At 60.6% G+C, this 115,343-nt stretch carries 91 protein-coding genes, 24 pseudogenes and 1 riboswitch (1 of these 116 cut by a window edge); of the genes and pseudogenes, 55 read left to right on the top strand and 60 right to left on the bottom strand.

The window, feature by feature from the left end; genetic code table 11:
• Positions 1-336: 336 nt before the first annotated feature.
• The 3 genes and pseudogenes from NLN62_RS50000 to NLN62_RS49990 all read left to right on the top strand — a co-directional run.
• Positions 337-1,173: a nodulate formation efficiency C protein gene (locus NLN62_RS50000; protein WP_254114116.1), complete on the top strand. Its 837-nt coding sequence runs from the start codon at positions 337-339 to the stop codon at positions 1,171-1,173.
• Positions 1,174-1,920: 747 nt separating this feature from the next.
• Positions 1,921-2,850 (top strand): hypothetical protein, encoded by a 930-nt coding sequence (locus NLN62_RS49995; protein ID WP_254114115.1) that lies wholly within the window; start codon positions 1,921-1,923, stop codon positions 2,848-2,850.
• Positions 2,851-3,007: 157 nt separating this feature from the next.
• A pseudogene (locus NLN62_RS49990) lies at positions 3,008-3,274 on the top strand (hypothetical protein); the annotation flags it as partial.
• Positions 3,275-3,713: 439 nt separating this feature from the next.
• Here NLN62_RS49990 and NLN62_RS49985 read toward each other — a convergent pair.
• Complete coding sequence (locus tag NLN62_RS49985; RefSeq protein ID WP_254114114.1) at positions 3,714-5,342, bottom strand: DUF2235 domain-containing protein; 1,629 nt, start codon at positions 5,340-5,342, stop codon at positions 3,714-3,716.
• Between the two features lie 312 nt (positions 5,343-5,654).
• Between NLN62_RS49985 and NLN62_RS49980 the strand changes: the two genes are divergently transcribed.
• Positions 5,655-6,805, top strand: a protein-coding gene (locus tag NLN62_RS49980; protein ID WP_254114113.1) for an IS630 family transposase whose coding sequence is annotated in 2 segments (ribosomal slippage) — positions 5,655-6,117 and positions 6,117-6,805 — 1,152 coding nt in all. Because the reading frame shifts where the segments join, the coding sequence is not laid out codon by codon here.
• A gap of 469 nt (positions 6,806-7,274) precedes the next feature.
• Positions 7,275-7,766, top strand: coding sequence for a pentapeptide repeat-containing protein (locus tag NLN62_RS49975; RefSeq protein ID WP_254114112.1), 492 nt, complete (start codon positions 7,275-7,277; stop codon positions 7,764-7,766).
• Between the two features lie 606 nt (positions 7,767-8,372).
• Here NLN62_RS49975 and NLN62_RS49970 read toward each other — a convergent pair.
• Positions 8,373-8,753, bottom strand: a pseudogene (locus NLN62_RS49970) (recombinase family protein); the annotation flags it as partial.
• A gap of 520 nt (positions 8,754-9,273) precedes the next feature.
• Here NLN62_RS49970 and NLN62_RS49965 point away from each other — a divergent pair.
• Together NLN62_RS49965 and NLN62_RS49960 are read left to right on the top strand one after the other, a co-directional pair.
• Positions 9,274-10,092, top strand: a pseudogene (locus NLN62_RS49965) (reverse transcriptase domain-containing protein); the annotation flags it as partial.
• Between the two features lie 387 nt (positions 10,093-10,479).
• Positions 10,480-12,840, top strand: coding sequence for a DEAD/DEAH box helicase family protein (locus tag NLN62_RS49960; RefSeq protein ID WP_254114256.1), 2,361 nt, complete (start codon positions 10,480-10,482; stop codon positions 12,838-12,840).
• 414 nt (positions 12,841-13,254) lie between these two features.
• Here NLN62_RS49960 and NLN62_RS49955 read toward each other — a convergent pair whose 3' ends face one another.
• From NLN62_RS49955 to NLN62_RS49930, 6 genes are all read right to left on the bottom strand, one after another.
• A complete protein-coding gene (locus NLN62_RS49955) occupies positions 13,255-13,608 on the bottom strand; it encodes a hypothetical protein (RefSeq protein ID WP_254114110.1) in 354 nt (117 codons plus the stop codon).
• Between the two features lie 225 nt (positions 13,609-13,833).
• The gene (locus tag NLN62_RS49950) at positions 13,834-14,433 is read right to left on the bottom strand and encodes a hypothetical protein (RefSeq protein WP_254114109.1); all 600 of its coding nucleotides are present in this window, start codon (positions 14,431-14,433) and stop codon (positions 13,834-13,836) included.
• An 8-nt stretch (positions 14,434-14,441) separates the two neighbouring features.
• Entirely contained in the window at positions 14,442-16,205 is a 1,764-nt protein-coding gene (locus NLN62_RS49945) for an ABC-three component system protein (protein ID WP_254114108.1), read from the bottom strand.
• Positions 16,202-16,447 (bottom strand): ABC-three component system middle component 6, encoded by a 246-nt coding sequence (locus NLN62_RS49940; RefSeq protein WP_254114107.1) that lies wholly within the window; start codon positions 16,445-16,447, stop codon positions 16,202-16,204. Before NLN62_RS49940 ends, NLN62_RS49945 begins: the two co-directional genes overlap by 4 nt.
• Positions 16,444-17,358 (bottom strand): ABC-three component system protein, encoded by a 915-nt coding sequence (locus NLN62_RS49935; protein WP_254114106.1) that lies wholly within the window; start codon positions 17,356-17,358, stop codon positions 16,444-16,446. The genes NLN62_RS49940 and NLN62_RS49935 overlap by 4 nt, the downstream gene beginning before the upstream one ends.
• Positions 17,351-17,731: an XRE family transcriptional regulator gene (locus NLN62_RS49930; protein ID WP_254106440.1), complete on the bottom strand. Its 381-nt coding sequence runs from the start codon at positions 17,729-17,731 to the stop codon at positions 17,351-17,353. The genes NLN62_RS49935 and NLN62_RS49930 overlap by 8 nt, the downstream gene beginning before the upstream one ends.
• A 596-nt stretch (positions 17,732-18,327) precedes the next feature.
• Here NLN62_RS49930 and NLN62_RS49925 point away from each other — a divergent pair.
• From NLN62_RS49925 to NLN62_RS49900, 6 genes are read left to right on the top strand one after another with little or no spacing between them, the layout of a single operon-like run.
• A complete protein-coding gene (locus NLN62_RS49925) occupies positions 18,328-20,778 on the top strand; it encodes a hypothetical protein (protein ID WP_254114105.1) in 2,451 nt (816 codons plus the stop codon).
• A 21-nt stretch (positions 20,779-20,799) separates the two neighbouring features.
• A complete protein-coding gene (locus NLN62_RS49920) occupies positions 20,800-21,180 on the top strand; it encodes a DnaJ domain-containing protein (RefSeq protein ID WP_254106442.1) in 381 nt (126 codons plus the stop codon).
• Positions 21,181-21,197: 17 nt separating this feature from the next.
• Positions 21,198-21,941, top strand: coding sequence for a nucleotide exchange factor GrpE (locus tag NLN62_RS49915; protein WP_254106443.1), 744 nt, complete (start codon positions 21,198-21,200; stop codon positions 21,939-21,941).
• Complete coding sequence (locus tag NLN62_RS49910; RefSeq protein WP_254106444.1) at positions 21,938-23,683, top strand: Hsp70 family protein; 1,746 nt, start codon at positions 21,938-21,940, stop codon at positions 23,681-23,683. The genes NLN62_RS49915 and NLN62_RS49910 overlap by 4 nt, the downstream gene beginning before the upstream one ends.
• Positions 23,673-24,020, top strand: coding sequence for a hypothetical protein (locus tag NLN62_RS49905; RefSeq protein ID WP_254106445.1), 348 nt, complete (start codon positions 23,673-23,675; stop codon positions 24,018-24,020). The genes NLN62_RS49910 and NLN62_RS49905 overlap by 11 nt, the downstream gene beginning before the upstream one ends.
• A 44-nt stretch (positions 24,021-24,064) precedes the next feature.
• Positions 24,065-24,262, top strand: coding sequence for a hypothetical protein (locus NLN62_RS49900; protein ID WP_254114104.1), 198 nt, complete (start codon positions 24,065-24,067; stop codon positions 24,260-24,262).
• An 89-nt stretch (positions 24,263-24,351) separates the two neighbouring features.
• Here the strand turns inward: NLN62_RS49900 and NLN62_RS49895 are convergent, their stop codons facing one another.
• From NLN62_RS49895 to NLN62_RS49875, 5 genes are all read right to left on the bottom strand, one after another.
• Positions 24,352-25,476, bottom strand: coding sequence for a hypothetical protein (locus NLN62_RS49895; RefSeq protein ID WP_254106446.1), 1,125 nt, complete (start codon positions 25,474-25,476; stop codon positions 24,352-24,354).
• Positions 25,473-26,720: a type II toxin-antitoxin system HipA family toxin gene (locus NLN62_RS49890; protein ID WP_254114103.1), complete on the bottom strand. Its 1,248-nt coding sequence runs from the start codon at positions 26,718-26,720 to the stop codon at positions 25,473-25,475. The genes NLN62_RS49895 and NLN62_RS49890 overlap by 4 nt, the downstream gene beginning before the upstream one ends.
• Positions 26,713-27,048: a helix-turn-helix domain-containing protein gene (locus NLN62_RS49885; protein ID WP_254106448.1), complete on the bottom strand. Its 336-nt coding sequence runs from the start codon at positions 27,046-27,048 to the stop codon at positions 26,713-26,715. The genes NLN62_RS49890 and NLN62_RS49885 overlap by 8 nt, the downstream gene beginning before the upstream one ends.
• Before the next feature lie 706 nt (positions 27,049-27,754).
• Positions 27,755-27,955 carry a helix-turn-helix domain-containing protein gene (locus NLN62_RS49880; protein ID WP_256576122.1) on the bottom strand — a complete coding sequence of 67 codons (201 nt, stop codon included), beginning with the start codon at positions 27,953-27,955 and terminating at the stop codon, positions 27,755-27,757.
• 257 nt (positions 27,956-28,212) lie between these two features.
• Complete coding sequence (locus tag NLN62_RS49875; protein WP_254114102.1) at positions 28,213-28,434, bottom strand: hypothetical protein; 222 nt, start codon at positions 28,432-28,434, stop codon at positions 28,213-28,215.
• Between the two features lie 224 nt (positions 28,435-28,658).
• On the opposite strand from NLN62_RS49875, the gene NLN62_RS49870 reads away from it, so the two are divergent.
• A protein-coding gene (locus NLN62_RS49870; protein ID WP_254114101.1) for an IS3 family transposase occupies positions 28,659-29,872 on the top strand; the annotation gives its coding sequence in 2 pieces (ribosomal slippage) (positions 28,659-28,935 and positions 28,935-29,872; 1,215 coding nt in all).
• Positions 29,873-29,944: 72 nt separating this feature from the next.
• Here NLN62_RS49870 and NLN62_RS49865 read toward each other — a convergent pair.
• Both NLN62_RS49865 and NLN62_RS49860 read right to left on the bottom strand, forming a co-directional pair.
• A complete protein-coding gene (locus NLN62_RS49865) occupies positions 29,945-31,198 on the bottom strand; it encodes a recombinase family protein (RefSeq protein ID WP_371933167.1) in 1,254 nt (417 codons plus the stop codon).
• Positions 31,195-31,368 (bottom strand): hypothetical protein, encoded by a 174-nt coding sequence (locus NLN62_RS49860; protein WP_254114100.1) that lies wholly within the window; start codon positions 31,366-31,368, stop codon positions 31,195-31,197. Before NLN62_RS49860 ends, NLN62_RS49865 begins: the two co-directional genes overlap by 4 nt.
• A gap of 321 nt (positions 31,369-31,689) precedes the next feature.
• Between NLN62_RS49860 and NLN62_RS49855 the strand changes: the two are divergent.
• Both NLN62_RS49855 and NLN62_RS49850 read left to right on the top strand, forming a co-directional pair.
• A pseudogene (locus NLN62_RS49855) lies at positions 31,690-31,881 on the top strand (transposase domain-containing protein); the annotation flags it as partial.
• A 47-nt stretch (positions 31,882-31,928) separates the two neighbouring features.
• Positions 31,929-32,528, top strand: coding sequence for a UPF0149 family protein (locus NLN62_RS49850; RefSeq protein ID WP_254114099.1), 600 nt, complete (start codon positions 31,929-31,931; stop codon positions 32,526-32,528).
• Between the two features lie 40 nt (positions 32,529-32,568).
• On the opposite strand, the pseudogene NLN62_RS49845 reads toward NLN62_RS49850, so the two are convergent.
• The 4 genes and pseudogenes from NLN62_RS49845 to NLN62_RS49830 all read right to left on the bottom strand — a co-directional run.
• A pseudogene (locus NLN62_RS49845) lies at positions 32,569-34,054 on the bottom strand (IS66 family transposase); the annotation flags it as partial.
• A 131-nt stretch (positions 34,055-34,185) separates the two neighbouring features.
• Positions 34,186-35,406, bottom strand: a pseudogene (locus NLN62_RS49840) (IS256 family transposase); the annotation flags it as partial.
• Positions 35,407-35,810: 404 nt separating this feature from the next.
• The gene (locus NLN62_RS49835) at positions 35,811-36,974 is read right to left on the bottom strand and encodes an IS110 family transposase (RefSeq protein ID WP_254113964.1); all 1,164 of its coding nucleotides are present in this window, start codon (positions 36,972-36,974) and stop codon (positions 35,811-35,813) included.
• Positions 36,975-37,112: 138 nt separating this feature from the next.
• Positions 37,113-37,616: pseudogene (locus NLN62_RS49830) on the bottom strand (IS21 family transposase); the annotation flags it as partial.
• Between the two features lie 103 nt (positions 37,617-37,719).
• On the opposite strand from NLN62_RS49830, the pseudogene NLN62_RS49825 reads away from it, so the two are divergent.
• From NLN62_RS49825 to rfbC, 3 pseudogenes are all read left to right on the top strand, one after another.
• Positions 37,720-38,508, top strand: a pseudogene (locus NLN62_RS49825) (IS1380 family transposase); the annotation flags it as partial.
• Positions 38,509-38,702: 194 nt separating this feature from the next.
• A pseudogene (locus NLN62_RS49815) lies at positions 38,703-38,873 on the top strand (methyl-accepting chemotaxis protein); the annotation flags it as partial.
• Position 38,874: 1 nt separating this feature from the next.
• A pseudogene (gene rfbC, locus NLN62_RS49810) lies at positions 38,875-39,120 on the top strand (dTDP-4-dehydrorhamnose 3,5-epimerase); the annotation flags it as partial.
• Between the two features lie 17 nt (positions 39,121-39,137).
• Here the strand turns inward: rfbC and NLN62_RS49805 are convergent.
• The gene (locus NLN62_RS49805) at positions 39,138-40,463 is read right to left on the bottom strand and encodes a transposase (RefSeq protein ID WP_254107167.1); all 1,326 of its coding nucleotides are present in this window, start codon (positions 40,461-40,463) and stop codon (positions 39,138-39,140) included.
• A gap of 169 nt (positions 40,464-40,632) precedes the next feature.
• Here NLN62_RS49805 and NLN62_RS49800 point away from each other — a divergent pair, with 169 nt between their 5' ends.
• The 3 genes and pseudogenes from NLN62_RS49800 to rfbD all read left to right on the top strand — a co-directional run bounded on the left by NLN62_RS49800 (position 40,633) and on the right by rfbD (position 42,077).
• Complete coding sequence (locus tag NLN62_RS49800) at positions 40,633-40,917, top strand: hypothetical protein (protein WP_254113946.1); 285 nt, start codon at positions 40,633-40,635, stop codon at positions 40,915-40,917.
• A gap of 28 nt (positions 40,918-40,945) precedes the next feature.
• Positions 40,946-41,131 (top strand): annotated as a pseudogene (locus NLN62_RS49795) (dTDP-4-dehydrorhamnose 3,5-epimerase family protein); the annotation flags it as partial.
• Positions 41,131-42,077 (top strand): annotated as a pseudogene (gene rfbD, locus NLN62_RS49790) (dTDP-4-dehydrorhamnose reductase). The pseudogenes NLN62_RS49795 and rfbD, both read left to right, overlap by 1 nt.
• 59 nt (positions 42,078-42,136) lie before the next feature.
• On the opposite strand, the gene NLN62_RS49785 reads toward rfbD, so the two are convergent.
• From NLN62_RS49785 to NLN62_RS49775, 3 genes are read right to left on the bottom strand one after another with little or no spacing between them, the layout of a single operon-like run.
• Positions 42,137-44,485, bottom strand: a complete 2,349-nt coding sequence (locus NLN62_RS49785; protein ID WP_254114097.1) for a glycosyltransferase — start codon at positions 44,483-44,485, stop codon at positions 42,137-42,139.
• A complete protein-coding gene (locus NLN62_RS49780; protein WP_254114096.1) occupies positions 44,482-46,935 on the bottom strand; it encodes a glycosyltransferase in 2,454 nt (817 codons plus the stop codon). The genes NLN62_RS49785 and NLN62_RS49780 overlap by 4 nt, the downstream gene beginning before the upstream one ends.
• Positions 46,925-47,815: a hypothetical protein gene (locus NLN62_RS49775; RefSeq protein ID WP_371933166.1), complete on the bottom strand. Its 891-nt coding sequence runs from the start codon at positions 47,813-47,815 to the stop codon at positions 46,925-46,927. The genes NLN62_RS49780 and NLN62_RS49775 overlap by 11 nt, the downstream gene beginning before the upstream one ends.
• Positions 47,816-48,494: 679 nt before the next feature.
• Here NLN62_RS49775 and NLN62_RS49770 point away from each other — a divergent pair.
• Together NLN62_RS49770 and NLN62_RS49765 are read left to right on the top strand one after the other, a co-directional pair.
• Positions 48,495-49,778, top strand: a complete 1,284-nt coding sequence (locus NLN62_RS49770; protein WP_254104161.1) for a glycosyltransferase family 4 protein — start codon at positions 48,495-48,497, stop codon at positions 49,776-49,778.
• 147 nt (positions 49,779-49,925) lie between these two features.
• The gene (locus tag NLN62_RS49765) at positions 49,926-50,210 is read left to right on the top strand and encodes a transposase (RefSeq protein ID WP_254104163.1); all 285 of its coding nucleotides are present in this window, start codon (positions 49,926-49,928) and stop codon (positions 50,208-50,210) included.
• A 12-nt stretch (positions 50,211-50,222) separates the two neighbouring features.
• On the opposite strand, the gene NLN62_RS49760 is transcribed toward NLN62_RS49765, so the two are convergent.
• Entirely contained in the window at positions 50,223-51,353 is a 1,131-nt protein-coding gene (locus NLN62_RS49760; protein ID WP_254113977.1) for an IS630 family transposase, read from the bottom strand.
• 38 nt (positions 51,354-51,391) lie between these two features.
• Between NLN62_RS49760 and NLN62_RS49755 the strand changes: the two genes are divergently transcribed.
• From NLN62_RS49755 to NLN62_RS49745, 3 genes are all read left to right on the top strand, one after another.
• Complete coding sequence (locus NLN62_RS49755; RefSeq protein WP_254113978.1) at positions 51,392-51,673, top strand: LexA family transcriptional regulator; 282 nt, start codon at positions 51,392-51,394, stop codon at positions 51,671-51,673.
• Positions 51,674-51,935: 262 nt separating this feature from the next.
• Positions 51,936-52,152: riboswitch (cobalamin riboswitch) on the top strand.
• A gap of 100 nt (positions 52,153-52,252) precedes the next feature.
• The gene (locus tag NLN62_RS49750) at positions 52,253-54,181 is read left to right on the top strand and encodes a ribonucleoside-diphosphate reductase subunit alpha (protein ID WP_254114094.1); all 1,929 of its coding nucleotides are present in this window, start codon (positions 52,253-52,255) and stop codon (positions 54,179-54,181) included.
• Positions 54,172-55,245, top strand: a complete 1,074-nt coding sequence (locus NLN62_RS49745; protein ID WP_254114093.1) for a ribonucleotide-diphosphate reductase subunit beta — start codon at positions 54,172-54,174, stop codon at positions 55,243-55,245. Before NLN62_RS49750 ends, NLN62_RS49745 begins: the two co-directional genes overlap by 10 nt.
• Before the next feature lie 648 nt (positions 55,246-55,893).
• Here NLN62_RS49745 and NLN62_RS49740 read toward each other — a convergent pair.
• Together NLN62_RS49740 and NLN62_RS49735 are read right to left on the bottom strand one after the other, a co-directional pair.
• Positions 55,894-56,466 (bottom strand): annotated as a pseudogene (locus NLN62_RS49740) (transposase); the annotation flags it as partial.
• Between the two features lie 604 nt (positions 56,467-57,070).
• The gene (locus tag NLN62_RS49735) at positions 57,071-57,331 is read right to left on the bottom strand and encodes a S1/P1 nuclease (protein WP_256576121.1); all 261 of its coding nucleotides are present in this window, start codon (positions 57,329-57,331) and stop codon (positions 57,071-57,073) included.
• A gap of 438 nt (positions 57,332-57,769) precedes the next feature.
• Between NLN62_RS49735 and NLN62_RS49730 the strand changes: the two genes are divergently transcribed.
• Together NLN62_RS49730 and NLN62_RS49725 are read left to right on the top strand one after the other, a co-directional pair.
• Positions 57,770-58,000 carry a CesT family type III secretion system chaperone gene (locus NLN62_RS49730; RefSeq protein ID WP_254114092.1) on the top strand — a complete coding sequence of 77 codons (231 nt, stop codon included), beginning with the start codon at positions 57,770-57,772 and terminating at the stop codon, positions 57,998-58,000.
• Between the two features lie 548 nt (positions 58,001-58,548).
• A complete protein-coding gene (locus NLN62_RS49725) occupies positions 58,549-60,789 on the top strand; it encodes a Ulp1 family isopeptidase (protein ID WP_254114091.1) in 2,241 nt (746 codons plus the stop codon).
• Between the two features lie 61 nt (positions 60,790-60,850).
• Here NLN62_RS49725 and NLN62_RS49720 read toward each other — a convergent pair whose 3' ends face one another.
• Complete coding sequence (locus NLN62_RS49720) at positions 60,851-61,042, bottom strand: hypothetical protein (protein WP_254114090.1); 192 nt, start codon at positions 61,040-61,042, stop codon at positions 60,851-60,853.
• A 116-nt stretch (positions 61,043-61,158) separates the two neighbouring features.
• Here NLN62_RS49720 and NLN62_RS49715 point away from each other — a divergent pair, with 116 nt between their 5' ends.
• Positions 61,159-61,449, top strand: coding sequence for a DUF3363 domain-containing protein (locus tag NLN62_RS49715; protein ID WP_254114089.1), 291 nt, complete (start codon positions 61,159-61,161; stop codon positions 61,447-61,449).
• An 81-nt stretch (positions 61,450-61,530) separates the two neighbouring features.
• Here the strand turns inward: NLN62_RS49715 and NLN62_RS49710 are convergent, their stop codons facing one another.
• The gene (locus NLN62_RS49710) at positions 61,531-62,343 is read right to left on the bottom strand and encodes a hypothetical protein (RefSeq protein WP_254114088.1); all 813 of its coding nucleotides are present in this window, start codon (positions 62,341-62,343) and stop codon (positions 61,531-61,533) included.
• Positions 62,344-62,490: 147 nt separating this feature from the next.
• On the opposite strand from NLN62_RS49710, the gene NLN62_RS49705 reads away from it, so the two are divergent.
• From NLN62_RS49705 to NLN62_RS49690, 4 genes are all read left to right on the top strand, one after another.
• Positions 62,491-65,394, top strand: a complete 2,904-nt coding sequence (locus NLN62_RS49705; protein WP_254114087.1) for a Tn3 family transposase — start codon at positions 62,491-62,493, stop codon at positions 65,392-65,394.
• Positions 65,395-65,409: 15 nt separating this feature from the next.
• Positions 65,410-66,978, top strand: a complete 1,569-nt coding sequence (locus NLN62_RS49700; RefSeq protein ID WP_254106335.1) for a hypothetical protein — start codon at positions 65,410-65,412, stop codon at positions 66,976-66,978.
• A gap of 86 nt (positions 66,979-67,064) precedes the next feature.
• Positions 67,065-67,616 (top strand): recombinase family protein, encoded by a 552-nt coding sequence (locus NLN62_RS49695; RefSeq protein WP_254106333.1) that lies wholly within the window; start codon positions 67,065-67,067, stop codon positions 67,614-67,616.
• The gene (locus NLN62_RS49690; protein WP_254106331.1) at positions 67,613-68,038 is read left to right on the top strand and encodes a hypothetical protein; all 426 of its coding nucleotides are present in this window, start codon (positions 67,613-67,615) and stop codon (positions 68,036-68,038) included. Before NLN62_RS49695 ends, NLN62_RS49690 begins: the two co-directional genes overlap by 4 nt.
• Before the next feature lie 200 nt (positions 68,039-68,238).
• On the opposite strand, the gene NLN62_RS49685 is transcribed toward NLN62_RS49690, so the two are convergent.
• Entirely contained in the window at positions 68,239-68,916 is a 678-nt protein-coding gene (locus NLN62_RS49685) for a hypothetical protein (RefSeq protein ID WP_254106322.1), read from the bottom strand.
• A 200-nt stretch (positions 68,917-69,116) separates the two neighbouring features.
• On the opposite strand from NLN62_RS49685, the gene NLN62_RS49680 reads away from it, so the two are divergent.
• From NLN62_RS49680 to NLN62_RS49670, 4 genes are all read left to right on the top strand, one after another.
• The gene (locus NLN62_RS49680) at positions 69,117-69,344 is read left to right on the top strand and encodes a hypothetical protein (protein ID WP_254106320.1); all 228 of its coding nucleotides are present in this window, start codon (positions 69,117-69,119) and stop codon (positions 69,342-69,344) included.
• A 22-nt stretch (positions 69,345-69,366) separates the two neighbouring features.
• The gene (locus NLN62_RS49675) at positions 69,367-69,630 is read left to right on the top strand and encodes a hypothetical protein (protein WP_254114086.1); all 264 of its coding nucleotides are present in this window, start codon (positions 69,367-69,369) and stop codon (positions 69,628-69,630) included.
• Entirely contained in the window at positions 69,627-69,755 is a 129-nt protein-coding gene (locus NLN62_RS53110) for a hypothetical protein (protein WP_256570627.1), read from the top strand. Before NLN62_RS49675 ends, NLN62_RS53110 begins: the two co-directional genes overlap by 4 nt.
• Before the next feature lie 67 nt (positions 69,756-69,822).
• On the top strand, positions 69,823-70,641 hold the full coding sequence (locus NLN62_RS49670) for a tyrosine-type recombinase/integrase (protein WP_254114085.1): 819 nt from the start codon (positions 69,823-69,825) through the stop codon (positions 70,639-70,641).
• A 387-nt stretch (positions 70,642-71,028) separates the two neighbouring features.
• Here NLN62_RS49670 and NLN62_RS49665 read toward each other — a convergent pair whose 3' ends face one another.
• Positions 71,029-72,231, bottom strand: a complete 1,203-nt coding sequence (locus tag NLN62_RS49665; RefSeq protein WP_254114084.1) for a tyrosinase family protein — start codon at positions 72,229-72,231, stop codon at positions 71,029-71,031.
• Positions 72,232-72,269: 38 nt separating this feature from the next.
• Positions 72,270-73,742 (bottom strand): transposase, encoded by a 1,473-nt coding sequence (locus tag NLN62_RS49660; RefSeq protein WP_254114083.1) that lies wholly within the window; start codon positions 73,740-73,742, stop codon positions 72,270-72,272.
• A 61-nt stretch (positions 73,743-73,803) separates the two neighbouring features.
• On the opposite strand from NLN62_RS49660, the gene NLN62_RS49655 reads away from it, so the two are divergent.
• A complete protein-coding gene (locus NLN62_RS49655; protein ID WP_254106310.1) occupies positions 73,804-74,088 on the top strand; it encodes a hypothetical protein in 285 nt (94 codons plus the stop codon).
• 44 nt (positions 74,089-74,132) lie between these two features.
• Here NLN62_RS49655 and NLN62_RS49650 read toward each other — a convergent pair.
• Positions 74,133-75,157: pseudogene (locus NLN62_RS49650) on the bottom strand (IS110 family transposase).
• 206 nt (positions 75,158-75,363) lie between these two features.
• Here NLN62_RS49650 and NLN62_RS49645 point away from each other — a divergent pair.
• Positions 75,364-75,843: a hypothetical protein gene (locus NLN62_RS49645; RefSeq protein WP_254106308.1), complete on the top strand. Its 480-nt coding sequence runs from the start codon at positions 75,364-75,366 to the stop codon at positions 75,841-75,843.
• Positions 75,844-76,342: 499 nt separating this feature from the next.
• Here NLN62_RS49645 and NLN62_RS49640 read toward each other — a convergent pair whose 3' ends face one another.
• Positions 76,343-77,023 carry a response regulator transcription factor gene (locus NLN62_RS49640; protein WP_254106567.1) on the bottom strand — a complete coding sequence of 227 codons (681 nt, stop codon included), beginning with the start codon at positions 77,021-77,023 and terminating at the stop codon, positions 76,343-76,345.
• Positions 77,024-77,121: 98 nt separating this feature from the next.
• Here NLN62_RS49640 and NLN62_RS49635 point away from each other — a divergent pair, with 98 nt between their 5' ends.
• Positions 77,122-77,952 (top strand): YncE family protein, encoded by an 831-nt coding sequence (locus tag NLN62_RS49635; protein WP_254114082.1) that lies wholly within the window; start codon positions 77,122-77,124, stop codon positions 77,950-77,952.
• 748 nt (positions 77,953-78,700) lie between these two features.
• On the opposite strand, the gene NLN62_RS49630 is transcribed toward NLN62_RS49635, so the two are convergent.
• Together NLN62_RS49630 and NLN62_RS49625 are read right to left on the bottom strand one after the other, a co-directional pair.
• Positions 78,701-79,123, bottom strand: a complete 423-nt coding sequence (locus NLN62_RS49630) for a hypothetical protein (protein ID WP_371930062.1) — start codon at positions 79,121-79,123, stop codon at positions 78,701-78,703.
• Positions 79,124-79,138: 15 nt separating this feature from the next.
• Positions 79,139-79,360 carry a hypothetical protein gene (locus NLN62_RS49625; protein WP_254104198.1) on the bottom strand — a complete coding sequence of 74 codons (222 nt, stop codon included), beginning with the start codon at positions 79,358-79,360 and terminating at the stop codon, positions 79,139-79,141.
• Positions 79,361-79,482: 122 nt separating this feature from the next.
• Between NLN62_RS49625 and NLN62_RS49620 the strand changes: the two are divergent.
• Positions 79,483-79,841 (top strand): annotated as a pseudogene (locus NLN62_RS49620) (IS5/IS1182 family transposase); the annotation flags it as partial.
• A gap of 1,304 nt (positions 79,842-81,145) precedes the next feature.
• On the opposite strand, the gene NLN62_RS49615 reads toward NLN62_RS49620, so the two are convergent.
• Positions 81,146-81,502 carry an ATP-binding protein gene (locus NLN62_RS49615; RefSeq protein WP_254114081.1) on the bottom strand — a complete coding sequence of 119 codons (357 nt, stop codon included), beginning with the start codon at positions 81,500-81,502 and terminating at the stop codon, positions 81,146-81,148.
• 145 nt (positions 81,503-81,647) lie between these two features.
• On the opposite strand from NLN62_RS49615, the gene NLN62_RS49610 reads away from it, so the two are divergent.
• Positions 81,648-81,824 (top strand): hypothetical protein, encoded by a 177-nt coding sequence (locus NLN62_RS49610; RefSeq protein ID WP_254114080.1) that lies wholly within the window; start codon positions 81,648-81,650, stop codon positions 81,822-81,824.
• A gap of 310 nt (positions 81,825-82,134) precedes the next feature.
• Positions 82,135-82,427, top strand: a pseudogene (locus NLN62_RS49605) (group II intron reverse transcriptase/maturase); the annotation flags it as partial.
• Here NLN62_RS49605 and NLN62_RS49600 read toward each other — a convergent pair.
• From NLN62_RS49600 to NLN62_RS53105, 5 genes are all read right to left on the bottom strand, one after another.
• On the bottom strand, positions 82,357-82,596 hold the full coding sequence (locus tag NLN62_RS49600) for a transposase (RefSeq protein WP_254106299.1): 240 nt from the start codon (positions 82,594-82,596) through the stop codon (positions 82,357-82,359). The pseudogene NLN62_RS49605 and the gene NLN62_RS49600 overlap by 71 nt on opposite strands.
• Before the next feature lie 219 nt (positions 82,597-82,815).
• On the bottom strand, positions 82,816-84,384 hold the full coding sequence (locus NLN62_RS49595) for an IS66 family transposase (RefSeq protein WP_254114079.1): 1,569 nt from the start codon (positions 84,382-84,384) through the stop codon (positions 82,816-82,818).
• 53 nt (positions 84,385-84,437) lie between these two features.
• A complete protein-coding gene (gene tnpB / locus NLN62_RS49590) occupies positions 84,438-84,791 on the bottom strand; it encodes an IS66 family insertion sequence element accessory protein TnpB (RefSeq protein WP_254106366.1) in 354 nt (117 codons plus the stop codon).
• Positions 84,772-85,245, bottom strand: a complete 474-nt coding sequence (locus NLN62_RS49585; RefSeq protein WP_254106365.1) for a transposase — start codon at positions 85,243-85,245, stop codon at positions 84,772-84,774. The genes tnpB and NLN62_RS49585 overlap by 20 nt, the downstream gene beginning before the upstream one ends.
• A 78-nt stretch (positions 85,246-85,323) precedes the next feature.
• A complete protein-coding gene (locus NLN62_RS53105; protein ID WP_256576109.1) occupies positions 85,324-85,452 on the bottom strand; it encodes a hypothetical protein in 129 nt (42 codons plus the stop codon).
• A gap of 143 nt (positions 85,453-85,595) precedes the next feature.
• Between NLN62_RS53105 and NLN62_RS49580 the strand changes: the two are divergent.
• Both NLN62_RS49580 and NLN62_RS49575 read left to right on the top strand, forming a co-directional pair.
• Positions 85,596-85,749: pseudogene (locus NLN62_RS49580) on the top strand (IS256 family transposase); the annotation flags it as partial.
• 123 nt (positions 85,750-85,872) lie between these two features.
• Positions 85,873-87,738, top strand: a complete 1,866-nt coding sequence (locus NLN62_RS49575; RefSeq protein ID WP_371933182.1) for an outer membrane beta-barrel protein — start codon at positions 85,873-85,875, stop codon at positions 87,736-87,738.
• Here the strand turns inward: NLN62_RS49575 and NLN62_RS49570 are convergent.
• Positions 87,731-87,962, bottom strand: a pseudogene (locus NLN62_RS49570) (transposase); the annotation flags it as partial. The gene NLN62_RS49575 and the pseudogene NLN62_RS49570 sit on opposite strands and share 8 nt — an antisense overlap.
• A 246-nt stretch (positions 87,963-88,208) precedes the next feature.
• On the opposite strand from NLN62_RS49570, the pseudogene NLN62_RS49565 reads away from it, so the two are divergent.
• The 4 genes and pseudogenes from NLN62_RS49565 to NLN62_RS49550 form a co-directional block, all read left to right on the top strand.
• A pseudogene (locus tag NLN62_RS49565) lies at positions 88,209-88,473 on the top strand (hypothetical protein); the annotation flags it as partial.
• A 476-nt stretch (positions 88,474-88,949) separates the two neighbouring features.
• Positions 88,950-89,572, top strand: a pseudogene (locus NLN62_RS49560) (transposase); the annotation flags it as partial.
• 127 nt (positions 89,573-89,699) lie between these two features.
• Positions 89,700-90,086, top strand: a pseudogene (locus tag NLN62_RS49555) (SDR family NAD(P)-dependent oxidoreductase); the annotation flags it as partial.
• A gap of 60 nt (positions 90,087-90,146) precedes the next feature.
• Complete coding sequence (locus NLN62_RS49550) at positions 90,147-91,334, top strand: ABC transporter substrate-binding protein (protein WP_254114078.1); 1,188 nt, start codon at positions 90,147-90,149, stop codon at positions 91,332-91,334.
• A gap of 538 nt (positions 91,335-91,872) precedes the next feature.
• Here NLN62_RS49550 and NLN62_RS49545 read toward each other — a convergent pair.
• The 4 genes from NLN62_RS49545 to NLN62_RS53805 form a co-directional block, all read right to left on the bottom strand.
• A complete protein-coding gene (locus NLN62_RS49545; protein WP_371933165.1) occupies positions 91,873-92,199 on the bottom strand; it encodes a WGR domain-containing protein in 327 nt (108 codons plus the stop codon).
• Between the two features lie 201 nt (positions 92,200-92,400).
• Positions 92,401-92,664: a hypothetical protein gene (locus NLN62_RS49540; protein WP_254114077.1), complete on the bottom strand. Its 264-nt coding sequence runs from the start codon at positions 92,662-92,664 to the stop codon at positions 92,401-92,403.
• A gap of 93 nt (positions 92,665-92,757) precedes the next feature.
• Entirely contained in the window at positions 92,758-93,552 is a 795-nt protein-coding gene (locus NLN62_RS49535; RefSeq protein ID WP_254114076.1) for a type IV toxin-antitoxin system AbiEi family antitoxin, read from the bottom strand.
• A 68-nt stretch (positions 93,553-93,620) separates the two neighbouring features.
• Positions 93,621-94,247, bottom strand: coding sequence for a hypothetical protein (locus tag NLN62_RS53805; RefSeq protein WP_371933164.1), 627 nt, complete (start codon positions 94,245-94,247; stop codon positions 93,621-93,623).
• Between the two features lie 9 nt (positions 94,248-94,256).
• On the opposite strand from NLN62_RS53805, the gene NLN62_RS49530 reads away from it, so the two are divergent.
• A complete protein-coding gene (locus NLN62_RS49530; protein ID WP_371933163.1) occupies positions 94,257-95,159 on the top strand; it encodes a DUF2130 domain-containing protein in 903 nt (300 codons plus the stop codon).
• A 292-nt stretch (positions 95,160-95,451) separates the two neighbouring features.
• Here the strand turns inward: NLN62_RS49530 and NLN62_RS49525 are convergent, their stop codons facing one another.
• Together NLN62_RS49525 and NLN62_RS49520 are read right to left on the bottom strand one after the other, a co-directional pair.
• Complete coding sequence (locus NLN62_RS49525; RefSeq protein ID WP_254114074.1) at positions 95,452-96,324, bottom strand: hypothetical protein; 873 nt, start codon at positions 96,322-96,324, stop codon at positions 95,452-95,454.
• A gap of 69 nt (positions 96,325-96,393) precedes the next feature.
• Positions 96,394-98,535 carry a metallophosphoesterase gene (locus NLN62_RS49520; protein WP_254114073.1) on the bottom strand — a complete coding sequence of 714 codons (2,142 nt, stop codon included), beginning with the start codon at positions 98,533-98,535 and terminating at the stop codon, positions 96,394-96,396.
• Between the two features lie 108 nt (positions 98,536-98,643).
• On the opposite strand from NLN62_RS49520, the gene acpS reads away from it, so the two are divergent.
• Positions 98,644-99,048: a holo-ACP synthase gene (gene acpS / locus NLN62_RS49515; protein WP_254114072.1), complete on the top strand. Its 405-nt coding sequence runs from the start codon at positions 98,644-98,646 to the stop codon at positions 99,046-99,048.
• Here the strand turns inward: acpS and NLN62_RS49510 are convergent.
• The 6 genes from NLN62_RS49510 to NLN62_RS49485 all read right to left on the bottom strand — a co-directional run bounded on the left by NLN62_RS49510 (position 99,030) and on the right by NLN62_RS49485 (position 103,517).
• On the bottom strand, positions 99,030-99,935 hold the full coding sequence (locus NLN62_RS49510) for a nucleoside triphosphate pyrophosphohydrolase family protein (protein ID WP_254114071.1): 906 nt from the start codon (positions 99,933-99,935) through the stop codon (positions 99,030-99,032). The genes acpS and NLN62_RS49510 overlap by 19 nt on opposite strands.
• A gap of 17 nt (positions 99,936-99,952) precedes the next feature.
• On the bottom strand, positions 99,953-101,017 hold the full coding sequence (locus tag NLN62_RS49505; protein WP_254114070.1) for a nucleotide kinase domain-containing protein: 1,065 nt from the start codon (positions 101,015-101,017) through the stop codon (positions 99,953-99,955).
• Between the two features lie 86 nt (positions 101,018-101,103).
• On the bottom strand, positions 101,104-101,829 hold the full coding sequence (locus NLN62_RS49500; protein ID WP_371933162.1) for a thymidylate synthase: 726 nt from the start codon (positions 101,827-101,829) through the stop codon (positions 101,104-101,106).
• A 118-nt stretch (positions 101,830-101,947) separates the two neighbouring features.
• Positions 101,948-102,841 (bottom strand): ImmA/IrrE family metallo-endopeptidase, encoded by an 894-nt coding sequence (locus NLN62_RS49495; RefSeq protein ID WP_254114069.1) that lies wholly within the window; start codon positions 102,839-102,841, stop codon positions 101,948-101,950.
• Positions 102,842-102,849: 8 nt separating this feature from the next.
• Positions 102,850-103,215: a helix-turn-helix domain-containing protein gene (locus NLN62_RS49490; protein ID WP_254114068.1), complete on the bottom strand. Its 366-nt coding sequence runs from the start codon at positions 103,213-103,215 to the stop codon at positions 102,850-102,852.
• A complete protein-coding gene (locus tag NLN62_RS49485) occupies positions 103,212-103,517 on the bottom strand; it encodes a hypothetical protein (RefSeq protein WP_254114067.1) in 306 nt (101 codons plus the stop codon). Before NLN62_RS49485 ends, NLN62_RS49490 begins: the two co-directional genes overlap by 4 nt.
• 173 nt (positions 103,518-103,690) lie before the next feature.
• Between NLN62_RS49485 and NLN62_RS49480 the strand changes: the two are divergent.
• The 3 pseudogenes from NLN62_RS49480 to NLN62_RS49475 form a co-directional block, all read left to right on the top strand.
• Positions 103,691-104,021 (top strand): annotated as a pseudogene (locus tag NLN62_RS49480) (hypothetical protein).
• Positions 104,014-104,130: pseudogene (locus NLN62_RS53800) on the top strand (type II toxin-antitoxin system HipA family toxin); the annotation flags it as partial. The pseudogenes NLN62_RS49480 and NLN62_RS53800, both read left to right, overlap by 8 nt.
• Before the next feature lies 1 nt (position 104,131).
• Positions 104,132-104,338 (top strand): annotated as a pseudogene (locus NLN62_RS49475) (winged helix-turn-helix transcriptional regulator); the annotation flags it as partial.
• A 23-nt stretch (positions 104,339-104,361) separates the two neighbouring features.
• On the opposite strand, the gene NLN62_RS49470 reads toward NLN62_RS49475, so the two are convergent.
• The 6 genes from NLN62_RS49470 to NLN62_RS49445 all read right to left on the bottom strand — a co-directional run.
• A complete protein-coding gene (locus tag NLN62_RS49470) occupies positions 104,362-107,001 on the bottom strand; it encodes a caspase family protein (RefSeq protein WP_254114066.1) in 2,640 nt (879 codons plus the stop codon).
• 1 nt (position 107,002) lies between these two features.
• The gene (locus NLN62_RS49465) at positions 107,003-107,341 is read right to left on the bottom strand and encodes a hypothetical protein (protein WP_254114065.1); all 339 of its coding nucleotides are present in this window, start codon (positions 107,339-107,341) and stop codon (positions 107,003-107,005) included.
• Positions 107,342-107,371: 30 nt separating this feature from the next.
• Positions 107,372-108,940, bottom strand: a complete 1,569-nt coding sequence (locus NLN62_RS49460; RefSeq protein WP_254114064.1) for a hypothetical protein — start codon at positions 108,938-108,940, stop codon at positions 107,372-107,374.
• Between the two features lie 436 nt (positions 108,941-109,376).
• A complete protein-coding gene (locus NLN62_RS49455) occupies positions 109,377-110,117 on the bottom strand; it encodes a hypothetical protein (RefSeq protein WP_254114063.1) in 741 nt (246 codons plus the stop codon).
• 416 nt (positions 110,118-110,533) lie between these two features.
• Positions 110,534-113,848: an exodeoxyribonuclease V subunit beta gene (locus NLN62_RS49450; RefSeq protein WP_254114062.1), complete on the bottom strand. Its 3,315-nt coding sequence runs from the start codon at positions 113,846-113,848 to the stop codon at positions 110,534-110,536.
• Positions 113,845-115,343, bottom strand: the 3' portion of a protein-coding gene (locus NLN62_RS49445; protein ID WP_254114061.1) for a PD-(D/E)XK nuclease family protein. It continues 1,072 nt past the right edge of the window; 1,499 of the gene's 2,571 nt are visible here — the last part of the coding sequence; the start codon falls outside the window, past its right edge; its stop codon occupies positions 113,845-113,847. Before NLN62_RS49445 ends, NLN62_RS49450 begins: the two co-directional genes overlap by 4 nt.

The following is a 115,343-nucleotide window of genomic DNA, read 5'->3' as shown; positions in this document are numbered from 1 at the left end:
GATGTCCGCGCTTCGGTCGCTGTTGTGGGCAGAGCGGATGAGGCGAATTTATGATGCACGGCTCGGACGGGTACCAGCCACCGCGCGGGTCACGCCGGGCGCAGTTTGTATTCGCCCGCGGTATCGGCCAGCGTTGCCAGATAGCGCTCGATTTCGGCGGCCGGGACCAGAACCCGCACGCCGTAGCGCTTCCTGAAACTTCATTTCCAGGCCAGCCCGGACCGGGAGTGTTCAGGCGGCTGGCATCGTGACCAACCAACTCTGGTAGGCGCCTCGCGGATCTCATCGGGATACTAATCCGAAGCGGATATGAGGACTGGCAGCGTGGGTAGAGAAATGACCGATAGGCGCGTGCTTCGGTTTTGGTTCTGTCTCTGTCTCGGTCTTGGACTCAGTTTCAGTCTTGGCCTACGGATTTTGCCGGGTGGGCTGGCCGGCCAAAGCGAGGACGTGCGTGCAGAAGACAACGCCCTGATCAACCAGGTTAGATCAACCTGGCGAGCGCGAGATGGTGAGACGGCGGAGCAAATCTTCGCCAAGGTTGCAAAGGTCGCACACTTCGTTCCCAGGGGATGGGAGCTTGGCCGAAAGACCGACACAGGCGAGCCGGTCGTGCTTTCCTGGGCCGCACACAAGTTTGATAAAACAACGGACGACCATACGGTCACCTGGGAGGTGGGACGCGATGGCACAGTGACACTTGTGACGCCGTCTGCAAAACCCATGGAACTAGGCTGGCGGGCGTTCGCACTCTCACTTCTTGCTGACGAGGTCACCAGCAACGAAACAGGGGGGAGCCGTCGCTTTCTACATGATCCCGCTAACTTTAACTTCGTGACGACAGCGCAAGGCAAGCTGGGTGATCTTCTACGGCGCAGTCGTTGCCGTATTGGCGATGGTGTTAAGGTGCACTACTTGCCGACGGTGGACGAGCAACAAACAGTCAAGGATGGCTTGTGGCGCGTTCAGCTCTCGGTCGACTGCGATGGCCAGGGGGCTCGTTATTCTACCCGCGATGTCATCATTTTCGAGAAGCGCGAGGGGCACGATTGGGAGCCACAATCGTTCCTGGCCAAGCGGATCGCGACCTATGCCCCAGAGTCTTGGTTCGACCTAGCGGAACCGAAGGATCAGGAAGCGTTCGAGGCAGCGCGGAAGCCGTTGGCACAATGACATTGGCTTGCGCTGTCGATACCGTGGCGGATGACGATGATTGAACGTGAAGTCGCCGCGTGGCTGCTCAATGTGTTCTCGGTCCACAAACTCGCCCCCCAGACGATGTATGTGAGAAAGGAATTCTTTCCACCAATCGACTATCTGGACCGCCATTGTCTGTCGCTCTCACCGAAAAATGGGTTGAGGTGCAATTGTGGCGCTCCCCAAGGGAGATGCGCACACGTTGGCCGCGAAGCGTTTGCGCAAGCGGGCCGCGAAGAACGGAAATTGCTGGACGCTCGGACCGCAAGCGTCGTGCGCGCATTGAGCCACACCACGCCACCGCTGTTTCGCGAAGCACAATCGTGGACGCGACGCGTTGGGCGCAACCGTCTAGGAGGGACCATGCGTCGTTTAGCTCTACTTGCCGAGACTATTGCGTCGTCGTTGCCGCGCTTGGCATCGGCGATTCCCGTCACGAAATCGTTGTCTCGCGGTGGGAGCCGAAGAACTCGGCGCCGCTTGACCCGTTCGTGAATGCGCGCAGAGCGATGCACCAACAAGAAGCATCGGTACGTCCGGGGATCGCGTCGAACGAGTCTCGAGCGGCTTGTTCAGCGCTCCAATCTTCTAGGAAGTGTCCCAGACCGTCTAGCACGCTACAGAACAGGCCAACAACTCGCCCAGCCTATCTTCTCCCTTGATCCCCGATCCCTTGATCCGGTCAAGCATGTCAACGCACCGCAACTTGCAGCATAGGGGCAAATGTCGATACCGTCTGTTTCAGCAGAAGAGATCGCCAAGACATTGGATCGCTTTGACAAAGAGCTCCGGGCCAGTCCGCAGTGGGCAGATTGGGAGAGCAACCAAGCACATCGGTACGCCATCGAGCGCGATGGAAGCCGCTACCCGGTTAAGCAAATCATTTCGATGGCGACTGGCACGCCAGTGTCAAGCTTTGGCGGCGACAACGAAGCAAATAGTTTCCTGAAGGAACGGGGCTGCGAGATCATTCCACTTCGCGCGTCGGATCAATCAGGCGTATTTCTTTTACGGGGCGAAGACACGCTTGTCCCAATGCAGCCCGCGTCTTTTGCGAAGGAAGATGATTTTCAGCGGCTGCTATCCAAGTTTCCGCAGCTTCTCGTTGGAGATCAGGTCGACCCGCAGAACCCGCGCCGATGGATGCTGGTCGCCAGAGAGCTTTCTATTGCCACTGGAGAGCTCGGCGCTTCGCTATGGTCGATCGCTCTCGACCAAGAGGGCATTCCTACCTTAGTGGAGCTAAAGCGACGGAGCGATAGCCGCATCAGGCGTGAAGTCGTTGGTCAGATGTTGGACTATGCAGCCAGCTGCGTCACATACTGGTCGGCCGAGACGCTGCGATCAGCATTGGAGAAGACCTGCAAGGAAGCCGGGCTAACGGACAAGGCGCCATTGAATGAGCTCATCGGACCTGAAGGTGATGTCGAGGAGTTCTGGCAGCGAGTGAAGACCAATCTTCAAGCAAAGCGAATTCGACTGCTGTTTGTTGCCGACATCATTCCCCTCGAGCTTAGGCGCGTCGTCGAATTCTTGAACGAGCAGATGGAGCGAGTGGAAGTGCTGGCGATCGAACTCCGACAATTCGAAAGTGACCAGCTCAAAGTGCTGGTGCCTAGCCCGATCTATTCACGAGAGCACGGTCGTTCTTGACGTCTGACGGGGGCTGGCGGCTGGCGTGGGTGACCGTCCGGCCTTTTGTCACCGGGTTCTACATCAAGCTGTTTTGTACGCGTTGGAGGAGTGGGGCGGGTGAGCGGGCGCAGGCCCGGTCGGTTACGGGCCGAGCGGGAGCCACCAACCTTTTCGAATTGATGGAAAGGTCGCCGAGCGACTAGTTTATCGGGGCGAGCTTTGAGATCGTAAGTGCCGGGCGGGCATATGCGTTCGATGCAGATGGCGGGCTCTTGCGCCTGGCGTCAGAAGCTTATCGGATCCGGCTCGCCCACCTGTTCGACCCCTACCTCGCCATCAGCGCGTCCCAAATCGAGGCGCTGCCCCACCAAATCACGGCGTTTACGGAGAGATGCTGCCGCGGCAACCCCTGAGATTCTTGCTGGCTGACGATTCCGGCGCGTCGCATGCTGGAGTCCCTGACCCTGCAAGTCTCAGGAGAGTCAATCTTTAGAGTGTTCTTGCTGCGCAGAAGCGGAAATTGCACGAGGTCAGAGAAGGGCCGGGTTTGGACATCCGCCGCTTGTCAGGTTTCTCTACTCGTCGTGGGGAGTCACCCAGTAGTACGCTCCGATTACTGTTACGCCGTACCGGAGCCGACGCCGCCAGTTCCGATAACATTTCGGAAGGAAAAACACCAGCACTACGGCCCCGACTGGCACAACGATGACCACCGCGAGGACGAGTGGTACCAGCGTATCTGTTAGCCACGTATATAGAAACACTATAATCGTGTTTTGCCGGACGAAGCTAATTATCCTGTCCAAAGCATTCGCGCTCAGCGGAGGGTCGAATACCGGCCGCGGGTTTTCTGGCATTCGTCTGCGTTCCATGTCAGGCCCTCACGGGGGAGAGTGTCGCCACGCATTCTCGGCACGGCGAAAGATTTCTGTCTGAAGCCGCTGCGACTCTTGTAAGAACAGCCAGAGCAGTAGTGCCGCCGACAACAAGAACAGCGTCGGATGGTTGGCAAAAGACGTCAGCCAATGTACGGTCCAGCGGGGGAGGAATTGTTGTTCGACCGCCCACCTCAAAGCACTTCTGAGCGTCGCTAGCCATTGATCCGCTGTCCTGACAGGCTCCCAAGAACGTGAAAGTATCGAGAGCAGCCAAGATATTGAAGCGCCAGCACCTTGCCAGAAGGAACAACCTCTGATCCAGTCGAATATCGGCAAGAGCGCCAGAATTGCCGAAGAGAACACCGTCGCAAAGTAGGCAACCCTCCGCCGCCATATCACGTTCCTGGCAAGGTCCATATCGCTATCTCGGTTTGGAATACCCATCTCCGTCGGTGCGATCACCTGCAATGCAAGAGCACCGGGCAAATAGTCGGCGAGACAATATGTCGTTGGAAACGAGGTCGGCGCGCAGGCAGCTTGGCGAACCGTGATCCGCTCGTAAGCAGCACGATGAACGAGTGGCATCGGAACGCTTACACCGTGCTTCGGATCATTGCATAAATCATCAACATTGCGCGGACGATAGCGATAATAGCCGGCGAGCCCTGCGCGCGAATCGTATTGGTGACCGTGGGCGTCCACGCGCGTATCTACTCCCGTCACATGGTCCGGCAGGAATCGCGCTCCGACAAGCTGGGCCTCCCGCATGATCCATTGCAGCGCAACGTAAGCGAGACCGTCATCCGGGTAGCCACCTCCGACATTAACGTGAACACCGGCGAACCAGACCTGCGTTAGCCGTTCGGGCCACAGGGCGGGCTCTGTCCAAAGCACAGGGCGGAATGTGGGCCTTTCATCATCAAGCGACAGCGCATGACAGGCACACTGGACATCATCGGGAAGGTTGCGGTCGGCAAGCGTCATCGGACAGAACCACTTGTCGATCGCGATCTTGAGTCCGTCGATCGGCATGCCGTAGGCGTCAACTGTGTCCCACACACCGATGAAGTCGATATCGGGATATATCTGAATCCCGATGTTTGGAAACTGCAGGTGACGACCGGCGACCGGGATCTGCCGCCCGAGCCACCTTCGCTGGATCCAATCAAGAAAGCGCAACCATAATCCAAAAATATTCCAACGTGTCGCGGTGGCGCGCCTTGCCGCGTCGCGCTTGTATTCCGAATAGGCGTGCTCGACGTACTCGGTGAGCAGGGAATCGTTCGGCGCCTTCACGATTCCGCAGCGAAGGATGAGACCCTCCAGAATCCGTGCTGTAAATGCGCCGCGGCTGAAACCAAAAAGAAAGATACGGTCGCGAGCGGCCGCATTATAGTTGCGACAAAGGAACTGGTAGAGGTCTTTGACGTCGCGTGCGAGACCAATACCGAAGGCGCCACCCAGAGCGCGAAGAGGCTTGAATGTCTCCGTCCCAACGCCGTCATTGTAGAACGCGATTTGATTTGCCCCCGTTTGGTCGATCGCTTGATAGAGTCGCCATACGTTGGTTTTGAAGGGACTAGCCGCAGCGTTGCCGGTGCCGTCAGCCAGCAGAAATATGCTTTTGGTCATGACCTAGCATCCCGCTGAGGCAGTCGGCTTATTGATACCCCTAACTACTCCGGAGATACAAGCAAGTCCTCGGTCGCGCAGGACACCGAGGGCTTCGAGGCGGTCGGCTCCTCCTACACCACAGAGACGGAATCACGCGCCGCGATGCGTCGGGCAGGAGATCGAACGACAATTCACTGATCGCTGGGAGGCGAGGACACGCTCCCTCGGCTGGGAGTTTAAGAGGAAAATCTAGTCGCTCGCTTCAATCAATTTGCAAGGACATGAATTTTGTGATTCGCTTTGGTCGCATCGGATGCGGCGGAGGCAATCATGGCTGCGAAGGAGATTTCGGTAAAGAAGTATGTTGTGCGGCTGAGCGGTGAGGAACGTGAGCAACTCGAAGCGCTGATACGCAAAGGCAAGAGCGCAGCGCAGCGGCTGCTGAAGGCGCGGATATTGTTGAAGGCCGATGTGTCGGAAGCCGGCGAAGGCTGGAGTGACAACCGGATTATCAAGGCGCTGGAGACCAGCGCATCGATGGTTTACCGGGTCCGGAAGCAACTGGTGGAAGAAGGCTTCGAGGCTGTGTTGAGCCGCAAGCAACGGGCGACACCGGCGGTTGCACGGATTTTTGACGGCGAGAAAAAAGCCAAACTGATTGCGCTGGCTTGTTCCAAACCTCCCAAGGGACGCGCGCGCTGGACCTTGCGGCTGTTGGAGAAAAAGGTCGTGGAACTGCAAATTGTCGATCGCGCCAGCGACTCGACGATTGGGCGGGCACTAAAAAAAACATTCTCCAGCCCCATCGCCAGCAGTGCTGGGTCATCCCGCCGAAGGCCAATGGCGCGTTCGTAGCCGCCATGGAAGATGTGCTGGCGGTCTACACGCGGCCACGCGATCCCGATTACCCGCTGGTGTGCCTGGACGAGACCTCCAAGCAGTTCCTTGCCGAGACGCGCCTGCCGATCCCGATGAAGCGGGGACGCCCGGCCCGCTGCGATTACGAGTACGAGCGCAACGGCACCGCCAACATCTTCATGATGTTTGCACCGCTCGAAGGCTGGCGCCACGTCAAGGTCACCGATCGCCATACCGCCGTGGACTACGCTCACGTCTTGAAAGAATTGGCCGATCGCTACTTCGCCAACGCCAAGACCGTCGTACTGGTCCAGGACAATCTCAATATCCACGGCAAGGGGTCACTCTACGAAGCGTTTCCAGCCGCCGAGGCCAGGCGACTGGTCGAGCGCTTCGAATGGCACTACACTCCAAAGCACGGTAGTTGGCTTGATCTGGCCGAGTCCGAACTCGGCGTCCTCACGTCCCAGTGCCTCGACCGTCGGATTGCCGATAAACAAACCCTCGTCGAGGAAATCGCCGCATGGGAGCACGACCGCAATGCCAACCACACCAAGGCCAATTGGCAATTCTCAACCCCCAATGCCCGTATCAAACTCAAGCATCTCTACCCTGCAATCTGAATGAATCGGGCGACTAGAAGATTGGGAGAGGCAACTGAGCCCGGTCACAGCCCTTCGGGCTGCGCCCGTGCTTTTTTTTCGTTATGGCACAGCGGCGACCTTCCGGACGAAGGCTCTGGCGGCCTCTCTGGCCGCGTCCCGGGTCATGTTCGTGCCATCAAGGCCCTACGCCGGCCGGCGTCATCGTCCCAGTAGAAGTAGACGCAGCTGTTTCTGAAGTCGTTTCTGCGACTCACGCATTCCGTCGCACAACTAAGCTCCCCGCAGTTTCGGTCACCAATTGCCCGTGCTGGCTAAAACGGCAAAGGAGAACAAGCTCTTCATCACTAAGAAGGATATGGCAGTCATCGGAATGTGTAACCTCGGTTCGTCGAACAAGTTCTTGTCGAGTTTGATGTCAAGAACGGTAGCCGGCGATATGGCCGTGAGGCGATAGCAAAGGCTTTAACGAACGCTCGAAAGTTCGTACATGGCAGATTGGGAGGCCTATGGAGCAGAGTGGGATAAAGTGAAAGAGAATCAAGAGGGCGCATACGACAACACCCGCGGCGAACACGTCGTCAACTTTTCTCACTGCACACTACGCAATGCCGGCTTTCAAGATTTGAACATGGGCGGTGCCATTCTTGACGGGGCTTGTTTGCAGGGCGCCGAGTTTCGCAGCGCAAATCTCTCGCGAGCATCCCTGAGGCACGCAAAATTGGGGGGAACCGATGACTGTGCCGGCGAGGGGAAAGCTCAGTTCTACAAATCGACGCTTATCGACGCTGATTTCGCAGAGGTTGACGTGGGAGGCGCAAATTTTGATTGTACGAACTTGTCGGGCGCGAAGTTTGAGAAAGCTATCAACGTCGACACAGCTAGCTTTAAGAAGGCCTGCACTGACGGGAGAACGACTTTCCCGGCATCGTTTACGAATGCATTTCCCAGCTGCACTCCCAAACAACCGTCATGTGATTGACTCGACGCAGCTTTTTAGTTTCGATGATGTCGCCTGGCATTTCTCCTGAAGTTCGTTGAACGAGCGCCTTCAACCAACCTTGATACACAGCCGCCTGATTCATCTTTTGTGTCAGCTCAAGCGCAGCCATCTGGTCGCCCGCGGTCCACGAAGATTTTCGACAAGTGACCATCTACCGCAGTCGGCTGACAGGGGCATTTCTCGGCGCATCGCGGCTCGGTCCGCAATCCGGACGCTCCTCCCAGCGAACCACGCGAGCTTGCCAATTTTGATTCGGAGCCGTGCCCTAAAGGATCATTTGTCGGCTGATTCGCCAAGCTCGTCAGCACCACGTCTCTTGAAAGCCGGAGCAAGTCTCGAATGCTTTCGAGCGAAAGCTTGCTTGACGGGACAGGCAACCGCTCGCCATAGAGGTTGGTTGCTGCAGCGCGAATTCTCAGCAAAATGCCGTCGCGATAATGAACGAGAACGCAGCCGCCGGGTCGGAGCGAGCTTCCGGCCGATGCTAAATCAAAGCGCCGTCCGTATAGTGGATGGGTTGGGTCGGTTACGGTAATCTGCTCCAACTGATCAGATGGCTCCCGAATAGGGGCATCATGCTGTGCGGTCGTAAATCCCATCTCCATCACCGATGAGCGTGTGGGTCAGGCCGCATAGATCGAGCAGACGGTACCAATCAGCATTGTTGCGCGCTAGTCGCGAGACTTCCAAGCCAAGCACGATGCCCACCTGGCCGAGGCCGACCTCCGCGGTCATACGCGCGAAGCCGGTGCGCTCGGAAAGGCCGGAACCGGAAATACCGAGGTCCTCATCGATGACCTTCACCTGATCGCGTCGCCAACCAAGCCGCACGGCCCGTTCGGCTAACTCGTACTGACGGGCAGTGGACTCGCGATTATGCTCGACCTGCGTCGTACTGGACTGACGCACATAGACGATTGCGCATCGGCGGAGGTGCTCAGCGGTGATCTTGCTCAGTTCGTTCATCGTTGTGATCTCCGGCAGTGGCGATTGCTCGGGCGATTAGTCGGGCGAGTCGCAGCACGAGATGTGCGTGCTGCTCTTTATCGAGGGCCTCCCATACGGGTACGGCCCCGCGCTGAGGTGGTGGGTCGAGAAAGCTTAGCTGCTGCATGGCTGTCCTCCGATTCCGGTGGCAGGACAGTATGCGCGGCATCCAATTGCCGCAGCAAAGCGTCGACGATCGTGCGGGCGTGCAGCAGCTCGGCGTGGGAAGCCAGGAATGCCGCTCGAGCGCATTGCGGGCTTGCACGCGGTAAATGTTGTGCGATAGGCAGATCTGTCCACGCGGCCGGTACAAGGGCACGGGTACCATCGGGCAGTACAAGCGTCAGATGAAGTTCGCCGCGTCGATGACACCAGCCAAGCACATCAAGCGCAGATCCCTCAAAAGGGATGGCGCGACCGAACGATGGTTACCTGATCGGGATAGTCGTCGAGATGATGAGCGCGGTGGTGGGTAGTCTGTCGAGTAGTCTATCATGATTGGGTGCTCCGATTTGTCGCGCATCGAGTCGGTGATCCGCGCCTGATCAGTTTGATCCGGCGCTGGCTGAAAGCGGGCGTTTTGGAAGATGGAAAGGTCCATCCGAGCGAGCAAGGAACACCGCAAGGGGGATCGATCAGCGTACTTTTGAGCAACCTTTATCTGCATCATGTGCTCGACCTCTGGTTCGAATGCGTGGTGAGATGCCGGTTGCGGGGCGAAGCCCGGCTGGTGCGCTACATCGACGACTTTGTGATCTGTTTCCAATATCGATCGGACGCCATCCGCGTTCAGGACGCGTTGCGCCTTCGGTTGGAAAAGTTCGGTCTCACTCTTGAGCCGACCAAAACCAAGTTGGTTGAGTTCGGTCGGTTCGCGCAGCGACACGCGGGTAAACGCGGCAGAAAGCGCCCGGAAACAATCTACTTCCTGGGGCTGACGCTGCATTGCACGCAAAACCTGAAAGGTAACTTCAAGGTTGGGATGCGCACCGAGAAATCTCGCTTGCGGCGCAGCCTTACGTCCCTGCAGGAGCTCCTGCGGCGAATACGACATCATGCGATCAGTGACCAGGTCGGCGAAATCAACGCCTTCCTACGCGGCCACTATGCCTATTACGGTGTCGCCGGGAATCTCCGGTGTCTCGTGAAGGTGTATCGTGCCGGGGAGCGTTACTGGCATCGGATGTTGCGCAGCCGCAGCTGGGCCGGGCGACGCTTGACCTGGGAGAAGTACCACCAGATCAAAGCAAGGACGCCGTTACTGAAACCAAAGCTGCGCCTTCCATATGCGGAGTTGCAGGCTCTTGCAGTGCTGTGAACCAACTGCCGAAGAGCGTAGTGCGGTAAATCCGCATGCTACGTTCTGTGGGAGCGGGAGGCGGGCGACGGCCTCCCGCGACCCGGTGGTGGCGTTGCGAGACGTCCCCCTATCCCGATCAAGGCAGATTATGCGGAGAGCGGGATTATGCGAAGTGCCGCCCTGTGATGGGCTGGTTTTCGCCGATCTCGGCGTGCTCCGCTCCGCATAATCCCAGACGTCTCGGGCCGTAGTGATGCATTGTCCGCCTTAAGCTGAGATCGCCTTTGGTCTATGTTGGCTCGCGGGATGAACGTAGGCGCGGACTGCAAGCCGGTGGATAAGAATGATGCTTGGGAAGAGATTGCGCGCATCCGACAGCGGTTGGCTGATCTGGATGCCGAGCGGATGGAGCTTGAGCGCAAGTTGGAAGCGCTTGAGCAAAAGCTGACATCCGGCAGCGAGGCTGAAACACCTGCTTTTTTCGACACCCCCGTTACCAATAACTCGCCATCAATCGAGAAAGTCGAGTTGTTCCGACGCTTGTTCGGCGGGCGTCCCGATGTTTTTCCGGTGCGCTGGGATAACAAAAAGACGGGACGCTCCGGTTATTCGCCGGCGTGCTCGAATGAGTGGGCAAAGGGGATCTGCGGCAAGCCGAAGGTAAAATGCGGGGAATGTCCGCATCAGGCGTTTATTCCGCCTTCCGAGGACATTATCGAAAAGCATCTGCGCGGCGGCGATGCTCGCACCGGTGACTTTGTCGCCGGGGTTTATCCATTGCCGCAGGATGAGACATGCTGGTTCCTTGCCGCCGACTTCGACAAGGAAAGCTGGGCGGATGACGCCAGAGCATTGCTCGGCACCTGTCATGTGAAAGGAATTGCCGCGGCCCTGGAGCGGTCGAGATCGGGAAATGGCGGCCATGTCTGGGTATTCTTCTCCGAGCCTGTTCCAGCAAGGATCGCCAGGCAGATGGGGGCGGCCTTGATCACGGAGACGATGGAAAAACGGCCCGAAATCGGCTTCACCTCCTATGATCGCTTCTTTCCCAATCAGGACACGATGCCCCTTGGGGGCTTTGGCAACCTGATTGCATTGCCGTTGCAAAGGAAAGCTCGTGAGATCGGCAACAGCGTTTTTGTCGACAACGATCTGCGGCCTTACGACGACCAATGGGCGTATCTGTCGTCCCTGCCCAGATTGTCAGCTGACATGGTCTTCAGGATCGCGGAAGAGGCGGAGCTATCGGGTCGGGTTTTGGGCGTCCGCATGCCGGTGGACGACGAACATGCCGACGAACCGTGGAAGATGTCGCCGTCTCGCCGCCGTGCGCCGCGGCGTATTGAGGCCACGATACCGCACAGCATCAGGGGCGTGGTCGCCGATCAGGTTTACATCGACAGGACAGAGCTGCCGCCAGCCCTGATTGCGCAATTTATTCGCCTGGCGGCATTCCAGAACCCGGAGTTCTATCGCGCCCAGGCCATGCGGTTGCCGACATTCGGCAAGCCTCGGGTCGTCTCATGCGCCGAGCTGTTTGCGCAGCATGTCGCTCTACCGCGGGGCTGCCTCGAGGAAGCAATCGATCTCATCAAAAGCCATGGCGCCGCGGCCGATCTGGAAGATATGCGCGAAATCGGTACGGCACTTCCCGCGAACGTATCCTTGCAGGGCGAATTGCGACGGCCGCAGTTGGCGGCTTTCGATGTTCTCGTCGCCCACGACAACGGGGTGCTCGCCGCCACGACGGCCTTTGGCAAGACGGTTGTCGCAGCAGCCCTCATCGCGCACCGCGCCCGCAATGCGCTGATTCTCGTTCATCGCCGAGAACTGCTCACTCAATGGGTGGAGCGACTCGGTTCCTTTTTGAACATTGACCCGAAACAGATCGGTATTATCGGGGGCGGAAAAAGGAAGCCGACTGGCGTCATCGATGTGGCGCTGATCCAAAGCCTGGTGCGCAATGGAGAGGTTGCCGATATCGTCGCCGATTACGGCCATCTCATTGTCGACGAATGCCATCACCTGTCCGCAACAAGCTTCGAGCTTGTCGCTCGGCGATCAAAGGCGCGATACGTCGTTGGTTTATCTGCGACTGTCGCCCGAAAGGACGGACATCATCCCATTATCTTCATGCAATGCGGCCCCGTTCGCCATCGGGTGGATGCGAGGGTCCAAGCGACCGAGCGTGGGATTCGTCATCGTGCCCGCGACCGTTCGACGAAATTTGAATTGCCATCGTCCCTGGCCTCCGTTGAGCGCCCATCAATGCCCGCGATCTATGCGGCCCTGGCGCAGGACAGTAGCCGAAATGACCTGATCTTTGATGATGTGCTGAAATCGCTGGAAGCCAAGCGTTCTCCCATCGTCCTGACGGAGCGAAAGGACCATCTCGATTATCTTCAGCACAGGTTCTCGTCGTTCGTGAAGAATCTTGTGGTTCTGCGCGGCGGCATGTCCGCGAGGGATCGCAAGCTAGCCAATACGACATTGAATGTTGCTGACGATGACGAGCGCCTGATACTCGCGACAGGCCGCTACATCGGTGAAGGCTTCGATGACGCCCGGCTTGATACGTTGTTCCTAACGATGCCGATCGCCTGGAAGGGAACCCTGGCGCAGTATGTCGGTCGTCTGCATCGACAGCATGATGGAAAGAGAGACGTGTTGGTCGTCGACTACGTCGATAAAGCTGTTCCCGTTCTGGCCCGGATGGCCACGAAGCGACGCGCGGGCTATCGCGCGCTGGGCTACATGATCGAGTAGTGGACCTGACCACTTGAAGCCGCCTTAACCCTGCTGGTTTATAGCGGCTGGCAACATAGGGCGGCAGATTTGCCACCACGGCTTGAACTCGCGCATCGTCGCGGTGCGGTCGCGCCATACCCATACGCTGGGCGAGCAGAGCCAGATTGTGACCATCCTTGCTTTTTCGGAAGGATTCAGGATCGACACCATCCCATACCAATGCGGCCTTCATCGATAACTCCGCCACCATACAAATCGGCTGGATAACCGAATCGTGGCTGAACGCGGACGGCAAGGTGTTTGCTGCGTCTTCGAGATTCGACCCCGCCATCCGCCAGAGCGTCACCGCATCAGCATTGCCTTGCTCAACTTGGTTGAGACCCATCGTGAAGTCGTGAATGTCAGCGCCCGCAAAGGCGACATCCGCGGCGATCATCCGATCCTGGCGGCACCAATTCCATATTCCTCGGCATTCTCGAAACCCGTCATCTGCCAAGGCTGGGGGGCATTCTGGCCGAAGACGATGGGGAAAACGGCCTTTCGTGCCTGATCGACAGACGCGACCAATCCGATCCCGGCACCGGGCCAACTCGTTTCAACTTCCGGCACCATGGCAGCGTAAGCATCCATGATAAGCTTGACTTCAAGATTACCACCCGCGCCGATGACGAAGTTCGAGCCGAGCAATTCTACTGCGGCCCGGAACGGTCGCTGATGGGTGTGAACGCCTTCCTCCGCATATTTCCGGTCCAAGCGATGCAGATCATCCAGTGTCCATCCACTCATTCGCGCCTCCTACCGCCCATTGGCCAAGCGCCTGAGGAAGGTTCGCGCGGTTACGAGTACGACATGAAGACGAAAGGTGCTGTGGTCTTCATCCGAAAGACCGGGATGCGATCCCTCAGTGTGCAGCATCTTGAATAGGCCATTGATGTAGCTTTTCCCATCCGCAGTCCATCCGTTGCGGCTCGCCGACAGGAAGCCGATTTCCTCCAGCAACGCCCGACGGTTCTAGGCGTTGGGCCGTTTCGCCGCGTCTTCCGGGCGGACATTTCTGGCAATGTCGCTGAATAGGCTTTCGAGGAACGTGCGAAGCTGTCCGTTGCAGGCCGCCCAATCGCCGCGGGTGTGCGCTTCGATCGCCTGATCGAGATGACCGAGCGGTGTTGCGAAACCGAAGGATTTCAGGAGCCGATGCACCTCATCATCGGTTTCGGGGAGCTGGATTTCCCTCGGCAGCGCGGCCCGAATAGAGGCACTGCGGCCATCGTCATCCCACACCAATACAAAGGCGTCGTGGGCCAGGCCGCGGGCAAACGCCGTCTGCAACGGGTGAGTGGCATCCTGTTGTGCCAGCAACGCGGCTTGGCGCACCACGGCTTCGCCGAGTGTCATGCGGCCGTCGAGCGTGTCGATGACGGTTTCAGAGCGCTGAACAACGATGCGTCCAAGCAAGTCGCATTTCTTCGCGACGCTGATGCTGGTATTCGAAGAAATCTCATTCTCAAGCCCGAGACGAAGCACCACCTGATTGAAGCGCGCCTGACTGTGTTGTTCGAACAGTTCGACGGCGGCAATCAGGGTGGGTCGGGTAAAGGGAACGGATCGCATGGGCCGGCCTACTCGAAGCGCAGGCCGAACAGCCCCCCGGTGTCCGTCGCATCTGTCAGCTTCGTTTCTATAATGCGAGAACGGATGTCGAAGCCGGCCTTGAAGCCCTCGCGCGGCAGCGCGTCGGAGTTCATCGTGACGATATACTGGAAGCCGGCTGCCTCGGCCCGCTCGGCCCCGAGCTGCAACGCCTTGGCGACTTGCCGCTCGTCCACGCCATCGAACAGGTGGCTGTCATGTATCAGGAAGCCGGGACCACGGCCGTTCTTCAGGCTGATTTCGGTCAACATGAGATCAAAGCAGAAGATCTGCATGTTGGTAATGCCCTTGCTTCGCTGCCCGTCGATATGGACCTCGAACTGGGGGCCGCTTCCGGTTTCGGAAATCGTCAGGCTGCCCGCCTTCTCGTAAAGGGATTCCGACAGCGACTCGAAGGCGAGGATCGCCTCGCGGATGAGGTCGGCCCTCTCGTGGATGTCGTCACGCAGCGCCTTGGTTAGGTTGGCCCGCTCGATGTCGAGTTCGGCCTTGGTGCTCTCGATCCGCTCGGCGGTGTCGAGCCGCTGGCGAAGTCCCTCGACCTCCGCCTCGGCTCGGCCGACTTCCTCGCGCAGCGAAGTGTAGTGTTCCAGTGCGCCGCCGGAGCGAAGCACGCCCATGATCTGCCGTCGGCGACGGTCGCGCTCGGCGGTGCGCTGATCGCGATCGGCAACGCGAGCCTCGGCCGAGGCGATCTCAGCGGTCAGATGCGCGCGCCGGTTCTCGATGATGATCCGGTGGAAGCGTTCCACCTCGTCGAAACGCCGCCGCACCATGTCGGGCAGAACGACCCCGGCCTCGGCATAGAGCTTCGTGACATCCCCCAGATCGGGCGCATCCTCGTCGGACAGCGAGGCGCGAAGCTGTTGCAGAAGATCGCCATCGATCACGTTCTCGACGTTCATGCCGTCGATCTCGCGTGTGATCTCGTTCGCCTCGCGCTCCAGAGCTTTGTATTCTGGCACGACCTCGAACGTCTCAAGCTGTTGACGCAGCCGCGCTGCGCGAGCCTCGGCGATGGTCAATCTCGTCCTGAGATCGGCCGCCTTACCAAAGAACCGGCCAAGGTCGCCGCTCCGGGCAGCCTTGCGCAGTTCCTGCGCAACCTTCTCCTGTGCGCGCAGTTCCTGAAAATGGCCGGGGATGCTCCAGTCGAGCCCGAGCAGATAGCAGATCGAGACCTGCTGATCCCATGCCTGCTGCATCCCTGAATGCTGCATCGGCTGCTGAAAGCCGCCGCTGTTCTGACGGCGGACGAAATAGGAGAAGAGCGAACGGAACGACGGCTGAAAGCGCTCGGCTTCGTTGCCAGCCGAAATGGGCAAGCCGAACCAGAGCTGGCCGAGATTGGCCTTCCAGTTCTCGTTGGACAGTTCAAAAAGCCCGGCTCGGCTATCGAACTGGGGCGGGATCGGCCAGTTCTCAACCGGACCATTGACCACGATCCGGCTCGGCTTGGCGCCACTGCGCGCGGCCGAGATGGCGTCACCAGCAATGTCGACGGCGACATCGAAAGTCCAGGCCGTCAGCGCATCGGATCGGAAGATGCTGTCCTTGCGCGCGTCGGCGCCAAATAGGAAATGAACCAGTTCGATGAAGCTGGTCTTGCCGGCGCCATTTCTCGATTGGCGATCGTTCGCGCCCTCGCTCTTGTCGGCCAGAAGGATGTTCAGGCCGGGCTTGAAGGTCAGCGTCTTGAACGATTCGAGGTCGCTACCGAAACGGCGGATCATGGCTGAACCCTCCGCATCAGGCCGCGATCGAAATCGACCGCGCCGATCGTAAAGAGCAGGTCGAGCGACAGGATGAACCACTGGTAGTCGATCGGGGCGTTGGGCACATGGAGCGAGCGGCGTCCGCGCATCTCGTCCCACAGTCGCGACATGGTCATCGGCCGTTTGAGGATATCGAGAACCTCGGCGCCGACGCCGATGAGCGCGCGATCGGGGCGGACATGCTTCGTCGGGAGGATCATGACGCCTCCACGGAAATGACGATCGGATCTTCGAAAATGTCGCAACTATCGAAGAAATAGGCGAGGACCGCCAGCGCCGCGCCTTGCCGCTTCGGTTCACCGTTGAAGCCGGCATAATCCTGAAGGTGCTTGAAGATCGTATCCGCCGAAAGATCGAGAGCCTTCAACTCGGCATAGCGCAGCCGAAACGCCTCAGCGATGCGCTCACCGAGATCGGGACGCGGGCTTTTGCGGAAGAAGGTGTCGACGAGCGCAGACTTCCGACGGCCGATACGCAGGAACAGGCCCGATTCCTCGGAAAGAGCGTTCTTTTCCAGCTTTTCCGGCGACGGTGGCGTCAAGGGTGGATCGGTCGGATTGGGTTCTTGCCGTTGGAGCGCCTCGATGATCGGGACGAGATCGGACATGACGAGACGATCCACGATCGCGATCGAAGCCGCAGGGCCGAAGAGAGCCTGAAGCGCAGCCAGGTCGAGCATCATGGCAAGATCGAGCAGTTCCGGCTCGGACCATGTTGCGATTTGAAGCGGTGCATGGGCCTGACGAAGCCCGCCGAGATGCTGAACCGCGTTCGGCGGCAGCCCGCGCCCGTCGTTATGTACGAACACCCACTCCAGCATATTGCCACCCCAATGCGCACGCGCGCCGTGGAAGTCCGCATCGACCTTGTCGATGAGGTCGGCTTCTTTCATGGCGTCGGGTGCATAGCACTGGAACACGGAGCCGGAGCTGATCCGGCGGCCATCGCATTTCAGGTCGCCGTAAGGACCGTAGGGGCGAACCTCCTCGAAATCGGGACCGAAAGCGTGTCCGGCCAGAAGGACGAACCAATCCTGAAATGCCGCACCTTTCTTGGTGTGAAATGCCAAACGAAAGCGATCGACGTAGATGGACTGTTGCAGCTCATCCATGGCGCCGCCTTGGCGACGGATCGCCGCTCTTCTTCCGTGCCGAAACGGCACCGACCGACGCAAGATCGCCCAGATGATGAATCCGCAACGCCGGCCGCTTGGGCAGTTTGACGGTCAGCTCCAGCTCGCCGCCGACGGCTTCAACATAGTTGCGAAGCGTCGAGAGGTGCATGTCGGTCTGCTTTTCGATCTTCGAGACCGAGGGCTGGGTGATATTGAGCGCGGATGCGACGTCCGCCTGCGCCTTGCCTGCGATCTGCCGCAGTTCGCGCAAACCTTCGACTTCCTGTTTCAATTCGTCACGGCGCGCTCCGATTGCGACCTGCTTGTCATGAGGAAGGGCGGTGATGATGTCGTCGTGGCTCCGGCCCATCCTGCTGTCCTTCCTTGATGAGATTTGGTGAAAGCAGGCCATGGCCCTCCGGGCATGACCTACCGTGATGCGACTCCACCACTGACATATTCATGCATATAGCCTTGAAGCTATGTTGGGGTCAACGGCAGAAGTGACTATCCATCCCTTGGTGGAACTTGACGAACTCGAAGTCCGCTTACGCGGTTCGGTACGGGCCGGGCTTGACCACGCCACAGCGTCGGCCAGCTTTCCGACGGTCCTCGTTGAGCGTGATATTAAGGAAGGCAATCGGGGGCATTGCTCGGCCGAGGCGATTCCTTCCAACTTACGAGAATCCGCGTGCCGGCGAGGCGAGGAGCCGAAAGCCGCTGTGATTTCAGTGGCTTCCAGTCCGATTGCAGCCCCGAATTTAGAGGGCTATAGCGTAAACGTAGTTATCATCATCGCCCGGTGCGGCGCGCCATTTTGCCACCATTCAGAACAAAACAACGAACTCAGGGCCAGGATTGTTGGACTTGGAGCCTCCTGGACCCTGTGCACAGCTTGGGGATACGATCGATCGGGGCCCCCCGAGTGGTCGACATCGCGGCTAAACATGGCCAAGAGTCGTCGGCATGGCCAATCAGAACCCGCGCAAAATTCAGTCTGCAGCACCGGCCGATGCGCTCGTCCCCCAGGCCGCGGAGGCGCTTCGTCTTGGCAGATTCAAGGAGGCCATCGAGCTCTACAAGCAGCTCTTCAAGCAGGAGGCCAAGCCCGACTGGCGGGACGCCCTTGCTGCCGCCTATGTGGGTCGCGCAAAGATGCTGTCCGCCAAGGGGCTGTTCAAGGAGGCCGAGGTCGTGCTCGGCCACGCGGTGGCGCTCGACGGCGCCGTCAAGGAGCCGCTGCTCCTGCTCAGCTGCTTGGTCCGCCAGGGCCAGATCGAGAAGGCGCTCGCTCAGGCCCTTAAATACATCGGAACCGACGTCCCGGAGCCGGACCAGAGACGCCTGTTGTCCGAGCTGACTGCGGCGCTGTTTTTGGCTCGGCCGGTTCCGCTTAAGTTGGGCGACGACGACCCGCCGGCTCGCGCCGAATGGATCGCGGCCGCCAATGCGGCGCGTGCGGTGCTGGCCGCGCTGACTGAGCAGAAGCCCGCTTGCGAGATCGAACCGCTGCTCGCCAACATCCCGGCGCGCTCGCCGTTCGGGCCGGTGCGGCTGATCATCAAGGCCCTGCTCACTGACGATCCGGCGAAGGCCCGCCGGCTGCTCGACGGCGTTCCGCCCGCCTCGCCATTCGGGCCGCTGCGGCTTGCGGTCGAGGCGGCGCTGCCCGGTGAGCCGGCGGAGGTTATCGGTCGGCTAGGCCAGGCGAGCGGGGCGCAGCGGGCCTTTGCGTTCGCCAGGCTCGGTGGCTGGTCCACGCCATCGCTGCTGGAGCGGCTGCTGGACGCCGAACGCCGCGGGCCAGGTACGCTGTTCAACTGCCTGTCGAAGCAGGCGGCGATCCTGCCGGCCGCCGACATCCGGAGGGCCTGCTTCAATTTGCTGCCGCAGCTCCCCGACCGCATCATCCCCTTTGAGAAAACCTTCGGAAAACTGTTGGATGCCGAGAAGGCGCGCATCTTCGCGCTCGCGGCCGAGACGAAGCAGGACTGGACCCGCGCCGAGTCCAGCTGGCGTGCCGCAGCACAGCATTTCGTGGGGGACAGCTCGCGCGACGGCAAGCTGTCAGCAGGCATTATCTATCGTCATCTGGCGACCTTGGCGCTCAAGGAGCCGATGATCGCGGGCGAAGATCCGTTCACCGACCCTGTCGTCTCCTACCTGAAGAAGAGCCTCGACTACGATCCGGACCATCTGCCGGCGGTGCTGCAGCTCACCAAGCTTCATCGCGAAAATGGCGACGACAACGACTGGCATGCCCTCGCTGAGGATGCCGTGCAACGGTTCCCGGCCGAGAGCGCCGTGCTGATGCAGGCGATCGAGTCGGCGGCCGCCCGCAAGGCGTACAAGAAGGCGGCTGGGTTCGCGAAGAAGCTTTTGGCGGTCGATCCCATCAACCGGCTGGCGCGCCAGCGCATGATCGAGATGCAGATCTCGTATGCCCGCAAACAGATGCGCGCGAAGCGTCCCGACCTCGCCTGGAAGGAGTTGGCCGCAGCCGGCGAATGGGACCGCGCCGATACGCCGAACGCCGACCTGCGGACCAACCGGGGACTCGTCGGCTTGCGCGGCGGGCTGGACCTGGAGGCGGAGGCGCGACTTCGCGAGGGGGTAGATTTGGCCGGTGGCGGCGCGGTCGGTTGGTTCCGCGCCGCCTTGCAGGATGCACTGCTGACGCCGCCGCGGTCAGGACCGCTGTCGCTGATCCGTGATGAACTCGCGCGCATCATGCGCGGAAATCCCTCCAAGCCGGAGATCATCGCGATCGCCACCCTGTTCTCGGCGGAAGACGTCCGGGCCGATCAGAAGGCCACGTCCGAGTTGGCCTGGAAGTTCTGCACGTGGCTGCGAAACGCCACGCACATTGTACTGTCGATCGCGGAATTCTATTCGGTGGCGGACGCGATCGTGCGCGGGAACTACTTCGACATACTCCACGCGTTCGCTGCTGCCGGCAAGCGGCGCGAGCCGAACGAGCGGCTGTGGCGCTTCTACGAGATCGTCGCCCGGACCAAGAATAACCCGGACTGGATGTCCGTCGGCGAGGAGGCCGATCTCGATGAGATGTGCCGCTCGCCCGCGATCGAGCAGAATCGGCACGGCTACAGCCGCATCGACCGCTACCTCAACAGCACAGGTGACGATCGCGAGTCTCGGCGACGGGCGCGGCGGCGCGAGGCGAACGCCACCGGCGGCTTCGATGTCCTCGAAGACATTGTGACGAGTTTCATGGAGACAATTTCGCAGCGCGACGTTCAGAAGCTCGTCAGGTCGCATGGACGGGCCGGCGGCGTCGCGGCCCTCGCCGACCGGCTCGGCAAGCTGCCGTTCGGCGCCGCGTTGCCGCGCCCGCTCCTGGAAATGGTCGCAACGACGATGGTCGTCGCGGCCCTCGGCGAGGCGCCGCCGTTCTGAGCGCCCTGAGGACGACACGTGATGACGGACCCGTTTTCCATCCTCGGCGTCGACGAGAGCGCCAGTGACGACGAGATCAAGCGGCGATACTTGACGCTGGTGCGGGACTTCCCGCCCGACCGTGAGCCGGAGCGGTTCCAGAGCTACCGTGCGGCTTTTGAAGCTCTGCACACCGAGCGCCAACGGCTCGCAGCGAAGCTGCTCGCTACGCACGACACCGCACTGACGCGGCTCAAGACGGCCAGCCTGCCGTCGCCTGAGGCGCGGCAGCAAGGGCGGGTTTCTCAAGCGCAGGTGACGGCGCTGCTGGTCGAGGGTATCGAGCAGGCGATCGCGCGATGGCAAGAGACGTCACGAACCGAGACCGCACGAACCGGCGCCGCGCGAACCAACGGTGCGTGAGCGGCGGGAGGGACGACATGGACCAATCCATCAAGGAAACGTTGCTCGAGCGGCTGCGCGCCTATCTCGATGCGGCGGACGCGCCGGAGGCCGACGTCTCGCAGGCCGCGGATGCGATCGAGATGGTAGCCGACCTCGAGAGCGATGCCGTGACCGACGAGGCGCGGGACTTGTTCTCAGTGTTCGTGGAGATCGCCGCCACCCGCAACGAGGTGCGCACCCAGTCGCGCATCGTCAAGGACGCGCTCGACCAGTTCCGCGACGTGTTCGCGACGCTGCAATCCGCCAACACAGCGCTGGACCGCGAGCTGAAGGAAGCGCATGCGCGCGCCCGCGAGCAGACCCGCACCGTTCTGCGGCCGCTGCTGCTCGACATCCTTGACGTGCGGGATCGCCTTGCCGCCGGGCTCGCGGCCGCTCCGCCGCGGCGCGCGTCGCCGTGGCGACCGTGGCGGCGACCCTCGCGCGACCCTTGGCGGGAGGGCCTGGAGATGACGTTGCAGCGGTTCGATCGGGTTCTGGCGGATCGCCGCGTCACCCCGATCGCCACCATCGGCCGCCCGTTGACGCCCAATGTTGCGCGAGTGGTGGGGACGCGAGACGATCCATTCGTCACCGAGGGACTGGTGATTGCTGAATCCCGCACTGGTTTCGAGTGGGAAGGCGAATTGCTGCGCGTCGCAGAGGTGATCGTGGCGAAACGCACGAGCGCCAAGGATAAGGGCACCAAGGATCGTTCCGATCGGGGAGATGACGAATGAGCGAGACCATTGTCGGAATCGATCTCGGGACCACCAATTCGGAGATCGCTGTTTATCGCGACGGCCGGCCCGAGATGCAGGCAGATAGCAGCGGGCGCCTGATTCTGCCGTCGGTCGTCGGGCTGGATCAGGACGGCAGCCTCCTGATCGGCGAAGCCGCGCGCAACCAGTACATCCTTCATCCCGAACGCACGGTGCGCTCGATCAAGCGGTTGATGGGTAGCGACCGCAAGGTCTCGCTCGGCCACCGAAATTATACGCCGCAGGACGTCTCGGCGATGATCCTGCGCCGCCTCAAGGAGATCGCCGAGGAGCGGCTGGGCGCGCCGGTGCGCAAGGCGGTGATCACGGTGCCGGCTTTCTTCTCCGACGCGCAACGGCAGGCCACCCGTGAAGCCGGCGAGATCGCCGGGTTCGAGGTGGCTCGCATCGTCAATGAGCCAACCGCGGCGGCGCTGGTCTACGAGGCCGCGCAGCAGCAGGGCAAGCGGGTGCTGGTTTACGATCTCGGCGGCGGCACCTTCGACGTCTCCGTGGTGCGCATCGAAGAGGGTGTGGTCGAGGTCATCGCCAGCCACGGCAACAACCATCTCGGCGGCGACGACTTCGACCATAAGATCGTCGAACACGTGCTCGACCATCTCAGGATCGAGCACAAAGTGGACGTCAGCGACAATCCGCCGGCGATGGCGCGCATCCATCGCGCCGCCGAGAACGCCAAGAAGCATCTCTCCGACCATCCGTTCGCGCGGATCGAGGAGGAATACCTCGCCGAGGTCGGCGGCAAGCCGATCCATCTCGCTCTGGAACTCGCCCGCGCCGACTACGAGGAGATGATCGCGCCGTTCATCGAGGAGACGCTGAGCGCGATCCACATCGCGCTGGAATCAGCCGCCCTGACCGCGTCGCAGATCGAGGAAGTCCTCCTGGTCGGCGGCGCAACCCGCACTCCGCTGATCCGCGACCGGCTGTTCGAAGTGTTCGGGCGGCCGGCTCGCGGCGAGGTCGATCCCGACCTGTGCGTCGCGATGGGGGCTGCCATCCAGGGCGCATCCATCGCGGGCGAGAAGGTGTCGGCCGTGCTGGTGGACGTGACCCCTTATACGTTCGGCACCGGCGCACTCGGTGAGCTGGGCGGCACCCTCTATCCCTACTGCTTCATCCCGATCATTCCCAAGAACACGCCGATCCCGGTGCGCAAGAGCGAGGCGTTCGTGACCATCAACGACAATCAGAAGGTCGTCGAGGTTCGCATCTATCAGGGCGAGAACGAGGACGCCCTGGAAAACATCCAGATCGGCGAGTTCCGCGTCGAGGACCTCGCCGACGTGCCGGCCGGCAACACCATCATCCTGGATCTCGCGTTGGACCGCGACGGCATCCTGCACATATCCGCCAAGGAGAAGACGACCGGGCTCGAACGGCGGATCACCATCGACAAGGCGATGTCGCGCTATGAGAAGGCAGAGATCGAGGAGGCCCGTCGGCACATCGACCGTCTGTTCGGCGAGTCCACTGACCAGATAGTGACGGACGTCGAGGGGGCCGCCCCGGTCGACCCGAAACTCGAGACCCTGCTCGTCAAGGCGCGCGCCAAACTCGACGGCGCGGTCGCGGAGGACCGCACCGAGATCGTCGATCTGATTGAAACCATCGAGGATAGCCGGGCGAGCGGCGACGACGCCAGGCTCGCCGACACGGTGCTGCGGCTCGATGATCTTCTGTTCTATCTTGAGACCTGATCCGGAGCGGCGCGTCATGATCACCGGGGTCTTGGACCAGTGCCCGATCTGCGGCGCGCGGCTCAGCGGCGGCGACACCTGTCGGCGCTGCCGGGCGGAGCTTGAAACTGTCCACCGAATCGCGCAGCAGAGCGCGACGCTGGTGGGGGCCGGCCTTCAAAGCCTCGCCACTGGCGACTGGGCCGCCGCCGTCTGCCTGCTCCGCCGCGCCAGCACATTGCGGGCAACACCCGATCTCGCCTGGATCCTGTCGGCGCTCGCCGACGGTGAGGCGCCCGACGGCAGACGAACTGAGCCCGATCCGACCGCTACTCGGAGCGCCGGGCCGACGGCCTGATCGGGGTGGATCAGTCGAACTTCCGGTATCAGCCCGAAACCGGGGTGAATACGGCGATCCCCGCGCCTGCGCGCGAGCGCGCCGTGAGCACGTTTGAAAAGGCCAACATCCATGCAGAGCGGTTCGACGAGTATGTGAGCGGCCTGCACGAAGACGTTATGAAGCTCAGGGGAAGGGCGATCGGCCCCATAGATCTGCTGCGGCTAACGGCGAAGAAACGGGTCGTGTATCATGCGGTCTGACTTTTCAAAGCGGGTGGTCTGCAACGAATCGTGATCTGAACTAAGGTCTACTACAGACGATTTAGCTCACTCTGTTTCCGCGACTGGTTTCAGGTCTCGCCGCTGATGCGTCGTTCCTCGCCGAGCGGCACAATCCAGCCGCCTGCGCGGTCATATCGGGCAAAGTCATCAGGATGCACGATGGTAGCTAGGCGGTTGCGCACGGCGTCAGGCTCTGCGTCGATGGCTACGCGAATGAGATCGCGCTCGATCCCGACAAAGACCGGCCGGAGGTTGAGGCGAGCGAGCGCTTCCTGGTCGGCGGGCGCGACATCGGCGTCGGTGATTGCTCCCGCGCGGGTAACGATGCCGCCGACAAGCCCGCCGATGGCGCTTGCCTCTTCCACGTCCCGTGCCGATGCGGCATCGAGCAGCACTCGCGCGAGTCCGAGATCGTCCTGGAGCCTTCGGGCAAATGGTTGATGCGTGAGACGATGGAGGGCGCCTGCCAATTCGGCATGACCGAGCGGCTTGATCAGGTTGGCGATATGCAGCCGAAGAAGGCCGATGAACAGCGCGTTCTTTTCTTCGGGAGCGACGGGCTCGCCTTCATCGACGGGATCGCGGACCGAGAGATGGACATCGGCTGGACCAGCTACAGCCATTCCCCAGCGCGTTGCGATCGCGATGCGCTTCACCGTGACTTTGCGGCCTTGGGCGGTGACATCGATCCGTCCAGCCTGCGTCCATGCGCGATCCAGCGCCTTCGCGGGTTCTGCCACATCATGGCAGCCTTTCGCCTCGGCCACCGTTAGGGAGGAAAGGTCAGAGGCACAGGCGATCCAGTCGGGCAGGTCGCCGCGAAACGGGCGCTTGACCTTGACCTGTCTGCGGCGGTCCAGGTCGATGGTTCGGCTGCCGAGATGTGCAAAGATCGAAAGATTGAAGTGTCGCTCGAGATAGGCGCGGGCGACGAAGCGTCCAAACAGACCCGAGAGCGCAACTTTGACTTCGCGCGCCTGTCCAAGCGGCTCCCTGAAGATGAAAGGCGTTCCGGCGCCGGTCGGCGCCAGCAGTTCGTCGAGAATGGACCACGCGCCATAGGCGGCGCCTGGTGTCTGCAGCACCTCCCGAATGCCGGCATCCTCGATATCGGAGACTTCAAGGTCGACGGTCGGGCCGGCGACGGGGCTCGCGGCCGCAGGGTCGAAGCTATGAAGGAATGTCCGAGTCAAAGCGCCAGCGCTCGTTTGAGGTCATCGTGCTCGAAAGCGCTGGCCATGCGATTGATCTCGGCGGCGCGGGCGCCGACGGCTTTGGCGGTGTCGCGCCAGGTAGCGGTCGTGGTCGCGACTTCCTTGATGATCGCGCGGGCCTGCGGCAGCGTGAGCCCGAAATATTCCGACGTGGCCTCGAGCAGATCGAGCGAGCAGGTGCCTTCGTCGAGGTCGATGTTCGTCGTCAGCACCCGCGCCTTCACATCGGTGGGCACTGGATTGAGATCGTAAGCCGGAGAGAGCGACCATCCCGCCTTTCCCAGCCACAGGAAACCGTGGTTGCGTAAATGATCATCGACATTGGAGATCAGCACGTTGAAAACGACGCGCCGGTAGAGGGCATGAGCGTCCGTCCTTCCTTGCGCGCCATGCTGCGCGAGAGCGTCGACTATCTCCGGATAGCTGCCGCGCTCGCCGTCTTTGGCGCTCATCATCGCCATGGCGGACAGGAACGGGATGCGAACGGCGTCATTTCGATCAAAGCGTCGTGACAGCATGACGGCCTTGCCGGCCACCTCGATCAGTTCGTGTTGCGGGGTGGCGATGCCAGCCTTGCTGGCGAGCCGCAGCGCAATCTCTTCCCAGGTCTCCATGCTATAGTCGTCGGTCTCCTTTGGAAACTTGGCGATCGAGAGATGACCGTGTTGGTCGACGACCGAGGCCTTCGGCCGGGCGCCGCCGAGAGAGGAACCTGGAGCGAAGATGAGCTGGAGATCTTCGTCCGTTTCCTCGTCGCGGAGAATGCGCTCGGTGATCTGGAGCAGTCGGCCGAGTTCGATCAGGGCGGGCACACCGGCGCGGATCGGTGCCTGGAAGGTTTCTTCGCCGACCCAGCGAAAGCGGAGGGCGCCAAGCCGCGTTTCGTCGGCAACGCCGAGCAGATAGTCACTTTCTGCAAGCGTGCGAACGGCGCGGCCTTCGCGATCGGCGAGGCGGCGTTCGGCGCGCTGCATGAGACGGCGGCCCCAGGTGTCAGGCGCGGAGTCGCCGATGGAGCCGAAAGTAGCCAGTCCGGCAGGAGGAGCAAAGGCGCCGCGCGTCAGGGCGAGGGCGGGTTCCAGGGAGAACCGGTCCGGATCATCAAGCCACGCGCCATCGTACTCGAAAAGGATGGTCTCCGAGCCGCGAGCGCGATTGCTTCTGGCCAATCCGATGCGGCGCGTGTGGCCGCCGAGATCAATATGCACCTCGAAGTCAGCCATTGCGTGAGGCTCCGGTCTTGCGTTTGACGTGGATATGCTTGGGCAGCTCGGCGCTGGCGAGCGCCTGGCCGACGCTGTCGTTGCTGATGTCGGCGACTTTGATCAAGCCGTCGAGCAGGCCGAGTGCCTGAAGAACGCCGGCATAGATGCCAATGCTGACGTTGGTGTCGCCGGCTTCGACCCTTTGCAGTGTCGAGCGGGACGTGAAGGCGCGCTCGGCCACGACCGCCATCGGCAGCCGCCGGCGCCGCCGGGCATCGTGGATGTCGGCGCCGAGCTTGCGCAGGGCCCGTCGAACGGCGGCGGGAGGATTGTGGGGGGTCGGCATTTGACACCTTCGTGCTACAGATTTGTAAGATGTGTAGCACGAAGCTTACAAATCCTCTAGTTGGCCAACGCCGGTATTACCGTAGTGGATGGTCGCCAAAGCGTATATATCGGCCAAGGAGAGGGCCTGTTGGTTGAGAACTGTCAAAAACCCGGCGTAGTCTCCGAAAGTCGGTATTCGCATCTCGGGATGTGTTTCGGCGTGGGGTCTCAACCATCATCGGCGTGGGGGTCCCATCATTTCAATTTAATGAAATCAATGGCCTGAAGCGGTCCCGACGACGCCGATGGGGGGCATTTTTCGATCAGCATTCACAAACAGATCCGGTTGCCGCCTTTTTTGCGTCGTCTTGGACATGGGCTCCTCCCTCGACGGGAGGCGATTCCTCCCGACGCGAGGCTACGAGGACGTCAAGGAACGTGCGAAGCTCAAGAAGTCGGTCCACTGGGAGAAACGGATCAGCTATAACTTTAGCCGATGCTGCTTCGGGCTCCGTCATCCATGCCGGCAGAAGATGGAGACGGCCGTTCTCGCGGCGAACCGTGAAGTGGCGATGGCCATCGTGGATTTGTTAGCCGAGCACGACCAGGTCCCGGCCAGCGTCAGGATGGAATGGATATGTTACTCGAACGTCGTTGCCCGAAATCCCTGCATCATGCAGCCCCTTCGGACGAGGGCGCTTCATACTACCCATCTGTCTATCTCCTTATAATTCAAGGCATTTCTGGTTGGCGTCGCAAGACGGCGGACTGCGGCGCGATCGCCTGCGAGAGGCATCTTGGCGCACGTCCGGTCGCGTGAGATCAGATTGTTTGATGATCCATGTCGAGCCCTTGCATAAATGCTCCGCAGGCAATCGTCCCTCAATGATCATGCGACGTATCGTCGATGGACTGACGTCGAGCATCTCTGCTGCTTCGATTAACGAGCGCTCACCTCTATCCTGGCGTTCCCCCTCACGATAACGGGCGATCTCGCGGGTTCTGCGCAACGAACATACGCTCGTCCTCGTCCAGGACGCCCCGTGCGGGGTTGTTTTTCCGGAGCGATTAAGCAAGGCGGCGATCGAGTAGTCAGGCATTTGACGTGCGAGCATGCGCACAAGATCCACTACCTCGATGTCGGTCGTCCAACGCGTCACGCCGACACGGTTCTTCTTAACTTTCAGGCGGGTGTGATCGCCACCTTGCCAATGATGATGAGGTCCAGATGCTGATTGTCCTGATCCAGGTCGACGACGATTTCCGACAGCACTGTACGCAGGATCTTCTTCTTGATCTCCGACGTAACACCGGGGCGCTGCCAAGCTCTATTCAGATCGTCCCCGAGCTTAAGCAGCGCTTCGCGATCGCCGGCGCTAAGTCCAGGAGAAGGCGAACTGGCCAAACTCTCGATTTCTCGCTCAATTGTACGCACAGCTTGGATGCGCTCGTTCCAGCGACGCTCAAGTTCACCAGCGACGTGACGATTGTCGGGGTCGACCGCGTCATATTGGCGATACGCTCGGTTTGCTTCGTAATGCGCCTGTTCAAGAGACTGAAATGGACCCCGATTTTGGGACCACGTGCTTAGTTGGAAGGGGCTGCTCCGTTTGATAGACGGAGCGCATGATGACGACGAAGACGAGACGCAAGATCGACGCGGCACTGAAGGCAAAGATCGCGCTGGAAGCCGTGCGGGAGCAGGCGACGGTGGCCGATCTGGCCCAGCGCTACGAGGTTCACCCGAACCAGATCTATGCCTGGAAGAAGCAACTGCTGGACCAGGCGGCCCGGGCCTTTGACGCGGGTGTCGGGCGCGAGAGCGAGGACGCTCGCGAACGCGAGATCGAGAAGCTACATGCCAAGATTGGACAACTGACAATCGAGCGCGATTTTTTAGCGCGGAGGTCCGGAAGATGAGCACGCCGGACCGTCGAGGAATGCTCGATCGCGCCGACATGGCGCTGTCGATCCGCCGGCAATGCATGTTGCTTGGTATCGCGCGCTCTGGGGTCTACCGGCCGCCCCGGCCGGCCAACGACAACGACCTTGCCCTGATGCGGCGCCTCGACGAGCTGTTCACCGCCTGGCCGTTCCTGGGCTCGCGGCGAATGACCGCGATGCTGAAGGCTGAGGGGCTTCAGGTCAATCGCAAGCGCGTGCAGCGGTTGATGCGCAAGATGGGCATCGCGGCGCTGGGACCAAGGCCGAACACGACGAGGCCGGCGCCAGGCCACAAGATCTATCCCTATCTGTTGCGCAACATGACGATCGACCGGCCAAACCAGGTATGGGCGGCCGACATCACGTATCTGCCCATCGGCCGCGGCTTTCTTTATCTCGTCGCCATCATCGACTGGGCGAGCCGTGCGGTTCTGGCGTGGCGGTTGTCGAACACGATGGACGTCTCGTTCTGCGTGGCGGCTCTGGACGAGGCGCTGGCGAAGTATGGCACGCCGGAGATATTCAACACCGATCAAGGCAGCCAATTCACCAGTGCGGCCTTCACCGGCGCGTTGGCGAGCGCAGGGATCAAGATCTCCATGGATGGCCGCGGTCGTTGGATGGACAACGTCTTCATCGAGCGGCTGTGGCGGTCGCTCAAGCATGAGGACATCTATCTCAAGGGCTATGCCGACGGCCGCGAGGCCAAGGCAGGGGTCGCGAGCTGGATCGCCTTCTACAACCATCGTCGCCTTCATCAGGCGCACGGCTATCGCACGCCGATGGCGGTCTGGCGCGAACGGATGCAGGCCGCGAAGTCTGTGGACATGGTGGACAACGCTGACGCGTTGACCACATGCCCACAGCAACTGCAGCAGACAGAGTCTCTGGCAGCGTGATAGAAAGGGGTCAGGAGCGGTCAGTTTCCAACTAACAAACCGGTTCAAGCGGTCCCGCTCCGCGGGTCCATTTCAAGACCTTTGGAGCTGAAGCAGTTTTTCCGACTGTTCGGCGCCCTGAGTTTTCATTGCATTTAGCGCAGCCTCAACGCCAAGCGGTTGAAGCCGCTCCAGCACCTCTCGCGCCACCATCCGATCGAGGCGCATTCCACCGAAGCCAAGACAGGCTGCGACGGCCGCCTTGTTGAAGTCTCCGCGGCAGACATATCTCTGCGTGTCGCCGCCTCTGCCGGAATACTGAACGTATAACCGCCGGCCACATCGCGCGCAGCGCAAAAGCCCAGGGAGAAGTGCTTCGCCGCGTCGGACGGCTCCTCGACCCAGGTAGCTCTTGCCGTTGGCATTGTCCGCAATGAGGCGCTGGTTTCGAACAAACTCATCCCAGGAGATGTAGCCCTCGTGATGGTCGCGGAGCAGCACGTCCCAGGCTTTCCAATCTCGTTGGGGATTTCGCTTTACCTTCTTCCGACCGTTCTCGACCGTCATCCGGACACCCCGTCGTCCGAACACGTAGGCACCGGCATACACAGGGTTGGTGAGCATGTGATTCAACGTCGTGTAGCTTGGTGTACGCCATTCGATTTTCGGATCGTGCGAACCTCCCGCGGCGAAGGGTAGTGCGATCTTCTCCTGGAGCAACCAGAGCAAGACCTGCCGGATCGATTGGAGCTCCACAAACTTCCTGAAGACAAGATCCAGGGACTCGCGGACACGTACGTCCGGGTTTTTCTCGATTCGATCATCCTTCGTCTTCACATACCCGACCGCGACCGTCGTGAAGTGCTCGCCGCGCCGGGCCTTTTGTTTGACGGCTTCGACTGATCGCTGTCGAATGACGCTGAGCTCCAGCTCGCTCATCGTGCCCTTCATCCCCAAGAGCAATCGATCGTTAATCGACCGAGAATCATAGACGCCATCTTCGTCGATAATGAGCGTGCCGACCAAGCCGCAAACTTCCAACAACGTGTGCCAGTCTCGACCGTTTCGAGCGAGGCGGGAAGCCTCGATTGAAAACACCGCACCGACGCGCCCCTCGCAGATTAACGCCAACAACCGCTCGAATCCACGTCTTGCAACGCCGCCGCCGGACTTGCCGAGATCATCATCAATAACCTCGACATCGCTCCAGCCGAGTGCGCGTGCGCGTGCCTCAAGGCCGTATTGCCTGCGTTGGCTCTCCAGGTTGTGGACAACCTGGTCGACCGAGGACTGTCGAACGTAAACCACGGCGCTACGCGCCAGGTGATCAGTGGTGTTCTTCGTCATGATCCACCTCCTGACTTGTGGGCGGGTGGGGCAGACACCTTTGCTACGGCTTCGTTGAGCAGAAGCGACAGCAACTTGGCGGCCTCGGCTTGCACCACCTGAGGCAGATGCTCCGCTCGCGCCGTCGCGAACAGATCCGGTTGCCGTCTTTTTTGCATCGCCTTGGACATGGGCTCCTCCTCCCTCAACGGGAGGTGATTCCTCCCAACGCGAGGCTACGAGGACGTCAAGGAACGTGCGTAGCTCAAGAAGCCGGTCCACCGGGAGAAACGGATCAGCTACAATTTTAGCCGATGCTGATTCGGGCTCTGTCATCCATGCCGGCAAAAGATGGAGACGGCCGTTCTCGCGGCGAACCGTGAAGTGGCGATGACCATCGTGGATTTGTTCGCCGAGCACGACCAGGTCTCGGCCAGCGTCAGGATGGAATGGATATGTTACTCGAACTTCGTTGCCCGGAATCCCTGCATTATGCGGCCCCTTCGGAAGGCGGGGGCGAGACATGGGCGGTACTCTCTTCGCTTCTTAACACGGCCAAATTGAATGGCCTCGACCCCGAGGCCTATCTCGTCGACGTTCTCGAACGCATGGTGAGCGGCGCCACGAAGACCCACCAGCTTCACGAACTTCTGGCCTGGAACTGGAAGGCCGCGCGCGAAGCCGAAAAGCGTGCCGTGGCATGACGAAGCGGAAGCAACGGCGAGTAACGCGTAAGCCGGTCAAGAGGACGATGGCGGACTATGCCATGTCATTCGAGCGGCTCGGGCAATGGATGAGCGAGCGCGCCAGGTCGCCGACGCTTCGGCATCCGCGGGCGACGTCGCTCTCCATGCTCGACGGCGCAGTGGCCGCTGTCGTCGCCGGGCCGGTCTCGATGGCCTCCGAGGAATGGGTGTGCCCGCTCCTCGGCGTCGATCCCGACGCCTTCAATCACGACACCGAGGAGTTCTCGGCGATCGCTGCCACGCTGATGCGCCACAACGCGATCAGCGAGACGCTGTCGACGAGACCGGAGAGCTTCGAGCCGCTGTTCGTGCGATCGCCGGACGGCGACGTCGACCCGCAGCCTTGGTGCATGGGCTTCTACGCCGTCATGAAGCTTCGGCTTCTCGTCTGGTCGCGGCTTCTCTCCCCGAACGGAACCGAACACCTTATGCTGCGGCCGATCCTGGTCCATTGCATCGATGACGCCGGTCGGCCCTTGCTGCCCCCGGCCCGGCGCACACTGGGAACACAACCCATCGTCCAAAACGCCTGGCGCGACATTCCAGCAACCGTCGAGGCCCTGCGACAGTTCTGGATGCCTATACGCTTCAAGCGTGGCGCGTAGGCCGTCCGCGCCAAGTCCGTGGCCCTCTCGTACCGCTTACGTTGCGCCTGCCCACAGCCACGCCGCGCAGCGCTCTTTCTGCGGCATTGTTCGTCAGGCAGATTCTACCGTCGTCGAGGAAGCGGGCGAAGTCGTCCCAGCGGCTGAGCATGTAGTTCATTGGTTCATTGGCTTCAGGACCTCGGAAGAACGCGAGAGGGTTTCGCGCTCGCGCAGCAGTCAGGCGTGCAGTTCGTCGAACAACGGCTTGCTCCTTTCCTGGCGCACGGCACGCCGCTCGGCGGCTGTCTTGCCGTTGATCCCACGTTCGATCTCGAACAAGGCGTCGAGCCGTTTGACGGCCTCCAGCGCGATCGGGGAGATCGGCTTGCCCTTTCCGCCGTCCCGGGCATTCTTCTCGATGTCGGCCAGCTCGAAGAACCCCCTGCGGGCATGGGCCATGCAGAAGGCGGGCGTGAGCGGCCGGTCCTTCCGCCGCTCGTCGAACAACGGATTGAGACCGCTGTAACAGTCAGCCTGAAGGATGCCCTGGTACCCAACCAGGTGTTTCTGGGGATGTTCACCCCGTCGGTCGCTCGAGGCGTAATAGACTGCAGCTGGCGGAGCGGTGCCCGCGAAGGGCTTGTCATCCCGAACATAAACCCAGATGCGTCCAGTTGTGCACTTGCCCTTCGCCAGGATGCGGATGGTGGTGTCGTCGCCGTGAAGACGCTCGGCCGCGAAGACATGCTTCTCTATCAGCTCGGAGATCGGAGCCAGGGCGCGAAGGTCCCGTGGCCGACCTGGTCGGCCAGCGTGGTCACCGGCATGTCGATGCCCTCGCATTTGAACCGGGAGCTCTGGCGGTTGAGCGGGATGTGCATGCCGTACTTGTCGAACAGGATTGTCGCCAGCAGCTGCGGACCAATGAAGCCGCGCGGCGTGGCATGGAACGGCGCCGGTGCCTGGCTGACCTGCCCGCAATCGCGGCAAGTGAACTTCTCGCGGACCGTCTCGATCAACTTGAACCGGCGCGGGATCTCCTCCAGCGTCCTGTTTGCATCCTCGCCCAGCTTCGACAGCCGCGACCCGCCGCAACAGTGGCAGGCCGTTGGAGGATCGATGACGATGCGCTCGCGCTCGATGTCGTCCGGCCAGGGCTTGCGCACCGGCCGCTTGCGCGTGAAGGCGCGTACGCTCTGCGTCTTCGCCGCTGCAGCGGCCGCGGCGAGCTCGTCCTCGGTCGCCGACATAACAACATCTTCAAGCTGCAGTTCCAGCTGGTCGATCAGTCGCGCCCCGCGCTCGGAGCGCTGCCCATAAAGCTCGCGTTTCAGCGTCTCGATGCGCAGCTCAAGATGTGCAATCAGCGCTTCGTTGCCGGACAGCTTTGCCAGCGCGTTGGCTGCTTCGGCCTGCGCACTCGCAGCCTTCGTCTCGGCTTGCTGACGCGCTTCTCGTTCGGCCCGAAGAGCCTCGCGCTCAACCCGCAACGCCGCCAGGGCGCTCGCAAGGTCAGAGGGAAGATCGTCCGTTTTCGATGTCACGAAGCCATCGAATCAGATCAGCACAAATATGCAATCGCAAAATGCTATCCGACACGCGTCGGGCGCCATGTTTCCTGCGGATGACGCCAATCTATTCCGAGCTATGGCTGATTCTGGGGGACGTGGCCTGATCAGGCGGCGTGGCTTTCAGCGGTCGGAATGACCTCGATGCCGTCGGTGAACTTTACACCGGCGATGACCTTCGGCAACTGATTTGTTCCTTTCAGTCGGCGCCAGGTCTTCGATGCGGCGTCGATCAACTTGAACACCATCAGCTTGGCGGTTTTCGGCGAGAGCGATCCTTTCGTTCGCACCGTCCGGTGCCGCACCGTGGCGAACACGCTCTCGATCGGATTCGAGGTGCGCAGATGAACCCAATGCTCGGCAGGGAAGTCGAAGAACGCGAGCAGCGCCTTACGATCCTTGATCAAGCACTCGACCGCAGGTCCGTATTTGGCACGGTATTTCTCGACGAAGGTGTCGATCGCGGCTTCGGCTTTCGCCCGGCTCGGCGCCAGATAGACGTTCCGCAGATCGTTCTTCATCGCGCGCTGCACGGATTTGGCGACCTTGTCGAGCACGTTGCTGACTTTGTGGCACCAGCACCGCTGGTGGCGCGTGCCAGGGAAGACCTCATCAAGGGCCTTCCAGAACCCCAGCGCGCCGTCACCGACCGCCACTTGGGGAGCGATCCGCAGGCCGCGCTGCTTCACATCGATCAAGAGCTCACGCCAACTCTGGGCGCTCTCGCGGGCGCCGACCTGGAAGCCGACCAATTCCTTGCGGCCCTCCGGCGTCGCGCCGACCAGCACCAGGATACATTCGCTGTGATCCTCCATCCGGGCCTGCAAATAAACCCCATCGGCCCACAGATAGACGTAGCGCCGCGCCGACAGGTCACGTCGCTGCCAACGCTCGTACTCGGCCTGCCAGTCGGCCGTCAGGCGTGCAATCACCGACGGCGACAGGTTCGGCGCGTCCTTGCCGAGCAGCGCCGACAGCGCCTCCTGGAAGTCGCCGGTCGAGATGCCGCGCAGGTAAAGGATCGGCAGCAGGGCATCCAGGCTCTTCGTCCGCCGCGCCCACAGCGGCAGGATCGCCGAGCTGAAGCGGATCCGATCGGCTGAGCTGGCGCCGCGGTCTCTCACCTTGGGCCGGGCGACCTCGATTGCGCCGATCCCCGTGGCAGCCTTGCGCGTAGGGCCATGGCCGTGCCGGACCACACGGGCGCGGCCACCCGGCAGCTTCAGCTCCGCCGTCGTCTCCAGAAACGCCTGCAGTTCGATTTCGACCGCCCTGGCGAGCAGATCACGGGCTCCATTGCGCAGGATTTCTGTCAGTGGATCGTCAACCGCCGACCGCTGACGGAAGGGGAGAATCTTGGTAGTCTCGTTCATGGCGTATCGCTCTCCTTGAGGTTCTGGCAGGCTCGACACCCGCCTCACATGGGGGCGCGCCGTGTCAAGATCATTCATCGCAAAGCATGAGCAATTCTCCAAAACGGCATTCAAGTTCTGAGCCCGATTGCGTGACGCGGCTGGTTTGCCGAGCCTGGTCAACCTCACATTCGGTCGCCGCTCATTGCGGCTGCACCAATATCCCGCTTGCGCGCGGGCGGGGCTCAGGGTGGCGAAACCACTCTCGAAAAACGGCATTTCGCCAGAGGCGGGTACGGTTCGCCGACCTGAATCCGCCAAGACAGATCGAGTCCTGGTAGATTTCTAGAAGAAGTTGATGTTTGAGCTGCAGCCGATGTTTACTTGTTCTTCAGGACGGCGCCTTCGATAATGATGCCCGCAGTTACATACTTCCAGAGTGCAACGAGTAGCTTGCGCGCGAGCGCTACAATCGTAGACCTCTTCAAGCGACCGCCATTGCGCCGAACACGTTCGTTGAACCACTGAGCCAACGCGGAATTAGGCTGATGTCGTAGCCACAGCCAAGCCATTTGGATCATTGTCGTCCGTAGCCTTGGGTTACCCGCTTTCGATACCCCTTGCTCGTGATCAATTGATCCGCTCTGCCAAGGCGTCGGCGTCAACCCCGCGTAAGCGGCAACTTGACGACGATTGTCAAAATGGCGAAACAACCCTTCAGACCACAAAACGGCGGCGAACTCGGTGCCGACGCCCTTGAGGTCGAGCAGCATCGCGACAGGTTCCGGCGTTGCTGCAGCAGATTGTGCCGCAGCGATGAGCGCATCGCGCTCGTCCTCAACCGCTTTGATCTGTTTTAGCAAGAGCTCGAGCCGATCGATCTCCCGGCAGAGCTGCGCCTTCATATGCGCTGGCAGCATACGTCCATCGCCAGTTTGCAGATCGGCAAGCCGCTGTCGTCGATCCTTGCGCAGCGGCTCATAATTGGCGATCCCCTGCGAGAATAATAGACCTTTGATGCGATTGACGTGTGCGATACGTTCGATGATCAGAGCCTTGCGCTCGCGAGTGATCCTGCGTCTGTCCTCTTCCTCAGGCAAAGGAACTCGCGCCATGGAGCACACGCGCGGCTCTCCTCGCTTGTATGCCATTAGGGTCCGCAACAACGCCTCCCCATCGATACGATCGGTCTTTGCTCGCCTGGATCGGCGCGACGTCGCAATTGAGGCCGGATCCACGACGTGACTTTCAATAGCTTCCTTCTCAAGGACCCGGTGAATCCAGAAGCCGTCCAGGCCGGCCTCTTGAATGGCCACGATCGGATAGGCTTGTCCGGTCCTGGCACGACTTTTCTCGCGCAGCTTCGAAAATAACGCGAACAATCCCGAAACGTCGCCAGCCGACATCGAATATTTTGACATCTTCTCGCCGCTTCCCGGCGACAACGACGTGATCAACCAGGTCGAGCGACTGAGCTCCAAGGAAACGAAAATTGCGCTAAGATCAGTGCGGATGGTAGTCGGTTGTTCGGATCGTGCGGCCATAAGCATGGTCCCTCAGCATGTGTGTTATTGGCAACCACATTCTGCACCAAAAATGCCGGCTACCATCCACCCATGGGATCTCGATACGCCGCCTCTCTCAACCCGTCATCACCCAGTTTCGGCCATAGCTCTGACGAGATAGGCCCGCACGAACAGCATGCGACTGTGGCAGAGCCGGACGTGGGCGACCTTCACCATCACCGTGGTGCCGCTCAAAAGCACGACCTCGTGGCTCCAGTCGAACTGATAGGCTTCGCCTGGCGCAAAGCTCAGCGGGACATAGGCTGATGCTGTCGAGGTGCCGCGCTCCCGGCTCCAGCGTCGCGCGTAGCGACGAACCGCGTCATAGCCGCCGTTATAGCCCAAGCCGCGAAGCTCTTCGAACAACCGGATCAGCGTCAGCCGTTCCCGTGCCGCCTTGCTCTCATTTGCCGCCAACAGCCGGTCAAGCTCGGAACTCCACGGCCCCATCTTCGGGAGCGGCTGCGTCTCCCGTTCGTACCGAAACTCCGTTGCTTGAGAACGAATAACCTTGCGGACCACCTTCCGCGACACGCCGAGTTCTCGGCAGATCGCCATGATCGGACGACCATCAACAAAATAGGCGCGACGGATCTTGGCAATCGTCTCCACTACCAGCATCCCAACCTCGGCTTCCATGACTCAATGGAAGCCACTGTGGACCCTTGCCCCGGGGTCCCGATTGGATGCCGATTACCCCGAATACGGGGTCCTTATTCCATGCCGAAACACAGAGAAGAGCCGGCCCGTGGCGGTCGTGCTGCGGCCCGGCAAGACGCCGGGCGGCGTCGAGGTGCGTGCCCATCTGCGCCGCCTGATACGGCATATCCGGACGCGGTGGCACAAGACGCGAATTACGTTCCGTGGCGACGGGCACTATGCTCGGCCGGAGGCCATGACGTGGTGCGAGAACAACGGCATCGACTACATCTTCGGTCTGTCCGGTACCAAGCCTCTCGCCAGAAAAGTCGACGAGGTCGCCGACGACATTCGCACGCGACGCGCCATCGAGAACCTGCCTGTTCTGCGCGGCTATACCGAGACGCGCCACAAGGCAAAGTCCTGGGATCACGAACGGCGCACTGTCGCCCGTATTGAGGCGACGATGCTCGGCCTCGACATCCGCTTCGTCGTCACCAGCCTCGATGTCGGCTCGGCCGAGTGGATCTACGACAGCCTGTATTGCGCGCGCGGCCAAGCCGAAAATCTGATCAAGCTGCATAAGACGCAGCTCGCCTCCGATCGCACCAGTTGCCGTTCGGCGCTCGCCAACCAGGTCCGTCTCATTCTCCACACCGCCGCTTATTGGTCGATGCTTACCGTGCGCGGCGCCATTCCCAAAGTCCGGGAATTGGCCACTGCCGAGTTCGCGACGCTGCGTCTTCGTCTCTTGAAACTCGCAGCCCGGGTCGTCGAAACCGCGAGCCGCATTCGCCTTGCGTTCGCCGCGGCATGCCCCGAAGCCGACCTCTTCCGCAGCTTGCCCGGCGCGCCGCTCCCGCTCGGCCCGTAACCGACCGGGCCTGCGCCCGCTCACCCGCCCCATTCCGCGGCGGCACGCTGCATGCTGGTCGACATCTCGTTGGTCACCGTGCTTTGCTCCTCGATGGCGGCGGCAGTGGATGTCACGTATTCGCTGACATCATTGATTGCCTGCTTGATAGAGCTCAGCGCACTCACGACATCGCCCGATATGCCATTGAGGCTGCCCAGCGCCTCACCGAGGCCGCGCAGGCGATGAGCGGTATCGTCGAGTTGATCAATAACATCACGGGGCAGATCAATCTGCTCGCGCTCAATGCGACGATCGAGTCTGCGCGCGCTGGCGAAGCCGGACGCGGTTTCGCAGTCGTCGCTTCCGAAGTGAAGAGCCTCGCCAACCTTCGTACAGGACAAAATGTCCCGCTCGCGCTACGGTGTGCTGCGTGGTCTGCATCTGCAAAATCCCCATCACCCATTGCAAACTGGTCGCCGTGCTGCGAGGCAAGGTCCTCGACGTCGCCGTCGACATACGCGTCGGGAGCCCAAAATTTTGACGTCACGTCGCCGTTGAATTGAGCGACGAGAACCGGCGGCAATTATGGGTTCCGCGCGCGGCTTCGCGCACGGTTTCCTGGTGCTCTCAGCTCGACTTTGGCCGATTTATGCGGCGTAGGCGAGCGCATTCTCCATCCGGCGCCAGATATGGCGCGGAATTTCTATGCTGTCACGGCGCGGCCGGGACATGAAAGAAATCTGATGAGCCCATATTTGGCGTCGAACGGCGGCGATCGCATCGCTAAAGGTCAGGGTGGCTTTTGGATACCAAGCTGCGGTTCTGGGCTTCAGCTTTCGTGCCTTGGCGAGGTCGTGGGTCCATAGAGTGATGATGGAGTAGAGGCCGAGCAAAATCGGGGTGGAGCGCAGAATGGCTTTGTCCGACCACTGGCGCTGGGTCTCGACACCGAGGTGAGCGCGAACTTCCTCGAAGGTGACTTCGACCTGCCAGCGACTGACGAACCAAGCGAGGATGTCGCGGGGATGAGCGTTGAGATCGGTCGCCAGGAAAGCCTGTGGGTCGAGTTCGCCGGTTGGGTCGCGGACGAGCAGCCAGCGGATCGGCACCGGCGGAACACCGCCGCGATACCACAGCGCAGTGCCGGTTGCGATCTCGACGGTGCGATTGGTTCGGCCGTACCAGAGACTGACCCGATAACGCGTCCAGGACACGTTGCGATCCTTGAGGATGGCAGAGAGTTTTTTGTGGGGCTTGCCTCGAATTGGAGGGCGGCCACGAGCTTTGCGCTTTGGTCGGGGAAATTCGAACAGGTTGGCATCGAGGCGCAGGCGGGTGACGACGCAGACGTGCTTGCGGACTGCGGCAAGGAATTCGATGGCCGCAAAGGCGCTGTCGGCGACCAGTACGATATATCGATCGGGCAACCAGCGGCGGATTTGCCGGGCGGCCTGGCGGGCCCAATCGAGCAGCGTCTTGGGCGAGCGCGATTTGCCGTCATAGAAGCGTTTGGAGGGGGCGAGCAGCGTGAGGAAAGGCAGCGCCATGACGCGATCGGCCCACGGCACGCGCACCAGCAACATGGCAGAAAGCCAGCGCAGGCCGCTGGCTTTGACGAAGTGCCCCTTGGAGGAGCGCACCGGATCGCGATAGATGCCGCGGGCGCTGATCTTGGGCCCCCAGCGCCGCTCAATGGTGTCATCGAGCCCGATCACCACCGCCTCGCCGGCCGGCACGAAGACCTTGATCAGCAGGAGCAGCAGGTGGCCTGCCGCGGCCCGCGACGACCACGCCACTCGGTTGAGGACGCGATGGAAAGTACAGAAATCGCGATCGCGCTCCCGCCCTAAGATGCGCAGCGCCGCCGTGACAGTGCGCCGGCCGGGCGCCAGGATAACGCCGGCGAGCAGCGTCAGAACATTCAGCCAAGTGGGGCGTGTGAACAGATCGGTGAAGACGGCAAGCCGGGCCACAAAACGCGGCGGCAGCGGATCGCAAGAGCGGGGGAGAAGGCGGGCATGTTGCATCCCATCGGTAGAATCGGCACGATGAATCGCAGCAACCTCGTCCAGCTGCGACAAATTGAGTCGGCAAACCGATTCATCCTGGCCCGCGCGGCACCCATCGAGCACATTGAGCGCTATGGCAAAATCCGACCCAACGCTTGCCCAGATTGCTGCTCAGTTCACGCATCACGACATAGAAAAGAGCAGTGGCGGTTATTTAGTTATCAACCGTCGGACTTCAAATCCGGTCGCACGGCTGCGCCCCATTCCAGATACCGATCGCTTCGAGCTCTTCTACTGGTCGAACGTGAAGGGGCGCTGGACGACCTTTGGCAATATGGGGCGCATGAAACTCATGCTCACGAGCGCTCATGAAATCGTCGAGAACGATCCGATGTTCAGGGTTCCGCGTACAAGATGAACAAGTGTAAAATTGGCCAAAGTCAAGCTCAGAGACCGCGGACTTTTTCTACAAATGCGACGATTTCTATAGTCCCAAGAACGAGATCTCGATCCGCTGGAACGATCCCACGATCGGCATCAACTGGGGGTATCGAACGTCGCTGTCGGGGAAGGATGCGGACGCGCCGCTCCTTGCCGACTCGAAAAACCTTCCAGCCTACGGGCAAATCTGATGCGGATATTGTTGACAGGAACCGACGGCCAGGTCGGAGGCGCATTGCAACCACTCCTGGCAGGGCTCGGTACGATCGTTGCGCCTGGCATCGCGGAGTTTGATATGTCCAAGCGTGAACGGCTTGTCTGCGAGCTCGACATCTTCAAGCCCGATCTCATCATCAACCCCGCGGCCTAAATCGCCGTAGACCGCGCTGAAGACGAGCGCGAGGTCGCATTCCGCATCAATGCTGGAGGCCCAGAGGTCATCGCCCAATGGGCGGCGAAACACCGCGGGCCGCTGGTGCATTTTTCCACCGACTATGTCTTCGACGGCTCCGGGGAGGCCGCCGTGGCGCGAGGATAGTCCGACGGGCCCGGCTTTCGGTCTATGGCGCGAGCAGGCTTGCCGGCGACACTGCCATTCGCGCGGCCGGCGGTCCGCATCTGACCGCGCGCACCTCCTGGGTCTACGCCGCCAAAGGCGCGAACTTCCTGCGCACCATCGCGCGGCTTGGGCCCGAGTGCAAAGAGCTGCGCATCGTTGCCGACCAGATCGGCGCGCCGACGACGGCGAGGACGATCGCTAGTGCCATTGCTGATATCGTGCTGCCAAATCTGTGAAACCTGAATGAGCACTTTGCGCGCAAAGGCGGCGTCGTCAATCTCGTCTGCACCGGCCAGACCAGTTGGCATGGCTTTGCGAGCACCATCGTCGCCGGCCTCAGGTCGCGCGGTCTGAAGCTCCAGGTGGAAACGATCGTTCCGATCGCCACGGCTGATTTCCCGACCAGCGCGATGCGGCCCTGCAACTCCCGACTCGACCTGTCGCGCCTGAACAGACAATTCGGAGTGATCACGCCGGCCTGGCAGGTGGCGCTGTCGGTCGAACTCGACGATTTCGTTCAGGAAGAAGCTGCGGGTATTGAGCCGGCGCGCCCGCTCCAGCGGCGAGCCTATTCATGATACAGTGGCGGATCGAGCAAAGAGCGCGCGGCGATCTTGAGGGGCGATGAGGCGCTGCCTCAAAACCCCAACGGCACGTCGCGCGCTGGCGCAAGATGATTGTAGCGAGGGTTACGCGGCCCCGGCGGCCAGGCGAGGCCGCTGTAGGGAATCCCATCGCGCGACAGCTGCGGATTGTAAGTGGGGTCCTCGTTGAGCCACTCACCCCAGCGCGCCCGAAGCAGGCTAAGTTCGTGCTCGAACCGGCCGCGTCGATCGGCACGATCATCCACACCGCGGCTCGCCGATTCGGTGTGGACCAGCTTCGCATGCGGCGTGAAAACGATGCGCTTGCCCGCCTGGCGCAGCCGTAAGCAATAATCCACGTCGTTGAAGGCGACGGCAAAGCGCGCTTCGTCCATTCCACCAACGGCAAGATAGTCGCTTCGTCTCGTCGCGAGGCAGGCCGCAGTCACGGCGCTGCATTCGTGCGCCACCCGGAGTTGATCGAGAAAGCCCGGATCGTTGGCGAATCTGTCGGTAAAGGCGTGCGACGCCGCAAAATTCATCCCCAACACGACACCGCCATGCTGAACGACGCCGCCAGGCCAGGTCAGGAGCGCGCCGACCGCACCGACATCAGGCTCGGCCAGCCGCGTCAGCATCTCCACGAGCCAATCGTCGGAGCTCGCTTCGATATCGTTGTTGAGCAGACACAGCACGTCGCTGTCGAGAACCGTGCAGGCTTGATTGTTGAGCCTTGCGAAGTTGAAGGGGCCTTCGACCCGCAAGGTCCGCACGCCGCGTCTCGCCAGACCTGCAAGGTAGGCCATGGTGTCCGGATCGGCACTGTCATTGTCGACGACAAGAATATCTGCGCGGCAGCGATCGACCGCGGGCGCGATGCTGTCGAGACAGGTCCGCAGGAGCGGGAGACGATCGCGGGTCGGTATGACCACAGTGACGCGCTGATACGCCATCGCTCGACCAATTCGGACCGCTGGAAAGAGATGGCCGCGCTGTGGAATCACGTCCGCGCTGATGCCGCGTGCGTCGAGGTGCATCTGGCTCGCCGCGGCAAGCTGGTAGCTTGCGTTCGCTCGATCGAGTTTAGGCAGCGTTGCCAGCGCTCCCGGCAAGTGAAGGATACAATCTTGGTGCGGACCAGCGTGATCGAGCAGGCAGTTGAAGAGGCGGTAGAGATTGTCGGGGCGGGCCTCGAGGCCTGTGCGCAGGACGTCCCGTCGCGCGGCGAACAGATGCGCACAATAGCCTTGCTCGAGCATTCTCTCATAGTCAAAGGCGGGAAAGGCTAGCGGCCAGAGTCGGCCGTCCTCGGCAAGAAAATCGAGATCGCCGTACAGGGCGATCGCATCCGGATAGGCGGCGAATGCGGCAGCGATTCGCGCCAGGGCATTTGGCTCGAGCACGACACCTGGCATCGCGATGACGATGTGATGTGCATCGAATGCGGCATCGTCCAGAAATTCCAGGATAGCGTCGGGGTCGACGGACAGCGGCTTACCGTCGATCACGCCTGCCATCCATCTTTCGTAGGTCTGGGCGTCCAGCGCGGCGAGGGTTTGCTCAGTGCCGGCGGCGCCGGCAACGACTACAGCGAGCGAAAGGCCACTCTCCTGCGGCGCCGGCAGCGGGAAGCGATCGCGCCAATTCACGTAGTCGGAGAGGGGAAGCGAAGCTGGAATGAGTTGATCATACAGCTTACCGCGCAGACGCTCGGCACCATAGCCGCCAAGGGCGTCGATCATTCCGGTGAGACCGTCAGGAAAGGCAACAAACACGGTCGTCGCCGGGATTGGCTCTCCGTTCCCCCTGCGCAAGGAAATCCTGTGAACGCGTCCGTTGGCAAAACGTTGGGGAACGTGGAGATGGAAGGCGCGTACGATCCGACGTGCGGCGGGTTCACCGCTATGGGTCCAAGCTGTAGCGTGAACCTGCGCGACGGCCTCTCCGTCAACAATCGCTTCCAAGAAGAGAGCGGGTTCGCTGTCGATCCAACCTTCGAAATGCAGCCCGCCAAGCCAGCGTAACTCGCATGTCTTGCGCAGATCAGCGAGACTTGCGTGGTCACGCGCGAGATCAAGAGGGCGGCCGACGGGCGCGTCAAGATTGGCTAGGCGCGCCTCGAGGGCGCGCGCGGCGCGAAGCAAATTTGGCTCGATCGCGATCGCGAACCCGCAACTCGCCTCGAGTCCTTGTTCAGCAAGCGCGGGAACGAAGGCGTCGGCATAGGCTGTTCTGAACACCAGCCCGTCTAGCAAAATCTCTACGGTGAAGCGGCGCTCCGGCGCCTGGGGCGAGTACACGAAGCCGGACAACGTGCCATCGCTCGCGAGCGCAAGGCGGCTGACAAGCTTTGGCGTGATCAACGGTTCGATCTCGGGGCGGGAGAGACGCGACATGCTCATAAAGGCGTGATCCAGTCGACCACGCAGTCGACAAGCCCTGCCGCGTCCACGTTGGCTTCAATGGCAAGGTCGCCTTTGCGGGGTTTCAGCGCGCCCCCGGACCAGTCGCGATAAGCGACCGGCCGTGTCGCCTGTTTGGTGGTTTCGACGAGAGGATGACCGAACGCGGGCTGCTCGAAATCAGTCAGGAGCCAGCCCGGATTGTACGGTGCAAGGACCTTACCCAGTTCATCCGCAGCAACCGCGCCCGTGACGAAGAGATTGGGCTGCGACATCAGGCGATCATCGCCGCACGTTGCCCCGGCGATGACGATCGGTAGCCAGGGGGCGCGCCTCCTCAGACGATCTGCCAAAGCTCGTATCGTGCGCAGGGATACGGGCGATGGCATAGAGGGGACGATGACGAGAGAATTACCTGAGGCGGAGAGCGGAGGCAATGTCAGCGAGCATGTCGCCCAGTCATGTAGGACGGTCTTGCGATTGGGCCATCTTTTTTGCGCAAAGGCCTTAGCCGCTTTGCTGGGGACGAGAAGCAGGGTCGTCTCGGAGGGCAGGGAAGCGATCTCGCTCATGCTATCCGATATCAGCCAGCGATGGACCGGAAGATTTAGGCCCCGAATCAGCTCGATCAGCCGCGGCGGCGGGGTCGGCTCAAGGAGCTCGACACGTGTTGGTGATAACCGCATTAGGATTTCGTCGGCACTGGCGAGATCTGCCCCTGGGGCGAGGCTCAAACGCGTGGCCTGCGGCAAACCTCCATCGGCAGACCTGAGATGAAGAACGTCGTGCTCCCGCAGGAGGAGGATCCCGCGCTCGCCATGCAACCGAAGATGGCGCATCCGCGCATCGGTTACAGCAGGGCAGGTCCGCGCGCTCGCGAGCACCAGCACCGACGGCTCCGCCGGCCATGGTAGCGCGCGCTCGAGCGCCGCGCGCGCTGGCCGTAGTGGATCGGCGATTTCAAAGGCGCGGCATTCCTGGCGGTAGTTCTGGAATCGCTGGTCCAAAATGACGAGATTGCGAAGCACAAGACCTCGCTTTTCCTCTTGAAAGGATTTCGAGCCATGATGGCCGACATAGACCGACGGTGCGCAAATATTGCGGAAGCCGTTGGCTCGCGCGCGGAGGCAGAGATCGACGTCCTCAAGATAGCCACGCTCAAAATTATCCGAGAACTCGCCCACACTGTCGAGGCAGGCGCGCGTCACATAGAGGCAGAATCCGATGCCGCTTGCGACATCGATTGCGCTGCCCGCGTTGGTGATGCTTGCGATGCGATCAATCGCGACGATCTCGTCATAGCCCGGCATCGGATTGACATCGTTTGGCGTTGGAAAGGAGAAGATATCGCCGTTATTGGAGAGCGGAGTGACAGTTCCGATATTCGGTGCGGAACGTGCTGCATCAGCCAATCGATCGACGAAGCCAGGTGGGACGAGCGTGTCTGAGTTGAGCAGCACGACATCGCCCGTCGAGATCTCACTCAGCGCCTGATTGATCGCGCCGACGAAGCCGAGATTGACCTCGTTCACGAGAAGGCGGATCTTCCCTGCTGCAGCGAGTTCGCTCAGATAACGCCGCAGCCCCACCTCGGGACTGGCGTCATCGATGGCGAGTACCTGAAAGGCGTTCTTGCGGGATCCCAGCGGGCGCCTTGCCTTGTCGAGACTCTCGAAGCATTCGATCGTTGCTCGTGTATCCTTATAGACGGGAACGATAACGGTCGGATCGACGTTCGATCCGAGCTTGGTGGAAGGGTGGGGAACGGAACGAAGGCTCACCGTCGAGGCGAGGTTGGGTGCCACGCGTCGGACCTGAATGATCTCTTCGCCGCATCTCAACGTCACGATCTGAGGTGCTACGGACGGCGGCCGTCGAACCAAAAAGGTCGTCGCCAGCACGTCCGCGCTCGCCAGAGGGTGAAACGGATTGGGCTCGAGAATGCTCGTCAGTGTGCCGTCTTCGGTTGCAAGGCTTATTTTGACGGGGAGAGACTCGGTCCAAGCGACCCAGCCGGTCACGTCATTGTCGAAAACACAGCAGGCCGCCCAATGCCGGCCCCCCGCGCGCCGTAGCTCCGCGATGGCAGCTCGAAGGATGGCCGGATTGGCTTCGCGACACATCAGTTGAGCGGCTGCGGCCCGTCGCCGATCGTCGGCAGCCCACGACAGCATCCGGCGGTTGGCGCCGACATCGGAAGGATCGACAACAAGCGCCTGCTCAAGGTCGGCCAAGGCAGCTTCGCTAAGTCCAAGCCGCCAAGCGGCCTCGGCGCGGAGAACGAAGCAGTGTGCTGCTGGTGGAGGCGCAACTCGAATGCGTCGATCGACGTATTTGAGCGCCGCCGCGAAGTCCTGCGCGGTCAGCGCCTCGGCTGCGAGGCGTTCGAGCGTGATATGCGCGCAAGGCCCACCAAGCGAAGGGACGTTAGTGACCGAGTCAAGAACCATGCGGTGGTCCGATCTCGTTAGCCGACGGAACTCCCTTGGGAGCTCGACTGCGGAAAACACGCACCCTGCCCGAGCCGACTGGCTGACGTGCCGGCTTTGCGGGCACGACATTGTCCACTGCTCGGTTGACGCCGATACGAATGCCGACCAGAGGCTCGCGGCTGGCCGGCCCCGACAGCACCACCCGTTTGCCGACGGCGCGCAAAGTCGCCGCGTTCAGGAACGTCGCTTCCGCTACGAACTCGAATCCATCGACCCCGCTGATTTCCAGCACGACGGCCGTGATCGGCAAGGCTCGTCCGCGGGTGCCAGCATAAGTCCCGAGTGAAACCATTTTGCCGCTGCCCGCGTGGCCATTGGCGAATTGGACCGCATAGCGAATATCGAGGCCCACAGGCTTCTCCGGCCAGTCAAGGGCAATTCCTTCGATGCGCGAAGGGGCCGTTGGACCTGCAATCCATGCGTTGGGCGCGACGACAACATCGCCGCGACCTGCAACGTGGCCGAGGACCTTGAGGTCCCCCATTGCAACATTTGCGTGCAAGACCGCGCGCTCACTTTGCGCGACGAGTGGTGCGCGGCCGGATGGAATCGGTTCGATACGAACCATGGCCGCGCGCGATCCTCCCGTTCGCATCGGCTGAACCTGAATCTGCAACGTGCCGGGCGTGTTGACGCGCACCATCAGACCGCAATTGGGCGCCCAAAGGTATGGCTCGCTCGCATCGGGATGCATGATAATTTCCATGCGCCCCTCATGTCCCTGCGTCGGCACAACCATAACGCGAGGCGGGAAGGCAAGATCGTCCGCTCTCGCGTAGCTCACGAAGAACAATCCCCGATCGAGACTGACGACTTTCTGCTGCTCAACAGCGTCCATCATTGCCCTCCAAATCCGATCCGATTAACAGGATTGCTGTTCGTTGCCGACTATCATGCCTGAACCATTTGAGAAACGGAGGGTCTCTCAGCGAACGAGACGCTTTTAGGGAGCGTTCGTAAGCGAACGGCGATACCGCCATTCCGGCGGCAACAGATACCGTGGGCATCTGTTCGGTTTTACATTGAGCCGCTCCGCCATTTGACAAAGCCTATTAATAGCTCGATCACATTCGCACTGTCATTGACGCTGATCAAGTTTCGACGGCAGCTTTGCCATAGTTGACGCGGAGTTGTTTGGTGCTCATCAAGGAGGCTCACGACAATTGCGATGGATGTAAGCAGCCCATCAAGACGGATGAGCACAACCAACGTCTGTCATGCATTTGTCATATGAATTTCAATCTGGAACAGCAGAATGTGTCCTGGACTTCGAATCCTTGAGGACACAAGTGGTACAGCAGTTTAGGCTTCGGGAGCTGGCCGAGGGCTGATACAGTTACGTTTTGATTTTATAGCCATCCAAATTGGCGCCTTACCAAATGAGCGAGATGGAAACGGACCACTTTTGCACTTCGTTATCGACCCGATAGATGCGGGGCTTCGCGGCCGACCATTAGTGCCACCGACACTTCCTCATTGCACTTATTCACGTTGCGGCCACGCCCAGAGCTTCCCTGATGAAGATTCTGTTCGTTCACAATAATTTCCCGGCTCAGTATCGCAACATTGCGGCTGCCTTGGCCAGGGAGCCTGGCTTCGAGCTTGTCGCGGTCGGCGCACCGACTTCAAGATCGATGCCATCGGTAAGATTGATCAGATACGCACTTCCGAAAGCTGATGTTTCGAGAACGCATGCGTTTGCGCGACGCTTCGATATTGACTGCCGGCGCGCGGAGCAGGTGTTGTACAGTCTTTCGAACTTGGTGACGTCGGGGTTCTCGCCTGATCTGATCTTCGCCCATCCGGGATGGGGCGAGACCCTGCCGTTGCGTACGTTCTTCCCAAAGGCACGGTTGCTCCTCTATTGCGAATTCTTTTACGGGCCGGAGGGGCGCGACATGGGGTTTGACCCGGAGTTTCCGATGCCCGGACTTGATGGCCACGTCGGGCTCCAGTTGAAGAATGCGACGACCCTGCTCGCGCTCGAGGATTGCGAAATGGGCATCTCGCCAACGAGATGGCAGCAATCGACCTTTCCCCCACATTATCAAGGCAAGATCGACGTGATCCACGAGGGCGTCGATACGGCGCGCATGCGGCCGAACCCCCAAGCGTGCCTAATACTACCGAATGGTCAGCACCTTTGCCCTTCAGACGAGGTCGTGACGTTTGTCGCGCGCAATCTAGAGCCGCTGAGGGGCTACCATATCTTTATGCGGGCGCTGCCGGAGATCCTGAGGCGCCGGCCGAACGCGCAAGTCATCATCATCGGCAGGAATGGCGTGTCCTACGGGCTACCCCCCCCGACGGGTACAACCTGGAAATCAACGTTCCTTGATGAGGTGCGTGATCGCCTCGACTTGTCCCGTGTGCATTTCATGGGCGGCGTCTCGTATGAAACCTTTATTGCAGCCCTTCAGGTGTCATCTGCCCACGTCTATTTTACCTATCCCTTCGTGCTGTCCTGGTCGATGTTGGAAGCGATGAGTACGGGGTGTCTAGTGATCGGCTCTGACACGGCACCCGTGCGGGAAATCATCAGCTCCGGCAAGAACGGTTTGCTTGTCCCATTTTTCGCAGTGGACGAGCTTGCCGGACGGGTTATTGAAGCCCTGGAGCAGCCGACCAACTTCGCCGGGCTGCGCCAGAGCGCCCGCCACCACGTCGTCGAGCACTATGACGCGGCGCAAGTGTGCGTCCCGCGAATGCGCCGCCTTCTGGACTCAGGACGAGAGTTCGCGTCATCCCAGCGCCATTACGCACCAATGCCTGCGCGGAGTGGCAACAAGGGAGTGACTTAAGCCCGCGGAATGAGCCGCAGGTCACTGAGATGATATCTCTCGTGGCGTATAGTGGCAGCCCCCTGATTTCCTGAAGTGGACTCCGGATTTTGGACCGGCGGCTCAGGTGGTGCGGATGCCGTTCCGTTTTGATAAACGGAGCGGACCATGAAGAAGACGAGACGGACAATCGATGCGGCGCTGAAGGTAAAGATCGCCTTGGAGGCGCTGCGAGAACAATCAACGGTGACGGATCTGGCGCAGCGCTACCAGGTGCATGTGAATCAGATTTATGCCTGGAAGAAACAGCTTCAGGATCAAGCGGTTCGGACGTTCGACGCGGGCGCTGGTCGGGATGGCGAGGCGGCCCACGAACTGGAGGTCGAGAAGAGAGCGCGTCGACATGATGCAGTTCTGGTCAAGGGAGCGCAGATTGTGCTGCTCGCCGCCTGAGCTAGTGGTTCATCACTGTGGTTTTGACTCTTTGGGAGCAACCGGATAGGCGCGACCGAGTTTGGCGCGGGCTTTGTCGGTTGTGAACATCCATTTGATGCGGTCTCGGACTTTGTTTCGCTGCCGTTGCCATGCTGCGATCTCTTTTCGGAGCCTTTTGGGATCGTCGATACGACGGCCGAGACACTGGCGCTGCAGCACGCTGATCTCGCACTCGACCATATTAAGCCAGCTGGCGTGTTTCGGGGTATAGTGGAACTCGAGGCGGCGCAGGATGCGACGGGCCTCGGCAGGCGCAAATGCCTGATATAGCGCGCCGGCGGTATGGATCGACAGATTATCCTGCACGACCCGGATGCAGGCGGCATCGGGATAATGGACGTCGACGAGCTCACGCATGCAGTGGGCGTAGTCTACGGCGGCGCGGCGCTCGGTGACCTGGACGTTGCGCCAGCCGCGATGCGGATCGAAGGTGACGAAGAGATTGACGGTGCCGTTGCGGCGGTACTCGTAATCGTATCGCTCGCGCTGTCCCGGTTGGGCCGGGATCGGCTGGCGCACCTCGCCGATCAGCTGGACGGGGGTCTCGTCGAAGCAAAGCAGCGGCCGCTCGGGATCCGGCGCCTCGGCGTAGAGATCGAGCACGTCCTCCATGCGGGCGACGTACTCGCCGTCGACCTGGGGAATGCACCACATGTCCCTGCGCCAGGGCTTGAGATCGTTCTCGGTGAGCCGGCGGCGCACGGTTTCGCCCGACAGGCTGTCGTGATCGGTGAGCTTGACCATCGTGTCGGCCAGCAGTGTCAGCGTCCAGCGTTTGCGGCCAGCTGGCGGCTTGGCACATGCGGTCGCCACCAGCAGGGCCTCCTCTTTGCCGGTCAGCTTGCGCTCTGCGCCCGGACGCGGCTCCTCGCTCAAGGCCCGCTCCAGATTGCCTTCCACGAAGCGGCGCTTGGTCCGGCCGACAGTGGAGAGGCTGACCCGGACGGTTCGGGCAATCTCTGCGTCAGAACTGTCCCCATCGGCCGCCAGCAAAATCTGAGCCCGTTTGAGTTTGCGGGCGGCATGCTTGCCGCCGCCGAGCATCGCCGTCAGTTCGTCCCGCTCGACTTGGCTCAATTCCACCCGATAACGTACATTCATGCTTCGCCTCCTTGTCGGAGGCCGGGACGAATCCAGCTATGAGTCAAAAATCAGGCGTGCACTTCACCGAGAAGCAGGGGCACTATCTCGCTTTCATCCATACCTATTCGTACATGTTCGGACAGCCGCCCGCCGAGGCCGACATCCAGCGCCACTTCCGCGTCAGCCCACCGTCAGTTCACCAGATGATCGTCACCCTCGAACGCAACGGGTTCATTCGTCGCAAGCCTGGCGTCGCACGAAGCATCGAGATCCTCTTGCCACCCGAAAACTTGCCCATCCTCCAATGGCTCGGCATCAAAACGTCAAAATCACTGTGATGAACCACTAGTCGCCACATGCATATGGATCGCGTCTCGCTCAAGCGGAGCGACCAGCAGTTAAACCTTGACAGCGCTCGCCTCTCAGTTTGACGGCAATGGCCGGGGGATGTTTACTGGATCAGGCTTCAAAAGAACCTTTGCAAGTACTCGAGACAGAAGAACGATCGCTATTCCTTCTTGGTCGCTACAACTACGCTCGGCGTCTTAAAACCCTGAAGTGCCTCATCCCATAAGGCTTGACGAATCTCGGCGAGTTCCGCTATATGTAGTATGTCACGGTCTTCCAGTCCAGATTTCGTTGGATGGAAGCTAAGAGGGAACCCGGTGCGCCGGCAACGGCTACTCCGAGGCTGCCCCCGCAACTGTAAGCGGCGAGCAGGTTGTCATCATGGTCACTGGCGCGACAGCGCCTGGGAAGGCCGACAGCCCGCAGCGACCCGCGAGCCAGGAGACCTGCCGCGACAGAACGAACGTCCTCGGGCGGGGTGCCCGATGAGGCGCTTGCAACCGGGGACAGTTGCCCGGTCTCGCAAGTCGTCCGCGCGGCCCCAGCCCCCAAACATCGCGGGGTTGCCGATGTCGCCGTCTTACGATTTCGATCAGCATGGTCATCTCGTTGAGCTGCCGAGTGTGCGGCCCCCAGCGCAGGCAAAGCCTATCGCGCTTGAGCTGTGCCTCTTGCCGACGCCATCGCCAGCTCCGCTGCCTTGGCCGCTCGCGCCATCGCCAAAGCCGTCCGACCTCACGCTCGATCGGTCGCGCAACGACCTGCTGACGTCGTTCGGCAAGCTGACGCTGACCGACCGTTATCTGCTCCCCGGCGAAAGCCTCCAGGATATGTTCGCGCGGGTGGCTTGCGCCTTCGCGGACGATGTTGCGCATGCCCAACGTCTCTATGATGCGATGTCTCGGCTGTGGTTCATGCCGGCCACACCAGTGCTCTCCAACGGAGGCACCACGCGCGGCCTACCGATCTCGTGCTTCCTTAACTCGGTGTCGGATTCGCTCGAAGGCATCGTCGGCACCTGGAACGAGAACGTCTGGCTTGCCTCCAACGGCGGCGGCATCGGCACCTACTGGGGCAATGTTCGCTCGATCGGCGAAAAGGTGAAGGGCGGCGTCACTTCAGGCATCATTCCGTTCATCCATGTTATGGATGGCCTGACGCTGGCGATCAGCCAGGGCTCGTTGCGGCGCGGCTCGGCGGCGGTCTATCTCGATATACACCATCCCGAGATCGAGGAGTTCCTCGAGATCCGCAAGGCATCCGGCGACTTCAACCGCAAGAGCCTCAACCTGCATCACGGCATCAACGTCACCGACGAGTTCATGCGTGCCGTGGGCGCCGGCACCGCGTTCGCTCTGCGCAGCCCGAAGACCAACGAGGTCGTCCGCGACATCGACGCCCGGCAGCTGTGGCAACGCATCCTTGAGAACCGGCTGCAGACCGGCGAGCCCTATCTCTTGTTCATCGACACCGTGAACCGCGCGCTCCCCAAGCACCAGCGCGAGCTCGGCCTCAAGGTCTCGACCTCCAACCTTTGCAGCGAGATTACGTTGCCGACCGGCATCGATCATCGCGATGAGGAGCGCACCGCGGTGTGCTGTCTGTCGTCGCTCAACCTCGAGACCTGGGACCAGTGGAAGGAAAAGCCGGGCTTTGTCGAGGACGTCTTGCGCTTCCTCGACAACGTGCTCACCCACTTCATCACGGTGGCGCCGGACGGCATGGAGCGTGCCCGCTACGCCGCCCTGCGCGAGCGCTCCGTCGGCCTCGGCGTGATGGGCTTCCACTCGTTTCTCCAGGCCAGGGGCATTCCGATGGAGAGCGTCCTGGCCAAGTCGTTCAATCTCAGCATGTTCCGAAAAATCCGTCGCGATGCCGACGCGGCATCCGTCGCGCTCGCTCGCGAGCGTGGCCCGTGCCCGGATGCGCAGGAATGCGGCGTGATGGCGCGCTTCAGCCACAAGATCGCGATCGCGCCGACCGCCTCGATAAGCATCATCTGCGGCGGCACCAGCGCTTGCACTGAGCCGATCCCGGCCAACATCTACACCCACAAGACGTTGTCCGGGGCCATCTCGGTGCGTAATCCGCATCTCGCCAAGGTGCTGACCGCCAAGTGCGCCGACACGTTGGCGACCTGGCAGTCGATCATTGCGCACGAGGGGTCGGTCGCCCATCTCGACATCCTATCGGAGCACGAGAAAGCGATCTTTCGCACCGCATTCGAGATCGACCAGCGCTGGATCGTCGAGCTTGCCGCCGACCGCGCCGCGTTCATCTGCCAGAGCCAGTCGATCAACCTCTATCTGCCGGCCGACGTGGATAAGTGGGACCTCCACATGTTGCACTGGACGGCTTGGAAGCGCGGGGTGAAGAGCCTCTACTACTGCCGATCAAAATCGATCTCGCGCGCGGCGTTCGCCGGCAAGATTGCCGACTTCGACAAGGCCGCGCCGCTGCAGCGCACGGACTATGAGGAGTGCCTCGCATGTCAGTGATTGATCTCTCGTCCGTCGATCCTCGCACTCTGATCGGCAAAGGGCGCGTCGGCCTTCTCGACTCGACCGGCAGCTATGACGTCGATCGCTACGCCTGGGCTTACGAGTTCTGGAAGCGCCAGCAGCAGACCCACTGGATGGGCGAGGAAGTGCCGCTCGGGGCCGACCTGAAGGATTGGGCGTCGGACCGCGTCACCGCCAACGAGCGCGCGCTGCTCACCCAGATTTTCCGTTTCTTCACCCAATCGGACATTGAGGTCGGTGACAACTATCTCAAGCGCTACATTCCGATCTTTCAGCCGCTCACCGTTCAGATGATGATGGCGGCCTTTACCAACATGGAGACGGTCCACATCGACGCATATGCTCTACTGCTCAAGACACTCGGCATGCCCAATACCGAGTTCGAGGCGTTCCGCGGCTATGCGGAGATGCGCGCCAAGGCGGACTACATGCACGAGTTCGGCGTTGACACCGTGGCCGATGTTGCTCGCACCCTGGCGATGTTCGGAGCCTTCACCGAAGGTATGGCGTTGTTCGCGAGCTTCGCCATGCTGCTCAACTTCCCGCGCCACAATAAGATGAACGGCATGGGACAAATAATAAGCTGGTCAGTGCGCGACGAGAGTCTGCACTGCGAGGGGATCATTAAGCTGTTTCATGAATGGCACCGCGAAACCGGGGCGGTGACGCGCACCGTCCGCGACGACGTTGTCGACGTCGCCAAGACCATGGTGAAGCTGGAGGAGAGCTTCGTCGATCTCGCCTTTGGTCTAGGCAAGATCGAGGGCATGTGCCCTGAGCAGATCCACGCCTACGTCCGCTATGTCGCCGACTGGCGACTGACCCAGCTCCGGATTGCTCCGGTCTTCGGATTCTTCGAGGCTAAGGAGAGCAGCTTCATCCAAGTCAAGGCGCATCCGCTGCCGTGGCTTGTCGAGAGTCTCAATGGCATCGAGCACGCAAATTTTTTCGAGCAGCGCGCCACGGAGTACTCCAAGGCAGCGAGCCGCGGCAGCTGGGACGGCGAAGACGGGGTGTGGGAGGCCTTCGGCCGTATATAGATAATCCGATCCTTGTCCCCTGAATCCGGATCGTGCCGCTTTGGGAATCCCTGCCGATTCATTTCCGGTATTAGCTGCAGGCCTCTTTGAGTGATCGTCGGAGCCAACCGATGAAGAGATCGACTGTTCTGAACGCGTCCTTCTCGCTTCAATCTCCGCGATGGTGGCAAGTGCGACGCTCATTTCAGTCTGAACCTCAGACCATTCTCGGAGCACCGCAACAGCGTTCTCGAAAGCCTGTTCACTGGTCATAATCTCCATGAAGCTGCGCTTTGAGCCGCGCGGCCGAGTAGTCCTGCGGGGGACGCACGGACGGCTTAAAAGTGTCATTCGGCCTGCAAGGTTGGACGCCGTAAGGCCATGAAGTCGAGATGTCCCTGGAAGGACGGATCGCGGCTGCCGAATGGGCGATCGTCGCGCGCAGGTCCACAGCCGGCCGGTTACATTTCCGAAGCGTTGTCTTGTGAGCTTTTGCCAAGCTCGTCGACTTCTCCTATGGGTCTTGGTTGTGTGCAAACGGATAGGTCGGCACGCGGCCGTAGTCGCCAATCATTGCAGGCGGCTGATGTTCTCGCGTCGGATCGTCCAATGACCGGCCGAAGTGGGTATCGCGATGCGGTATTGCCTTTTGGACGCACTTTCCGGCCTTCAGGCGGCGCGGATTGCTGCGATCAGGCTCGGTTTGCCGACGATGTTCATCACCCGCGTGAGGTTATAGGCCAGAACATGCAGCGCCATCTCAGCGGCGACATTCCGTAGGCGCTTCATCAGGAAGTGGGTCGCACCCATACGGGCTTTGATCGTGCCGAAGGGATGCTCGACCGTCTCGCGCCGCGTCCGCATGGCGTCGGGATCGGAATCGAGCCGTCTCTGGACCTCCTCGACCACATGCTCATGCTCCCAGCGCGTGATGCGGCGCTCCTTGGACGGCGTACATTGGCTCTTGATCGCGCAGCCTCGGCACGCCGCTGTCGACCAGTACCGGCGCAGTGTCATTCCATGCTCGATGTTGGTGTAGTGATAGGGCAGCAGCTGGCCGGATGGGCAGCGGTAGACGTCCTCATCAGGCAGGTAGGCGAAGTCCTGTTTGCCGAACCGGCCCTCCGCCTTGGCGTTCGACGTCATGGGCTTGGGCAACGTAACTGCAACGCCAGCCTCTTTGCAGGCTAATATCTCCTCTCCGTCGAAGTAGCCACGGTCGGCGACCGCCTCGAGTTTGTCCACCCACTTGGCACGAGCGAGATGGGTTTCATACGCGCGGCGGGCACGCTCCGGTTCATGTTCGGAATCAATGTGCAACACGACCTTTGCAACTTCTCGCCAGTCGGCGTCCTCTGCATCTGCGTCCAGAAGGCGCATATAGGTGACAGCGTGTTCTTGGTCGTAGGGCGTCAGGATCGAGTCCGTTGGCGCTGCATCATTGACATCCGGATCGAGCGGCGGATTTTGCATGGCAATTTTCCCAAGACGAGATCGGGTCAATGACGGTGCTTGGCTAATTTCAGGGTGGGGGAGCGCAGGCGCTAGGTCAAGATCTCATCTGCGCAGCGCACGGTCCTCCCAGCACACAATCAGTTGTCAGTCGACGTGATGAGCTCTCGCCGATCCTAATTTTGGGATACCAGATCCTCTTCCTAGCTCGAGCGCTGAGTTTGTCCTCTGAACCGGGGGTAAGGTCGTCGGAATTTGGTGGGCGATGATATGAACGAACGCCACCGAATGCTCGATGGTGGGTTCCGACGAAATTACTCCATCCTGTGGCGGGCGTCGCGTTTCTGACGGACGGCGAGTTCCGCAGACGTCGCCGCCTGCTCGCCGTGGCATTTTATGGTTTGTGCAGTGCTTGGTTCAGGATCGTCGCCAGCCGCACGCCCGCCTTGCTCAGCTGAATTCCGACGTCATTTGTTGCGGTCGTGACATAGTCGTCCGTCAACCGAAAGCTTCCACGCGCGTTGGTCGCTGGAAGCTGTCCATACGCATCATCCTTCGACAGCGCGAACGTCTTCTTGGCCCAGTCGGCAGGGCTTCCTGACTGCCACTGCGTCTGCTGATCCTTCGTGATATGCCCGATGAGATCGGAGGCAATCGTCTGTGAAATCGGGCCCCAGCTGGTCTACAAATTCGGCATCCCAGAAATGATAGCGATTGTCTGCACTGAGACAACGGTGACCGTCGCCGCGGGTACGCGCCGCGCGGCTAGCGGCTGGCATTGCAAACATCGACCATCAGGGACCTGTCCACCGATGGCGTCGGCACTACACAGGTTGTCGACGGCGCCGCGATGCAATCGCAGCGTCACAGACCTGAGACATGCGGTGCTTAAAGTAAAAATGACTACCGCGGAATATCGTTATGGCACGTACCTTCTCTCAGTGGCTCGGCGACTACTCTGATGCAATGGGTCTGGATGACGTTGGCAGATTCACGCGGGATCGAACACTGATTGTGCACGACGTCATTTGCACGTTCGTTCATCCCTGCGGGGACCTGCACGACAATAGCGGCCGTGCTACTCGACGCAGGCATGATTTCGACCGTCGCCAAGCATGATTTGGTTGAGCTGGCATTATCCCGAAATCTCGAGAACTTCCTGCTTGGTGCACCGCTGTTCTTCGTCAACCCGTCGAGTCAACACCTTGTCCTGGGTCAGAAGTTCGAGTTTGCACAGATCGACCCGTCGACATTCGCGCCGTTGCTTGATGCGCTCGCACTGCAGGCCAAAGCTTGGCGGGACGGGGGGAACGCCGCGCGATGACGGACAATTCAAATATCGCGGATTGTCCAGCGGCGACTGAGGCGCGATGCGGGTGCGCAAGCGATCCAACCCCTCAAGACAAAGCCGCTGCAGGCCAAGGCCAGGAGGAACAGGCCGGGCACTGCGCGACAATTGACATTTCAAATGTGGCGGACCGCACGGAGACGGGGCCGGGCGAGTGCACAGGTGACACCCCCTCTATACGCATGTGGGATCGTGGCAGCGCGAGCGGACCGCCGACGCTGACCGATGGCCAGCGACGAGCGCACGAAAGTGCATCTGAACAACTGTCAATCGCCTGTGAAATTGTCGCTGAGGGGACATCAGACTCTGAAGATCCACACGCCGAACAGGACGTTGCTGAACACGCAGAGCCGCCGTTCCTGGACGGAGTATTGCTGCCAACAGATGTGGACGCCCGGACGGAGCATCAAGACGCTCCCCCTGCTGGCCGCGCTCGATGGTGGGCTTGGACGGCCGCGCTATTGGGTGCGAACGGAGCATGGGGGGCGTCCGAGACCTTTGTTGGCCGCCTCGGTGAGGCTTTGGTGAGCGTACTTTCCGGTCACCCGGAAGATCCACGGAAGGTCAACGATTTGGCGATGGCGGCACATGCTACGGTCAACCTGGCGATGGGATTGGTCGCGGGTGCACGAGCGGGCTTGCACGTCTGGCGGGGGAGAGGCAATGCGGAAGCCTATCGGACGGGGTTTCGCGGTGAGCGGTCAGCGCTATCGCCGGCCCTCGCGATGGCGGGAACCCCTACCGTGCCCGCAAGCCAGCTCCTGCGTCTCTTGTTCAGCGCGATAGCGGCCGTGCTGACATTCGTCCTCGCGGCGCGCACCGGCATGATCGCGCTTTGGTACCTTCGAACCTCATCGGACGACAAGGTCAGCGCCTACCAAGCCGTGATTTTGTCCAACGCCAACACAGTCTACTGCTACAGTCGTGAGGTCATGAACCTCGTTGCTTTTGTCTTCGAGCTTGTTTCGCACGACGCCCTGCTGAGTCGGCCAGGATTTGCGGGCAGTATCGTCGAATACGGCGGCAACTGGGCAGTACAACGCTGGGCACGAAAGCGCTACCGCATCGACCCGGCTCGAGGCTCGGACCTTCGCTGGCCACCAATGTCCGCTTTAGCCGAGGCCGTCGTCGTTGCCTTTATCTCCGCTGCTGCTCGTCTTGCCGAGCCGGACAGGCCCGTACGAATTTGGCGTGGTCGTCTGGCCGAGCGGGCCTCTGCCGAGGCAGATCCGCAGTCAACGCTTACCAACATTGATGCAATCGATCGGGTGACACAACGTGCCGTTGGTCGGCAACTTGTTGGCGAAATCTCGAATGTCCTGCCCGCGGAATTGCGCTTGCCATTGCTCGGGCTGCTGGCTGCGGGAACGCATTTGCGCGAACTGGCCTGGCAAGCCGAAAACGCCAGTCGTGGCCATGGTTCCGGGAGGCTCCCTAGTGATCTCGAGGCGCTGCCGCTCGTCGGGGGGCCGCCAAATGCAGGCCGTAGTGGGGTTCCGCCCACGCTGCGGCAAGAAGGTCAAGAAGGTATGGAGCTCCCGTCCCGAGGAGATGAGCGACCGGCGACTCCTGGATCCAGCGCCGCTTGGAGCCACTTGGATCTGCCAACCCAGTTGTCGGACCCCGCGGTTGACATACAGGCCAGCGTGCACGCGGAAGACTTGCCGCATGCAGACGACTTCACAAATATCGTCGGTCTGGGATGGGACCATAGTTGCCGATCAGCCCCCGATGTCCTGATCGGCTCATTGAACGGAAAAGGCCTCCTGCCGACGTCACCCCTCCAGTCACGAGCACATATTTACATCCATGGTCGTCCTTACACGCCGCAGCTGGGGCAAGGAACAGGGCAGGCGACCCCAAACAATCCGGCGGGACTTGGCGCTACGCTCATCCCTGGACGTGGGCTCGAATCCCACGCGCCCGTAGCAGCGGGCATCGAAGGTTTCGCGGGGGATATGGAAAAAACATCGACACCGCCATCGACCAGGGCTGCGACGTCTGCGATGCCGACAGAGGATGCCAAAGGCTGTGGACTCTGGTCGTGTTTCAAGTCAGGGCTTGGCAAAGCCCTCCGAGGAAGTCGTCGCGAAAACTCGTCCGAGCGTCCGGATCAACGGGATGAACAGGCCTGCGGATCGGGCATCCCAGTGCAGCCTCCGCTGGCGCTCCGCCGCACGGAGTGGCTGGGTGACGAGCATATCACAGCGGATTACACGCTCCTGGAGCGGGAGTTGCAGAGGGACAATCCGGATCTCGCCGCCCGCACGCGGTTCCTGCGGCCCGCGCCGGCTCATTTGCTGCGCTTGACCGACGACCCGAGCGTCCTGCAGGAAACCTTGCAGGTGATCGTCAATGACGCGCATGGTAACGATACCGCCAACTTCCTGTTCGTGCCAGTGAACAATGGCGGTGCCAGTAGCGACGGTACGCATTGGTCGCTGCTACTCGTTGATCGCCGCGAGCCGGAAGGGATCGTTGCCTATCACTACGACTCATTTCGGAAACCTTCTCACGGCGCCGCGGCAAGACAGCTTGCAGTAAGGCTGGGCGCTCGCCTCGAGACCGCCCGCATAACCCAGCAGCGGAACCATTATGAATGCGGCGTCTTTGTGGTGGACGCCACACGGACACTGGTTGGACGATTGGCGGAAGGACAGCGGCCTGATGACCAGCCGCTTCATCTCGACAACCTCGTGGCCGATCGGCGGGCGCTCCGGGATCGACTGAGCGGTCGTCCGCATTCGCAACGCCGAACTCGCTGATACGCTCGGGCTGATGGAGCTGACTGGCGCGTCTCTGCCGGCGACGCTGGGGACAAACAATCTACTCGTGCGCGGCGAGTTCGATGATCGTCGCTGTGTCGATGATCCTGCCGGCCAGGTCCTTGATCTGGATATCGTTGCCGGATTCGGCCAGTTCATCGGCCTTGGCGAGAGCCTGCTTTGCGGAGGAAACGACAACCCTGACAGCACCGTCGCCGTTCTTCGAATACACCTGATATCCTACGACGCTCATCGCCCCTCGCTGATGAGGATCCCTAGCGACCTTTCAGATCAGCGCCTAGTGCAAATGGGCCACAGCTTCTACCTCCTGAACAGAACGGAGCTCTCGTTGCTTGCCGGCAAAGGATCATGGTCCGCCGCCAGCGCCTAGTGGGGCGCATCGTCGGTGAAGGGCTTTCGGATGAACTGAGAGAGCGCCGTTATGTCGTGCTCGAGGGCGTCGACGTGTGGACGCATTGCGTTGAGATCGGACGTCTCTCGGGTGCTGTCCTGATTAGGACAGTGCTCTGCCAAATTAGGACAGTCGGGATTAGTCATTTTCTTTGGTCTTTAAAACAACAACGCCGCTCGCTTGAAATACATGCGATGCGGCGTTGGTCCGGCCCCAGGAGGGACGTGGCAAAATCCTGGCTCCCATGAGAGTGCATGGAGCGGGCCAAGGAATTGTGTTGTCTTTCGGCTTGCAATATTGCCCCCCCCGTATTGCCTCAGGAAGGAATGTTACCCGGGATGAAGGTGTGCGAGCTCCGCAGACCGATCTCGAAGCTGCGGCGAACTCGGTGGAGGGGCTGTGGACGGGGCGGAGTGATCATTACACGCAGCGCCGTCCACAGCCCCGGCCCGTATTTCCTCCAGCGGCATGGATACGATGATCGTTTCCGCCACCTTCCGCCGGAAGGACCGAAGCCGGCGTTGAACGATTGAATGCTGCTTGTCGCTAAACGAAGGATCGATGGTGATGAGCCTGCGTACGATGGCCAGCGCAGTGAGCTGCGGTTCGACAGCGAGCCAATTCTCGATCGTCGAGAGATGGGGATCGAGCTTCGAGGGCATGCGAATGCGCTTTTTGTATCGTCGTTTCGGCCGACGATGTGTGGCGCGTACCTCGGTGGCCGTTACCACGGTGCCGAGCGATTGGGCAAAAATCAGCGGATCAGCCGGCGATACGCCGACCGTCGTCACAAGACCGCGCTTGCCGATGCGTTCGCCGAGCTCTTCCTGCGCCGCACGGATGTCGGCAAGCAGTTGCACGGGATCCAGAGTGCGGTATTCCGCGCGCAGACGGCGCTTGATCGCCGATGCGAGTTTCGGGTGTGCCAGCGCACGTTCGTACGGCGTAGCCGGCGGATGATAGCGTTTGATGACCTTCGCGCCCTCGCGGCGCTTCTCCTTGAGCTTGAATGACGGCTGGAAGAAGTTCACAAGCAGGCGCGCCGCCGCGTAGAGACGCGCCATCACACGGGCCGTCGCGACCCCATCGAACCGCCCGTAGCCGACGAGCCGCCGCACCACCGCGCCGTTCTTCTGCTCCACGAAAGCCTGATCGTTCTTCTTGTAGGCCCTGTCGGCTCGAAACTTGGATTTTGGCCAAGTTGAAGAACGTTGTGGGAACATGGCGGCGGTGATTGACGGCTGAACTTATTGGGAATGACAGTGTGCTCCGAATTATGGAGTTGACTGATGGGTTTGAGTATTTCGAGTGAGGATTTTGTCGGGCGTTGGAGCCTGAGTTTTTCCGATATTGAATTTGTGAACGGCAAGCAGGCCCCGGCGCGACTGGGATTAGCGGTTCAGCTAAAGTTCTTCGCTGCGCACGGCTTCTTTTTACAGGACCATGCCTCGATCCCGACCGACGGCGTTTCCTGGCTGGCCGTGCAGCTTGGCGTCGAATGTGACGCCGTGAACCAGTACGATTTCTCCGGCCGGACAGCGCGCCGGCATTGTGCCGAGATTTTGCAGCATCTCGGCTTTCGACGCCTGAAACGGCCCGACCGGGAAAAGCTGACATTATGGATTGCTGGCGAATTGTGTCCGACCGGGCACTCGGTTGGCACCATGCTCGATCAGGTTTTTCTGTGGTGCCGGGACCGTTGCATATACGGCCCGTCGCACAAGGAACTGGAACGCCTGGTGCGTTCGCAACGGCAGCAGTATCTCGATAGCTGGTTGACAGGGGTGAGCCCTCGCCTTTCAGCAGGCACGGTCGCATTGCTGGAAGCGTCTATTGCCGATCCGGACGGCCAGACCGGCTTCAATACGATGAGGGGTGGTCAGACCACGCTCGACAACATCCTCGGCATGGCGGCGAAGCTCGCCTTCATTCAGAAACTTAATCTGCCACGAGATATCTTGTCGACGACCGGCAAGGCATGGGTGGAACAGATCGTCCGCCGTGTCGCCGGCGAAAAGGCCTGGGAGATGCGGCGGCACGCGCCGGCCAGACAAATCGGCCTCTACGCGATTTATCTTTTGTCGCGGGAAGCGCAGCTCACGGACGCCATGGTCGACCTGCTGATCGAGACGGTCCACAAGATCGGGACGCGCTCGAAACGCAAGGTCGTGGGCGATATCGCGAAAGACATCGAGCGGGTCTATGGCAAGGAAAAGTTGCTGGTCGAGATTGCCGTTGCCTCGATCGACGAACCGGCGGGGCGCGTCTGCGATGTCATCTTCCCCATCGTCGGCAAGGACAAGCTGGCGGCGATCGTCAAGGAAAGCCAGGCAAAAGGGGCTCTCGACCGGCGTATATATCAGGTGATGCGCTCGTCCTGGGCCAATCATTACCGGCGCATGCTGCCCAGCCTGCTTTCCGTTCTGGAATTCCGGTCGAACAACACCGTGTGGCGTCCGGTTCTGGCGGCGCTGGATTGGATCAGAAGCAAGGTGGATGACGGCTGCCGGATTGTGCCGATGGAAGATGTGCCGATCGACGAGGTTATGCCGGCCAGATGGCGCAGTTCGGTCATCGATGACGATGGCCGTGTGAACCGGATCAGCTACGAGCTCTGCGTCCTCACCCAATTGCGTGACCGCATCCGCTCCAAGGAGATTTGGGTTGTCGGCGCGAACCGTTATCGCAACCCTGACGACGATCTTCCCAAGGACTTCGAAATCCACCGTGACGCTTATTATTCCGGCCTTAACCTGACCCCGGACGCGCGAGCGTTCACGACCGGCATCCGCCGGGAGCTTGAGCATGAGTTGCTGCTTCTGAATGAAACGATCCCACGAAACGACAAGGTCCGGCTGCTGTGGCGCGGCGAAAATCGCATATCGATCACACCGTTCAAGCCTCTGCCGGAACCGAAGGGGCTTGAAGCGATCAAGGGCGAGATCGGTCAGCGCTGGCCGATGACGGGACTGCTCGACGTGCTGAAGGAAGCGGCACTCGATACCGGTCTGCTGGAGGCCTTCGAAACGTCGGCGTCGAGAGTTGCCCTGTCGCGCGAGGCGCTAGATCGGCGGCTTCTGCTGTGCCTTTATGGTCTCGGCACGAATGCCGGGCTCAAGCGGATCGCCGGCGCGACACCTGATGTCAGCTACGACGAGCTGCTGCATGTTCACCGCCGGTTCATCCATGCGCCGGCGCTGAGGGAGGCGTGCGCACGGGTTGCAAACGCGACCCTGGCCATCCGCAATGCCGCTGTCTGGGGTGACGCGGGGACGGCTTGCGCGTCCGATTCGACAAAGTTCGGAGCATGGGACCGTAACCTTATGACGGAATGGCATGCCCGATACGGCGGGCACGGTGTGATGATCTACTGGCATGTCGAAAAACGCGCGACCTGCGTCTATTCGCAATTGAAACGGTGCTCATCCTCGGAGGTCGCCTCCATGATCGAGGGCGTGCTGCGGCATTGCACCGATATGGAAATCCAGCGGCAATATGTCGACAGTCATGGTCAGAGCGCCGTCGGTTTCGCATTTTGCCGCCTTCTCGGCTTTGAACTCGCCCCACGCCTGAAGGCGATTGCCCGCCAGAAGCTGGCCATCCTGGATGCAGCAATGCGCACAAGGCTGCCGAATCTCCTGCCAGTCCTTTCCGGCGCGATCAACTGGGATGAGATCGAGCAGCAATATGACGAGATGGTCAAATATACGGCCGCCATGCAGATGAGAACGGCGGACCCGGAGGCGATTTTGCGCCGGTTTGCCCGTGCCGAAATAATGCACCCGACCTACAAAGCGTTGAGCGAGCTCGGCCGCGCGGTAAAGACGATATTCCTGTGCCGCTATCTTCGCCAGGAATCGTTCCGTCGAGAAATCCACGAGGGGCTGAATGTCGTCGAGAACTGGAACAGCGCCAACGGCTTTGTCTTCTTCGGCAAGGGCGGCGAGATCGCCACCAATCGGATCGATGAGCAAGAGATCTCTGCTCTGGCTTTGCATCTGCTGCAAGCGTCGCTGGTTTATGTGAACACACGCATGCTTCAGACCGTGCTGGTGGAACCGAAATGGGCTGCACGGATGGCGCCGGAAGACTATCGCGGCCTCACGCCCCTGATCTACAGTCACGTCAATCCTTATGGCCGCTTCGATCTCGACTTGAATAGTCGGATCGATTTTGATCGGCTGGCGGCATAATTTTTGGAGACGATAGTGGTTAAAATTGCTGAAACATGCCTGAATGTTCTCTACCAACATGGGTTGTCGTCGGCGCAGTTCCAGTTCTGTTTCGAGAGAGCAAAGCATGATCTCCTGGCCGATGACATGGCCTGCGACGCCATCGTTGCGGAGGTTGTGCAGTCCATGGACGATCACCCGGATGCGGCGACCTTGTTGGGATTGTTGCTGGATGAGGCCCGAATGGGCATCGAGAACGACAGCCCATATGGAAAGGCTTTCCTGGAAAATGCAGAGAAGGCGATCAAGGCTCACATTGCTACCGGTACTGGCGAGCCACTTCACCGTTTGAAAATCGCTGGCTTGTATCAGCGTGCCGGTCTGCCCGTGCCGGACATACTGATGCTCGACCCGGTTGGGGAAAATCCCGCCGACGAGATCCCGATGCCGGATTTTGATGGCGCGCTTGCGGTTTTAGCGGCAGAAGTTGAAGCTGAAAGCGGCGGCGCGTATGAGTTCTTCAGTGGCCTGGATGAAATGTCGGCAGGAATGCCGGAGGAGGTCAAAGCCGCGTTTGTCCATCATCTGTTGAGGCTCGACAATCCCTTTCTGGAGCGCTGTGCGCTCTATTGGCTGGTGTCCGGCGCATCATTGACGCGAGAGGCCGTGGCTGCCGGCCTACGAGAAAGGGTCATGCGCGGGAAGCTGGAGCCTGAAGCTTTATCCTATTTGCCGATCATTCGCGGCTGGTTGCCGGCGAGCGCCGCCCGGGCGGCTATTGATGACATCGGCAAGCTGGCTCGGCGACAAGGTCTTGCCGATGTTTCCAATCAAAACAGGGCGGAGCCGATAGTCAGCGACATCATGGCGACCACTGCCGACGGTGTCGGAGCGCAAGGCCTGACGATTGTCGGAAAACTGCAAGCCCAGACATTTGTCGCGATGATCCTGTTAAAGACCGGATACGGCATCAAAGATGCCTTTGTCATTCGTTGCCGTTCAAAGCGCGAAGCAACCAACATCGTCTCTTATGCCCGCCAGGAAGCAAACAGCGTCCGAATAGATCGAATGACTGCCGAGCTGCTGCTGGAGGCGGCTCTGGCGGATGGGATAGAAAACGGCCATCCACCAGCGCCAGGCTTCATTGACGTCATGGAGGCTTGCAGCTTGAGCCAATTGCGGCCCCAGGAAAGGGATCTGCAGGCTTTGCTGGATCACGTCGATCCGCAAAAGGAAATCCAGAATGCGACAGCGGCACAACTGGATCGGATGCTCCGCAACGAGCCCGCACTGGATGCGCTCGTCCCGTTCACCGACAGCTGGTTTGAAGACACAGGAGAAACACGCAGCATCATCCAAGGATTTCGGTCGGCGCGGACTGTTGAAAAAAGGATCTGGGCCTTTCTCGAAGGTCGGCGAGACATTTGGGCGAGACGATTTCTGCAAACCGCGATCATTCTCAAATCGGCTAAGAAGGAGCGAATGTCAAAAGCACTGGCAGCCGCAGCCTTCGCGCTGATGCACAAGTATCCTCTACAGGACATCCCGCTCATGGAAGATATCGTTATGACCACAGTGGACGCAGGCGGCGGATCTCTGTGGTGAATATTCGTAAACATCGTCAATGAACAGGTCGAGGCTGTGGCTTCCTGTTGGCACACCCAAATTGAGCAGTTTACGTGGTATAGGACATGGCTCGTATCGGATATGCTCGTACATCCACAACAGACCAGAACCTTGCCGCCCAAATCGCCGCCCTCAGGAACGCTGGCTGCGAGGTCATCCGCGAGGAGCAGAAAAGTGGCGCATCGCTCGAAGGCCGGCCGCAACTGACGACCATCCTCGACTTCATTCAAGCTGGCGAAACCCTCATCATCACCCGCATCGACCGATTGGCAAGGTCATTGCGAGATCTTCAGGTGATAGTCGACCGGCTCAAGGCCAAGGGTGCGCATCTGGTGGCCACCGAGCAGCCCGTCGATACCTCCACAGCCGCCGGCAAGGCGTTCTTCGACATGCTCGGGGTCTTCGCGGAGTTCGAAACCAACCTGCGGCGCGAACGGCAGGCTGAAGGCATCGCCGCCGCCAGGAAACGTGGCATCTACAAGGGGCGCCCACCGAGGATTGATCGCGCAGAAATCCTGCTTCGCCTGCAACAGGGTCAAGGACCCAGCAAGATCGCCCGCGATCTCGGTATATCGCGCGGCACAGTCTATCAGGTGCGCAAAGGTGTTTCCGGATGAGCAAGCCAAACCGCATCACCCGTTTGACATCCACCACCTGCGAGCAAATCCAGGCCCGTATGCTTGAGGCTTGCAGACAGATCGCCTCAGATCACGGACTGGTCATCGAAAGCGCCGGGTGGCGCGGACTGGAGCCTGGCTTCTCGTTCGAACCTGCATTCCGCATCAGCATTCCCGCGCCAGACGGTAAGCCTCTCAATCTGGATAAGGAGATGTTCGCCCTGCTGGCCGAACAATACGGCCTGGAGGCTGCTGACTTCGAACGCGAGTTTATCGCTGGCGGCGAGCGCTTCCGGATCACCGGCATTGATCCGCGACGGCCTAAATACCCTATCTCCGTAGAGCGTATTCCCGACCGCCGCGGCTTCAAGTTCACCGCTGACAATGTGGCCATGCTGCTCAAAGCACAGGCCAAACTCTGACGTTCACCAATCGTTCTTCAACTTGGCCAAAATCCCAGCTTCGAGCCGACAGGGCCTACTTCTGTGGGCGTGCGCGATCGTTATCGTCATGCAACTGACGTGAAGCCTCCCAACCTGTGGCCCCCGCGCGGCGCTGGTATGTACCGTGGTACATGCCTAGTTCGGATTTCCCGAGAGCGCGTACCGTGGTACACACTCGTTCACTTGGCCTTGCGCTTCGCGGCGGCCGCACGTGCCCTGTCACTGCGCTCTTGGCGCTTTCGCTCGACATCGGCCATCGTCTGGACCTTGTCGTCGGCAATGACGATGCTCATCCACTTGCGCTTGCCATCCTTGGGCACGTCGAGCTTCTTGAAGGCTTCGAACGCGTCCCGGGTCAGTCCTGTCGGTCCCTTGGGGCCGTGCAGATCACCAAGCACCATGCGGAAGGTGCGGCGCGAGATGCCGCGCTCGATATTGGCTTGCTGCGCGACGTGCGGCAGCATGGCATCGACGATTTTATCCCGCACCTCATTGGTGAGGCTTCTGCCGGTCAACAATTGCTTGATGTCATTCTCGATGCGCACGCGTGGGCGGCCGCCCCACTTGGCGCGTTCGCGCTTCTCGGCCTCGAAGTCGGCGCGCATGCGGGCTGCTACGTCGTCTCGGCTGGCGGCGGCCGGTGCTGCGGGCTTGGGCCGGGACGCGCCGTGCGCGGCGGCCTTGAGCGCGGCGTTCTCAACCGTCAGCCGGGCGATCTCGGCGCGCAGCCGGGCGATCTCGGCCTGCGCGTCGCTGCTCGCCGGCTTGGCGGCGGCCGGCTCGGCGTGCCGCTTACGCCAGAGCGCGATGCGCTCGGCGCCGCTTATCGCGGAATCTCCGATCGGGTGGCGTCCCATGAGGCTTCTCCAATTCGTTACAGGGTCATTGCCCCACCCCGCCAATGGCGCCGTCCTGCCCCAGAAACCGGGCCGGACGAAAAATCCCCAAATTGGGTCAGGATGCTTGTCTTGACCTCGACACCCTTCCTTGCACATTAGGGCATCCAGTATGTATGACTTATATAATAAGTAAGTAAACAGTGGAGGAGAAACACAAAATGACAGTTTATGAAGGACCGGCGCGCATCACGATCCGGCGGCTCAACCGCTACACCGCGCGCCTCGCCCTGCCGCCGGACTACCTGCGGCAGCACGGCTTTGACGATGGCGACATTGTGCGCTGGCTTCCGCAGGACGATGGCTCCGTGCGGCTGGAATTCGAGAAAGCGGACGCTTGTCCCGAGAGACCGATGCGGCGCAAGGGAGGAAAGCGTGCCAAACGATAAATCGAATGATGCATGGGCCGCCATGTGCGAGTTCGCCGCGCGCGGTGGCCCCGAGATTGATCCGCGCGCGTTCGATGAGCCGTGGGACGTTCGCACGGTCAAGCCGCAGCCGAAGCCGCAATCTGAATCGAGACGCCGCCGCAAGGTGACATTGCAACGCGCGATGAAGCAGGCCAGCAAGGCCGGGGTCGCTGTTGCCCATGCGACCATCACGCCCGAAGGCGTCAAGCTCGACCTTAGCGGCGAGGGCGAGGGCGAACCCAACCCGTGGGATCAGGTCCAATGAAACGGCGCTATCCGAAATATTGCCGATCCTTCATCGATCGCCACGGCCACCCGCGCCACTACTACCATCGCGGCGGCAAGAACATTCCGCTCCCCGGCCTGCCGTGGTCCCCGGAATTCATGTGAAGCTGCGGCGAACAGCGGCCACGTCGCTCCGGTGACCAAGGCCAAACCCGGATCGCTCGATGCGGCTGTGAAGAACTATCTCGCGTCGGATCGCTTTGCTGATGGTATCGCGGACTCCACCCGCAACACGCGCCGCCGCATCTTGACGAAATTCGCCAAAGAGCACGGCGATAAGCCTGTGGCGCTGATGCACGCGCAGGCGCTCGAAAACATCGTCCGCAAGATGACCCCGGCCGTGCAACGCGGCTTCAAGAAGGCGCTGCGCGGCTTTGTCGATGACTGTCTGGCGCGTGGGGTGATGAAGACCGATCCGCTGCAAGGGGTAAAGCTCGCCAAGCTCAAGAGCACCGGCCATCATACGTGGAGCGAAGACGAGATTGCCGCCTATGAGGCCCGGCACCCGCGCGGCACCAAGGCACGGCTCGCGCTGGAACTGTTGCTGCAAACCGGCGTTGCAAAATGCGACATGGTGCGGATGGGGCGGCAGCATGTGAAGGCGGGCTTACTCTCGATGCGCCGGCAGAAGACCGGCGTTCCGTTCGACATTCCGCTGTTGCCCTCATTGGTCACCGAGCTTGAATTGCACCCGAAAGACCGGATGACGTTCCTGATGACCGAACTAGGCGCGCCGTTCACGGCCAACGGGTTCGGCAACTGGTTCCGCGAGCGCTGCAATGAGGCCAATTTGCCGGGTTGTGCGGCACACGGGCTACGCAAGGCATCTGCCGTCCGGCATGCGTTGAACGGAGCCACGGCCCCCGAGCTGATGGCGTGGCATGGATGGAAGACACTGGCCGAGGCGCAGCGCTATGTTGAGGAGGCGAACCGGATTCGACTGGCGCAAGCCGCCGCCGCCAAGATGGTGACCTTACCGAACAAGGGGTGATCAAAAATCTGCAACCCTTTGGGACCCGATTTGCAGGTTTTGGAGAAAATCCAATGAAGTCAAAGGTCGAAACAGTACGTAGATACGGGTGGCGCTCCCTAGCGGGGAATCGAACCCCTGTTTCAGCCTTGAGAGGGTAAAGTCGATCCGCTTAATGATCATGGTGGGGAAAGTCCCGCGATGCAGACCTTACAGATGTCAAGCCTGGCTCAACTGCATGAGCGGGCGCTACTGCACCAGTTTCGCACCCGGATCCAGCCGAAGCGCAACGAACGCGATCAGATTCAAACAAAAACTCAGCAAAATCAACGAAGCCATTCGCTATCCCGCCGCTCAAAGCGGGCTGGATGAAAATCGAGCGAGCACACGAAGCGCTCGTACTGACGATCAGCGATCGTGCAACTCGATTCCTCCCGCAATAGCAGGCGCAGCATCGGCGGCAGGCTGTCCAACAGGAACCAACGTAACCGACGTCTCTTCCTGCAGCCGGCCACGCAACTTTTGCACGACAGCGGAAACATCAAACTCCACAGTTTTTCCTCCGTGCATGCTGTGGCCTTGGTCGCTCGAGGCTCCGAAGAAGTTCAGAAGCCCGACGTAGTGATCATCCGCAGCGGCTGGGGAGGCTCCAGCTGGAAGGTCAAGGTAGACTTCGTAAGTCGTACGAGGATCTGCACTCGCCTGAACACCGTTGAGAACAAGGACCAACCGTCGCCCGCCCCTGATTTCGAATCTCGGCGCGATATTGATAAGGCGATTTTGGGGTTCGGCAGGTTCGAGTTTGACTGTCTGAGCCGTTTGCCCGAGCGCAATCGGCCCCGAAACTACACCGGCTCTGTTTCCGGGCGCGGTACCGGGGCGAACTGAACGGAGTAGCAATCGATCCTGCCCTCTGGAGCTTTCCGCAACTAGGGTTTTCTTGGGCAGTTCATCGTACCGGTACGGAAGCTTCGCCGAATTGGATATCTGATCAATCGCGAGCTCGACTCGCTTTCCAGTTCCAGAAACATACACGAATTTCGTGTCCGACCAGTTTCGGCCATTCGTCTGAGTTGGATTCTTGTGCCCCTGCTCGTTCCACGCCATCCAAATTCTATCGATGTTGCAATGATGGAGCCAGAATATCGGATCACCCGCGGCGGTCGGCACGTTGCCCATGTTCGACGCATCGCCCGTGTAGACATGCACGTTACCATGTAGAGCGGAATCGAGCTGCCCACAGAACACGCTATAGTCGCCCCCCGTCATGTCCGGCAAAACAAGAAAATTCCTGACGCCTGGGAAGTTCTTGTTGAGAGGCTCGCCATCATTGACATTGGCGGCGCGCAATTGACCTCCAGCCACGTTACGGTTTGCAACGAACAAAGGCGAAAACGTGGGGTCATCTTTGTTCTTCGCCTGGAACGCTTCTGGGATCGCATAAGACGCTGGCGAAGTGTAATCCCAATACGGCAACGTGAACTCAGGATGGTTCGTTATGGTCGCAATGATTTGCTCAAACTGGGCGACATAAAGCCGATGCCAGGGAAGAAAATAGTCTTCCGGCTGCCCGAGATGCGATTGACATGTGAACCAAGTATCGCTGGCCAAGTCCCGACCGGGGCTCGCATTCTCGCCAAATACCTCACTTAGCAGTTGTGTCTTGGCCTTAGCTCGACTTTGGCCGATTTATGCGGCGTAGGCGAGCGCGTTCTCCATCCGGGCCAGAGATGGCGCGGAATTTCTATGCTGTCACGGCGCGGCCGGGACATGAAAGAAATCTGATGAGCCCATATTTGGCGTCGAACGGCGGCGATCGCATCGCTAAAGGTCAGGGTGGCTTTTGGATACCAAGCTGCGGTTCTGGGCTTCAGCTTTCGTGCCTTGGCGAGGTCGTGGGTCCATAGAGTGATGATGGAGTAGAGGCCGAGCAAAATCGGGGTGGAGCGCAGAATGGCTTTGTCCGACCACTGGCGCTGGGTCTCGACACCGAGGTGAGCGCGAACTTCCTCGAAGGTGACTTCGACCTGCCAGCGACTGACGAACCAAGCGAGGATGTCGCGGGGATGAGCGTTGAGATCGGTCGCCAGGAAAGCCTGTGGGTCGAGTTCGCCGGTTGGGTCGCGGACGAGCAGCCAGCGGATCGGCACCGGCGGAACACCGCCGCGATACCACAGCGCAGTGCCGGTTGCGATCTCGACGGTGCGATTGGTTCGGCCGTACCAGAGACTGACCCGATAACGCGTCCAGGACACGTTGCGATCCTTGAGGATGGCAGAGAGTTTTTTGTGGGGCTTGCCTCGAATTGGAGGGCGGCCACGAGCTTTGCGCTTTGGTCGGGGAAATTCGAACAGGTTGGCATCGAGGCGCAGGCGGGTGACAATGCAGACATGCTTGCGGACAGCGGCAAGGAACTCGATGGCGGCAAAGGCGCTGTCGGCGACCAGTACGATATATCGATCGGGCAGCCAACGATGGATTTGCCAAGCAGCCTGGCGGGCCCAATCGAGCGGCGTCTTGGGCGAGCGCGACTTGCCGTCATAGAAGCGTTTGGAGGGGGCGAGCAGTGTGAGGAAGGGCAGCGCCATGATGCGATCGGCCCACGGCACGCGCACCAGCAACATGGCGGAAAGCCAGCGCAGACCGCTGGCTTTGACGAAGTGCCCCTTGGAGGAGCGCACCGGGTCGCGATAGATGCCGCGGGCGCTGATCTTGGGTCCCCAGCGCCGCTCGATGGTGTCATCGAGCCCGATCACCACTGGCTCGCCGTCCGCCACGAAGACCTTGATCAGCAGGAGCAGCAGGCGGCCTGCCGCGGCCCGCGACGACCACGCCGCCCGGTTGAGGACGCGATGGAAAGTACAGAAATCGGGATCGCGCTCTCGCCCGAGGATGCGCAGCGCCGCCGTGACAGTGCGCCGGCTGGGCGCCAGGATAACGCCGGCGAGCAGCATCAGAACATTCGGCCAGGTAGGACGCGTGAACAGATCGGTGAAGACTGCAAGCCGGGCCGCAAAACGCGGCGGCAGCGGATCGCAAGAGCGGGGAAGAAGACGGGCGTGTTGCATCCCATCGGTAAAATCGGCATGTTGAATCGCAGCAACCTCGTCCAGCTGCGACATATTGAATCGGCAAACCGATCCACTCTGGCCCGCGCGGCACCGATCGAGCACATTGAGCGCTATGGCAAAATCCGACCCAACGCTTGCCCAGATTGCTGCTCAGTTCACGCATCACGACATAGAAAAGAGCCGTAGCGGTTATTTAGTTATCAACCGTCGGACTTCAAATCCGGTCGCACGGCTGCGCCCCATTCCAGATACCGATCGCTTCGAGCTCTTCTACTGGTCGAACGTGAAGGGGCGCTGGACAACCTTTGGCAATATGGGGCGCATGAAACTCATGCTCACGAGCGCTCATGAAATCGTCGAGAACGATCCCATGTTCAGGGGTCCGCGTACCCCATGAACGAGTTCAAAATTGGCCAAAGTCAAGCTGAGCGCTATCGGGATTTATGCGGGGGCTCCGGCCTTCGGATTGAAGAGCTCGCCGGTCTTAAGCATCGTATGCATTATAACCGCCAGTTTGCGCGCCACAGCCAGGGCAGCTCTTTTGAAGCCGAGCCTCTCCCGGAGCTGCAGACCCCACGTGCGCAGAGTGCTGTCGGTTGAGCTGCGCGTCAAAATGACCGTCGCCGCTTCGTAGAGAAGCCCTCGCAAATGGCGATCGCCACGCCGGGATATATGACCGTCATAATCGACTTCTCCGGATTGGTAGCGGCGCGTCGTCAGGCCGATCCATGCGCCGACAGATCGGGATTTCTTAAAGTTGTCCGGCTCCTCAATGGCCGTGGCAAAGGCAGTTGCGGTGATCACACCGATGCCGGGAATGGACATAAGGATGGGGCAAGCCTGGCTCTGTCGCGCGTCGTGGACCAACTGGCGTCCGAGTTCGGCCGCGCGGATGCGAATGCCACGCCAAGCTTCCAACAGCGGAAGCACAATCGATGCAAGTCCGTCTTGATCGGCAAGAAGGCTCTGGACGTTCTTCTCGAAGCTGCTTCCCTTTCCGGCTGGAACGACGAGACCGAAGGTTTTCATGACCCCGCGGATCTGGTTGGAAAGCTCGGTGGCGATTCGGACAAGCCGCGTGCGCGCCGCCACAAGCGTGCGGGTCAGCATGCTATCGAATCCCTTCACGCGGACCTCGCGAAGAAACCGACTTCCGCCAGCTGCGCCAGACCATCGGCATCGTTCGCGTCCGTCTTGTTCGCCGCCATATCGAGCGCCGCTTTAGCATGGCGCGCATCGATGCAGATCGCCGGCAATCCTTCAGTGCGCAGAGAATGATAGAACCATACCGACAGCGGTCCGGTCTCGAACACCACTCGTTTCGCGGCCGACGCCCGCTTGCGGATGAGTTCGGCGATGATACTGGGATCCGATGCGCACTTACCGCGCCAGATCCGTTCACCTGCTCGACGGATTGAGACTGCCGTCTCTTTCATCGACACGTCGAGACCGATATACTCATCCATGGCTGTTCTCCATTCGATGCTTGGGCCCGGCGTCCAGTCGTGAGCCCGTATTTCCATCCTATCGGGGAACAGTCGCCCTCCAAAACTCGTGATTGGCTTTAGGGCAGCTCGCTCCCGCGATTACCCCATGTGGACGCCCCCTCACTGCGTCGTCATTCTAATGGGCTCCCGATTGACCTCCCGTCTCCATAGCCAGGATGCGCGCCTTGTTCTCGCCGGCGACGCGGGCTCAGTTGGAATTGGGTTGCGAGGTCGCCTTGCAACTAAAAGGCAAGCCGCTTGCCGAAATCGCTAATGTCATGGAGGACTGCCTGCAAGCCCGCGACGAATGGCTCGAACTCAGCCGTTCCGCCGTAGTTAACGCTGATGCTGGAGAACCTAGTCACGTGGACGAGTCCGTGGTGGCGGTACGCAAGGCCTTCGACGCCGCGCGCCTCGCCCGCTTCGACGTCGCGGAAAAGGAGGTGCAGGCCGTGGTCGACAAGACAAAGGATAGGATGGCGCGGGGATACCTGCTCCAGCAGCGCGCCGAATACCTTCAGCACTTGGACCCGGTGAAGGCCCAGGAAACACAGTTGGCTGCCGTCAGTCCAACATGGCGATGGTCCATCCGATCAAAGGCGTTGGTTATCGCAAACTTGATGTCCCAAAGGACGGGCAGGCTGCAACGGCAGTCTCCTTCATGAAGCAGCAGTTTCTCGAGAAGAACGAACTCGTTCTGTGGGTCAACGCGTTGACTGAAGCGTTCGCATGGGGCGAGGAGAACAGCGGCAGGTTCGAGACGGCAGTGCGCGACTTGGGCTTGTTCTTGGGTTTCGGGTCGCAGCAACCGGAGAAAGAAATTGGCCGGGGGCCCGACAACTTGTGGGCAGTTGGAGCGCTCCGGTATTTCGTCATTGAGTGCAAGAGCGGAGCCACACAAGCTCCCGCGATTAACAAGCATGACTGCAATCAACTAGGCGGGTCGATGAACTGGTTCTCGGCGCAGTACGACCAGACCTGCACGGCGACGCGCAGATCATCAGCAATGGACCGAACGGCCCCACGCGCGGCGACTTCGCGGCGACAAGATTGCTCAAGCAGATGCGCCGGTTGCACGCGTCAGACTATCATCCCTACCTGGTCGCCGCGATCAATGAGGCGTGCAAGCGATGCGAGAACGCGTAAGTGAGTAAAACAAGGAGCTTAAAATCCTCGCGAAACGGCGGGTCCGTTCGGCGCGACCACGCGTTGGCGTGTCGTCGCAAAGTCCGGCCTGATGTTGTCGACGAGCCTTACTACCTCGACGGGCGAACGCAGCTGCAGCTTCTGCATCATACGCGCGCGACGCACCTTCACCGTCGTCTCGCTGACATTAAGCCTGGCCGCGATCTGCTTGGCGACCAGCCCATCCGCTATCAGCAGCAATATGTCGCGCTCACGCACTGTCAGCTTCTCAAAGCGCCGCCGTTCTTCTTGCACGACGAGCTCGCGCTCCATGCGCCTGCGGTCGCGCTCCAAGCCGAGCCGAATCGCGTCAAGAAGCTCCTGCTCGCGAAACGGCTTGGGCAGAAATTCCACCGCGCCGCGCTTCATCGCCTCCACCGAAACCCGGATGTCGGAGTAGCCGCTGATGAACACGATCGGAACTAAGACTCCCGAATTGGCCAACGCTTGCTGCAAATCGAGGCCCGTCGGCGATGTGCCGGGAAAGCGAACGTCGAGCACCAGGCATGAGGGACCATCGGAGAGTTGCTCCGCCAAGAACTTGTCTGTCGAGCCGAAAAGCTTTGCCTCAAATCCGGCGTCATGGCAAAGATCTCGAAGCAATGTTCTAATTTGCTCATCGTCATCAATCACATAAATCGTTGGCGGACTTGTCCTCATGGCTCCCCTCCAACTAAAAGGCCGACAAGGTACCGCTGGCAACGCAAACCGACGACGACACTTCCGAGGTACCCATCGGCCCCAGCGGGTGCTCACAAATGCGATCAAACTCGAAGGCGCTATTAGACACCACGCGCCGCTCGACGCTAGCAACGCAAGGCCCTTCGGCGGCAAGCTCCGTTGTCGCGATGCTTTTGGCCGGTTTGTTGAGTGCGCGCTACGGCAATGGGAGGCGCATCATGAATTTACATAGTGCGTTTTGCGCCACGTGGCTGGCCGGCCTCGTCGCCAGCGGCCCGGCAATGGCCGGAACCAACGATATCCTGATCGGCCTTGACAGCAAGATCACCTACGGTCCCGACGGCCAGATAAATGGCGCTCCGGGTCCCGATGCCGTGCTGGTTGTGGACATCTCCAATCCCGCCAAACCCAGGATTCGCGCAAGCCTGCCGCTGGCAAACTCTCTACTGGGCCCGCCCACGAACCTGCAGATCACACCAGACGGCACGCTGGGCCTGGTCGCCAATTCCGTGGTTCACGTCCAGGAGGGGAGTTCCTGGAAAACGGTCCCGGATGACAAGTTGTACGTGATTGACCTCACCGCAGATCCGCCGAAGTTGATCGACACGGTTACTGTCGGGCGGCAGCCCTCCGGTCTATCGATCTCAAAGAAGGGCGATCTTGCATTGATTGCCAACCGAGACGGCAAGAGGGTCTCTGTCGTCTCCATCCAGGGTTCAACGGTCAAAGCCGTAGGCGAGGTCCCGGTGGAGCAGCAGGCTGCGGCTGTTGTCATCGCACCCGATGGCAAGCGCGCCTTCGTCTGCCTCAACCTCGTGAACAAGATCGGCGTGTTGGCAATCGATGGACAAAACGTGACCTACGACAAGTCGATGGACATCAGCGATCAAACGGCGCGTGCTGGATGAGTTTTTGACGAGCGCTAGTAGCTGCAGCGCAAAGCCAAGACTAGTGGGCACGGCTTCGGGTAGCGGCGCAGGCGACGGCTGGCCCCGTGAGTTAGCGCTGTGGTAGCAAAGCGCCTGATCCCCCATACGGCGTTCTGAGCGGCTGCCGTTTCGCCGTATCCCTATCACGCGGGATTGGCCAACGATGGTGAGAGGATCCACGTCTGAACGGGACTTCCTCAAGCGCGGTCTTTCTGGTCTACAACTAGCAGCTCTGAAAAAGCTCGCGGATAGCCCGGCTGACAATTGGTGGAAAGAGGTGCTGGAGAGCAAGAATCTCTTGCAGTCAGAAATGGAAACCTGAACGCTTATGGCAAAGGTCAGAGCGTCTTCAAAATTGCTTTCGAAAACGGCGGCAGCGGCGATTGCAGCCAGCCTCCGCGATCCACTAAAAATATCTGGTGAAGCTGGAACTTGAGAATAAGGATCCATATATGTCGTAGTGGTCCAGCGTCGGCGGCGAGCAGAGTGCCGCAAGGGCGAGTTGGCGGCCAAGCGCTTTCGAGCCCACTGTGATCACGCCAATGCCGCACGACCGTCGCATGCGGCACACGATCAGGTGACGTGATTGCGATCCGGTCGGATCGTTGGGCGATCGGCGGATGTACCTGATCTCAACGATCTGGGAGAAGCCCCGGCGGGCTACGGCTCGCCGGGGGCTTCCTTGGCTGTGTGGGGCTGTCGTTCTTACGAGATGCCGTCGGCGCGGTCAGCCGAGAGGTCGGGTTTGCCTGAAATGGAACCCGCTCGAAGTGAACCGCCTGGCCACGGCACGCACGTCACGTTCGCATGTTTCGAGCGCAATCTTCTGGGCGAGCATGACGTCTCCGATCGGCAGAGCGCCGGCCGGCGAAAAACATAATCCCTCCCCCAGGCGGCCTCTTTCGTCGATCTCGCACACGTTCACCGAGGCCCCGAGGTGGATCCTGTATCGCTGTCCGCTGTCATTTCCGACGACCTCGAAGTAGCCCTTTTGGGCGAACTGCTCCCGCTGCGCCGGCGACAACCATTGCTGCAAGAGGCGCAGCGACCGGCCCTCCGGCGTCCGCTCGGCGCCGTGCCTGATGATAAGGGCCCGCATCGCTCGCCCCCGGGAACGGCCGCCCGGCGGCATCGATCGAAAGCCAAACATGCCAGGAACGCCGACTTAGCCGCCGACCAGCCTGGGGAAGAAGACGGTTTCTTCCGCCTTCGGGTCGAACGATCGGATCTGCGAAACCTGACCTGGACCGGTCCGGACCGCTGCGGTAAACCCGATATTCGTCAGTTCGTAGAACCGCTGCTCCGCCTTCGCCAGTTCTTGTGCGTCGTCGAGGTTGAAAGGATGACGGCTGTCGCCGCTGTGGTCCATCACGATCTGGATTGCCATAATCGCCCTCCTCGGATTGCTGATAGCCATGGGACCTCGATCGAGTATCGAGCCAAAGTCGTGGATTTTCAAGGGTGGAGCATTCCATCGCAAGTTGCCGCTGGTCTACTGATCGCAGCGGCGTGCAGCCCAAGGCCGTTGCGCATCCGACCGACGCGCGGCTGATGCATCGGGCAATCGTCAAGCTCATCGGGCTCGCCAAGCGCGCCGCCATCATGATCGGCCGCAATACCCACGCTGTCCAGTTCAAGCGCGCCAGGCGCCAACTCAAGTGCCTGCGAACACAGCTTGGCCGGATCATTCGCGGCATCCGCCGCAAGATTGATGGCGATGCGGTGCTGGAAGCTCGCTTCGGCCCGCTGCTCGGTTAGCGCAGCAGGTGCGCAGCCAGGATCAGGATCGGCGCAGTCCAAAGGTCCATGCGTTACATGCCCCGGAGGTCGTGTGCATCGGCAAGGGTAAAGCCCGCGCGCCTTACGAGCTCCTGTCAAGAGCTCAATCCCTGCAGGTATTTCGCCTGTCGTCGTCAGGCGCCGGAACGCAATGAGCAATTTGCGCGCCAGCGCCACGATCATGGTCTTGCGCGTGCAGCCGCGCGCGCCGGCCGCGCGAGTACGGAACCATTGGGCCAATGCGCTGTCCTTTTGGAAAAGGAGAGGGCGCCAGGCCAGTTGGATCGTCCCACGCCGTACCCGGGCGTTGCCAGCACGAAGGCCCTTCTCACGTCTTCGCTTGCCGCTCTCATCGGGAGCGCCCGTGAGGCTCGCGTAACGCGCGACCGCTCCAGCAATTTGATCATCGCGTGCGCGCCGCTCTCGGAAACCTGCAAGCGCTGCAATCGAGCCGCCTCGATCTCCCTGATCTGCTCTCTGATGAGGCCAAGACGGACCATGTCCCGGCGCATCTCGGCGACAGTGTTGGGTGGCAGCGGCACTCCTTCCGGCGTGCGCAGCGTCTCGAGCCGTTTTGACGCATGACGCAGCAGCGCCAGCTTAAGATTGCGAATACCCAGGCGAATGAGACATGCCTTCATTCGATTGACAATGCTGGTTTGTTGGCTGACGAGGTTCTCACGCTCGCGGTTCGGGGGCCGACGTCCTCTTCATCGAGACTTGGGATTGCTGCCATTTGGCAATGGTTCGGCTCGCCGCACAACCAACTGAGCACGGTTTGCAGGTTCGTTGTCCGCGCTTTCGGAAGGAGCTTGAGCAATTCGGGTTTGTAAGACCGAGCGCAGCCGTGGGCACGAAAACCCAAGGGATCACGAACGATTCCTCATCGACCAACGTGTCTTCCGTCTGCGTCGAGCCTTGAACCGTTTACGAGAGCGCGCGGTTTCGTCGCGCCTCGAGTAGAAAATGGCTGTTGCAAACGTCTAGGTTGTATGCCACCTTAGGCTTGGGCCTCAGAAACCCAAGATAGCATCCGTGGCCAATCAATGGGCCAGCGTTGTAACAGCCCCGTTCGGCGGGGGCGGTGCGCCCATGTCCAAGGGGCACCCCAAAAGCACATTGGCCGTTCACGATTACGGTTTCTGAACCCCGGCAGCCAGTCCGCTACCGGCATCAGAGCTAAAAGCAAAATCCATGAACCATCAGCGAATCTCGCGCCGCGCCATGGCGATCGCTCGCGTCTGCAGCCTCGAGGTGTTGCACGACAACGAAACATCTCAGCAGAGAGCCGACCGGTTGCTGGCGCCGCACAAGCGGCGTAACCGTTCTCCGTCGTCAAATGATTTGAGGCTAATTAGGCGGCTCGCGAAGGGAGGGGCTGGCTCCTCAAGGGTCAGAGCTTAGGCGGCCTGCACGCGTTGCTGCGAGCGACGGTTTGCATTTCATCGGCGCCATCCTGCTCGAGCAGCGCCCAAGTTTGGCACCCCAAAGCGCCTTCCGAGCTGCAAAGCGTTTGCCCCAGCGAAAAGCTTCCTTTGGGCAGTGTTTCGGGGAGCTGAGAGAGCATTGTGCGGGTTGAGGCAATACCTTGTCGCGAGGGTGCCTGTGCACGAGGCGATCGAGGATAGAGTCGGTTGCCGATAAGCTTGTGCCAATGCTCGCTCGGGGGCTGGCTTGTCACCACGGTCGAGCCGCGGCCATGGCGATCCTCCATCATCTCCAACAGGTCGCGTTGCTGCTCAGCAGTCATCGGGGCAAGTCCTCAGTCGTCGAGGACCAGAAACTCGACCCGCGCCAGGGTTCTGAGGAAACGAGCATGGCGGTCGCCGCCCCGCGGGAGGGTGAGCGTCTCGACCAACCGCGGCAGCAGCTGATAGAGCACGGAAGGGTTGACGGTGAGGGCGAGAACGGCCTTCTGGACCAAGATCGGCGCCGGCTGGGAGCATGAAGACCGCAAGGGCCTCAACATCCTGCGGACCGCGATGCCCCAGAACGGCCGTCTCGTGATCCGCGAGCAGAAGGCGCAAGACGCTGAGGCGGGGCCATTCAACAACAGGAAGATATGGAAATGACCGCGCGCATTACACAGGACCGCGACGACGCAGCCGCATGGGAATGCGTCTGCGGCAGCTGCCGAAGGCAATCGCGGCACTCGACACCGTCAATGTCGACGAACACATGAAGCGCGCGAGCCCTCAAAGCAAAGCTCGCATCGGAGCACAGCGAGGCGGTCTGGTTTGATTTCGTCGCCGACCTCGGCGATGGCGTCGACAGTACCTTCGAGATTGGCTGCTCGTGCGCTGACAGTGGCGATGGCATCGTGTCCTCCCTAAGTGGAACAAATATCGCATTGTCACCCGGGGTTGTCGAGGCGCGTGATTTGAAGCATTCGCGTTGACACCCCATCCAGACAAGACCCGCCTGATTGAATTCGGTCGCCGTGCGGCCGGTCAATCGCAAAGGGCGCGGCCTTGGCAAACCGGAGACCTTCATGTTTCTGGGCTTCACCCACATCTGCGGTAAGTCACGCCGGGGGAACTTCCTGCTCGAAAGGAAGACCCGTCGCGTTCGTTGTCACCGGCCACTTCGCCTACTACGCGGTTCCTACAAATCGGCGGGCGCTCTCAGCGTTCCGCTACTATGTGACCGATCTCTGGCGTCGAACGCTTCGGCGCCCGCAAGACGGCCGTTGCCCCGACAACGAGGAGACAGCGGAGCTCCGGATTTCCCCATCTTCGATATTCGTCCCAACCGCTCTTCGCCTCCGCTTGAATGAGACCGCGGCGTCAATCCCAGCCAGGCAGCGAAGTGGCGAGCCGACTTGAACCCGCCGGGATCCGGCACAAGCGCCTTGATGGTCGCCGCAGTGATGGCGCCGACGCAGGGATTGTGGTCAACCGACGCATGTCCCCGTCGTGCTTGGCCTCCAGAACGATTGCGCGCTCGAGCCTCTCCATCTGGTCGGCTGACGTTTCAATCGGCTGAAGCTTCAATCTCATGGTAAGCGCGGATTTCGATGCACGTCGTAGAGCGGGGTAATGCGGCGGCGGCAGTGGTGGCGGCTCAGGCTGGCAACTTTTTGAAGTTGAAGGGCAGAAGATCCTGGACATCGGCTTCATCGGGGCGTGTCGGCAACTGGGCGAGGACGTGCTTCAGCCATGCGAAGGGCTCGATGCGACAGGCCCGACAAGTCAGCATCAGACTATAGATGACGGCACTGGCCCTGGCTCCCTCCACGGTAGCGCTGAAGAGCCAGTTTTTCCTGCCGCAGGCAAAAATCCTGATATCGCGTTCCAGAAGGTTGTTGTCGATCGGCATGCTGCCGTCCTTGGCGTAGCGCGTCAGATATTCCCATTGGTTGAGCGTATAGGAGACCGCATCCTCAAGCTTGGTGTCGGGCACAACCTTGGGAGCGATTGCATCGAGCCACGCCTTGAGGGCGTCCAGGACCGGGAGGCTGTGTTTCTGGCGCAAGCGGCGTATGTAATCGACCTGCGTTTCGCCGTCGCCGGGCTTTTCGTCCCGCACCTGTCTTTCAATCCGGTAGAGCTGGTCGAAGAACTTGAGGGCTTGGGCCGGTGGCCCACCCGGTTTCTTCCTGGCCTTGAGGGCGTCGACAAACTTCCGTCTGGCGTGGGCCATGCATCCGACGTGCGTGGCGCCTTTCAATGTGCGCCAGGCCGCGTAGCCATCGCTCATCAGGATGCCACGATAGTCGCCAAGGAAGGCCTGCGGGTGTTCCTGTCCGCGACCAGGCTGATAATCGAACAGCACGATCGGCTGCTCGCTATCCTCGCCGCTGCGATAAGCCCACATATACGAGGTGCTGGTGGGGTCCTTGCCCGCTTCTTTCAGCACCTGAACGGTGGTCTCGTCGCCATGGATGACGGTCTGCGACCGCAACCGTAGCTTTAGCGCGTCGTAGATACGAACGAGGTGCTTCTCGCTCGAACCGATCACCCAGTGGCCCAGAGCGCCGCGGCTGACGGGAACACCAGCGCGCTCGAAGGCCTTCGCCAGACGATAGAGCGGCGTGCCATCGACATATTTATGGACGAGTGCGAAGGCCAGCGTCGAGGCCGTAGCAATGCTGCCCGGCAAGGGTTGTGCAGGCATCGGCGCGGTCACGACCGGCGTGTTGATGTCGGTACGGTCACAATGGCGGCAAGCATATTTGAACCGCACATTCTGCAAAACCTTCGCCTTCACCTCGATATGAAGTTGCTCGCTAACGGTCTCGCCCATGCGATGCATCTGGTGACGGCAGCAAGGACAAGCCTTCTGGTCGTCGGGAAGGTCATACTCGACGCGTTCGCGCGGCAGGTTCTCTGGCAAGGCCTTGCGGCCGCGCTTCCTTCCCGTCGCCCCCTCGGTCGCCGGCAAGCCCGTGTCCGGCAGAGCAATGACATCGTCATCTTCGTTGTCGGCGGGGTCCTCATCCGCAGCCTGTTCGGTTTCATTGAAGAGGCGGTCAATGTGCTTTTCACTGCGCGGCGCAAAACGATGCAGTCGTGCAAGCGCCAGCTCTTCCTCGAGTCTGACGACGCGTTCGGTGAGTTGACGGTTCTCTGCCTGCAGCGCAGCAATGCGCGCCATCAACTCTTCAACAGCCGGTTCGCCGGGTCGATTCATCAGATTCTTGAATCGAAAGCATGCCGCCGCGTCAACCGCTCAATTCGAGGCCCTCAACCAGCAACCTGATATTGCCGCACCGGATGGCGGACCATCGCATCGATATCGATCCCGTCGAGGATCCAGTGCAATTGCTCGGTCGTAAGCGTGATCACCGCTGCCTCGCGGCCCGGCCACCGGAACTTGTCCTCGGTCAGCCGCTTCAGGATCAGCACAAAGCCGGACCGATCGAAGAACAGGAGCTTCATCCGGTCACGACGGCGATTGCAGAACGCAAAAACCGCCGGAGCAAACGGATCGAGCGCCATCGTTTCCTGGACCAGAACCGCAAGGCTGTTGATGCCGGCCCGGAAGTCGATCGACTCACGATGCAGATAGACTTTCAGGTCAGCGCCCAGTCTGAACATGTCCCAGTGCTCCGATGATCGCCGTCAATACATTCACATCACCGCATTCCAGCGTCAGCTTCACGCCGTTCGACAGTGACGCGCTCACCTTGGCTGGAGAGGAAAACGTCGCAGCCCTTTCCGGTGCCGATCCACGCACCCCATCACAAGTCGCCGGCAAATCCACCGCATCCATGCGGCTCTGTCCCGACAGTGCCCGATCAGCAGTCCCTTCAATCTGAACCGGGATGAACGCCGCTGGTGAGGACGGCCGGACAGACAGCGTCTCCGTGCGCTTCTTTACCCATTTCCGAAGAAGGTTCGCATTGACCCCATGTTCGAGCGCAAGTCTCGATACCGACACGCCAGGCGCAAGGCAGGCCGCGACAAGGCGGTCCTTCGATGCGGCGTCGTAACGGCGTCGACCGTTCCGACCAACAAGCCTTACCCGCAGTTTCTGATCATCGTCTGACATCACAAGGTGTCCACCTATTTTGGTGGACACCTCATGCATCAGAGTACTCAACAGCAAAAGGTGCGGGGAAATTCGCGCTTACATCTCATCGGCAATAGCCATCAGCGCGAAGCGCGCTGCTGCGGGCAGGAGAGCATCTGTCTCGTCCCGTACGATTGCGACCAGCGCCTCAACCTTTGCCAGGCCGGCGGTGGCGATGATCCCCAACTCTGCTAGATGCGCGCGCAACGCGTTGACCGCATGCGTTCGCTGAGCGCGGTGCCCGTGCCAGTTGCACCACGCTCAGGGGCACGATCAAAAGTGATTGCTTTCAGGCGCATCGATGCCCGCACAGTAGAATGCGTAGACGTATGGCCTTGCGCTGGGTCGCGGCCGCTATGATCGAAGCCAACAAACTTCGGACGATTGAAGGCGCATAAGCAACTGTCGGTTTTGCGTGCGCCCCTTCAAGCTCACCACGATCGCATAACGATGAAGCCCATTGCCCACGTCACGAGGGTCGCGTTCCGTTCTTCCGGAAACGTCGGCCCGACGCAGTTCAACACCGATCGGGACATCCCCGTCGCGTTCACAACAATCGGCTGCTTGGAGACAAGCCGCGTTTTGGTTCTGAACACAGAGCGGTGTATGCGCCGCCTCTTTCCGGCGGAAATAGAAGCTCTCTGCAGTTTTCTGCCAACTGGCCCATCTTTTGCTATGCCCGCATCTTATTGCTTGCCCGTATCCTTCGGAGATGAGATGCGCAAAGTTGCTTTTTTGGTTCTGTCGACGGCAATCTCAGCTCCGCCATGTGCCGCTTCGTCGGCGGATGTTGCCGTCAAGACCCCAAAGGTGGCGCCGCGTCCATTCAGTTGGACAGGCTTCCACCTTGGTGGGCACCTTGGCGCAATCGTTGGTAATGCCGGCTTCTCCGATCCGTTTGGCCCCTCGGTGTTTGGCGATAACGTGACGACACCCGGCTTCCTCGGCGGTCTGCAATTCGGCTACGACTGGCAGGTCGCGCCGGCATGGGTCGTGGGCGTCGGCGCAGATGCAAGCCTGCTGTCCTCGGACGGCGCGTTCACCTGTCTTCAGGCGTCGCCAGACATAGTCGGGTCAAACTGTGCGGTGAAGCCGCGTCGGCTCGCGACGTTCACGGGGCGCTTCGGCTATGTTGTCGAGCCCGAGGGACGAACGCTGATCTACGGCAAAGCCGGCGCCGCTTGGATGCGCAGCGATGTCTCTGTCGCTCCGAACAACGTGTACAACGAAAGCCAGGGGACCTTCACTGAAGACACTCTCATCCAGGGTGAGCCTTCGATTGGCCGCGTGAGCCCGTGGGGCTGGACAGTGGGTGCAGGTTTTGAACACACGCTCACGCCCGCCTGGTCGGTCAACATAGGATACGACTATCAGCGCTTCAACAGTCAAGTTGCGACTCCTGAGACCATCAAGATATCGCCAACCGGCCCTACGAGTGGAACGGTGGCAAGCGTTCCGGCTGGCGCCACGTCGCACATCGGCCAGGACATGCACCTTGTAAAGCTCGGGCTGAACTACCGCTGGGGTAGAGATCCCCTGGCGTCGTGGCCCGAGAGACCGGCAGCCCATGAATTCGCCGGGCCGACCAAAGCTCAGTTGATGCCAGCGGGTTGGCAATTCGAGGGCGGCGCCCGCTATTGGTACAGCTCTGGCAGTTTCCAGTCCGCCTTTCCACAGGTTGGAGCAGGCCTCATGTCCCAGCTGCACTACCAGAATCTGACCGCACACACGGGCGAGTTCTTTGCGCGTATCGATTCACCCTACAACATGTTCTTGAAGGGATTTGCCGGCGCTGGTTCGATTGTCAGCGGCGATCATTTCGACGAGGACTGGAGTCTCTCTTATGGTTATGCGTCGGCCCCCACAGCCTTCGAGGTAACCCACTCATCCGTTGGAAAATCGTCGCTTTCCTACGCGACCGCGGACATCGGTTTCGACGTCATGCGCGGGCCGGACTACAAGCTCGGGCCTTTCATTGGGTACAGTTACTACCATTACTACATCGGGACCGAAGGATGCACCCAACTCGTGGCGCCGGCATCGGGCATCTGCTTTCCATCCGCCGCGGCCAACTTCGTAGGCACAAGCGAATCCGATACCTGGCATTCGTTTCGCGCGGGCATTGCGGGCGAGTTGCGGTTCTGGGATCGTTTCAAGATTGGAGGCGATCTCGCCCTTATACCCTATGGTCGCCTTGAGGGCCTGGACGATCATCGCGCGAGAGATCATCTCACTCTGTTTCCCACCACGGGGGAGACACGCGGTTTGCAAGCCGAATTCACCTTGTCCTATTTTGCGACCAAAGACCTCAGTATTGGTCTGGGCGGACGCTATTGGGCGATGTGGACGACGAGCGCGACCGAATCCTGCAACGGCTGTGGGGGGCTAGGCGTGGTTTCGCCGCCTGGTCCGGGGAGATTTAACACCGAACGGTTCGGCGGCTTTCTACAGGCGTCCTATCGTTTCAACTAGAGCGCGACACTTCGCCGATGGTGGCGCAGACCGAATCGATGGTTCGGGCGGCGGCCTTTCGGAGCAGATGTTTGAGCTTGGCAGGACCCGTTCGACGGGTTCAGGTCGGGCGAGCATTTTTTCAGGAAGAACAGTTTGGCGCCGGCGGAACGAAGGAGCTGGCGCACGAGCTTGCTTTTGTGGCTGCCGAGATTGTCCATGACCACATCGCCAGGGCGAAGGGTTCGGCAGAAGAACCCTTCTCGACACGATGCGTCCCCGATCGCGCCGCTCGGGGAATACGCGGGACAACTTCGCGGCCAAGCCGAGGCGCTGGTCCCCGTTACCCGCTCTAACCCACGATCACCCCATCACCACGTGCCTGCGGCGTCAATCATCCCGACCGCGCTATCCCGAGCATTCCGCGCGAGTCAAGGTCCGGTATGGTGATCCTCTCGTGACGCTCACACTGAAACTGCCCGCAATCTATGATGGCCTCAGGCAGAACGAGCTCGCGCTGGCCTCGATCATGGCAGCGCGCACACTGCTTCGTCATCGAGGTGCATAGCGGGACCGACTACTCCACAGTTGTTGGCTTCGATGACAACTACGTCGCGCGGCTCGGCTCCTTTCTCATGATCCTCGCACAAACTGAGTATGTCGTCGCCGAAGTGGTTGGCCTGAGAGAGTGGGGACGGCCCCGGTGGCGGCGATGGTCAGATGGACAAGGCAAACTCGGCTAAATTCCTGGACGTCGGCTAACTGGCGGTCGGACCTGCCGTCGAATATTGACAACCGACGTGTTGTCTTCCCCCGCATTGGGACTCACGAGCGGGCAGCACTGATATCCGTGATCTGTTCGACGAAGACGGCAGCTGTCTTGCCGATACGGGCCTACCGCCTTTGTGGTGCGTCAAGGAGATAATGGCCAGCGCCGACGTCACCTATATATGGCGGCGATGCCGAACGGTCCGCGGCCAGGTTTTGGCGTGAGTGCAGCGCCAGCCGTACGCCGTGATTGTTCTCGAAAGGCGTCACTCATGGAAACCGGAGCGACGACGCTCTCGCCAAACGGACGGCAGTACTTGTCGTGCATGGGATGGGCACCTAGCCCGTCTTATTCGCGAGAGGGCGCCTGAGAGGCTGGCGAGCGTGGTGTAAAGCGCTGATGCGGCGTAGGATTCGGTTGCGAAGCCAACCCCATCACCTCAACCGCGAACGCCACGCCCGCCATGACCGATGATACGATTCTGCCCTTCTCGTTTCCAGCCGTTCACGCCAAGAAAGTCACAGCTGCCTTCGATGGTGGACGCCTAACCTCGAATGGGGGCGTGATGCTTCTGGCGATGGCCGAGCGGCGTCTCGGTTTGGCCGACAATTTGGCCCGGGTGTTCCCGGATCGGCGCGATCCGACGCGGGTCGTGCACAGCCTTGTCGATATGTTCCGCGCGCGCATGTTCGCGATCTGCTGCGGCTACGAGGACGCCGACGACCTTACGTGATCCGACTGACCTACACTTTGGTCAACGCATGGATGGATAGCTACCCGCGCGCGCCGGCATCCGTCACGCTCGACATCGATGATACCTGCGATGTCGTCCACGGCCATCAGCAGCTCTCGCTGTTCAACGCTCATTATGACGAACGCTGCTTCCTGCCGATCCACGTCTACGACACGGAGAAGAGCCGGCCCGTGGCGGTCGTGCTGCGGCCCGGCAAGACGCCGGGCGGCGTCGAGGTGCGTGCCCATCTGCGCCGCCTGATACGGCATATCCGGACGCGGTGGCACAAGACGCGAATTACGTTCCGTGGCGACGGGCACTATGCTCGGCCGGAGGCCATGACGTGGTGCGAGTGTGTTTCGGCGTGGGGTCTCAACCATGATCGGCGTGGGGGTCCCATCGTTTCAATTCAATGAAATCAATGGCCTGAAGGGGTCCCGACGACGCCGATGGGGATCATTTTTCGATCAGCATTCACAGTGCAGCAAAAAGTTCTACCCGATGCTTAGGAGCAGCGCCGGTTGCGTCATAGTCGTGAGCTCTACCGCCGGCTTTCACTCGACGAAAGGAAACCCGGCCTACAACGCATCCAAGGCGGGCGCTGTCGGCTTAACCCGAACACTCGGCGAGGCATGGGCGGAGGATGGCATTCGCGTGAATGGCATCGCTCCCGGCTTTGTTGACACGAAGATGACGAAAGTCACCACCGGAAATCCGCGTCGATTGGAAGAGAGCCTGCAAAGCATCCCTTTGAAGCGTCTCGGAACTCCAGCGGACATGGCTGGGGCGGCGCTCTATCTCGCTTCTCCATTGGCGTCGTACGTCGTGGGGCAAACACTCATAGTAGACGGAGGATTTGTTCTTTAGCGGAGGACGACCGCTGAAGCGAGATCGACACCAAAACATCGTTCAGCAGGAGGGAAACGTATGATTCATCTGTCGCGACGGGAAGTGGTCGCTGGTCTAATGCTCGCGGCGAGTACGAGATCGAGCTCGGCGTCCGACGAGACGCCCGGCATCACCGACAAAGAGGTCAAGATAGGCGAGACCGTGCCGTTTTCCGGGCCCGCCTCCGCCTACGGCGTCGTCGGACGGGCACATGAAGCGTTCCTTACGATGATAAACGAACGCGGAGGCATCAATGGTCGAATGATCAAGTTGATCTGTCTCGACGACGCGTACAGTCCGCCGAAAACGGTGGAGCAGACCAGAAAGCTCGTGGAGCAAGAGGAAGTAGCCGCCATCTTCGGCAGTCTGGGTACGCCAACCAATCTGGCGACGCGAAAGTATCTCAATTCGAAGGGTGTGCCGAGCATACTGCTCACGGCGGGCGCCACTACCTTCAACGATCCAGCGCAGTATCCTTGGACGATGCCTTGGCAACCAAACTATTTCGACGAAGGTGCGACGTATGCCAAACGCATAATCTCAGACAAACCGGACGCCAAGATCGCGCTCATGTACGCAAATGATGATTCCGGCAAGGACTATGCCACCGGCTTCAAGGCTGGCCTGGGAGACAAGATCGAGCGCCTAGTGGCGCAGGCGACATACGACACGTCCGAGCCGACGGTCACTTCCCAACTCGCCCGGCTGAAATCGTCCGACGCGGCGGCCTTCTTCTTTCATGCGACCCCAAAGTTCGGCGCTCAGATCATAAGGGGTATCTATGAGATGGGCTGGAAGCCAACGACATACGTCGCTCAGACAGCAAGTAGCGTGGCGGGGGTGCTCGAACCTGCGGGGTATGAGGCCGCTCAGGGAGTGATAAGCACCGCGTACCTCAAGGACGCAAGCGATCCGCAGTGGGCTGAGGACCAGGAAATGAAGGATTGGCGTGCGTGGATGGCGAGGTACAATACTCAGGGTGACTTAAACGACTATTTGAACATCTACGCATATGCGCAGGCGTGGTGCCTGGTGAAGATTCTCGAGCGTGCGGGCCGAGACCTGACGCGGAAGAGCATCATGGCAAGCGCCGCGAGCGTCGATTTTCAAGTGCCGATGCTTCTTCCCGGCATTAAGCTCGAAACCAGCAAGACCGACTACCGATTGATCAAAACACTTCGCTTGATGAAATTTGAAGGCAAGCGCTGGGTACTGCTCCAAGAGTAGCGCTGCGCACGTCGTTGGCCAAATCCCCAGATTTAGCTCCGTCGTTGGGCATCCTCGTCAGGGCGATTGCGTGCAGCCAATCTACGCCCTTAATCCTCCCTCGCTGCACCAACTCAGCCTACGCGCGAACCTTCGCGCGTAGGCGGTCTTTTCCGACGAGACCTCGGGAACCGCAAAGTACGGCACACAGCATTGAGCCAGCCTCCCGACAGAGGCGAGGATCGACGGAATGATGCGGTGCAGATCGGGAAAGCTGCCTAAGCCAAGCTTCTTGATGATATGGCTCTCGTTGCAACCGCACTGGTGCCCCGCTTGATCCTGGTCACACGCACGTGGAGAACCGAGGGGTATCCACGTTCGATCGGTACAAGCCCGCCGCAAAAATCCTACAGCGCTGAGTGACCGAGCGTCGGAAGGTGTCGCATCCCTTATCGGCACAGATGCCGCATCACCAAGCGGCCCAACATTTCGGATTCGCATAATATTGATTATGGAATACTTTTGCAATTCTTGAAATATGACCGAAGATAACTTCTGATTACTTTGATATACTTGCACTGGCTTTTTGTCCAGATCCGCCAGCTTGCGGCGTGTTGCACACTGGCTCCGCGCACGGAAAGTGCTGCTGGACGTAACCACGACGGGTTTTGCGCTTGAGCCAGGACTCGAGGGCCTCGACGGCCTGCACGTGACCATCGAACAAATCGAGCCGCCGCCGACCGCGCCCACCGAGACGGCCCCATTCACGCACCAATGCGGTATCGCCAAAGAGCGTCGGCTCGATCGTGAGCACATAGAACCGCGCCATGTTACGGGCCGGATCGCGACGCTCGAGCACGAGATATTGCACCGTGAGTTCTGACATGCGTCAGAATCGCAATTACCGAATCGAGCGTCCAATTAAATAAATGAATCGATCAGAGCCTAAGATTCAGAAATTTCATGCAGGGAACGAGACAGTCGCGGTCAGGTTCGCGATAGGCAGTTGAGCTTAAGCCCGCAAGCTGGCGTACTCCCTGTAGATATCGTCTGAACGCGCGCTCGACGAAGATCCTCTCCTCCGACCTCAGGCATTGCGCAAGACTTCCTCGAGTTGCACGACGAGCTTCGCCCGGTGCGCGACAGGAAGGTTGTCCAGATTGATCTGCTTCCAGCGCACCGCCGGCAGCTCCGACGCGCCAGGGACGCCCAGCAGGCTCCAATCCGGCTCGCCGCGCTTGAACCCTATGAGGAAGTCCTTGTGAGCTTGCGGCATTTTCCCCGCGAGTTCGCCGATCAGCGTCTCCCGGGCTTCGAGCAACTCGTCCAATGTTACTTCATCGGCGGTCATGCCCTCGAAGCCGTGCGTGAATTCGTGCTAGATGTCCTTGCGGCGACGAACGGGATCGTCTCGATCAACAAGGTCACTTGATGCCGATATTTTTCAGACGGGGGCATTGAGGTCGTCTGGGATGGTTATGAGATATTTGGTGTCGAGTTTGCCGCCCTTAACGAGCATGCGCTTTCCCGTGCCGAGATTGACTTTCGACTTGTCGATCTGTTTGAGCCAGGCATGCTGATGTCGCTCCGCCAACCAGAAGAACAGTCGTTTGACCTTGACGCTTTTGCAGTCGTCCAGAAGTGTTTGCAGCCGCCGCGGACTGAGGCTCCTCAGGCCTTCTGTCAGCGCATCGACCTGATGGAAGCTTTCGTGGCGGGGCAATTCGTCGAGCAGTTCGAGGAACGCACGTTCGGGCGTCGACACCGTGAGAGGCCAGTTGAATGATCCCGGTATTTCCCGCGTCGTACCCGACTTTGGTTCGGGCAGGGTCCCGTGCGTAAATAGACTTTGAGTGCGGTGGACGCGGAATTTCTGTTTGAGCGGAAGTTTGCCGAGCCAACCGGGAGCTGACCGCGTTCCGTATAGATGTATGGTCGAAGGACCCGTCTGTCTCAGGTAGTGACCGAAACCCTGCGCTTCGATGGCGGTACGTCCGCCAACGACGAGATCGGAGCCGAGCAGTCGCTGGAGTGAAACGACGACGCCCTGCCAGGAGAGTTCGCCGAGCGGGCGCTTGAAGGTTGCCCGCGCCGGCTGAACGAGCCAGCCGGCCGATACGTATTGGCTGCGCAAGCTGGTGGAGTATCCATGTCGTTCCATCCAGGCGGCATCGACCAGAAGTCCTTGCGGAAGGGTCCTGTCGAGCTTGTTTAGCTTTCTGTCCTTTTGCTCAGCCATACTAAGTAAATTAGCAATCTTTCAAACCACACCCAGGGTTTAAGATCTATCGATTTTCCGCAGCCTGACTAAGTAAAATCATCATAACACAAACTCAGTTTGACATTTTGTTCATATTTTGTTCTTATTTGGCTACCCTCGTGCGAGTCTGCTCGTGTAGACGGGTAGATCGACGTGTCGGTGGAAAACCCGCTGGCTAAGTCGAAATCGACGGGCACGTATGTGGACATTAAGTCGAGCGACATCGCAAATCGCGCACAGATCATGTTGAATCCGGTTGCAATGATGATGGGGAATTCATGAGTTTCAAAGCAACCGGCGCTTCGCACGAGGCAACCCTGCATTGCCCCAACTGCAATCACGAGATCCGGCTGACGGAGTCGTTGGCCGCTCCCCTCCTCGCTGAAACCCGCCAGCGCTTTCAACAGCAGCTGGCCAGCAAGGACGCAGAGATGGAGCGCAAGACCGAGACATTGCGGCTGGAACGCGAGCAGGTCGCTAAGGACCGCGAGCAAGTCCAGGACCTCGTTGCGAAGCGATTGACCGCCGAACGTGCCCAGCTGGTCGCGGCCGAGAGCAAGAAGGCGCGTGAGGCGGCCGCGGCCGAGCTGCAGACGAAGGACGCGGAAGCGGCGGAGCTGCGAGCCAACCTGCTTACCAACAACGCAAAGCTTGCCGAGGCCCAAAAGCAGCAAGCCGAATTGATGCGACAGCAGCGCGCACTTGAAGAGGAAAAGCGCGAACTCGACCTGACAATAGAGAAGCGCGTGCAGGCCTCAATCAATCAAGTCCAGATCAAGGCCAGGCAGGAAGCCGACGAGGCTGCACGCTTACGCGTTGCCGAGAAGGACCAGACCATCGAGTCGATGTCCAGAACGATCGAGGAGCTCAAGCGCAAGGCCGAGCAGGGATCACAGCAATCCCAAGGGGAAGTATTCGAGCTGGAGCTCGAAGAGCTTCTGCGCGGACGTTTTCCGAGCGACTCGATTGAGCCCATTGGAAAAGGTGAGCTCGGGGCAGACGTTATTCAACAGGTGAATGGTGCTATTGGCCGATCTGCCGGCATCATCCTTTGGGAAACCAAACGCACCAAGGCATGGAGTGATGTGTGGCTCGCCAAGTTACGTGACGACCAGCGCCGTTCCGGCGCCGACGTCGCTCTGATCATCTCCCATGCGCTGCCGAAACATATCGAGCAATTTGATCTCGTCGACGGCGTATGGGTGGCTCATCCGCGTTGCGCATTGCCGGTCGCCGTGGCGCTCCGCCAGGGTCTGATCGACGTGAACAGCTCACGCCTCGTTCAGCAAGGCCAGCAGACCAAGATGGAGCAGGTCTATCACTACCTGACCGGCATGAAGTTTCGGCAGCGGGTCGAAGCTGTCGTCGAGAAATTCAACGATATGCGCGACGATTTGGACAAGGAGCGCAAGTTCATGGGCCGTCAGTGGGCCAAGCGCGAGACGCAGATCCTGGCCGTCGTGGAGTCGACGGTCGGCATGGTCGGCGATCTGCAGGCGATCGCCGGCAAGGCCATGCCGGAGATACCGAGCCTCGAAGTGCCGCGGCTTGAGGCCTTGGCGGAGTCTGAGCGGAGAGCGAGCTAATAGTTGGCAACGCCGCTGCGCATCCCTCCCCCCTAAGGCAGTTTGGGGAACGCGACGATATTCGCTGAGGGTGTTTTGCGTAAACGAGCTTGCGTCTGCAAAGCTTGCGAGGTCGGCAAACGAGCCAACGAGGCGCCCCACGGGCACGTGCGGCACCGGAAATCCCTCAACCAGGCTTTCATCTTCTCTTGCAAGCACTCACACCGGTAATAGTAGACGTGCTTGGGCGCCATGGGAAACCAGTTGGTCAGCGCATCCCTGGCCGCTACAGTTTTCCTGCGATGATTTCGGACTAAGATGAAGGGACAGATCGAGATCGCACTTCGTTTTCAATCTTCATGACGAAAGCCTTGATCAGATCAGCCGTATCCTGGACGTATCGTTTGGTGAAGACCTCCAGTCTCTGCCCGTCCCTGTCGATCCCATTCCGATGCACGCAGTCGTGTCTTTGCATGACCGCCTTAAAGAGGAGAGCTTTGTCCTTCGCGAGGCCAAGAATGCGTATGCCTAGCGCTGTGCTGTAAAGGAAATCCACCTTGGGCAAATTGTGGTATAGGATCGATCGCAGATATTCACGAACCTTGCTCTCGACGAGGCCCGGATCGCTCGCGATCTCCGCCAATGAAAATCGCTCCTTCGAAAGTTCTGCATCATTTGACATGAGGCGAGCCTTCGCCGTCCTGTCCGCAAGCACCGCCTTTGTCAGTGTGTCGCTGAGATATGCCTCAAGCGCCGTGACTTGGTGCGAGAAGATCATTCGATTGACGAGATGGGCGCCATTTTCACTGCCATAGTCCGCCAATAGATCGCCGGTATGGTGATACGAGTCCATGAAGATGGTGAAAGGATTGTCAGGTAGACTATAGTCAGCCCAAACATCCGGCTCCGGTTCGTGTTCGAGTCCATACTCGAAATCAGCCAAGAGTTCGTGCTCCCCGACGTTTGTTTGATTGTAGTTTTCGATCCCTGCTGGATATTCCCAGAGCGACCACGTGAGGCGCCCGAGCTCAGGATGTTCAACTAGCGCTTCATACCGGGTTTCGAGCCCCATCTGCCTTTCGTCTGCGCCGACAGCATCCCAATCTAGCTCGTCGCTTTCGACGTCGTAGATATCCCCTGTGTTCTTATGTCTGATGCGGGCGACGCCTCGAGAATAGACTTTCATTTGTAGCAATATCCTTCAAAGTCGCGATGGAGCGCTTGCCGCCTTGTGCTGTTTGCTACGCAGCGCTCCCTACACGGTCCCCAGTCGAGTCTGCGTCAGTGCACGCAGCTCCGAGACTGATTCCAAAGCACTGGGCGCCCACCGATCAAACTCAGCCTTTGTGCGAGCGCCCTCCTCAAATCCCTCGTTGTCGCGCGCTAGCCGCCGCAAGACACGGGTGAAGTTCGTCAGAGTCTGATCCTCATCCTCGTTCACGACTTCTAAATACGAGGCCAGCAGCTTGAGACCTTCGATGGCGATCGGAAGGCCGTCGGGATTGTATTCCTTCGCGGTCGCCTCCAGGTCGGAGAGGGCCCTTTCCCATCCACGCACCGCATCACGCTGCTTCCCGTCGCGGACACTTCCATGTACCAAGGCGTTCGCCAACAAATGAAGCCGCTCGGGCGCTTGATCCAACCATCGGTCGATGATGGGCATCGCAACCTGCGTTGGCGACCGCGAATGGGTGCGTGCATCAGCCGAAATCGTCGTGATCCGACCCGGTAAAAAGCCGAGAGCGGCGCAAATCTCCCACTGCAGGTGACGCATCTCTGCGATGTTGATCGGCCACCATCGCGCAAATTCCTGTGCCCTGTAGAACGCGATCACATCGACGGCGCGCTGCGAACCGCCGAGCTCTCGGCGCTTGAATTCCACCAAGCAGAATGAAGCGAACTCCTCGTCCGTCCCGTCATTCGTGAAATCCCGAAATGGATCAATCAAGATCGCGAGCGCACGCGTGCTCGCCTTGGCCTTGAGGAGCTTGATGACCCGCTCCACCTGGTTGATCTTTCCGCCATAGCGCCGGAGCCTAGTTCCATGCACAAAGGGCATCCGGTGCTCTAACCCGGATCGCTCGAGTTGCCACCATGACACGAGCTCCTTCAGCCAACGCCGACGCTCGGGGTCCTCCATTGGCTCCGGCAAGGGATAGTTTGAGGGAAGCGGCAGATCCTCGCTGGTCCCCACCGGCAAGTCGAGATGGACGATCAGCGTCCCGTTGGCAGCGTCGTTTGCAGCCGCTTCGCAAACGCGATCATAGACCTCGTTCAGATCGCTGCCTTGGATCATGACCGGGGCTCCCGGAACGATATCCGTCGACCAAATCCTGCGAACGATTGGAGACGGATCGCGGGAGTCCACACCGGCGCGTGGAATGGAGATAGGCTCAATCGCTACCGCCGGGCTGTTGGGCATGCCGGAGATTGTGATCAAGCGCGCCGCGTCTGACTCGCGTCCAGGCTCGAAGGTCGCACCGGAGACCACGAGTGTGCGGTGATCCTGATCCCCTTCCTGATTGTATATGTGCTCAAACTGGGCCGAATGCTCATGCTTGTGGCCGTGGAGCACAACAGCAATTCCGCGATCTCGCAAAAAGGCCCGGACCTGCTCCAAGTTCGACACGTCAGCAAATGGCTTCAACTCTTCACGCAGGCTTGGGGCGCGGAGATGATGATGGAGGAGCCCGATCCGAAGTTGGCGCCCGGCAGGCGGCTGTGGTGTTGTCTCGATTAGCTCGCGCAGGACCTCCAGTTGCTTGCCCGAGACACGCGCCATGTCGTAGCGCGCCATGTCATCGAGCTGGGCCCGCAGCTTGTCCGCCTTGGCAGGATCACCGCCAGCCGCAAGAGCGGGCAAATCCGCCCATACGCTCGCGAGGGGCTCCGGCAGAATCCGTGTGACGTGCGACCAATTGCTCGTATTGATCGGGAATACCGCCCAGAGCCCCTCCCCGCCTACAAGCCGATGAGGCCCACCATCGTTGATTGCCGAGTCCACGCCGTCCAGCCACGGCGTCACGCATCCCGCTTTCCGCCAGACATCGGTGAAGGCCTGGTAGCGAACCTGCGAACTCGGCGGACTATCGCGTGGAACATCGTGGTTGCCTGGTATCGCAACGATGTTCGCCGCGGTCACGCCCAGCGGCCCAAAGTGGCGGAGAAACAGATCGAAGAGAAGTTGATGCCCGCCAGGGCGTCCTCGATCTTGCGCGTCGCCCGAAAACAACACGCCGTCCAATTTCCGGTCGTTGCGCTTAAGACGCTCCGCAAGTCGACTGCACATCAGTTCGAGCGCAGATTCGCGCGTCTCTTGCTCGATTGCAGGGATATCGACCTTGTGATCGTCGCGCTCGAACGGTACCCCGGATTGCGCGAGATGAGCGTCGGTCAAGTGAAGAAACGTCGCGGAATTGGGCATGATCAGCTATAAATGAATGGCTAAGAGTGAGGGACATGGTCCCGCGAACGGGACCAGGCGATTTGGAGCTTGCAGACTGGCGTGAATGTCATCGGGCATGGAATCGATTTGGTCGAAGTCGCCGAATTGCGCCGGTGGATCGAAGACCCGCGCGATCCCTTGATACCACGCTGTTTCGTCCCAGCCGAACTTGAAGAGATCGGAGATGCGACCGATCGGATCGAACGCCTGGCTGGGCGGTTCGCCGCCAAAGAGGCGGTGCTCAAGGCACTCGGCACAGGATTTGGTGCGGGAGTCGCATTTACCGATATTGTGATTCACAGAGCTGCCGGCGCGCCACCGAATGTGCAGCTCACCGGCGGAGCGGCGAATGCCGCCGCGTCGCTGGGAGTGACCGCATGGCTGCTCAGCATCAGCCACGCTGGCGGAATGGCTATGGCGAGTGCTCTCGCGCTGGGCCCCGGCGCTCAAGCCGACGGCTCCTGAGCTGTGGGCGGCCCTTGAAAGGTAATCCGTCGCTCGTCGAGCTCGACAGCGATGCACCCACCCCGCGCGGCGACCACAGCCCGCCACACCTCGAATCCCTGGAGAATGGCCTGTTCCCACTCCCCAGTGGTGCGTTGCCGCACCTCTAGATGGGACGTCATATCCTCGATCGTACGCAGAAGCTGAAAGTCGAGTGCAGCCACGCCTTCGAGGAAGCGATGGCGACGCGCATACTCGAATGCCAGCGCCGCCACGCCCTCCTCTATGACAGCGGCACGTCCGCCATCCTCAACTTCCTCCAGCAGCGGCCGACTTTTGCGCTTCCGCCGGAGCAAGGCGCGGGTGATGGGCGACCAACCCAAGACTGCGGCATAAGCGAAATGAAAGACGTCATGGAACCGATAGCCATCGGGATCATAAGCATTGTCGGTGAGTTCAGCGCCGAACGGCTTTCCGTCGATGACGACGCGCACCCGTTGACGATCCTCACCTTGAATATCGATGAGCTCAACTTCGAACCGACGTGGTAACCGTTCGTTCTCCGGGAGCTCTGCATCAAAGCTCAACGGCTTATCACGCTCAGTGGCCCAACGCTGCTTGACCTTCGCCAGGTTCGCGGTAGCGACGTCAGAAAGTGAGAGATCGAACTTACTCGCTACATTGGCGACGTACCAGAGCAAATCGCCCAGTTCCTCGGACACGCGCTCCTTGAAGAGCCGATGCGCTTCACCATCACGGAGATGCTTCTTATATTCGCTTAGAAGCTGGCCGGTCTCACCGGCGAGACCGAGCATGGGTACGATTAGCGAAGCGGCATCGTCAACGCCGTCGCGCGCGGGCACACGATCAGTGCCCAGCGCCTCCTTCTGATAGTTGTCGAAATCCATGCACGGCTCCTTCGGCGTCACCCCGCTGCAACGCGTTGCGACGCTGCAACACGAATCTTGTCGTTGAGCTTCCACTTGGGTGGATAAAACAGATCGATCGGCTCTGGGGTCGGTTCGAACTTCTGCTTGATGCGCACGCGGCCGGTCTTTCCTGCGACTTGCGGGTGCGCCACGCGGGCATACTTGTCGACCTCGCAAAATAAGTTCTGGCAGTCGATCAATTGCAGCCGGCGCCCCCAAAGCGATTGAAAATCGAGACCGAGCCGCTCGAACTCCTGCTCCTGCAAGTCGACCATCAACCGGATGAGTTCGGGCTCGTTCAAGCCGCCTGGATCGACGAAACACTTGCGCAGACCGTCGCGTGCGCCCGGCCCGGGCACCACGAAATCCATCTCGCTGAAATCGGTGAGTTCGCTATAGTTGATATCGGTAATAAACTGATAGGCGAGAAAGTCGCCGATCGTCGGATAGTCACGCAACTTCTCGAAGCCCTCCTGCATCGTCCTCGTCTGCGCCAACCGCTCGGCGAGCCGATCGGCCATCATGCGCTCGAGCAGCAATAGGTGGTTCTGATGCTTGGCCGTCCGCCCGAAGGCCCGGCTGCCTGGCGGCATGATGTAAGCGGCCGAGTAGATGCGACGGCCTGCCTGCATCGCTCGCGCCAGAACCGCGTCATAGGCAGCGAAGCGATAATCTTCGAAGGTGACCGGTCCGCACGCTTGCTCCAGAAGCTCCCACGTCTCAATCTTATTGAAGAGCTTGAACAGCAAGATGCGGAAGAAAACTTCGCGCGGCGACTTGGGCAAGTCGTCACGATAGATGACATTTCGGATCAGATATTGGCTGACGCGGTCGGACGCCCGATAAGCGTTCGTGAACTTGTAGATCGCCAGCACGGGATTGCTAGTCCACGGATGGGTTTCACCGAGTGCGCGGCGGAAGAATACCGCCTGCCGTTCGGCAGCGAAGCGCCAATAACTCTCATAGACCTCCGACACCTTGGCCGGCGCCAAGTGACGCAGCACGATCGGCGTTGGCACCGCCGACGGATTAGGCTGCCGCGCGACGATCGGCAGATCCATTGGCAGTGATGCAGAGGTTGCGCTTGGACGCGATTTCGGGGGACGACCGCGCGGACGTTTCGGCGCAGCTTTCGAAAACTTCGGACTCAATGCGTCACTCCCGCGGTCGCAGCAGCGACAGACACCCGCGCCATCGGCGCGACGGACGGCCCGACGAGGGCATGGGCGGCGGCGACCAGCGGTGCGAAATCCGTGTCGCTCTTGGTGATCCGCTCGAGCTTGGCGATCCCGACCATGACGTTCAGCCGCGCGAGCGGCATGCCCATCTCATGAGCCATGAACTCGCCGAGCTGAGCTAAGCCGAGGTAATTGCCGTAGGCTTTGTCGAATATTTGTTGGGTGGCATAAAAGGCGTTGGCGACGAGGCCAGCGGCGGTCGGTTCGAAGCTCACCTGCTGCAAGCAGGGAAAGCCCAACTGCGCGCTAGCGACGTGGTCACGGCCGGGATCGAAGGTGGTCGCTTGAAGCATCGAACGGCGCACGCCCGTCCTTGAATTGAACTGAGACAAAATCCACTCCAGTTGATTGCCGTCACAAGGGCCGCGCCCGTACATGACCATGCGCTCGAAATACAGGCCGCGGCCATTGGCTTTTCGGTTCATCGCCTGCCAGCGCGGAAATGTCGCACGATAGAGGGTAAAAAGGCGGGTCCGGTCGCCGCGCGACATCTCCCAGAGGCGCTGCGGAAAGATCGTGAACGCGACGTCGTCGACGACGAGCCGGCCCTTGCGCTTGAGCAGCCGATCAAGGGCTTGGCGCACCGCCGGATCTTCCGCAGCACCGTTTTGGTCGAAGCCGCTCAGGCTCAGCATCAATGGGGCGACCTCGGTGCCGGCTCCATCGAGCACTTGGAGAAGCAACCGCGCCCACGCGCGCGAGATATTGGTCTCATCGATTACCACCGGCGGCGGCGCTACCAGACTCTTGGCCTTACTCATCCGGGTCCTCCTCTAGATGGCGATACTGTGCGAGACCGATGTAGCCGTACGGTTGGTTCTTCTGGACCGGCGCCACGCGCACGAAGACCGCCCAGTCGCCAGCGCTGGCCTGGAATATCCCCGGCTTCGCTGCCCGGAACAGGCGGCCGACATCTAGATCACGCTCTAAGACAAGCCCGCCGCCCACGACCTCGGCGCCAGACGGCAGAAGAACCAGTGTCTTGACCTCCGCGTCCAGAGTAGGCGCGGCGCGATGGCGATCGGCGACGATCAGCGGGTCGGGCGTCAGGGCGCCGAGAATATCCGTGCGCAGCGCCTTGGGCGTGACCCGTTGCAGGGCGGCTGCGCGGCCGCGCGACAACATGCTCACGCCTGCCGAGAGGTGGGTCAGAAGCGTCGCGTAACCGACGCCGAACTCGCAGGCGATCGTAAACATCTGCACCGGCGTTGCCGTTTCCGGCGTCCAGCGCCGAACCGCGAAGGCACGACGCAGGCCGATGATGGGCATCAGAGTGAAACCCGCGAAAGTGTCAGCCAGAAACTCCTTTGGGTCCTCCCACGGATGCGCCTTCGCGTCCTCGCGCAGCTCGTCGATCGACGAGCCGTGGCCGAACACGTGATGACCGAGCTCATGCGCGCAATTGTAGGCGCGCCGCGGTAGCGGCCGTCGCGCCGATAGATGGATGCGCGGTGGAACGCCGCGCTGATACATCCCTTCCATGTTGATGTTGTTGAAGCGCACCGCCACCCCCAGCGTCTCGCACAGCCCGTAGATACAGATTGGGCCTGCTTGATCGAGCTTCGCCTGCGCCCGTGTGGCCGCGGCGGCCTGCATGGCTTGGGTCGCCAGGGCGCGGCGATTGAAGCTGGATTTGGTGGTGCGCATTACATTCATCAGCGATCGCCTCCGTTCGCGGTGGAATCGCTGCGCATGGCGGCTAACAGTTTGAGCAGGCGTTCCAGATCGTCGGGCTTGAGTTTGATGAGTTCGCGCGCGGCGAGTTCAAGTCGCGGGTCCTTGGCGTCGAGCGTCTCGGGCGCCTCGCCAAGCAGCCAAGCAACGCTAACGTCATAGATCTCGGCTAGCCGAGCGAGCTCATCGGCTGAGACGCGCCGGTTGCCGGCCTCCATCTCGCTGACAGAGGGGCGGTGCAACCCAAGCATCTTCGCGACGTGGCCTTGTGACAGACCAGCAAGCTTGCGCGCCTCTTTCAGACGCTCGGCGATTTGGCCCCGTTTGGCGGAATCGAGTTCCGTCATGCCGCTGCCGCTTCTTTCTTGCTTTGCTTCTCGAGCAGGGCGCAGACGAAAGCAGCGGTCTCGTCGATGGAGCGCGGGAGCTTCGTCGTCTCGTCGACGAAGATGTTCACGTCGTTCGGGATTGTCGCGCCGATCTCCGTGGCGAGGATCGTGGTCGCGACAGGCCAAACCTTGCTGTCGAATTTGGGCAGGCTCTCAACCGGCTTGATTGCACCGCTCAACGCTGGGCACTCCAAGCCACTATCAGCTTGAATCTGGCCGAGAACGGCGATCAGCTTGTCCTTAAGGGCAGCAGGGTCCATGGAAACCTCCTTGATCCGACACTTGGTAAGATATTCTTACGCTAACGATAGTTCAAGGGGTACTGCGCGGGCGGCGGCAGACCCCTATCTGGATGCTGGCCTCGCGCTCCAGCGCTAGAAATATGTACTCTTCGTGCTACATATTTGCCAAATCTGTAGTGCGAAGGTGCCAAATGCAGCTCCCCCACAATCCTCCTGCCGCCTCCGGCGAGCCCTGCGCAAGCTCGGCGCGGACATTCACGATGCCCGTCGACGCCGACGGCTGCCGATGGCGGTCGTCGCCGAGCGCGCCTTCACGTCCCGCTCGACGCTGCAGAGGGGTCGAGGCCGGCGACACCAACGTCAGCATCGGCATCTATGCTGGCGTTCTCGCTCGGCCTGCTCGACGGCCTGATCAAGGTCGCCGACATCAGCAACGACGGCGTCGGTCAGGCGCTCGCCAGCGCCGAGTTGCCCAAGCATATCCACCTCAAACGCAAGATCGGAGCCTCACGCGATGGCTGACTTCGAGGTGCATATCGATCTCGGCGGCCGCACGCGCCGCATTGGACTGGCGAGGAGCAATCGCGCTCGCGGCTCGGAGACCATCCTCTTCGAATACGATGGCGCGTGGCGCTCAACTACGCGAGCTGGAGGCGGATGGCCTAGTATTGCGCACAGTCTTCGCCGAAGTGCCGCCGCGTGTCGAATATGACATTACACCAAAGGCCCGCGCGCTCGAACCAGCGATGAAAGCCCTTACGGAGTGGTGGCAAAAGTATGGGAACACCGTACCGCCCAAACGCCGCGCCCCGCGCGGGCGGAAGCCAAAAAGCAGCTAAACTCGAGCCAGCCTTACGATTCGCTATCCCGTGAACAGTTGAGCACCGCGCGACGGCACTTTGCTTCTGGCAATCAATGCTTCTACCACGATCGAACCCAACGCTATGCGAAGTTCGGGTTCTTGAGAAGCGGCTCTCTTCATCCGCAGTTGCGCAACGAGGCGAGTAAACTCAGGCCAAGGCCGCGCAGCAAGATAGCCGACCATTATGGCTTGCTCGGTGTTGCGAGAACGAGAGTTGGTTACCAGCATGACCAACCGATGTTCCCAAAGTTCTACGAGCGCATCTGCCGGTGCCTCCCGTTCCTGCCGAACAAGCGCCGGCACTATCACATCTCGCTGCGCCGGGTTAGCCACGTGCGCACGCAGAATGGCCACATCCTCAGCGCCGAGCTGTCGATTGCTGCCGAATACCGCGAGAGCAGCGACCCATGGTCCTGGTCCTACCACGATCGTCATGCCAGGAGTCGGCCCCACGGCAACACTTGGATCGGCAGGTGTGTATGGTTTCGCCTTGGCGGCACGCTCTCGTACCTTCGCCAGCAAGCCCTCGGGATCGAGGCCTTGACGCCCCAGAGCGGCGTACATCTCAGCGGTCGACATCGACATTGGCGTCACCGAATTCGCGATGCGCTCAATAAGCGCCAGAGCGGGCGCTCGCTGATCCGCGGGAACTTGGCTCATTACATGCGCGAGAATTCGCGCGTGCTCGCTGTCCTCGAAATCGCTATCGGCCTTTCGCAGCCTCTCGCGCGCCGTAACCACGAGTTCGTCAATCACGTTGGCGGGCAACGCACGAGCGTCGCCGGCAGCGATCAAGAATCGTGTGTAATAGCTGTTAGGCACTGCTCCCGCAGATACAAATTCCGCAATGACACGCGCGACCAATTCCTTGGAGCGCTCGCTATCGTCAAGGCCGGCCATAATCGTCTCAAACGCCGGCACCTGCTTAGGATCATCAGGAACTCCGTGGAAGCGTTGAAGCGCTTCAGTCGCAGCCAGTAAGCGCGACGTGGTATCGCCAACGACGCGGCTTAGGCCTTGACCAATCACTTCGGAGTAGCCTTGGCCCGACAAGGCCTGAAGAAGACTCCGATCCGACGGATCGAGAGCAGGAAGGCCCCGGTCAACCCGCGCCTTGGAAATCACGCCAAGAACGTCGGCGACCGCAACGCGAACCCGGTCACGCGCGCCACGGCCACGCTGCGCATCAGTATTGTGGATCAACCACTCCTGGGTCGCTTTCGCAAAACCAAGGAATGCAGGGAACGTCCTCACAGGATCGAGCGCCGCAGAGTATGCCAACGCCTCCGCATAACTGACCATATTGGCCTCGGTCAGGTCCAGAATTTCAAAGTCCATCTGGTTGACTGGGACGCGCGCGATCTCCCGGGAACGACGATTGCCACCCGGGACCCGCTCCAAGATCACGTCGAGGCTCTCCGGCCGACCATCACTCAACGCAAGCCAAGCAGCGCGCTCCACGTCCAAAGGGAAGGGCGACGCACTAAGCACTGGCGGCTGCCTCCCCGCGAGTGTGCCATATCTTGCCGCCGCAGCCGGATCGAGGCCCGCAAGCACCGCGTCAAACCAGCCACGCGAGCGATCGGTCCCCTCGTGCGTCCAAAATCCAGTGGTATAGCCCGACTGCAGTGGCGCCGCTGCGGCAGCATTGCTCGATAGATCTGCAACCGAGATCCCTGTGTCGACCCTCTCAAGCGGCAGGATACGGAGCAGCGGTTCAAGCCATCTGGTCCCGTGCCGCACCATCAAGGTCCCGCCAGCCCCTGGCTCGACGTAGTAAATGAGGCCGTAGCTCAGGAGCAGCAGCGCGAGACCACCAACCGCCAGGCCGGTCACCACCTGGCGGAGCCGTATGGCGACAGTTTCGAGGACGGTTCGGTCTCGAACACGGCGCGCCAGACTTGCGACCGGCAACGTAACCGCTGAGATCGACACGCCTCCCTTCACAGGCTCTTGCCGCGCCCCACCCTTCTGCTGGAACACGTAGAGCGGCACCTGCACACAGAGGGCCGGGAACAGCTCTGCGTCAACATCCAACTGCGTCTTGCGTCCGCTGAACTGAGCGGCGCTCCCCGTATTCAGGAGATCGAGCAGGTGCGCACTAAATACTCCATGTTTTACTCCCGTGTCCTCCCACGTGCGCTGAGTCTCTCGCGACGATGCCACATAGAGGCGCGCATCGCTCTGACCAAGCGCCGCGAAAAACGACATGCGCCGCACGAGCCCCTCGGCGAAGCAGCAATCGAGAATTAGGATCGTCCGCTTCGCGTCGATGCTTGTGAGCAATCGATCCAAAGTCTCCGCGGGTAGCAAAGGAAGGCTGCCAATTTCCTGAGCAGGCTGAACAAGAAATCCGGCCGTGGCCTCGTCAACCCAGCCGTGGCCAGAGAGGAACACCCAGCAGAGCTCGTAAGGACCGCCCTTCGCAAGCAGTCCCAGACCGGCCTCGACTTTTGCCGCAGTCGCTTCGTCTTCCGGAATCCTGACAACGTTTAGATCGCTGGCGCCAGGCCAGCACGTTCGAAGATATTGCTCGACGGCGTCCGCATCGTTGACAGCGAACTGTAGGGACGAAAGGCCTGTGCCGCCGATCGAGCGATAAGCGCCAATGCCGACAAGAAATGCTCCGACCCTCGCCATATCACCAAGTGAAAAAGTTTCGCACGCTCGGCGCGGGCCTCGCTATCACGTTCTTAGCTCCGGGGGGTTGAGGAACGCTCGTCACTAACTTTTGCAGGATTAGCGGGGTCGAGATTCCGACGTGAAAGGCGATGATCCCTTCGGCACGCCCACCGAAATAAAGCCACGCAACGAACCCGCCGGCCACGATCATGGCAAGCGTGATCCCCCAATAGAACAAGCTGACGCGATAGGCCGGAAGCTGCTCGGCCTCCCGTAGATTCCACCAATGAAGTATTTCGGCCACGATGCCGCCAGCGCAGCCGACACCGAAAACCGTTAACGCCCCTTCCAGCACCATCTGGGTCCCCCTAGCCTGCCTTCTCGGCTCCTAAAACTGCCCTGGCAGCTCAAAACGCATCCTAACCCGCGCGCGACGAACCGCAGCGCGCTCAACCGCGTCGAGAGACAGCAACGCGGGCTCCTTTGCATCGCTTTCGATTGCCGCCATGACTTTCAGCATGACATCAATTTCTGCGGCCTGTGAATCACCGCCACCATGATGATGTCCATGATCGCTATCGACGTCTCCATGGGCATGGTGGCTCCCGTGCCCGTCCAACGAGACGCCCACGAACGGCTCATCGACTATCACCCAAGGCTTGTTGACCTCGAACCATTCCGCGCCATGGAGTTGTCTGCGTTTGATCACACCGGGGCGCGACGCTTCCTGCGCTCTGAACCAGTCTTCGATGCGATCATCGACCCAACCGTGGAGCCGCCAGAACACCGGATTGACATGTGATGAATAGAACTCACCGAGGTAGTCATACTTGGGTGAGCTCCATTTGTCCGAGAAATCGAATGACGGCCGCTCACCAGGCTCACCTGTGTCAGGGTCAACGATGATCTCACCGGTGTCCGGGTCGCGTGCCGGCGTCATCCAGCGATTGTGCATGGCGTTGTGAATCGTGAACTCCAGCAGATTGCCGAGAGCGCCAAAGCTAAGGCTGGCGAGCACCGACGGACTTGTGTATGTCGTCTCCCACTGCCGCATTACCGAGGCGAAATAGTCTGGGGTCTTCACCCAATCGCCAGTGGACGGGACCATATTACCTGACGCGGCGACATCCTTCGTGAAAATCACTGTGCCGGAGGGATTCTTGCCGGGCGAATAGACGACCTGCGCGACGTCGGCCGGCGGCAACTTCTTCCAAGAGACTGGCGGCGCGAGCCCCTGCCGCACGTAGTCCTCGCGCACCATCTTGATCATCCAGCGATGCATAAACAGGAAGTCTTCTCCTGCACCGTTATCGAGGATCAGATTGTTGCCGTCGGCGCGCTTCTTGCGAGGCGGCCGTGCAACTTCCCAGCCGAGGTCTCTGATTTGAGCCCTTGTCTCTTCATGCTTGAAATTCGGCCATTCTCCGCGAACGGTATGCCACGCCGCATGCCAGAGCCGATGCCATTTGCCTGCGAGCATCGCAACGGCCGTGGGAGCCAGCATCACGCCGGGAATATCTCGCGGTTCGCGAAAATCCCGCTGGACCGCGATGACGCTGGCCGTGACTCCGGCTTTGGCTGTGCCGTGATCCTTGGCCCGCATGACCGAACCGACGAGGCACGTGCGTGGATGCGTCGTCTCCGGCCAGTGCTTGGCCAATGTGAGCTCGTAGACGTACTCAAAAGCTTCAATATCCGAGCCCTTCGTGCCAGTTCCGCGAAGCCGGACCAGGGCCGGCTCTTGAGATAGGAGCTCCCCCTCGATGGACATCACTGCGCGCTCGGAATCATCCTCTTTCGTCGGCCACGACAAGAGACCGGTGATCTTGCCATTTAGAGACGCGACGAGCGTCAGCTCCGCCTCAGCGAATTGAAGCTTATTGAAGTCATTGACGATGTCCGGCTCGTTGAGGAAGCTTCGGTAAGTGTATGTGCCGGTGATGTCCGTGGGTTTCATACGCCTACCCCGCTTCGATCTCTTTTGAAACGCGAACGGCTCTTGCCTCAGGCTCTTCCTCACATCCCGCAAAACCAAGACATGCGGAGATCGCAAATCGCTGAATCAAAGACGCGATAGATTTCATGGGTCGGAACGATTGCAACGGACTGCCAGACGCTCTGCCGTCTGACCGACACACATCGTCCTAAAATCTTCAATCTATCCTTAGCCCCAAGCGAAGCGCCAATGCTCCCTAACCAACATAATTATCTGAAATTGCACGCACAACGTGTAACATCGTTACTTGTTGTAAGCAATAGCAATGCGAGCGTGCCCGGGAATTTTTGCCTACAACGAAACAACAATCGCTGAGCCCCAGCCACTTCTACGTTTCGTCCATCGTCGCCGACTATCGTTGGAAACGCATATCGAGATCATTCCTTGCCGTCGATCTTCAGATCGGTCGCAGAGCAGCACGAACTAACAAGTCGTTCAGCCGAGCAAGGCAGTCATGGCGGCGACGCTCAAGATCACGTGCCAACCGATGATCCCGCACGTCGAGATATCCGCGGCGTTGCTCTAGGCGGCCGTCCTTGATCCCGGCGATGAGCAATCCCCGTAGCTCGGTCAATTCATCATCCAAGTTCTTCAGACCCGCTCTCCAAGCCGGTTCCTCAAGGTAGCGCCAACCGCCAACCGCCTTGCGGATTACGTGACGGCTTTGGCGGTCGACCAGTTCCCCCGTCCGCAGCGCGGCCTGCGTGTCCTTCAAAGCTTGCAGGAAATCGTCGAAATGTTCCTGCCCGAGCGGATCCGTAAATGCTGGGCGATGGAAGGCCGTTGCGATCGTCTCGAGGATCAAGCGATCCTGGTCGCGCGCGTTCCGGATGCCAATGATCTGGTCGTAGTACCGCTGCTGGAGATCGGAATAGGCATTGAGCCACGTAACATAGTCATCCCAAAACCAAAGCTGCACCTGGAAATGGCCTGCCGCCCGATGTTCCTCGTCGAGCAACCGGGCTTGGCGCTGTATCCCAGCGTCGCGCTTTGCGGTCGTCGCCAGGACCCAGAGGTCGAGTTTCGGCCGGAAAGCAAGCGCCTTGTCCACTTCCGATCTGAGCAGCTTTCGATCGATCGGTCCGCCGGGAAGAGGATTGTTGTTCTCATCCAGATCATCGAGCCGCTTGCACTGCACACCGATCGCGCCAGCGCGGGTTCGGGCGGCGTAGACATCGACCCCATCCTGGGCTTGCCCGGGTCGACCTTATCTTATTTGCCATCGCGATTCCATACGCGAGCTCAACGACCGATTGGGTCAGCTCCTCGAACTGCTGCCAATAAAGCGGTGGCTGGAAAAATTGAGTAACCTGCCCCATCAGCGAAATGTCTCCAATCGATCGAGCGGCATCTCGCCGGCCGCGGCAGCGCCAACTCCGTGAAGTTGAAACAAGCGGTCGAAGAACCGTTCGATCAATGCTTGCACCACTCCCCGCCCACAAGTCCGTTCGCGCCGAACCGGAACACCTCTTCGCCCTCGGGCCGCAAGCCGCGACCGGGGCGGACACCTTGATCGAATAAGCGGGGAGCGACGGCATTTGCAGACAGCCCGCGTCACGGATCGCTCCGTGGCATGCTAGCCGTCACCCACCGAATGATACCACCTGTCATGTAGACGACGGCACCACGCGCTGTTCCGGTAGCGCGGAGATAGTCGCCCAACTGTGCGGCATGCTCGCGCATATCCTGTTCACTGGGCGCGACATCGCTCTTCCAGTCGAGCACAGCAAAGGGCTGCCCATCTTGAAGCGCGATCGCATCGATCCGTCCCGCGAGGGCGGATGCCTCAGGCGGACCCGCGAGCATCGCATAGATCGGCCATTCGGAAACGAGGTTCGGCCTAAGGGAAACGACTTCGGGCAGCGCTAGGGTGCGCAAGACGGTTGTAGCGATTTCGTCTGGATCTGGAAGCTGCGCACCGTCTTCGGTGTCGATCACGAGCTGCGTCACTAACACCCGCGCTCGCGCAGCGACATCTGACGCATCCTCGACCAGCTCGCCTGTAAGTATCTCCTCCATGAGCTTGTGTAGGACAAGGCCACGCACACGGCCGGCGCCAATCGGCAATTCGGTTTCTGGGGCCTCGCCGAGTTCGATAGCAATCGCCTCGCCCACGGGCGCGCGATCTGGATCGTGATCGCTCGGCCGCAGCCATCGAAGCGGCGTCGCCGCGCTGTCAACGATGACGCGCTCCGCCTCAAAGAGCTCCCGCGTCTGCCCGTTCATCGGCTCGACGACGATCGTGCGCGCGACAGGCGACAGCCGCGAAAGGACAAGCTGCGGCAAGTCCCGTTGCGCGAGATCGACAATTCGTGCCCAGGATCGCTGTTCGGCCTGAGGTAGCTCGGGAACGATCAGAAGCTCGCAGGCGCGCGTACAGGCGACATACCAGAGGCGCTCTCGTTCCCGCGCCAGGCTGTCGTCTTCAGACTCGAGTGCGCGAAGTAGTTCAGGCGGAACAACGTCGCCGATCAGCCAATGCAATGTCTCGTCGGCGGCGCGGTAGACGAACGGTTCGCGCGAGCGCAACAACGTACCCGTGTTGATCGGGATCACTACCGGCCATTCAAGGCCCTTGGCGCTGTGAATCGTAATGATCTCGATCGCGTCTCCTTCCGAATCGACCCGTCCCTCGTTGTGGGGGACCCCATCTCGCCATTCCTGAGCGAGATCGCGGACGAACTTTTTGAGGCCTCGTACGCCATATGGCCGTGCGCGTTCCAGAAACGCCTCGATATTGGCGGCCGCACGGGCACTACGATGGCCCTCTCGCGCAGCAAGGAAGGGACGGACCGAAAGGCGTTCGACGGCTTCAGCAAGCAGCAGCGCCGGCGTGGTCGCCCGAGCGCGTCGTCTGAGGTCCTGAAGGATCGCTAATGCGCGACGCGCGTGCGGATGGACTACATGGTCCAGATCCGTCAGGAGCGAGAAGCGCGGCATCGCGCTAGACTGCGAAGGAAGCCCAGCGGTGATGTCGAGCAGCTCTTCCTCGGTGAGCCCAACCAGCGGCCCGCGCATCAGCGCGCCGAAGGCCAGCGTATCGCCAGCGTCCGCGAGTGTACGAGCCAGCGCGAGCAAATCCTGCACCTCCTGACGACGAAACAGGCTTTTGCCGGCCTGCGAAGCGATCGGAAGGCCGCGCTGCTCAAGTGCACGCTCATAGCGCCAGAGTTCGGCACCTGTCGGCGCCAGCAAAGCGATGCCGCCGGCGGTCAGCGGCACCGTAGTGCCGCCCTCGTCACGGACGCGAAGATTTCCGATGAGCCGCGCACAGAGGTCGGCGACGGCTTCCGCTTCAGCATCGCGGATTTGCGCAGGTCTCGAATCCGGCGGAACATCTACCGTGATCCGAGCCGCGCAGGGCAGATCATGGTCGGGGCCATCAAGGGTCGGGGCGAGCGGCACATAGCCTGGCTGGCCGTCGCCCGACAGCGGGCGCGCGAAGCAGCGATTGATGTACGCGAGAATCTCGGGACGCGATCGGAAGTTGGCTGTGACCTGAACGATGTTGTCCGGAAATTGCCGCTCGATGGTTGCCCGCGCCTGCGCATAGGAGCCAATATCGGCGCCGCGGAAGCGATAGATCGCCTGTTTCGGGTCGCCGACCATGAACAGCGCGCCGGAGCGCAGCAAGCTGTCCTGCCAACGCTCGGCGCGGTCCTCTGTCGCAATCTGGAACAGGATCTCCGTCTGGATCGGATCCGTGTCTTGAAACTCGTCGACAAAGATGTAGCGGTAGCGTTCCCCGAGCGCGCGGCGAACAGCGTCGTGCTGACGCACCAACGCACGCGCCTTTTCGAGTAGGTCGTCAAAATCGAGGACCGCGGCTGCGCGCTTGAAGGCTGCGTAGTCATTGAGCACTTCGTCGAGCTCTGCCGAGAGCTGAGCGACGAGAGCGGTTGCAATCCGCCCCAGCAAGGTCCGGTAGCACCGATCAACCCGCTCGAAGCATGCAGTCGCCTCTTCGTTGACGCGCGCGCCACGTTCCTTGCCCGCGACCCGCTCCCAAGCCGATTTCCTTCTCGGCGTCAGAAGATCGAAGCTACGTCGACGCATGCACCCCAGTTGCGGCGGATGTGCAAGACGCCAGAGAGTTTCAAAATCGGGTGGCGGATCGAAACTCCCGGCGTAGAAATTGGCAAGTGTCTCCAGCTCACCGACAAGCTCCAGGGTTTTGGGTTCCGGCGGCTGCGAGGATATCCAGCGCCGGAAGTCCGCGACAGCATCGGCGAGGTCGATGTCCGGGCGACCTCCGAAGTCCGCAGACAACGTGCGGGCTCCACGATATCTGAGCCGGAAACGGGCGAGCGCCTGGAGGGTGTCCACAACGCGGCGTGGATCGTCGCGCGAGAGCGTCACAATGGGGTCACCGGGCCGCTCCGGCGCGTTCAGTCGCCTTTTCAGCCACTGCTCGAACACTGAATCGAAGGCGGCTGATGCTTGGACGGCGTCGAGGATACGTGCGCCTGGATCAATGTCCGCCTCGACCGCATAGCTGGTGATGATTGTCTGGCAGAAGGCGTGGATGGTGGCGGTGGTCAGTTCGTCGAGCTTCGCCGCCGCGGCAGAGAGCACACGCCGTTGATCGGCGTCGAGGCCATGCGGTATAGCAAGCCGTAGTGGTTGAGGCACGCGGTCCGCCAGCAGCTCCTCGACATAACGATGCACGCGCGCGGAGAGCGCACTAGCGGCTAGTTCGGTGAAGGTGATCGCAGCGATCGTGCCGGGCTCGGCGCCGCCTGCGAGCAGCATGGTGAGGCGTCCGGCCATCAGCGCCGTCTTGCCGGTGCCAGCAGCAGCCTCGACGAGCAGCGTCACACCAAGATCTGTGAGGATGCGCAACCGCGCGGAATCGTCGGCGAGGGTCATCGACACCCCCATATCCGCGCAAACTCGCCGAAGGCGCCCATGAATGCTGCGTTCTTGATCTGGAAATAGGTCGCGGGAGACGCTGGCAATGCGATGCGAAAATCGTTGTGCTCCTCCTGCGCGTCGGGGCCAGGCAGGGCGCGTCCGGCGCGCAGGAGGGCTACGGCCGCCGTAACGTGTGAGCCAAGCTCCGCGATCGTCTGATCGACGTCCGGCAGGCGATATGCCCTTGGCTCTTCGTCGCCGAGAAAGACGAGGCGCGCGATCACACGCGGACTGTCGGGGAGCAACTGTCCGGCAGCGATCGCATAAATGACGCGTTGAAGCTCCGCACCACGGCCGAGCACAATTTCGTCCGCCCGGCGCGGTTCAACGCCGGTCTTATAATCTGAGACGCGTACGGCGCGGCCGTCGCCGGTGAGATCGAGCCGATCGATGCTCCCTTGAACACTCACTTCGGTGCCGGGAATCGCCACCTGGGCGTTGGGGCTCCAAGGCAGATCGTGCGTTGTCGCACCAGCTCTACCATGCCCGAAGGCAAGTTCGGTCCAACTGCGTGTACCGGGCTGAAATGTCTCGTCGAGCGTCAACGCCTTGAGGGCGAGCTGCGCCGCAGCAGCGAGCGTATGTTTCCACAGCAGTGCGGGCGGCACAGACCGCTCGAGCGGCCAACGCGCGCGGATTGCCTCGGTCGCACCCGCCAGCGTAGCTTCGATTTCCTGGCGCGACGCGCGCGCATAGCCCGGCGTAGGTTCGAGTGCATCGACTGCGTGTTTCAGCAACTCATGGACCAGTTCGCCGTAGGCGCGTGCGTCGAGCGCGAGGGGCTGATCGTCTTCTGAAACCGCTTGCCAGCCCAACGCGTAGCGCCAAACGAAGGCGAGCGGGTCGCGCAGCATCAGCCGCAAGGAGGTGGCGGACTGGATTTCGCTGATCGCGCGAGCGATCTGTGGATGGTCCCCGCGGACCTGGCCATCGTGCGCAGTGACCGCTGGGCGTCGCCAATTGCGCCAGCAAAGATTGGCGGCGACGAGCGCTGGCGATGCTGCCGCCTCGTCAGGCCGCGCAAGAATCCGATCGGCCTCACTGAACGCATGCTGTGGGATACGTGCCCGCTTGAGAACCTGCGGAGATATGCCCTGCGGGATCAGTGGGCTCGCGGATAGCTGGCCGCCTTGAGGGTTTCGCCGGCTCCGCGAGAGAACACAGCCCTGCGTCGCGTGACGGGCAATCACAGCGAAGGCGCGCCGATCCCGCTCGGTGATGGGATCGGCATCGAGCACAGCACGCGGCAAGATGTGGGACGGTATCAGCGGATCTTCCACGGCGCGGCGTGGCCAGGAGCGTGAGGTCATGCCGAGCATCCGCACCCAAGGACGCGGCGCACCCGCGACGTGGCTTGCCGGGCACCAGGCGACGGCCGCACCGGGATCACGACCATCGGGTAGGCGTAAATCCTGTAGCGTAAATTCCAGCGCTTCGGCCGGAGCGCGCC

It is taken from the genome of Bradyrhizobium sp. CCGUVB23 (genome assembly GCF_024199885.1).
GTDB lineage: Bacteria > Pseudomonadota > Alphaproteobacteria > Rhizobiales > Xanthobacteraceae > Bradyrhizobium.
This window is presented reverse-complemented; position numbering and strand designations above follow the sequence as displayed.

Excerpts from the sequence above, each read along its gene's own strand:
- NLN62_RS49495 (WP_254114069.1), bottom strand. The coding sequence starts at position 102,841 with ATGCGCACCACCAAATCCAGCTTCAATCGCCGCGCCCTGGCGACCCAA.
- NLN62_RS49685 (WP_254106322.1), bottom strand. The coding sequence starts at position 68,916 with ATGGGACGCCACCCGATCGGAGATTCCGCGATAAGCGGCGCCGAGCGC.
- NLN62_RS49705 (WP_254114087.1), top strand. The coding sequence starts at position 62,491 with ATGGGTTTGAGTATTTCGAGTGAGGATTTTGTCGGGCGTTGGAGCCTG.
- NLN62_RS49880 (WP_256576122.1), bottom strand. The coding sequence starts at position 27,955 with ATGCTCGACGTCAGTCCATCGACGATACGTCGCATGATCATTGAGGGA.
- NLN62_RS49470 (WP_254114066.1), bottom strand. The coding sequence starts at position 107,001 with ATGGCGAGGGTCGGAGCATTTCTTGTCGGCATTGGCGCTTATCGCTCG.
- NLN62_RS49460 (WP_254114064.1), bottom strand. The coding sequence starts at position 108,940 with ATGAAACCCACGGACATCACCGGCACATACACTTACCGAAGCTTCCTC.
- NLN62_RS49865 (WP_371933167.1), bottom strand. The coding sequence starts at position 31,198 with ATGACGAAGAACACCACTGATCACCTGGCGCGTAGCGCCGTGGTTTAC.
- NLN62_RS49800 (WP_254113946.1), top strand. The coding sequence starts at position 40,633 with ATGGCAAAATCCGACCCAACGCTTGCCCAGATTGCTGCTCAGTTCACG.
- NLN62_RS49755 (WP_254113978.1), top strand. The coding sequence starts at position 51,392 with ATGAGTCAAAAATCAGGCGTGCACTTCACCGAGAAGCAGGGGCACTAT.
- NLN62_RS49500 (WP_371933162.1), bottom strand. The coding sequence starts at position 101,829 with ATGCTGAGCCTGAGCGGCTTCGACCAAAACGGTGCTGCGGAAGATCCG.
- NLN62_RS49760 (WP_254113977.1), bottom strand. The coding sequence starts at position 51,353 with ATGAATGTACGTTATCGGGTGGAATTGAGCCAAGTCGAGCGGGACGAA.
- NLN62_RS49715 (WP_254114089.1), top strand. The coding sequence starts at position 61,159 with ATGGTCCGCCGCCAGCGCCTAGTGGGGCGCATCGTCGGTGAAGGGCTT.
- NLN62_RS49690 (WP_254106331.1), top strand. The coding sequence starts at position 67,613 with ATGAGCAAGCCAAACCGCATCACCCGTTTGACATCCACCACCTGCGAG.
- NLN62_RS49660 (WP_254114083.1), bottom strand. The coding sequence starts at position 73,742 with ATGTCGCAGCTGGACGAGGTTGCTGCGATTCAACATGCCGATTTTACC.
- NLN62_RS49945 (WP_254114108.1), bottom strand. The coding sequence starts at position 16,205 with ATGATCCGCCGTTTCGGTAGCGACCTCGAATCGTTCAAGACGCTGACC.
- NLN62_RS49655 (WP_254106310.1), top strand. The coding sequence starts at position 73,804 with ATGGCAAAATCCGACCCAACGCTTGCCCAGATTGCTGCTCAGTTCACG.
- NLN62_RS49615 (WP_254114081.1), bottom strand. The coding sequence starts at position 81,502 with ATGACTGCTGAGCAGCAACGCGACCTGTTGGAGATGATGGAGGATCGC.
- NLN62_RS49550 (WP_254114078.1), top strand. The coding sequence starts at position 90,147 with ATGATTCATCTGTCGCGACGGGAAGTGGTCGCTGGTCTAATGCTCGCG.
- NLN62_RS49750 (WP_254114094.1), top strand. The coding sequence starts at position 52,253 with ATGTCGCCGTCTTACGATTTCGATCAGCATGGTCATCTCGTTGAGCTG.
- NLN62_RS49695 (WP_254106333.1), top strand. The coding sequence starts at position 67,065 with ATGGCTCGTATCGGATATGCTCGTACATCCACAACAGACCAGAACCTT.
- NLN62_RS49485 (WP_254114067.1), bottom strand. The coding sequence starts at position 103,517 with ATGGACCCTGCTGCCCTTAAGGACAAGCTGATCGCCGTTCTCGGCCAG.
- NLN62_RS49720 (WP_254114090.1), bottom strand. The coding sequence starts at position 61,042 with ATGAGCGTCGTAGGATATCAGGTGTATTCGAAGAACGGCGACGGTGCT.
- NLN62_RS49635 (WP_254114082.1), top strand. The coding sequence starts at position 77,122 with ATGCGATCAAACTCGAAGGCGCTATTAGACACCACGCGCCGCTCGACG.
- NLN62_RS49915 (WP_254106443.1), top strand. The coding sequence starts at position 21,198 with ATGGACCAATCCATCAAGGAAACGTTGCTCGAGCGGCTGCGCGCCTAT.
- NLN62_RS49925 (WP_254114105.1), top strand. The coding sequence starts at position 18,328 with ATGGCCAATCAGAACCCGCGCAAAATTCAGTCTGCAGCACCGGCCGAT.
- NLN62_RS49540 (WP_254114077.1), bottom strand. The coding sequence starts at position 92,664 with ATGACCGCCGATGAAGTAACATTGGACGAGTTGCTCGAAGCCCGGGAG.
- NLN62_RS49450 (WP_254114062.1), bottom strand. The coding sequence starts at position 113,848 with ATGACCCTCGCCGACGATTCCGCGCGGTTGCGCATCCTCACAGATCTT.
- NLN62_RS49505 (WP_254114070.1), bottom strand. The coding sequence starts at position 101,017 with ATGGATCTGCCGATCGTCGCGCGGCAGCCTAATCCGTCGGCGGTGCCA.
- NLN62_RS49850 (WP_254114099.1), top strand. The coding sequence starts at position 31,929 with ATGGCGGACTATGCCATGTCATTCGAGCGGCTCGGGCAATGGATGAGC.
- NLN62_RS49940 (WP_254114107.1), bottom strand. The coding sequence starts at position 16,447 with ATGATCCTCCCGACGAAGCATGTCCGCCCCGATCGCGCGCTCATCGGC.
- NLN62_RS49510 (WP_254114071.1), bottom strand. The coding sequence starts at position 99,935 with ATGGATTTCGACAACTATCAGAAGGAGGCGCTGGGCACTGATCGTGTG.
- NLN62_RS50000 (WP_254114116.1), top strand. The coding sequence starts at position 337 with ATGACCGATAGGCGCGTGCTTCGGTTTTGGTTCTGTCTCTGTCTCGGT.
- NLN62_RS49995 (WP_254114115.1), top strand. The coding sequence starts at position 1,921 with ATGTCGATACCGTCTGTTTCAGCAGAAGAGATCGCCAAGACATTGGAT.
- NLN62_RS49490 (WP_254114068.1), bottom strand. The coding sequence starts at position 103,215 with ATGACGGAACTCGATTCCGCCAAACGGGGCCAAATCGCCGAGCGTCTG.
- NLN62_RS49860 (WP_254114100.1), bottom strand. The coding sequence starts at position 31,368 with ATGTCCAAGGCGATGCAAAAAAGACGGCAACCGGATCTGTTCGCGACG.
- NLN62_RS49585 (WP_254106365.1), bottom strand. The coding sequence starts at position 85,245 with ATGTCAGACGATGATCAGAAACTGCGGGTAAGGCTTGTTGGTCGGAAC.
- NLN62_RS49975 (WP_254114112.1), top strand. The coding sequence starts at position 7,275 with ATGGCAGATTGGGAGGCCTATGGAGCAGAGTGGGATAAAGTGAAAGAG.
- NLN62_RS49530 (WP_371933163.1), top strand. The coding sequence starts at position 94,257 with ATGCGACAGCAGCGCGCACTTGAAGAGGAAAAGCGCGAACTCGACCTG.
- NLN62_RS49885 (WP_254106448.1), bottom strand. The coding sequence starts at position 27,048 with ATGCCGACCCCCCACAATCCTCCCGCCGCCGTTCGACGGGCCCTGCGC.
- NLN62_RS49730 (WP_254114092.1), top strand. The coding sequence starts at position 57,770 with ATGATTTCGACCGTCGCCAAGCATGATTTGGTTGAGCTGGCATTATCC.
- NLN62_RS49935 (WP_254114106.1), bottom strand. The coding sequence starts at position 17,358 with ATGGATGAGCTGCAACAGTCCATCTACGTCGATCGCTTTCGTTTGGCA.
- NLN62_RS49535 (WP_254114076.1), bottom strand. The coding sequence starts at position 93,552 with ATGGCTGAGCAAAAGGACAGAAAGCTAAACAAGCTCGACAGGACCCTT.
- NLN62_RS49960 (WP_254114256.1), top strand. The coding sequence starts at position 10,480 with ATGGAGCTTGAGCGCAAGTTGGAAGCGCTTGAGCAAAAGCTGACATCC.
- NLN62_RS49595 (WP_254114079.1), bottom strand. The coding sequence starts at position 84,384 with ATGAATCGACCCGGCGAACCGGCTGTTGAAGAGTTGATGGCGCGCATT.
- NLN62_RS49780 (WP_254114096.1), bottom strand. The coding sequence starts at position 46,935 with ATGGTTCTTGACTCGGTCACTAACGTCCCTTCGCTTGGTGGGCCTTGC.
- NLN62_RS49640 (WP_254106567.1), bottom strand. The coding sequence starts at position 77,023 with ATGAGGACAAGTCCGCCAACGATTTATGTGATTGATGACGATGAGCAA.
- NLN62_RS49545 (WP_371933165.1), bottom strand. The coding sequence starts at position 92,199 with ATGTCAGAACTCACGGTGCAATATCTCGTGCTCGAGCGTCGCGATCCG.
- NLN62_RS49625 (WP_254104198.1), bottom strand. The coding sequence starts at position 79,360 with ATGGCAATCCAGATCGTGATGGACCACAGCGGCGACAGCCGTCATCCT.
- NLN62_RS49575 (WP_371933182.1), top strand. The coding sequence starts at position 85,873 with ATGCGCCGCCTCTTTCCGGCGGAAATAGAAGCTCTCTGCAGTTTTCTG.
- NLN62_RS49630 (WP_371930062.1), bottom strand. The coding sequence starts at position 79,123 with ATGTTTGGCTTTCGATCGATGCCGCCGGGCGGCCGTTCCCGGGGGCGA.
- NLN62_RS49950 (WP_254114109.1), bottom strand. The coding sequence starts at position 14,433 with ATGCGATCCGTTCCCTTTACCCGACCCACCCTGATTGCCGCCGTCGAA.
- NLN62_RS49745 (WP_254114093.1), top strand. The coding sequence starts at position 54,172 with ATGTCAGTGATTGATCTCTCGTCCGTCGATCCTCGCACTCTGATCGGC.
- NLN62_RS49785 (WP_254114097.1), bottom strand. The coding sequence starts at position 44,485 with ATGAGCATGTCGCGTCTCTCCCGCCCCGAGATCGAACCGTTGATCACG.
- NLN62_RS49525 (WP_254114074.1), bottom strand. The coding sequence starts at position 96,324 with ATGAAAGTCTATTCTCGAGGCGTCGCCCGCATCAGACATAAGAACACA.
- NLN62_RS49930 (WP_254106440.1), bottom strand. The coding sequence starts at position 17,731 with ATGGGCCGGAGCCACGACGACATCATCACCGCCCTTCCTCATGACAAG.
- NLN62_RS49835 (WP_254113964.1), bottom strand. The coding sequence starts at position 36,974 with ATGGCCGCACGATCCGAACAACCGACTACCATCCGCACTGATCTTAGC.
- NLN62_RS49675 (WP_254114086.1), top strand. The coding sequence starts at position 69,367 with ATGTGCGAGTTCGCCGCGCGCGGTGGCCCCGAGATTGATCCGCGCGCG.
- tnpB (WP_254106366.1), bottom strand. The coding sequence starts at position 84,791 with ATGTTCAGACTGGGCGCTGACCTGAAAGTCTATCTGCATCGTGAGTCG.
- NLN62_RS49680 (WP_254106320.1), top strand. The coding sequence starts at position 69,117 with ATGACAGTTTATGAAGGACCGGCGCGCATCACGATCCGGCGGCTCAAC.
- NLN62_RS49775 (WP_371933166.1), bottom strand. The coding sequence starts at position 47,815 with ATGGACGCTGTTGAGCAGCAGAAAGTCGTCAGTCTCGATCGGGGATTG.
- NLN62_RS49955 (WP_254114110.1), bottom strand. The coding sequence starts at position 13,608 with ATGAGTGGATGGACACTGGATGATCTGCATCGCTTGGACCGGAAATAT.
- NLN62_RS49465 (WP_254114065.1), bottom strand. The coding sequence starts at position 107,341 with ATGGTGCTGGAAGGGGCGTTAACGGTTTTCGGTGTCGGCTGCGCTGGC.
- NLN62_RS49985 (WP_254114114.1), bottom strand. The coding sequence starts at position 5,342 with ATGACCAAAAGCATATTTCTGCTGGCTGACGGCACCGGCAACGCTGCG.
- NLN62_RS49920 (WP_254106442.1), top strand. The coding sequence starts at position 20,800 with ATGACGGACCCGTTTTCCATCCTCGGCGTCGACGAGAGCGCCAGTGAC.
- NLN62_RS49770 (WP_254104161.1), top strand. The coding sequence starts at position 48,495 with ATGAAGATTCTGTTCGTTCACAATAATTTCCCGGCTCAGTATCGCAAC.
- NLN62_RS53110 (WP_256570627.1), top strand. The coding sequence starts at position 69,627 with ATGAAACGGCGCTATCCGAAATATTGCCGATCCTTCATCGATCGCCAC.
- NLN62_RS49765 (WP_254104163.1), top strand. The coding sequence starts at position 49,926 with ATGAAGAAGACGAGACGGACAATCGATGCGGCGCTGAAGGTAAAGATC.
- NLN62_RS49910 (WP_254106444.1), top strand. The coding sequence starts at position 21,938 with ATGAGCGAGACCATTGTCGGAATCGATCTCGGGACCACCAATTCGGAG.
- NLN62_RS49890 (WP_254114103.1), bottom strand. The coding sequence starts at position 26,720 with ATGGCTGACTTCGAGGTGCATATTGATCTCGGCGGCCACACGCGCCGC.